The sequence below is a fragment of the Nostoc sp. genome (assembly GCF_041747015.1).
GTDB lineage: Bacteria > Cyanobacteriota > Cyanobacteriia > Cyanobacteriales > Nostocaceae > Nostoc.
Genome location: NZ_JBGTFY010000070.1, coordinates 1 through 105,881, shown reverse-complemented (window position 1 = coordinate 105,881; position 105,881 = coordinate 1). Strand labels below are relative to the sequence as shown.

92 protein-coding genes, 1 tRNA gene and 3 pseudogenes are annotated in these 105,881 nt (G+C 40.5%); 45 read left to right on the top strand and 51 right to left on the bottom strand.

Annotation, left to right across the window (positions count from 1 at the left end; translation table 11 throughout):
• Positions 1-224: 224 nt before the first annotated feature.
• From ACEW80_RS05630 to tmk, 5 genes are all read right to left on the bottom strand, one after another.
• Positions 225-626, bottom strand: coding sequence for a hypothetical protein (locus ACEW80_RS05630; RefSeq protein ID WP_373525647.1), 402 nt, complete (start codon positions 624-626; stop codon positions 225-227).
• Complete coding sequence (locus ACEW80_RS05625; RefSeq protein WP_373525646.1) at positions 604-1,374, bottom strand: SDR family NAD(P)-dependent oxidoreductase; 771 nt, start codon at positions 1,372-1,374, stop codon at positions 604-606. Before ACEW80_RS05625 ends, ACEW80_RS05630 begins: the two co-directional genes overlap by 23 nt.
• Before the next feature lie 168 nt (positions 1,375-1,542).
• A complete protein-coding gene (gene mnmE, locus ACEW80_RS05620) occupies positions 1,543-2,937 on the bottom strand; it encodes a tRNA uridine-5-carboxymethylaminomethyl(34) synthesis GTPase MnmE (protein ID WP_373525645.1) in 1,395 nt (464 codons plus the stop codon).
• 102 nt (positions 2,938-3,039) lie between these two features.
• A complete protein-coding gene (locus ACEW80_RS05615; protein WP_373525644.1) occupies positions 3,040-3,471 on the bottom strand; it encodes an MAPEG family protein in 432 nt (143 codons plus the stop codon).
• 159 nt (positions 3,472-3,630) lie between these two features.
• Positions 3,631-4,266: a dTMP kinase gene (gene tmk, locus ACEW80_RS05610; protein ID WP_373525650.1), complete on the bottom strand. Its 636-nt coding sequence runs from the start codon at positions 4,264-4,266 to the stop codon at positions 3,631-3,633.
• 446 nt (positions 4,267-4,712) lie between these two features.
• On the opposite strand from tmk, the gene ACEW80_RS05605 reads away from it, so the two are divergent.
• From ACEW80_RS05605 to ACEW80_RS05590, 4 genes are all read left to right on the top strand, one after another.
• Positions 4,713-5,594, top strand: coding sequence for a hypothetical protein (locus tag ACEW80_RS05605; protein ID WP_373525643.1), 882 nt, complete (start codon positions 4,713-4,715; stop codon positions 5,592-5,594).
• A 2-nt stretch (positions 5,595-5,596) separates the two neighbouring features.
• Positions 5,597-5,980, top strand: coding sequence for a hypothetical protein (locus ACEW80_RS05600; protein ID WP_373525642.1), 384 nt, complete (start codon positions 5,597-5,599; stop codon positions 5,978-5,980).
• Positions 5,981-6,159: 179 nt separating this feature from the next.
• Complete coding sequence (locus ACEW80_RS05595; RefSeq protein ID WP_373525641.1) at positions 6,160-6,531, top strand: hypothetical protein; 372 nt, start codon at positions 6,160-6,162, stop codon at positions 6,529-6,531.
• Positions 6,532-6,993: 462 nt separating this feature from the next.
• Positions 6,994-7,365: a hypothetical protein gene (locus ACEW80_RS05590; RefSeq protein WP_373525640.1), complete on the top strand. Its 372-nt coding sequence runs from the start codon at positions 6,994-6,996 to the stop codon at positions 7,363-7,365.
• Positions 7,366-7,610: 245 nt separating this feature from the next.
• On the opposite strand, the gene ACEW80_RS05585 is transcribed toward ACEW80_RS05590, so the two are convergent.
• The 3 genes from ACEW80_RS05585 to ACEW80_RS05575 all read right to left on the bottom strand — a co-directional run bounded on the left by ACEW80_RS05585 (position 7,611) and on the right by ACEW80_RS05575 (position 9,122).
• A complete protein-coding gene (locus ACEW80_RS05585) occupies positions 7,611-7,979 on the bottom strand; it encodes an aspartyl protease (protein ID WP_373525639.1) in 369 nt (122 codons plus the stop codon).
• Complete coding sequence (locus ACEW80_RS05580) at positions 7,976-8,293, bottom strand: hypothetical protein (RefSeq protein ID WP_373525638.1); 318 nt, start codon at positions 8,291-8,293, stop codon at positions 7,976-7,978. The genes ACEW80_RS05585 and ACEW80_RS05580 overlap by 4 nt, the downstream gene beginning before the upstream one ends.
• A 172-nt stretch (positions 8,294-8,465) precedes the next feature.
• Complete coding sequence (locus ACEW80_RS05575; protein WP_373525637.1) at positions 8,466-9,122, bottom strand: DUF3386 domain-containing protein; 657 nt, start codon at positions 9,120-9,122, stop codon at positions 8,466-8,468.
• Positions 9,123-9,222: 100 nt separating this feature from the next.
• Between ACEW80_RS05575 and ACEW80_RS05570 the strand changes: the two genes are divergently transcribed.
• Positions 9,223-9,894, top strand: coding sequence for a LuxR C-terminal-related transcriptional regulator (locus tag ACEW80_RS05570; protein ID WP_373525636.1), 672 nt, complete (start codon positions 9,223-9,225; stop codon positions 9,892-9,894).
• Between the two features lie 326 nt (positions 9,895-10,220).
• Here ACEW80_RS05570 and ruvC read toward each other — a convergent pair whose 3' ends face one another.
• On the bottom strand, positions 10,221-10,712 hold the full coding sequence (gene ruvC / locus ACEW80_RS05565; protein WP_373525635.1) for a crossover junction endodeoxyribonuclease RuvC: 492 nt from the start codon (positions 10,710-10,712) through the stop codon (positions 10,221-10,223).
• 171 nt (positions 10,713-10,883) lie between these two features.
• Between ruvC and yvcK the strand changes: the two genes are divergently transcribed.
• From yvcK to ACEW80_RS05545, 4 genes are all read left to right on the top strand, one after another.
• Entirely contained in the window at positions 10,884-12,254 is a 1,371-nt protein-coding gene (gene yvcK / locus ACEW80_RS05560) for a uridine diphosphate-N-acetylglucosamine-binding protein YvcK (RefSeq protein ID WP_373525634.1), read from the top strand.
• A 43-nt stretch (positions 12,255-12,297) separates the two neighbouring features.
• A complete protein-coding gene (gene tsaE, locus ACEW80_RS05555) occupies positions 12,298-12,741 on the top strand; it encodes a tRNA (adenosine(37)-N6)-threonylcarbamoyltransferase complex ATPase subunit type 1 TsaE (RefSeq protein ID WP_373525633.1) in 444 nt (147 codons plus the stop codon).
• Positions 12,742-13,566: 825 nt separating this feature from the next.
• Positions 13,567-13,890: a hypothetical protein gene (locus ACEW80_RS05550; protein ID WP_373525632.1), complete on the top strand. Its 324-nt coding sequence runs from the start codon at positions 13,567-13,569 to the stop codon at positions 13,888-13,890.
• 80 nt (positions 13,891-13,970) lie between these two features.
• Positions 13,971-14,255 (top strand): DUF427 domain-containing protein, encoded by a 285-nt coding sequence (locus ACEW80_RS05545; RefSeq protein WP_373525631.1) that lies wholly within the window; start codon positions 13,971-13,973, stop codon positions 14,253-14,255.
• Positions 14,256-14,372: 117 nt separating this feature from the next.
• On the opposite strand, the gene ACEW80_RS05540 is transcribed toward ACEW80_RS05545, so the two are convergent.
• From ACEW80_RS05540 to ACEW80_RS05510, 7 genes are all read right to left on the bottom strand, one after another.
• Positions 14,373-15,227 (bottom strand): hypothetical protein, encoded by an 855-nt coding sequence (locus ACEW80_RS05540; RefSeq protein ID WP_373525630.1) that lies wholly within the window; start codon positions 15,225-15,227, stop codon positions 14,373-14,375.
• A gap of 220 nt (positions 15,228-15,447) precedes the next feature.
• Positions 15,448-18,468 (bottom strand): response regulator, encoded by a 3,021-nt coding sequence (locus tag ACEW80_RS05535; protein ID WP_373525649.1) that lies wholly within the window; start codon positions 18,466-18,468, stop codon positions 15,448-15,450.
• Positions 18,469-18,635: 167 nt separating this feature from the next.
• Positions 18,636-21,488, bottom strand: coding sequence for a methyl-accepting chemotaxis protein (locus tag ACEW80_RS05530; RefSeq protein WP_373525629.1), 2,853 nt, complete (start codon positions 21,486-21,488; stop codon positions 18,636-18,638).
• Positions 21,489-21,547: 59 nt separating this feature from the next.
• Positions 21,548-22,045 carry a chemotaxis protein CheW gene (locus ACEW80_RS05525; RefSeq protein ID WP_373525628.1) on the bottom strand — a complete coding sequence of 166 codons (498 nt, stop codon included), beginning with the start codon at positions 22,043-22,045 and terminating at the stop codon, positions 21,548-21,550.
• Between the two features lie 4 nt (positions 22,046-22,049).
• Entirely contained in the window at positions 22,050-22,427 is a 378-nt protein-coding gene (locus ACEW80_RS05520) for a PleD family two-component system response regulator (RefSeq protein WP_373525627.1), read from the bottom strand.
• Between the two features lie 46 nt (positions 22,428-22,473).
• Positions 22,474-22,863: a four helix bundle protein gene (locus ACEW80_RS05515; RefSeq protein ID WP_373525626.1), complete on the bottom strand. Its 390-nt coding sequence runs from the start codon at positions 22,861-22,863 to the stop codon at positions 22,474-22,476.
• A gap of 66 nt (positions 22,864-22,929) precedes the next feature.
• Positions 22,930-23,997 carry a response regulator gene (locus ACEW80_RS05510; protein ID WP_373525625.1) on the bottom strand — a complete coding sequence of 356 codons (1,068 nt, stop codon included), beginning with the start codon at positions 23,995-23,997 and terminating at the stop codon, positions 22,930-22,932.
• Positions 23,998-25,045: 1,048 nt separating this feature from the next.
• On the opposite strand from ACEW80_RS05510, the pseudogene ACEW80_RS05505 reads away from it, so the two are divergent.
• A pseudogene (locus tag ACEW80_RS05505) lies at positions 25,046-25,192 on the top strand (transposase); the annotation flags it as partial.
• A gap of 255 nt (positions 25,193-25,447) precedes the next feature.
• Here ACEW80_RS05505 and ACEW80_RS05500 read toward each other — a convergent pair.
• Positions 25,448-25,529, bottom strand: a tRNA-Leu gene (locus ACEW80_RS05500).
• Positions 25,530-25,746: 217 nt separating this feature from the next.
• Here ACEW80_RS05500 and ACEW80_RS05495 point away from each other — a divergent pair.
• Positions 25,747-26,505: a DUF2993 domain-containing protein gene (locus tag ACEW80_RS05495; protein WP_373525624.1), complete on the top strand. Its 759-nt coding sequence runs from the start codon at positions 25,747-25,749 to the stop codon at positions 26,503-26,505.
• A gap of 104 nt (positions 26,506-26,609) precedes the next feature.
• Positions 26,610-28,304, top strand: a complete 1,695-nt coding sequence (crtO, locus tag ACEW80_RS05490) for a beta-carotene ketolase CrtO (RefSeq protein WP_373525623.1) — start codon at positions 26,610-26,612, stop codon at positions 28,302-28,304.
• Between the two features lie 322 nt (positions 28,305-28,626).
• Here crtO and ACEW80_RS05485 read toward each other — a convergent pair whose 3' ends face one another.
• The 6 genes from ACEW80_RS05485 to ACEW80_RS05460 all read right to left on the bottom strand — a co-directional run bounded on the left by ACEW80_RS05485 (position 28,627) and on the right by ACEW80_RS05460 (position 33,330).
• Positions 28,627-28,944, bottom strand: a complete 318-nt coding sequence (locus ACEW80_RS05485; RefSeq protein WP_373525648.1) for a DUF4288 domain-containing protein — start codon at positions 28,942-28,944, stop codon at positions 28,627-28,629.
• 96 nt (positions 28,945-29,040) lie between these two features.
• Positions 29,041-29,457, bottom strand: coding sequence for a putative toxin-antitoxin system toxin component, PIN family (locus ACEW80_RS05480; RefSeq protein WP_373525622.1), 417 nt, complete (start codon positions 29,455-29,457; stop codon positions 29,041-29,043).
• The gene (gene vap15, locus ACEW80_RS05475) at positions 29,423-29,671 is read right to left on the bottom strand and encodes a type II toxin-antitoxin system VapB15 family antitoxin (protein WP_373525621.1); all 249 of its coding nucleotides are present in this window, start codon (positions 29,669-29,671) and stop codon (positions 29,423-29,425) included. Before vap15 ends, ACEW80_RS05480 begins: the two co-directional genes overlap by 35 nt.
• 50 nt (positions 29,672-29,721) lie before the next feature.
• Entirely contained in the window at positions 29,722-32,364 is a 2,643-nt protein-coding gene (locus ACEW80_RS05470) for a tetratricopeptide repeat protein (RefSeq protein ID WP_373525620.1), read from the bottom strand.
• Between the two features lie 300 nt (positions 32,365-32,664).
• Complete coding sequence (locus ACEW80_RS05465) at positions 32,665-33,072, bottom strand: hypothetical protein (protein WP_373525619.1); 408 nt, start codon at positions 33,070-33,072, stop codon at positions 32,665-32,667.
• Positions 33,073-33,108: 36 nt separating this feature from the next.
• Complete coding sequence (locus ACEW80_RS05460) at positions 33,109-33,330, bottom strand: hypothetical protein (RefSeq protein ID WP_373525618.1); 222 nt, start codon at positions 33,328-33,330, stop codon at positions 33,109-33,111.
• A gap of 515 nt (positions 33,331-33,845) precedes the next feature.
• Here ACEW80_RS05460 and ACEW80_RS05455 point away from each other — a divergent pair.
• The 5 genes from ACEW80_RS05455 to ACEW80_RS05435 all read left to right on the top strand — a co-directional run bounded on the left by ACEW80_RS05455 (position 33,846) and on the right by ACEW80_RS05435 (position 37,088).
• Positions 33,846-34,589 carry a tetratricopeptide repeat protein gene (locus ACEW80_RS05455; protein WP_373525617.1) on the top strand — a complete coding sequence of 248 codons (744 nt, stop codon included), beginning with the start codon at positions 33,846-33,848 and terminating at the stop codon, positions 34,587-34,589.
• Positions 34,590-34,667: 78 nt separating this feature from the next.
• Positions 34,668-35,549 carry an NAD(P)-dependent oxidoreductase gene (locus ACEW80_RS05450; RefSeq protein WP_373525616.1) on the top strand — a complete coding sequence of 294 codons (882 nt, stop codon included), beginning with the start codon at positions 34,668-34,670 and terminating at the stop codon, positions 35,547-35,549.
• A gap of 70 nt (positions 35,550-35,619) precedes the next feature.
• Positions 35,620-36,492 carry a phosphodiester glycosidase family protein gene (locus tag ACEW80_RS05445; protein WP_373525615.1) on the top strand — a complete coding sequence of 291 codons (873 nt, stop codon included), beginning with the start codon at positions 35,620-35,622 and terminating at the stop codon, positions 36,490-36,492.
• A gap of 39 nt (positions 36,493-36,531) precedes the next feature.
• On the top strand, positions 36,532-36,660 hold the full coding sequence (locus ACEW80_RS05440) for a hypothetical protein (RefSeq protein ID WP_373525614.1): 129 nt from the start codon (positions 36,532-36,534) through the stop codon (positions 36,658-36,660).
• A 23-nt stretch (positions 36,661-36,683) separates the two neighbouring features.
• On the top strand, positions 36,684-37,088 hold the full coding sequence (locus ACEW80_RS05435) for a DUF4112 domain-containing protein (RefSeq protein WP_373525613.1): 405 nt from the start codon (positions 36,684-36,686) through the stop codon (positions 37,086-37,088).
• Here the strand turns inward: ACEW80_RS05435 and ACEW80_RS05430 are convergent.
• Positions 37,085-37,738 (bottom strand): hypothetical protein, encoded by a 654-nt coding sequence (locus ACEW80_RS05430; protein ID WP_373525612.1) that lies wholly within the window; start codon positions 37,736-37,738, stop codon positions 37,085-37,087. The two genes, ACEW80_RS05435 and ACEW80_RS05430, sit on opposite strands and share 4 nt — an antisense overlap.
• A 598-nt stretch (positions 37,739-38,336) precedes the next feature.
• On the opposite strand from ACEW80_RS05430, the gene ACEW80_RS05425 reads away from it, so the two are divergent.
• From ACEW80_RS05425 to ACEW80_RS05415, 3 genes are all read left to right on the top strand, one after another.
• Positions 38,337-38,936: a cytochrome b/b6 domain-containing protein gene (locus tag ACEW80_RS05425; RefSeq protein WP_373525611.1), complete on the top strand. Its 600-nt coding sequence runs from the start codon at positions 38,337-38,339 to the stop codon at positions 38,934-38,936.
• Positions 38,937-39,059: 123 nt separating this feature from the next.
• On the top strand, positions 39,060-40,493 hold the full coding sequence (locus ACEW80_RS05420; protein ID WP_373525610.1) for a bifunctional orotidine-5'-phosphate decarboxylase/orotate phosphoribosyltransferase: 1,434 nt from the start codon (positions 39,060-39,062) through the stop codon (positions 40,491-40,493).
• Positions 40,494-40,605: 112 nt separating this feature from the next.
• Positions 40,606-41,694: an AI-2E family transporter gene (locus ACEW80_RS05415; protein ID WP_373525609.1), complete on the top strand. Its 1,089-nt coding sequence runs from the start codon at positions 40,606-40,608 to the stop codon at positions 41,692-41,694.
• Between the two features lie 79 nt (positions 41,695-41,773).
• Here the strand turns inward: ACEW80_RS05415 and ACEW80_RS05410 are convergent, their stop codons facing one another.
• Positions 41,774-42,193 carry a DUF4363 domain-containing protein gene (locus ACEW80_RS05410; RefSeq protein WP_373525608.1) on the bottom strand — a complete coding sequence of 140 codons (420 nt, stop codon included), beginning with the start codon at positions 42,191-42,193 and terminating at the stop codon, positions 41,774-41,776.
• Between the two features lie 191 nt (positions 42,194-42,384).
• On the opposite strand from ACEW80_RS05410, the gene ACEW80_RS05405 reads away from it, so the two are divergent.
• The gene (locus ACEW80_RS05405; protein ID WP_373525607.1) at positions 42,385-42,669 is read left to right on the top strand and encodes a peptidase; all 285 of its coding nucleotides are present in this window, start codon (positions 42,385-42,387) and stop codon (positions 42,667-42,669) included.
• A 155-nt stretch (positions 42,670-42,824) separates the two neighbouring features.
• Here the strand turns inward: ACEW80_RS05405 and ACEW80_RS05400 are convergent, their stop codons facing one another.
• A complete protein-coding gene (locus tag ACEW80_RS05400; protein ID WP_373525606.1) occupies positions 42,825-45,275 on the bottom strand; it encodes an ATP-dependent Clp protease ATP-binding subunit in 2,451 nt (816 codons plus the stop codon).
• Positions 45,276-45,534: 259 nt separating this feature from the next.
• On the opposite strand from ACEW80_RS05400, the gene ACEW80_RS05395 reads away from it, so the two are divergent.
• Positions 45,535-45,831 (top strand): DUF3288 family protein, encoded by a 297-nt coding sequence (locus ACEW80_RS05395; RefSeq protein ID WP_373525605.1) that lies wholly within the window; start codon positions 45,535-45,537, stop codon positions 45,829-45,831.
• Between the two features lie 219 nt (positions 45,832-46,050).
• Here the strand turns inward: ACEW80_RS05395 and ACEW80_RS05390 are convergent, their stop codons facing one another.
• From ACEW80_RS05390 to ACEW80_RS05375, 4 genes are all read right to left on the bottom strand, one after another.
• Positions 46,051-47,490, bottom strand: a complete 1,440-nt coding sequence (locus ACEW80_RS05390) for an ATP-binding protein (RefSeq protein WP_373525604.1) — start codon at positions 47,488-47,490, stop codon at positions 46,051-46,053.
• A 34-nt stretch (positions 47,491-47,524) separates the two neighbouring features.
• Entirely contained in the window at positions 47,525-52,861 is a 5,337-nt protein-coding gene (locus ACEW80_RS05385) for an AAA family ATPase (RefSeq protein WP_373525603.1), read from the bottom strand.
• A 214-nt stretch (positions 52,862-53,075) separates the two neighbouring features.
• The gene (locus ACEW80_RS05380) at positions 53,076-54,536 is read right to left on the bottom strand and encodes an MlaD family protein (RefSeq protein ID WP_373525602.1); all 1,461 of its coding nucleotides are present in this window, start codon (positions 54,534-54,536) and stop codon (positions 53,076-53,078) included.
• A 73-nt stretch (positions 54,537-54,609) separates the two neighbouring features.
• Positions 54,610-55,392 carry an ABC transporter ATP-binding protein gene (locus tag ACEW80_RS05375; protein ID WP_373525601.1) on the bottom strand — a complete coding sequence of 261 codons (783 nt, stop codon included), beginning with the start codon at positions 55,390-55,392 and terminating at the stop codon, positions 54,610-54,612.
• Between the two features lie 462 nt (positions 55,393-55,854).
• Between ACEW80_RS05375 and ACEW80_RS05370 the strand changes: the two genes are divergently transcribed.
• Positions 55,855-56,892: a low specificity L-threonine aldolase gene (locus tag ACEW80_RS05370; RefSeq protein WP_373525600.1), complete on the top strand. Its 1,038-nt coding sequence runs from the start codon at positions 55,855-55,857 to the stop codon at positions 56,890-56,892.
• Between the two features lie 86 nt (positions 56,893-56,978).
• Here the strand turns inward: ACEW80_RS05370 and ACEW80_RS05365 are convergent, their stop codons facing one another.
• Positions 56,979-58,250: an ATP-binding protein gene (locus ACEW80_RS05365; RefSeq protein WP_373525599.1), complete on the bottom strand. Its 1,272-nt coding sequence runs from the start codon at positions 58,248-58,250 to the stop codon at positions 56,979-56,981.
• 470 nt (positions 58,251-58,720) lie between these two features.
• On the opposite strand from ACEW80_RS05365, the gene ACEW80_RS05360 reads away from it, so the two are divergent.
• Positions 58,721-59,242: a DM13 domain-containing protein gene (locus ACEW80_RS05360; protein WP_373525598.1), complete on the top strand. Its 522-nt coding sequence runs from the start codon at positions 58,721-58,723 to the stop codon at positions 59,240-59,242.
• An 85-nt stretch (positions 59,243-59,327) separates the two neighbouring features.
• Here ACEW80_RS05360 and ACEW80_RS05355 read toward each other — a convergent pair whose 3' ends face one another.
• From ACEW80_RS05355 to ACEW80_RS05335, 5 genes are all read right to left on the bottom strand, one after another.
• Positions 59,328-64,673, bottom strand: coding sequence for a translocation/assembly module TamB domain-containing protein (locus ACEW80_RS05355; RefSeq protein ID WP_373525597.1), 5,346 nt, complete (start codon positions 64,671-64,673; stop codon positions 59,328-59,330).
• A gap of 650 nt (positions 64,674-65,323) precedes the next feature.
• Entirely contained in the window at positions 65,324-65,818 is a 495-nt protein-coding gene (locus ACEW80_RS05350; RefSeq protein ID WP_373525596.1) for an ureidoglycolate lyase, read from the bottom strand.
• A gap of 99 nt (positions 65,819-65,917) precedes the next feature.
• Positions 65,918-66,937 carry an RpoD/SigA family RNA polymerase sigma factor gene (locus tag ACEW80_RS05345; protein ID WP_373525595.1) on the bottom strand — a complete coding sequence of 340 codons (1,020 nt, stop codon included), beginning with the start codon at positions 66,935-66,937 and terminating at the stop codon, positions 65,918-65,920.
• A gap of 901 nt (positions 66,938-67,838) precedes the next feature.
• The gene (locus ACEW80_RS05340; RefSeq protein ID WP_373525594.1) at positions 67,839-68,060 is read right to left on the bottom strand and encodes a hypothetical protein; all 222 of its coding nucleotides are present in this window, start codon (positions 68,058-68,060) and stop codon (positions 67,839-67,841) included.
• Positions 68,061-68,168: 108 nt separating this feature from the next.
• Positions 68,169-68,585, bottom strand: coding sequence for a hypothetical protein (locus ACEW80_RS05335; protein ID WP_373525593.1), 417 nt, complete (start codon positions 68,583-68,585; stop codon positions 68,169-68,171).
• 407 nt (positions 68,586-68,992) lie between these two features.
• Between ACEW80_RS05335 and ACEW80_RS05330 the strand changes: the two genes are divergently transcribed.
• From ACEW80_RS05330 to ACEW80_RS05305, 6 genes are all read left to right on the top strand, one after another.
• Complete coding sequence (locus ACEW80_RS05330) at positions 68,993-69,598, top strand: TetR/AcrR family transcriptional regulator (protein WP_373525592.1); 606 nt, start codon at positions 68,993-68,995, stop codon at positions 69,596-69,598.
• Between the two features lie 117 nt (positions 69,599-69,715).
• A complete protein-coding gene (locus ACEW80_RS05325) occupies positions 69,716-71,011 on the top strand; it encodes an HlyD family efflux transporter periplasmic adaptor subunit (protein WP_373525591.1) in 1,296 nt (431 codons plus the stop codon).
• A 94-nt stretch (positions 71,012-71,105) separates the two neighbouring features.
• Positions 71,106-72,272: an ABC transporter permease DevC gene (devC, locus tag ACEW80_RS05320; RefSeq protein WP_373525590.1), complete on the top strand. Its 1,167-nt coding sequence runs from the start codon at positions 71,106-71,108 to the stop codon at positions 72,270-72,272.
• Between the two features lie 242 nt (positions 72,273-72,514).
• Positions 72,515-73,267, top strand: a complete 753-nt coding sequence (locus tag ACEW80_RS05315; protein ID WP_373525589.1) for a DevA family ABC transporter ATP-binding protein — start codon at positions 72,515-72,517, stop codon at positions 73,265-73,267.
• An 85-nt stretch (positions 73,268-73,352) separates the two neighbouring features.
• A complete protein-coding gene (gene hisC / locus ACEW80_RS05310; protein ID WP_373525588.1) occupies positions 73,353-74,432 on the top strand; it encodes a histidinol-phosphate transaminase in 1,080 nt (359 codons plus the stop codon).
• A 39-nt stretch (positions 74,433-74,471) separates the two neighbouring features.
• Complete coding sequence (locus ACEW80_RS05305; protein ID WP_373525587.1) at positions 74,472-74,690, top strand: transposase; 219 nt, start codon at positions 74,472-74,474, stop codon at positions 74,688-74,690.
• A 237-nt stretch (positions 74,691-74,927) separates the two neighbouring features.
• On the opposite strand, the gene ACEW80_RS05300 is transcribed toward ACEW80_RS05305, so the two are convergent.
• Together ACEW80_RS05300 and ACEW80_RS05295 are read right to left on the bottom strand one after the other, a co-directional pair.
• The gene (locus tag ACEW80_RS05300; protein WP_373525586.1) at positions 74,928-75,737 is read right to left on the bottom strand and encodes an ADYC domain-containing protein; all 810 of its coding nucleotides are present in this window, start codon (positions 75,735-75,737) and stop codon (positions 74,928-74,930) included.
• 233 nt (positions 75,738-75,970) lie between these two features.
• Positions 75,971-76,222: a hypothetical protein gene (locus tag ACEW80_RS05295; RefSeq protein ID WP_373525585.1), complete on the bottom strand. Its 252-nt coding sequence runs from the start codon at positions 76,220-76,222 to the stop codon at positions 75,971-75,973.
• A 366-nt stretch (positions 76,223-76,588) separates the two neighbouring features.
• Here ACEW80_RS05295 and ACEW80_RS05290 point away from each other — a divergent pair, with 366 nt between their 5' ends.
• Entirely contained in the window at positions 76,589-78,379 is a 1,791-nt protein-coding gene (locus tag ACEW80_RS05290; protein WP_373525584.1) for an ABC transporter substrate-binding protein, read from the top strand.
• A 154-nt stretch (positions 78,380-78,533) separates the two neighbouring features.
• Entirely contained in the window at positions 78,534-79,319 is a 786-nt protein-coding gene (gene larB / locus ACEW80_RS05285) for a nickel pincer cofactor biosynthesis protein LarB (protein WP_373525583.1), read from the top strand.
• Here the strand turns inward: larB and ACEW80_RS05280 are convergent.
• Positions 79,307-79,477 (bottom strand): hypothetical protein, encoded by a 171-nt coding sequence (locus tag ACEW80_RS05280; RefSeq protein ID WP_373525582.1) that lies wholly within the window; start codon positions 79,475-79,477, stop codon positions 79,307-79,309. The genes larB and ACEW80_RS05280 overlap by 13 nt on opposite strands.
• Positions 79,478-79,613: 136 nt before the next feature.
• Between ACEW80_RS05280 and ACEW80_RS05275 the strand changes: the two genes are divergently transcribed.
• Positions 79,614-79,820, top strand: coding sequence for a hypothetical protein (locus ACEW80_RS05275; RefSeq protein ID WP_373525581.1), 207 nt, complete (start codon positions 79,614-79,616; stop codon positions 79,818-79,820).
• A gap of 89 nt (positions 79,821-79,909) precedes the next feature.
• Positions 79,910-81,298 carry an argininosuccinate lyase gene (gene argH / locus ACEW80_RS05270; RefSeq protein ID WP_373525580.1) on the top strand — a complete coding sequence of 463 codons (1,389 nt, stop codon included), beginning with the start codon at positions 79,910-79,912 and terminating at the stop codon, positions 81,296-81,298.
• A 74-nt stretch (positions 81,299-81,372) separates the two neighbouring features.
• On the opposite strand, the gene ACEW80_RS05265 is transcribed toward argH, so the two are convergent.
• Positions 81,373-81,540, bottom strand: a complete 168-nt coding sequence (locus ACEW80_RS05265) for a hypothetical protein (protein WP_012412073.1) — start codon at positions 81,538-81,540, stop codon at positions 81,373-81,375.
• 804 nt (positions 81,541-82,344) lie between these two features.
• On the opposite strand from ACEW80_RS05265, the gene ACEW80_RS05260 reads away from it, so the two are divergent.
• From ACEW80_RS05260 to ACEW80_RS05245, 4 genes are all read left to right on the top strand, one after another.
• Complete coding sequence (locus ACEW80_RS05260) at positions 82,345-82,839, top strand: NUDIX hydrolase (RefSeq protein ID WP_373525579.1); 495 nt, start codon at positions 82,345-82,347, stop codon at positions 82,837-82,839.
• 98 nt (positions 82,840-82,937) lie between these two features.
• Positions 82,938-83,750 (top strand): alpha/beta fold hydrolase, encoded by an 813-nt coding sequence (locus tag ACEW80_RS05255; RefSeq protein ID WP_373525578.1) that lies wholly within the window; start codon positions 82,938-82,940, stop codon positions 83,748-83,750.
• Between the two features lie 232 nt (positions 83,751-83,982).
• A complete protein-coding gene (locus ACEW80_RS05250) occupies positions 83,983-84,549 on the top strand; it encodes a PEP-CTERM sorting domain-containing protein (protein ID WP_373525577.1) in 567 nt (188 codons plus the stop codon).
• 364 nt (positions 84,550-84,913) lie between these two features.
• Positions 84,914-86,368, top strand: a complete 1,455-nt coding sequence (locus ACEW80_RS05245) for an amidohydrolase (protein ID WP_373525576.1) — start codon at positions 84,914-84,916, stop codon at positions 86,366-86,368.
• 86 nt (positions 86,369-86,454) lie between these two features.
• Here ACEW80_RS05245 and ACEW80_RS05240 read toward each other — a convergent pair.
• The 5 genes and pseudogenes from ACEW80_RS05240 to ACEW80_RS05220 all read right to left on the bottom strand — a co-directional run bounded on the left by ACEW80_RS05240 (position 86,455) and on the right by ACEW80_RS05220 (position 89,613).
• Positions 86,455-86,919: pseudogene (locus tag ACEW80_RS05240) on the bottom strand (type II toxin-antitoxin system VapC family toxin).
• Positions 86,920-86,927: 8 nt separating this feature from the next.
• Positions 86,928-87,410 (bottom strand): hypothetical protein, encoded by a 483-nt coding sequence (locus tag ACEW80_RS05235; RefSeq protein ID WP_373525575.1) that lies wholly within the window; start codon positions 87,408-87,410, stop codon positions 86,928-86,930.
• A gap of 82 nt (positions 87,411-87,492) precedes the next feature.
• Positions 87,493-87,678: pseudogene (locus tag ACEW80_RS05230) on the bottom strand (pantothenate kinase); the annotation flags it as partial.
• A gap of 106 nt (positions 87,679-87,784) precedes the next feature.
• Positions 87,785-88,318: a hypothetical protein gene (locus tag ACEW80_RS05225; RefSeq protein ID WP_373525574.1), complete on the bottom strand. Its 534-nt coding sequence runs from the start codon at positions 88,316-88,318 to the stop codon at positions 87,785-87,787.
• 470 nt (positions 88,319-88,788) lie between these two features.
• Positions 88,789-89,613, bottom strand: coding sequence for a pantothenate kinase (locus ACEW80_RS05220; protein WP_373525573.1), 825 nt, complete (start codon positions 89,611-89,613; stop codon positions 88,789-88,791).
• 109 nt (positions 89,614-89,722) lie between these two features.
• Between ACEW80_RS05220 and ACEW80_RS05215 the strand changes: the two genes are divergently transcribed.
• Positions 89,723-91,447 (top strand): diflavin flavoprotein, encoded by a 1,725-nt coding sequence (locus ACEW80_RS05215; RefSeq protein WP_373525572.1) that lies wholly within the window; start codon positions 89,723-89,725, stop codon positions 91,445-91,447.
• Positions 91,448-91,586: 139 nt separating this feature from the next.
• Positions 91,587-93,299: a diflavin flavoprotein gene (locus ACEW80_RS05210; RefSeq protein ID WP_373525571.1), complete on the top strand. Its 1,713-nt coding sequence runs from the start codon at positions 91,587-91,589 to the stop codon at positions 93,297-93,299.
• Here the strand turns inward: ACEW80_RS05210 and ACEW80_RS05205 are convergent.
• The 4 genes from ACEW80_RS05205 to ACEW80_RS05190 all read right to left on the bottom strand — a co-directional run bounded on the left by ACEW80_RS05205 (position 93,296) and on the right by ACEW80_RS05190 (position 94,578).
• On the bottom strand, positions 93,296-93,607 hold the full coding sequence (locus ACEW80_RS05205) for a hypothetical protein (RefSeq protein WP_373525570.1): 312 nt from the start codon (positions 93,605-93,607) through the stop codon (positions 93,296-93,298). The genes ACEW80_RS05210 and ACEW80_RS05205 overlap by 4 nt on opposite strands.
• A 66-nt stretch (positions 93,608-93,673) precedes the next feature.
• Entirely contained in the window at positions 93,674-93,853 is a 180-nt protein-coding gene (locus tag ACEW80_RS05200; RefSeq protein ID WP_373525569.1) for a type II toxin-antitoxin system HicB family antitoxin, read from the bottom strand.
• A 30-nt stretch (positions 93,854-93,883) separates the two neighbouring features.
• Complete coding sequence (locus tag ACEW80_RS05195) at positions 93,884-94,264, bottom strand: aspartyl protease (RefSeq protein WP_373525568.1); 381 nt, start codon at positions 94,262-94,264, stop codon at positions 93,884-93,886.
• Positions 94,255-94,578 carry a hypothetical protein gene (locus ACEW80_RS05190; protein WP_373525567.1) on the bottom strand — a complete coding sequence of 108 codons (324 nt, stop codon included), beginning with the start codon at positions 94,576-94,578 and terminating at the stop codon, positions 94,255-94,257. Before ACEW80_RS05190 ends, ACEW80_RS05195 begins: the two co-directional genes overlap by 10 nt.
• A 364-nt stretch (positions 94,579-94,942) precedes the next feature.
• Here ACEW80_RS05190 and ACEW80_RS05185 point away from each other — a divergent pair, with 364 nt between their 5' ends.
• Together ACEW80_RS05185 and ACEW80_RS05180 are read left to right on the top strand one after the other, a co-directional pair.
• The gene (locus ACEW80_RS05185; protein ID WP_373525566.1) at positions 94,943-95,512 is read left to right on the top strand and encodes a Uma2 family endonuclease; all 570 of its coding nucleotides are present in this window, start codon (positions 94,943-94,945) and stop codon (positions 95,510-95,512) included.
• 122 nt (positions 95,513-95,634) lie between these two features.
• Positions 95,635-97,503 (top strand): aspartate kinase, encoded by a 1,869-nt coding sequence (locus ACEW80_RS05180; RefSeq protein ID WP_373525565.1) that lies wholly within the window; start codon positions 95,635-95,637, stop codon positions 97,501-97,503.
• A 21-nt stretch (positions 97,504-97,524) separates the two neighbouring features.
• On the opposite strand, the gene ACEW80_RS05175 is transcribed toward ACEW80_RS05180, so the two are convergent.
• A complete protein-coding gene (locus ACEW80_RS05175; RefSeq protein WP_373525564.1) occupies positions 97,525-98,403 on the bottom strand; it encodes a hypothetical protein in 879 nt (292 codons plus the stop codon).
• Positions 98,404-98,776: 373 nt separating this feature from the next.
• Here ACEW80_RS05175 and ACEW80_RS05170 point away from each other — a divergent pair, with 373 nt between their 5' ends.
• Positions 98,777-100,837: a tetratricopeptide repeat protein gene (locus ACEW80_RS05170; protein WP_373525563.1), complete on the top strand. Its 2,061-nt coding sequence runs from the start codon at positions 98,777-98,779 to the stop codon at positions 100,835-100,837.
• Positions 100,838-100,875: 38 nt separating this feature from the next.
• Here ACEW80_RS05170 and acsF read toward each other — a convergent pair whose 3' ends face one another.
• Positions 100,876-102,000 (bottom strand): magnesium-protoporphyrin IX monomethyl ester (oxidative) cyclase, encoded by a 1,125-nt coding sequence (gene acsF, locus ACEW80_RS05165; protein WP_373525562.1) that lies wholly within the window; start codon positions 101,998-102,000, stop codon positions 100,876-100,878.
• Positions 102,001-102,456: 456 nt separating this feature from the next.
• On the opposite strand from acsF, the gene hemN reads away from it, so the two are divergent.
• The gene (gene hemN, locus ACEW80_RS05160) at positions 102,457-103,839 is read left to right on the top strand and encodes an oxygen-independent coproporphyrinogen III oxidase (RefSeq protein ID WP_373525561.1); all 1,383 of its coding nucleotides are present in this window, start codon (positions 102,457-102,459) and stop codon (positions 103,837-103,839) included.
• Between the two features lie 894 nt (positions 103,840-104,733).
• Complete coding sequence (locus tag ACEW80_RS05155; protein WP_373525560.1) at positions 104,734-105,426, top strand: manganese catalase family protein; 693 nt, start codon at positions 104,734-104,736, stop codon at positions 105,424-105,426.
• The last annotated feature ends 455 nt before the right edge of the window (positions 105,427-105,881 follow it).

Genomic DNA, 105,881 nt, shown 5'->3' with positions numbered 1-105,881 from the left:
GTTTCCCAATTTGCCCGGCGCTCGCCGACGAAAGTGCAAGGTTTTTGAACCTCTGGATGCTATAGTCTTGCACTTGCTTGGTGAAAAAATGCTCAAAACCCTTACCTAGACTATGTTTCACTTTTGTTCAGCAAGCCCTATGTAGAGACGCAATTTATCGCGTCTTCAAAGACCAATTATCTACACCAATAACCCTTAATTTAACCGTATTGGCATATACAGAGTTAGTTATTGACATTATCTAAAAAATATATTGCTGAGGGTTGAAAATTCTTTCCAACCAAAATAGGTTCTCCCTTTACTCCTCCACGGCTAAGAGTACAAATCTTATAAAGGTTTTCACAATCAAAGATTGCAAGAACTAACTCTTTTCCTGTTTGATAAAAGGATGGTAAAGGTTTACCTACCTCGCACTCTATATCTGTTTCGTTTTCACGCCACTGTAACTTCCAAACACGCTTTTTGGTTATTGGTGCTTTAACAGACTGAGCGATTGCACTATACACCTGCTCCGCTTTAATATCGTCCTTAGCTGCTGGGACAAAAAATTTCATAGGCTTAGATACAAGTAACGTAGGTTGAATTAGCACCAGCGTAACGCAGTTACCAAGGCAATCTGCTGCCATTCCACGATAAAAACTGTCCGCTATCATCTTCTTGAAGCTGTTCAATTACAGCCCATAATTGGGTAACGGTACGTTCCACTGAAAATAATTGTTCCGCAGGTACATTTCTCTGGAAAGGACGGGAAAGGCGCGTATCAGTTGTACCAGGATGCAGTGTCACTATTAATGCTTTAGGACAACTTCTTTTATACTCAATTGCCGCAGTTCGCATCAACATATTGAGTGCTGCTTTAGAAGCGCGATAGCCATACCATCCACCAAGTTGGTTATCGCCAATACTACCCACTTTAGCAGAAATACTAGCGAAGACGCTGCGTTCTCGATGACGAAATAAAGGCAATAGATGTTTAGCCAACAAGATAGCACCAATACTATTTATCTGAAAGTAGCGCAGTAAATTTTCGGAATTAATCTGTCTTAAGCTTTTTTCAGGTTGCAAAGTATCCTCATGCAGTAGTCCTACACAGTTAACTACTAAATGCAGTTTGTCAACTTGGTTATGTATTTTTTGAACAGCTTCAACAATCTGCAACTCGTCAGTAATATCCATCGCCAGACAAATTAATCGCTCAGAATGTTCGCTTGCAAGAGCTATTAAATCGGAGGCTGATTCTGGTTGACGAGAAGTTGCATAAACTTTGGCTATTCTGTCATCTTGTAGCAATTTTTTCACAAAACCCAAACCAATACCTTGGCTGGCTCCCACAATCAATGCGTTGATAGGACTAATTTCATCGATAAAAGACATATTAATTTAGGATTGATACCAATTCACGAAAATCTTGATACATATAGATTTTTCGTAGGGGTTTAGCATTGCTAAACCCTTACCCACGCATTTGTAACTTAATAAATGTTGGGTTGCGCTTTGCTTAACCCAACCTACGCAGATTAGCAAAATTAGAGTTTTTGTGGTTTATTTTCCTATACAGAACTTGCTAAAAATTCTATCTAAAACTGATTCTGTAACTTCTTCTCCGGTAATTTCTCCTAGTGCCTGAATCGCACCTCGTAAGTCAATTGTCCAGAAATCAAGAGGGAGCTGCTGGGCAATTGTTGCTTGTACCTGTTCCAAGGAAATTTTAGCTTGAGTTAATGCTGCTGCTTGCCTTTGGTTAATGGCTAAATCCATATCAGCCGCTTGCACTTTTCCTGCTTGAACTATCTCTAAAATTGCTGTTTCTAAAGCATCAATACCTTGATTTTGGGCTGCTGCTGTAACAATCTTAGATTTGTGATTTGGAATTTGCAACTGAAGATTTTTCCTATCGTCTTCTTTTACTAAGTCGATTTTGTTGATAACTAGAATTAACGGACGGTGTTGTACTTGTTCGTAAATTTCTCGATCGCCTTCTGTCCACCCAGATGAAGCATCGATGGTAAGCAAGACTAAATCAGCGGCATTTGCAGCACGACGCGATCGCTCTACGCCAATTTTTTCCACTTGGTCTGTTGTTTCCCGAATCCCCGCAGTATCTAGTACTTGTACAGGAATTCCGCCGACGACTAACTGAGATTCTACAACATCGCGGGTTGTACCTGGTAAATCAGTCACGATCGCGCGTTCGCTCTGGCTCCAAGCATTTAATAAGCTGGACTTACCTACATTCGGACGTCCAACAATTGCCACTTTTAAACCAGTGCGTAACAACTCACCTTGATCTTTGGTTGCCAATAACCTGTTTATTTCTGCGGCAATTTTCTCTATTTCTGATATTATGGCTTCATCATCCAACGGAGGCAAGTCTTCCTCAAAATCGATTCGAGCTTCGATTTCTGCCAAAATATCTAAACAGTTGGCGCGTAACTGCCGAATCGGATGAGCTAATTTTCCTTGTAAACCAGCTAAAGCAGTTTGAGCTGCTTGGGGCGATTTAGCTCCCACTAAATCAGCGATACCTTCAGCTTGAGTTAAATCCAATCGTCCATTTAAAAAGGCGCGGAGAGTAAATTCTCCAGGTTGCGCTAACCTAGCACCGTTTTCCAAACACAATTGCAATACCTGCTGCACTGCCATAATTCCCCCGTGGCAATGAAATTCCACCACATCTTCACGGGTGTAAGAACGGGGTGCTTTCATGATCAACAACAGAGCTTCATCCACCAATTGTTGCGTCTGGGGATGGCGAATGTAACCGTAGAGAATCCGGTGACTTTCCCAAACTTGTCGCCCTGGCGCATGAAAGAGAGTTTGGGCTAAAGCCATTGCTTCAGAACCAGATACCCGCACAATACCAACGCTACCCTGTTGGGGGACAATAGCAGTAGCGATCGCGGCTATAGTTCCAGTAGTAGCAAAAACTTCTGACATGAGCGCCCTTTATAAGAGTTAATAAGTTAGGAGTCAAAATCATAACTCATAACTTTCTAAATGGTATGTTGCATCTAAACGAGAACCGCTAAAGTTAAAGAGTTAACTTTGCAGAGCAGCCCACACAATATGCCCAGACAAAACAAACATTACTAAAAGACCTAGCTGATAAGCACGAGTCCGAAGCGGCTGCATGGCACGTAGATAAGCTACAGAATGGACAACGCGCGACAAAACAAACAGTGGGAAATAAATTAATGTGCCTTGTTCCCAACAGCCCAGGCTGACGTAAGCAGTAGCTAGAAATAGAAAAATCGGAATATTTTCGCTATCATTATTCAGGATTTTACTGGCGCGTTGCAGTAATTGAGACTCTTGTGCAACCGTAGTTTTGCCTTTACCAAAGGTCGCTACATCCTCTGGATTATCAAAAGTATTGGACTTATGGCGATTCCTGACTTGCAGTAACACAATAGCCAACATTTTCAGAAATAGAGTAACAACCGTTATTCCGTAAATTTTCCAAGTAAACATAGCTGTCGCTCAATCCTCAGCAGATAACAGCAATTACAATGTTCTCATTTTTTGAGCGAGTTAGTACAACTTTGCATAAATTGAGGGGTGAAATTTAAACGCAGAGGAACGCAAAGGTTAAATCAAGGCATTAATCTAATTTAAGATTTGAGGCGATGTCTATTGTAAATCTTTTAGGTGTCCACGCAAAATTTCTTGAATTATTTGGTGTACAACTTCTTGACTCAAGCTGCCATCTACCCGCATAATTCGTGAGGGATGGGATGCTGCTAAATCTGCGTATCCTTGTTGAACACGCCGATGAAAAGCGATCGCTTCTTGTTCAATGCGGTCTAGTCCTACTCCGTGTGCGAGTTTGCGGGTTAGTCCTACCTCGACATCAACATCTAACCAAATAGTTAGGTCACTCTTTAAGTCACCAGTAGCAATATAATTAAGCTGATTGATTAACTCGATGTTAAGACCTCGACCATATCCTTGGTAGGCAATGGTAGAGTCAGTGTAGCGATCGCATAAAATATATTTCCCTGCTGCTAGATTTGGTTTGAGTTCTTGTTCGACGTGTTGCGATCGGTCAGCAGCATACAATAAAAGTTCTGTCACTTGGGCAACTGGTTTATCCTCTGCCTTTTCTAGTAGCAAACGGCGAAGATGTAAGCCTAACTCTGTTCCCCCTGGTTCACGAGTTACCACCACAGAAATACTCAGACTTTCCAACCATTTACGACAAAGCTGCATTTGGCTGGTTTTTCCACAGCCTTCTACCCCTTCAAATACAATTAATTTGCCACCCATGCTTTTTAAAGTTTGCTGCAATAAACTTGTTCGCTGACGTTTGATCAAGAATAGCTGTCAGAGGGATGTCTCCAAAGGAACGAAGTGCGGTCTACGCCTTTGCCTTTTAACTTTATCATTCCATCTTATAACTTAGAATACCAAGCTTTTTCTCGAAACTTCATTGCACCTGTTCAATCAAACAGCTTTTTTGGGCGTACTCACCTCAAATCATATCAAGAAATTCTATGTATTAAGAAATAATACATAGATATTTACCAAAAAAAGATTTTTGATATTATCAGAAAATATTTGGTGAAAATATTATGTATTTGCCCAAATAAAGCATATATAGAAAAGCTAGGTTTATTTAATTTAAATATTAAATTAAAGGGAAAAATGTTCCTGCTTCTCAATCAAAAATTATATTTTATTTTCTTGCCTATGTTGAAGTTTGAAAGGAGCAGATGAAAACTAAAATTTACTTTCCAGTAATAGTTGCTGTAGCAATGATGACAACCTTTTTGGGTGGTTGTCGCTCAACTGATGAATACAAAAAACTAGCACAAGCAGGAACTAATTATTCCAATGCTCTTAATCAACTGTTAGATATAGCTGTTGAAAGTCGAATCAACGAAAGTTCTGAAGAGCTTCTATTGCAAGATAGAGACATTAATCGAACATTTGATAATTACAAAAAGCTTTCAGGTTCAGATAGCAATCTAATTGAGTTGGTTAATCGACTCAAAAAGCACAACAGACTTTTAAGTAAATACTTTCATCTGCTAGAAGATTTAGCTGGCTCTAATGCTCCAGAACGAACGCAAACTGCTATTGGAGGGGTGATAGGTAATCTAAATATAGTAGGTCAGACCTTAAGAATAAACAACAACAACTTAATTAAAAATCAAGAGGTCTTTCAGGGCATTGGAAAACTGATTGTGAGTTCTCAGATTCGGGGTGCTCTTAAAGAAGAGCTAGAAAAACGCAATCAAACTATTATGCTTGAGTTAAAAACACAGCAGGAGTTACTAAATGCCCTTAGTACTCAAATTAAAGGTGACTTAAAGGAAATTCAAGAGAAACAAGAACTGAGACTTGTGATTAACCCGTTGCTCGAACCGACAGTTATCGAAAGTGAAGATGCTTGGATCACCACTCGAAGAGAGTTGTTGACTCAAGAACTCACAGCCGCAGAACTTGAAACTGCAAGCCAGTCACTAGGAGATTTTCAAAGTATATTTCAAGATTTTGTAGAAGGTCGATCTAATAGTGCGCGGATCGATTCATTGTTAACGGACATTGAAAACCTTTTATCTGTAATTGAAAAATTAAAACCCAAGGAGTAAGTATGACAAGCATCATTATTAGTCGTCTAGGTGATATTGACGAAATTAGGCAGATGTTGCTCACAGCACTAAAAGAAACAGAAGAAAATCTGCTTTCTAATGAGACATTGATAAAATTCAAAGGTGAATTTGCAGTAGACGGAAACAAAGCTAAACTGAATAGATACTTTGACGATAGAACAGAGTTTATTCTGGCGAAACGAAGGCTACAAGATGCATTAATATTGAGCATCGCTGAACGGCTTGAAAAACTTAATAAAGACTTAGAATTAGGCATTGAGAATTTGAATAAAGAGTTAAAAAAGCTAGACAACACAATTACAATTTTGGAAACTGTAGAGCGGGTAATTGGCATTATTTCAAGGATTGTTCTTTTGGCTAGGTAAAATCACTTTGCCGATTGTAATAGGAGCATTTCACTTTGTAAAAAATACTTAGTGATTAGAAATTGATTGCAACTTCTAGTCTGAGGGCGATTTTCCCAAAGGGAATGCTTTCAATCCAAAGTAGATTCAGGTTGAAATTCGAGCATTGATAACTGCAACTATTAAGGAGAAACAAAAAAATGTCTGCTTTTATTTCCGAACGGCTAAAGCCAATTGATATTATTCGAGAAGAGCTTCTTAAAGAACTCATAAAAATTGAATTTAAGCTTGGTTCTTTTGAAGAAGTTATATCGCTTTGCACATCAGAAAAAAACTCGTTTTTAGCAAAATCTTTTTTGCAAGCAAGAGCAGATTTAATTGTCGCTAGAGCTAAGATAGAAAATGCTATTTTGGAAAAGATTGCTGGTCAGATTCAAGGTCTTCAATTAGAGCTAGAAGCAAGTATTAACAGTTTGAATAAAGAATTAGAAAAACCCGAAAACCAAACTGCACTTTTAAATGCACTACATCAAGTAACTGGCATTGCAGCGCGAATTCTTCTACAAGTATAGAGCTTATAGCGGTGTGCAGTTGAGTGAGAATAAGGTGATACTATTTTGCGATGATTGATGTGGTACATTGCGCTTTGCAACAATTCACCCTACAAGCTGGTTTTGAACTTCTAAATCAAGTTTTGAACTTTTAAATCAAGTTTTGAACTTTTAAATCAAGTTTTGAACTTTTAAACCAAGTTTTGAACTTCTAAATCAAGTTTTGAACTTTTAAACCAAGTTTTGAACTTTTAAATCAAGTTTTGAACTTTTAAACCAAGTTTTGAACTTCTAAACCTGTTAATCTCAACAAATCTCAGCAAATATACCCGCATTTATCCTGTGTATCAATGCTCTAAAAGTTCTGTAGCTTCACTCAGGCTCATGCATTCGCTCATTGCGTATCATAATGTTATATAAAGAACTCCGTGTAAAACCCTATCAGAGTTCTTTATATTAAATTCATTTAAAAAGGAAAACTTTATGCCGCAACGAAAACGAAACTCCATTGCACTGACCAAAGCTGAACGACGCATTGAAGGATTACAGACAATTACCCCTAATTTAGACTTTGGTAATGGTTTGTCAATTCCTACTTATAACACTATGATTCATGAGTTACGAGAGAAGTTAGCTACTCATAATCAAGCGCGAACAATGATGGATAAGACGCAGAATGCATTAGAAGATGCAGAACGTGCATTGAATACTTATTCTGAGCATATGCTGCTGAGTGTTGCATCTCGCTATGGCAAAAATAGTGATGAGTACGGGATGGCTGGTGGAACACGCAAGTCAGATTATCGACGGAAAGCACGCCCAGTGGTCAACCAAACGGTGAAACTTGCAGAGTGATTGTCTGAATAAACATTGATTTGGCTCAAATCATATTTTGCCACAAGTTGCTGTCTCAATGTAGGGGTGTGTTGTCGCCAAGCGCCGCACCGTCAACAATTCAAGATGCGTTAGCCTACGGCATAACACACCCTACAGACAATTTATATTTATTTATATACATTGAATTGAATTTTTCTCGCCAACTTACTTTGGGTATATTGATTGTATCTGAAGCGATGTCTACGACGGGCTAGCCTACGCCTTTACCCCAATGTCAAAATTTCTGCCAAAAAATCTGCCAATAGTCGTTTTGTCTGTAACCAACGCACACCCAAGAGAACGTTATCTAGATGATCTCCACCCAAAACTTCTATAGTGAACTCTTCTCCATCTAAAAGCACGATTCCCTCATAAAGATTAAAGCGTGCTTCTCCCCATGCTGTTTGCATATCCCGTTGTTCATTTATGTTGAGAATCCACCCTAAACTAAGAGCATCTTGGTTATCAAGTGCTAGCAAACCAGTGAATCCCGTATCTAGAAGTGCGTTAACTGGTATAACATCTCCATCCAATGTAACCAAACCGATTTCAAAGATTAACTCACTCTGACTATTAAATTCTCCAAAAATCATATTCTGCCACAAGTTCCTCTCTCATTGAGGCGCATAATGAGGCGCATTTTATCAGAATATTTTTCACGAGCTTTTTGTCTAGCGACATCTTCGTTTGGATCTATAAAATAATCTTCACTATCAGGCTCAATAACAATGAACCAGTTGTAGTGATCTTTGATTAACTCTGGTTGAACTCGTTCAAATACTACTCGACAACGCTGATAAAATAATTCGTCTTCAGCTTTCCGTCGGGCTTTTTCTTCTGGTGATAGCTGGTGTTCTGGAAATACTCTTCCTCTACGTGGTGTGTGATTAGAAGATAGTTGTGTCATCTTATTTACTATCTGCTAAATAGAAGCAGTTTACTTTGGATATATTGATTGTATCTGAAGCGATGTCTACGACGGGCTACGCCTACGCCTGAAATTCTAAACGCCAAAAATAAAAGCGATCGCTCTTTAGTTTAAGGGAGCGATCGCTAATTTTTAGATTAAATAATCTAGCTTAAGCAGCAACAGGTTCTAACAATTCGATGTTAGAGAAGACAAATTCCTGAATAGATACTTGTCCTTCTGTCTCGGTGCGAATTTCTCGACGATTCAGGATGAAATAGTCACCAACTTTTTCGTACTCATCAATAAATTCGCTTTTACCACCTTTTTGTTCCCCGGTTTTGGGGTCATGGTATACAGAGTCATAAGTGTGGGACAAGTAACCTTCTCCAGTGTCGTGACTGCTGAAAGTGTCAATTGTCACGTAAGTACCATGAATTAGACGGTGAACATGGCATACTTCATTATTGCGGACTTTGTATTTATCGCCCTCAGCCTTACCACCCATTAAAAGCTCAACCGCACCAGTTTCGTCAGTTTTACCATAGTTAAACGTATTAGCGCTGTGAGTGTCTTCAAAGCTGCGGCGGACGCGGTGAATTGCAATCTCCCATGTTTGACCATGAATTGCTTGCTTTGCTGACTCATCATCTACATCCAGAACTTCTGCTTTCAGGTTAGCGTTGACAATAACTTTGCCTGTAAACACTTGATCATCTTGCTTAAAAGTAATATTTGCGGTATAACCGGGAAAATTTTTGTCCCAAGTATAGCGGTTCTCATAAGCAGCCCGGAAAAGTTCCTGAGCAGAGAGTTGTGTAACTGTCATGTGCTTCTCCTAGTCGCTACTGTAATTAGCGTTTTAGTTTTCTTGGTATTAGCATAGAAGTAATTGTTGAGGCTTGGATAGTCCCCAACTGGGTACACTTATGGCTAATTCTCTTCACGCCGTGTTTCATGCGATCGCTAATGTCCGAAATGAGCAAGAATTAAGACTAGCTCTCGTGGATAAAATTGGCGAGCATTTTGGCGTCCAAAATTGGGGTATCTATCTCCTAAATGAGCAGCCAACGGCTGACATTGATATTCACGGCATTCCCGCAGTCTGTTTAGAGAGCAATCCAGTCGGGCGCTACGTAGTTGAGCGTCATGCTCCCGCTCATGAGCAGTTATTGTTATCACCAGCAGACTGGAAGCATTTTTGTTCGCGTTCTGACCACGAACACGTAATGACTGGGCCGATTGTTTGCGATGGTCGTCTTGTCGGAACCTTTAATTTAGCCCGCGACAGGGGAAATCCTGCTTTTAATGGCAACGATTTAGCTGATCTGAGTGCCTTATGCATTCATTTGTCAGCAAAGATGGCAACCCTACGGGCAAAACCCCAAATATCCACTTCCCTGTTAGTAAATCCTCTAACAGCGCGGGAGTTAGAAATTGCCGAATTAGTGGCGCAGGGTTTAACGAACACGGAAATTGGAGAAAAACTTTGGATTACACAAAATTCTGTCAAACAAGCCCTGAAGAGGATGTTTCGGAAATTGAAAGTTTCAGCGCGCGCGGAAATGGTGGCCAAGCTGCAAGATATGCAAGTTTCATAGAGGAATTGGCGTTGGCAAAAATTTCTTTAACAAGCGTGGAACCGCGACTACCAAGGTGGATTAATAACAGTTTGTAGAACTCTAGGCGGTCGAGTGCTGCTTTGCTTTCCAGATCGTCCCAGCGGTAACCCTCAGGAAGCAAGTTTTCGGTGCGGGTTTCCTTCGCCATCTTCAAAAACAGCAGGTACGTCAGTTCAATGACGTAAATGAGATGGGGGAGAGCCAAAATATAGGGTGCGATCGCCATTCTCAGGAACGGGACTTTCCAAAAATCATATTCTATTACAGCGATCGCTCTATATAAAGTTTATTGTTTTTATACACACCTACAACTGATACGAAGCCGTCAAAGCCACCGCTAAAGCATCCGCAGCATCATCCGGCTTAGGAATCTCTGCCAAATCCAACTCCCGTGCCACCGCATCTTGCACTTCCGACTTATCCGCATTGCCATAACCTGTTAAAGCTTGTTTAATTTGAGCAGGTGTAAACTCTACATAAGGAAGACGACGCTGCCCCAACACCAAAATAAGTACACCCCGCGCCTGGGCAACGACGATAGTACTTGACATACGATAGAAGAATAGTTTTTCGATCGCCACTAAATCTGGTTGAAATTCCTCCATTAGGGTGTGTAAATCATCAAACAAGGTACATAGGCGCTGTGCCATTTCTACATCTGCCGACGTTTTAATTACGCCAAAATCCAGCATACTGACTGAAGTCTCTTGCACCTTGTTGGGAACTTGTGTGCAGTTAATTACCCCAAATCCTAAAATTGCCAGTCCTGGATCTAATCCTAAAATTCGTTTTTCCATTAAATTCACTTTTACTAAGCCAGGGTATTGTTTTACTGCGAATACTGGCAATCTCGACAACTTGCTCTTAGATTAATGGGATTGACAAATATAATAGTTCCACCCCTGGTATTTAAACCAGGTGTCTACATTTCTGTTAATTATTGTTTGTAGCACTGCTCCGAATCATGTATGTCAATTGGTTTTCTCAGACAAGCCCTCAACGCCCTGCAAAAGCAGTCGCGCTCTCGTACTTCCTATCGAGTTAACCAGTGGTTCAAATGGTTATCCCCTGGAATATCGGTAAAACGTTGGTTGTTGATCAGTGTTGGCGGTGTACTGCTGGCAACTTTGGGGTTAGCTATCTGGATTAAACTGACCCCGATTTTTTGGCTGATTGAGTTGGTTAGGGGTTTCCTGGGAGTAATCACCAATATCTTACCCAACTATATCAGTGGACCTTTAGTACTGCTTGGTGGCTTGCTGTTAGTGCTTTTGGGACAAACTCGCACCGTAAGCTCAATTACTAAGGTACTAAGAGCAGAAGGCGGCGAGGAACTCATTGATGTCTTACTAGCCCATCGTCGATTGTACCGAGGTCCGAAAATAGTGGTGATTGGTGGTGGTACAGGACTTTCTACGTTGTTGAGGGGACTGAAAACCTACAGCGCGAATATTACCGCTATTGTCACCGTAGCCGATGATGGTGGATCTTCTGGGCGGTTGCGCCAGGAATTTGGAGTACTACCACCAGGGGATATTCGCAATTGTTTAGCAGCGCTAGCAGATGAAGAAAAGTTATTAACAGAATTGTTTCAATACCGTTTTCGGGCTGGAGATGGATTGACAGGTCATAGTTTTGGCAATTTGTTTTTAACCGCAATGAGTGATATTACTGGAGACTTAGAACAAGCAGTTGCAGCCAGTTCCAAAGTGCTAGCAGTGCGGGGACAAGTACTACCAGCAACTCTCAGCGATGTTCGCCTTTGGGCAGAATTAGCCGATGGTCGCCGCATTCATGGGGAGTCTAGTATTCCGAAAGCTGGTGGTAAAATTGTCAAAATTGGCTGCATTCCAGCTAATCCCCCGGCGGTGCCAGCAGCTATTAAGGCACTTAAAGAAGCTGATTACATTATTATTGGCCCAGGTAGCCTTTATACTAGTCTAATTCCTAATTTATTAGTACCAGAAATTACCGATGCGATCGCTCAGTCAGATGCCCCCCGGATCTATATCTGCAATATAATGACTCAACCAGGAGAAACTGAAGGATATACTGTTGCCGATCACATCAGAGCAATTGATGCTGCTTGTGGGCAAAGACGGCTATTTGATGCTGTGCTAATACACAAAAAATCCCCCTCGGAGCAATCACTCATCCGCTACGCCCAACAAAATTCCCATCCCGTTTTCTTAGATAGAGAAGCCGTAACTCAGCTAGGAAGACGGATTGTTCCAGCTAATGTTTTATATGAAGATGAAACAGGTTTTGTACGTCACAATCCGCAGAAACTAGCACGAGTGTTATTGCGGTGGTACGGTCGAGCTCATCATGGCAGATAAATGTCATTTGTCATTTGTTTAAACTAATGAGTAATGACTAATTATGAAAATTTTTCTTGGAGATACAGAGGCGACGCTACGCTTAGGTATTACTCTCGGTGAATCCCTGAGCCCTAGTAGTGTAATTTTATTAGAAGGTGATTTAGGCGCTGGTAAAACTACCTTAGTTCAAGGCATTGGCAAAGGTTTGGGAATTACTGAACCCATTGTCAGTCCCACTTTTACTTTGATTAATGAGTACACAGAAGGACGCTTCCCTCTTTACCACTTAGATTTATATCGCTTAGAACCACAAGAAGTTGCAGCCCTGAATTTAGAAAGTTACTGGGAAGGTGTTGAAGTCATACCAGGAATTGTGGCCGTTGAATGGGCAAAACGAATGCCCTACAAGCCAGATAGTTATCTAAGCGTGAGTTTGACTTATGAGGAAGATGGTACTCGTCAAGCCGAAATTATACCATTCAATTGTGCCATTGCCGCTATTTAAGCTGATCTCCAAACTGAAGTAAAAGGGATTTAACTTCTTTGATCACAACACTAGAAAATTTCTGCAAATAGTCGAGGAAGGACTCTACACTCGTTCTATCTGCCACTACCACGCTCACCATTGTAAATTAGTAACATTGTTATCTCAACCAAAAATAAACGAAAGAATTATTCAACAGCAGATATGGTGGAATACGATTCAGTTAAAGCTAAGAACAGAGACACAAGTAGGTTGAGTTGCAAAATGATTCTTAACTGAATGGTATTGATTGATTTATATTCAGGATTGGCACTTACTAGCTTTTAACTTTCCTTACACTTAAATAAGTGGGCAAGAAGAAATCAAACTATGTTACACAAAGTAAAATTAATTAAATTTGCTCATAGTAAGGGTTGAAGTCCTTACCACAAACTTTTAATTATTCACGCCTACTTACTTAGTATTCCCAAGTTAGGTTTAAAATCTATACATAAAAAGAAATTAATTTATACTTTTTTAAATTAGTTTAAAAATTTTAACTAGCAAAAAATTATTATATTGACATCTGTAATTAGCTCTAATATCAATAAAAATTTAAATAACTATTTTCGTATTTATAGAGAAAATATTGTATAAATGCGAAACGTTGGTTTTACAAGTATCTTGAACACTGAGGTGTCAGGCATACTTGACAAATTAGCTCTTAGTCTTCTCGCTAAAATTAGGTTTTTATTGAGAATGAACAACGTTTGTTATGATGATTAGGCGATCGCAGCGATTACAAAAAATAAGTATCCATTTATAACTAATTCTCAAGCTGTTGTTCCTAACAGACAAAGGTTTGTAATGTCTGCGTCTGTCTTCGTAACGAGTGGACAAGCTTTTATAACCACCGGAACTTGTATATTATTTGATTGCATCAGTTGCATCAAGGCTGCGATCGCATTTTCATTGCCTGGGTCGATTTCCCCTAAGCTGCCACCTAGCGTCCATGTAGCATCAGCAATGTTTTCGCCGATTGTAGTTGCGATGTCTACGACGGGCTACGCTGACGCAGTAGAAACAGCGGTTCATTTACCTGAAAATAGCTGTAACCCCATTATGGAGAGTGCGATCGCTAAATTTATACTACTTCTCTATATGCAGACTAACGGAGCGTCGGCGGTATAGCCACGACTTCTAGCGGTCAAGGCGATCGCGATCCTAGAAGTGTCAAAATATATATGTAAACTTTATTCACAACATCATTTATGCCAAAAGCAATTTGGAATGGAACTGTTTTAGCCGAGAGTGATAATACTGTGGTTGTGGAAGGCAACCATTATTTTCCTGCTAACAGCATTAACAATCAGTATTTCCAAGAAAGTACCACCCAAAGTAGTTGTCCTTGGAAAGGTCTTGCTAGCTACTACAGCATCGAAGTGGATGGACAAGTCAATAAAGACGCTGCTTGGTACTATCCTAGCGCCAAGGAAAAGGCTAAGAATATTGAGGGCTATGTTGCCTTCTGGAAGGGTGTAAAAGTTGAGGCTTAATAAAGTTCAGATAATTGGTATTATGTCCGACTAATTGCCCATAAAATAATTAGCCCGCTCAGAACTTTGGGGCGGGCTTCGTATTTAAACTATTTGCGAATTTATTCTAGGACGTAATTATACCTTTGCCTTGCGAAATGCTGCTTGCTTTCTCTTCGCCAGCCAAGCCAGACTACCAGCAAGTATACTACCAGCGATCGCGCTAGGTTCAGATACTCTTGTTGTCAGTATAATATTACCACTTGTAATAGTTATGTTGCCTCCTGATCCTGAATTATTGCTACCACTGTTTATTTGCCCAGAATTGCCGCCGATGGTTATGTTACTTGGAACCGTTACGTCAGTATCATCAATGACCACTTGACTAGCATTTATCTCCAAACTATTGTTGCTGGTGATAGTGCTATTAATAAACGTTAGATTACCAGTACTGTTATCTATCTTCACATTGTCGCCGCTAATGCTGCTATCGGTAAAGGTTACGTTACTAGAATCGTAACCATTGATATTACCAGCGATAGTTAGCCCGGAAAATGTCACATTTGCGGCGCTAATGTCAAACACAGAGAATTGATTATTGCCACTGATAGTAAGGAAATTAGCACCTGGGCCATTAATAGTAAGATTACAGCACTTCCGGCAGCTATGAGGTACATCCTCATAGCTGAAAGTGATGATAGGAGAGAGGCAGGGATAAAAACTGTATTGCATAATAGCCGGAAGTGCTGTATTAGCGATCGCAAGTGCCCCACTCGTTAGGGTAATTGTACTAGGATTACTTCCCAAGAAGAACTCTACCACATCATTGCTATTTGCAATGCTGATAGTATCTCGCAATGAGCCAACCCCACTGTCATTGAGATTGTTAACCGCCAAAGTAGCAGCTTGTGCTGATTCCAGTTGCATTATTACCCAGCCGAAGGTAACAACAGTAGTAATAGCCTTAACGAATTTTCTATTGATTTTTGCCATTTCTGAATTCTAGAGCTTTTGTATACGAAGCGATGTCTACGACGGGCTATGCCTACGCAAGATTTTTTTCTAACAACAAATACAATAACTAAGTTTTTGTAATAGTATAGCTTGTATTTCTTGACTGATAAAGCTTCTAGAGATTGCCCTCCCGGAGAGTGACAGAAGAGGGGTAAGAACGGGACAATACCAAATTCCGAATTTAATTAGACGCTGCCTTTTATGCTACGGTGCAAATTATTTCCTCCAAGGTTTGGAGTAATTCTTGTTCATTGTAAGGTTTAGAAAAGTAAGCTCTAGCACCCAATTGCATCGCCAGTTGTCGATGTTTATTGCTGCTACGAGAAGTCAGCATGGCAACTGGGATATTTTTTGTATCAACGTCTGAATTTACCTTACCTAAAAAGCCATAACCGTCAAGGCGAGGCATTTCAATATCGCAAATCACTGCTTCAACTCTCAATCCACCGTGGAGTTTTTCTAAAGCATCTTGACCGTCTTTAGCTTGTTCTACTTGATACCCTCCTTTTTCCAGAGTCAGAGTTAAAAAGCGGCGAACATTAATCGAGTCATCGACGATTAAAATTGTACCTTTCTGCTTGGCGGACGCTGCTGATATTTTGTCTTCATCAAATATGAGGAACGGTGTTTTTAACCTTGCCGATGGTAATTGAGTGCTTCTGAAAGTCCGTCGATTAGTAGCAATCCAATACAGTAATTCGTTAGTATTAACTAATGGCACTACTCGACCATCACCGAGAATCGTACAGTTACTAAAGCCTTCAGGTAAAGGTATATTTCCTTCAACTTGCCGGATAGCAACTTCCTGTTCACCCCAGCAACGGTCTATTTGGATTGCTACTGGCTGATTATTACCTTTGACTACTAAGACGCTGTTAGCATTAATGGCTGCCGGAGTCTCTAATTCTGGACTATCGTAACGCAGGCAATTAAACTCTAAATAGCGAGTCAAGCGAATTAATGGCAGCATGGTTCCTTGCCAATTTAGGACTTCGCTACCTGCCATTTGGAAAACTCGCTCGTTTTCGAGTAAGGATATTTCTGCAATGACATCTGTGGGAAATGCCAATAGCATTTTGTTGATTTCTACCAGCAGAACTCGGGCAACGGAAAGTGTAAACGGTACTGATAGCGTGAAGGTAGTACCAACTCCCGGTTCCGTATCAACTTTGACATCTCCTCGAATTAGTTTGAGGTTGTTGCGAACCACATCCATACCGACACCTCGACCAGATAATGCTGTCACTTGCTCGGAGGTGGTAAAACCTGCTTCAAAAATTAGTGATAACAGTTCTTCATCAGTAGCATTAGCGAGTAGAGAAGCATCCAATCCCATAGTTAGGGCGCGGGTGCGAATTTTCTCCAGAGAAATGCCCCAACCATCATCACGGATAGTAATCAGGGTGCGATTACTGTGGTGGATAGCTTTAATTTCAATCAATCCTTGTTCTGGTTTACCTAGAAGGCGGCGGGTGGCAGAGTCTTCGATACCATGATCAAAGGCATTCCGTAACAAGTGCATTAAAGGATCGTTTAAAGCTTCTAAAATGCTGCGTTCAATTAAAGTATTGCCACCTTCAATTTTTAACTGCACATTTTTGCCATATTCTACATTTAAATCGCGCAAAGCTCTCGGAAAACGTTCGACTAAATCGGACAATGGGCGCATCCGAATGTGATTTAGCTTTGTCTGTAACTGTTTCGATGTTTTGTTTAGTTTACGAGCAATTTGGTCTGTATCATCTACACTTAGTTGCACATCAGTTGTGACTTCCTGCACCTGAACAATGGTTTCCATAACTTCCTGCGATCGCAGATTTAATTCGTTATAGCGATCCATTTCCAAAGCATCAAATTCCCTATTTGTACTTGGTGTTTGGTGGCCATTTTCCGTTTGGGAACGCAGCCCAGCAGACATAGCAGCTTGAGTAGAAATTTTGCCGTAGGCTGTATGTAAATCCTGGTTTTCTCGGTCGAGAACTTTTACTCTCTGGCTGAGGTTACGGACAAGTTTGCGTAATCTTTCTAGTTGCGAGTTTAACCCATTGCGCTGAACAATCAGTTCCCCAAATAAATCGTTAATTTGCTCTAATTGTTTGCTAGGAACTCGGACACTATTTTCATGAATTTCCCGCTCTTTGCCAGATGGCTCTCCTTTCCCTTCGCCAAATCTGGCATCTGTAGGATTATTTTCTCTAGCGAATATTGGATTTTCCTCAGTGACATTGACAGCATTTACATCATCTGTAAACTCTGCATCCACAAATGTAAAATTAGCCGCAATACCTGCGGTGGGCTGCGCCAACGCTTGATCATTAGTCCAATTTTCTCTAGTGTTTTTTGGTTGCCAAACAGATGTTAACTCTACCTCTGTATCAATAATATCTGTAGTGACAAATTGTGGTATTACTTCTGCTGGTAATAGTGGCTGGGCTTGAGTATAACTACCCAGGTCAATTTCTGTAGGCAAGTTATCTAGTTGATTTGTCAGTATTAAAGCTTGCGATCGCCGCCATGCAAGCAATGCTAACTGAGCAATTTCGGGAATGCGCGAGCTACTAACAATTTCCAATTGCTGCGTTACTGATTCACAAAGCTTAGTAAAAGCTCCCAACTGAAGCATTTCCCCTAAACCGCCCAATTCAGTTGCCATGATCACAACCTCTTCATGCAAATTAGGCTGTTCGCTATCTGCCAATATAGACTCTAGACGCTGCAAACACTCTTCTACTTCTGTTCCAAATAGCAAGGGAATAACGTCTTGTCCATCTTCTGGGGATAGCATACTTGAGGCATCTTCAGGGTTGGGGTCGCCCAAGCGATCGTGCAGCTCATCAAAAATTGGATAACAAAAGGTTGCTAACCAGTCATCTTCGACAACATTTCCCTCTGCAAGCAATTCGACAATCTGACGCAGCCAGTCAACTCCAGATAGCAATAAACTTTGCAACTGAGTATCAATTTCTAGAGAATTTTTTTTAGTTTTTAAAACTTTAAAGGAATCTTCCAGACGGTGAGCTAAATCACTTAGCGATCTAAATCCCATCATCCCCGCGCCACCTTTAATAGAATGGGTAGCTCGGAGTGCAGCATTAATTTTATCCAAATCGATGCGGTTAGTAGTATCAATTTCCAGCAACACACCTTCTAAGGTATTTAAATAATCAGTTGCTTCTTCCAAAAACTGCATCTGGATTTCTAATTCTTTGTTTTGTAACATGGTTTTTTCCTTAGTCATTGGTCATTGGTCATTAGTCATTAGTCATTAGTCATTGGTCATTGGTCATTAGTAAATTGGACTTTGGACAAATGACAACGGACAAATAACAAAAGTCATTAGTCATTTGTCACTAACAAAGGACAAATGACAAATAACAAATGACACACTTAACTAACTTTGAAAGTCTCAACAGTCTCTTGCAACTGCTGGGAAATCTCCACAGTTTGTTGCAGCGATTCGGAAACTTGACGAGAAGAATCGCTAGTGCGTTGTGATACAGCAGCGATATCTTTCATCAATTGGCTAACACTCTGCGATGTTTCTACCTGAGATGCAGTTGCAGTGGAAATTGACTGCACTAAGGAGTCAATTTGACGCGATACATCCAAAATTTGACTCAGACTTTCTTTAGCTTCCTCCACAATGCGGGTACCTTCCACCACTTGAGTTGTGCCTATTTCCATCGCCTGCACGACTTCGCTAGTTTCTCGTTGGATATTTTCAACAATTTGTTCAATCTCTTGAGTTGCTGCGGCACTGCGGACTGCTAATTCGCCAACTTCTTCAGCAACTACGGCAAAACCTTGACCTTCTTCACCCGCACGCGCTGCTTCAATACCGGCGTTGATAGCTAGTAAGTTAGTTTGAATAGCGATTTGGTTAATCAAGGACACCACGCGAGAAATTTGTTGAGAAGATTCTCCCAAACGTTTCACTTTTTTGGCAGTTTCACCAACGGTTTCCCGCAAAGACAGGATATTTTGGACTGTTAAATCCATCGCGTGTCCACTCTTGGTAGCGGTGTGGGTAGCATGGTTGGCAATGAAGGCAGCTTTTTCAGCACTTTCGGCTACTGACTTCATGGATTCGGTCATTTTGTCAACCGCATCGAGGGTGTGGTTGATTTCGGCAGCTTGGATGAGTGCTTCCTCTGCTAAGTCGCGGATGGCTCCTTCGTTAGAGCCGATGGCAGTATTCACTTGCGTAGCAGCTTGTTTAACTTGGGTAACAATATCCCGGAGGCTTTCGACAATGGAGTTGAAAAAGTCGGCAACAGTGCCTATTTCCCCAGAGGTCACGTCTGCACGTACTGTCAAGTCGCCTCTGGCTGCACCTTCTACGTCACTGAGCAATTCTAAAAGTTGCTGCTGGAGTGTTTCTTTTTGATGGCGTTCTTCGTATGACCCGATTACGGCAACATTTCTGGCTTGTTCTATCTCTTCTAATAATTTGGCTTGTTCTAAGGCATAACCGATTTGAGTTGCTATCTGTTGAAACAAGTCAATTTCCGGCTGTTGCCACACACGAGGAGTTTCGCAATGATGAGCAATTAATAAGCCTAAAAGTTGCTCTTGGGCAAAAAGTGGTACGATCAAATAAGCTTTTACAGCAAATTTTTCTAACAGTTGGATATAACTGTGGGCATTTTTCAGGCTTTGGTCTTGAGAAATATTGGCGATGCCTTCGGCAATGACTCCGCCGATGGCTTGCATTTGTCCATCGTGATAAGTTTCTATGTAACGTTCTCGAAAATAGCGATCGTCAATTTGCACTCCGAGCATTTTCGGCCAATCGTCAGTTACCGATTCAGCAACAACAATGCCATCCCAAGTATCTTTATTCAGACTATAAATGATTATCCGGTCTGTTTTTAGCGATCGCTGAACTTCTTTGACTGCTGCGTGATAAATATCTTCGGTTTTGAGAATTCTCCGAATCCGTAGGGTAATATCTGCTAGTAATTTTGCCCCTTCAACGTCGAGTTCTTGTTCCTTAACTAAGACCTGCAATTGTTCGGCCATCTGGTTGATATTTGCACTCAATAACCCTAATTCGTCTTCTCTGGCAATTTCCAGACGGGTATTAAATTTACCTTGACCAAGCTTTGCTAATGCCGCACTTGCATTGAGAATTGGCTGTGTTGTCAGTTTAGCTAACTGAAAGGCGATCGCGCCAACAATAAGTGCTGTCAGTGCTGTGCCGATAACTATAATCCACAACAATTGTCTTTGCGGCTCAAATACAATTGCTGTGTCTGTAGATAAAAGTACCTGCCAGTTTAAATCAGGTAATCCGTCTAATTTACTAAATGGTACGTAGCTGACTAATTCTTGTTGTTTGTAAGTTTTGGGAACTTCTATAAAACTATCTACCTTTTTAGCTGCCAGTAGTTTAGCTAAACTAGAATACTTTTCCTTCGCCTCTTTCCCCAATAATTTGTGTTGTGAACTCAATAAAACTGTTCCTGAAGCATCGAGCAAATGGTATTGTTGTCCATTGTCTACATAGTTTTTGATTACTTTCTCTAAAGATTTTACGGGCATACGTGTTCGTACCACGCCAATGGTTTGACCCGTAAATGTACTTTTAATAGGTGCAGCTATATAAATACTCATTACACCAGTATTTTTTGCTGCTTCTGGTTTGCTGATTATCGGAGTATCTTTTTGCAAAGTTTCTTGAAAATAGTTACGATCTTTTTGATTTTCCAGGGGTTCGCCTGTGGATTGAACAATCAAGTTACCTTGACGATCAAAAACAGCAACACTGTCATAAGCTTTGTAAGCTTGGACAAAGCGATTTAGAACGGCTTGCTTTTCTTGAGTAGTGATACTGACACTAGCTTGGGAATTTGTCAAAAATGGCAAACTTGATATTACCTGAATATCACCGTAGCGTCCCAACATAAAGCGGTTAACTTTATCATTTAAGCCACGGGCTTCGGCTTGTTGAGATAGAGTAACTTGTTTAGTAATTGATTTGTTGACAAAACCAAAAGCGATCGCGCCTATGCCTAATACTGGTATTGTACCGATTGCGATCGCTAAAATTGTTACTTTTTTAATCAATCCCAGCCTTGTAAAATAGGCAACAGCCTGATTGAAATAAGAATGATTAGCAGTTTCAGTATTAGGCTTACTTGGTAGCCTGACTGCTGTGCCAATAACTTTTTGGGATGAAATCAGTGATGCTCGATTTTGAGCGCTATTATTCTTGTTTGTGTCAGTTTTATTAAACATAAAATAGTTCTCCTAAGTATGTGAATAAGAAGACTAAAAATCTTTTTTAGTAGTACACTCTACTCACTGCGGAGAATAGCAGATTGCACAATCGCCTGTGCATCTAATACCAGCAATATTTCTTCTTGTTGCACAACACACCCACATAAATAAGGAACCAAACTGGATGCTACTTGTCCTATAGGCGAATGAATAGCATCAGCGACGAACTTGGTTGTACCTTTTATTTCTTGCACAACTAAGCCTAACACCAATGATTCCACTCGGATAGCGATCGCATTGTACTGTCGCAGTCGATAATCTAAAGATTCTAAATTGAGCATTCTTGGCAAATCAACCACCCAAATTATCCGACTCCGCCAATTCATTAATCCTAATATGCAGGGGGGCATATTCGGCATCGAGGTGATAGATTCAACAGGCACAATAATTGCTTCTTGTGTATGCCTCATTGATAAAACAGCAGTAGTTTGTTGATTTAGCTGAAACTTTAGATAACCATCTGTTAAGTTATTTTTGGTTGGTTTTGGAGAGAGAGTAATGTTTGTAGGAGTCATTGATTTAAATTACCATTGATTTAATAGTACGTAGGAGATGTTCGCGGGTGTAAGGTTTAGTTATATAAGCATCTGCACCTTGTCTCATCGCCCACAAACGATCGATTTCTTGATTTTTTGAACTACAAATTACAATCGGCACTTTTGCAGTAATCGGATTTCTTCTCAGAGAACGACACAATTCAAATCCACTCATCTCAGGCATTACTACATCAGTAACGATCACATCTGGTTTTTCTAACACAGCTTTTTCTAAACCCTCTTTTGCACCACTTGCTTTAATTACGTTGTAACCACTCTCTTTAAGATAATGGCTCATTAATTCCAATTCACTCGGAGAATCTTCTACAATTAGAATTGTGCCAAGCAAAGTCAGGCTCACTATTAAATCTCCTAAAAAAATAAATTTTGTTATAAGAATTCAGGAGTCAGGAATCAGAATGGGCTAAACGCCCCGCTACCGCTAACAGAATGGAATTAGCATAGCTTGTTAGTAGCTTACTAACTTCCTCAATTTGAAGTATTAATCCCGAAGTATCTCCATATTCTAAGTCATTTGAAAGAATTAGATAATAACGACATTCTTCCAAAGAGCCTTGTGCAATGTTTAAAAAACGTCCTTTATCTGCTAACCCTTTTTTCTTAAACCCTTCCGCTATATTTGCTGGTATAGAAATTGCTGCTTGTCTAAATTGAGAGGTAAGACCATATATTTCTGACTTAGGAAAGTGAGCAGTAAATGGGTATACTAATAAAATAAATCGATGTGCTTTCTGCCAAACTATCAAGTCTTGAAATGTCTTCGCTGGCTGTCTCATTTATTTTGACTCCTAAATTCTGACTTCTAAATTCTGACTCCTGAATTCTGACTTCTGACTTCTAAATCAATCAAGATGTTTAAAAACCATTTTTAGCAATTCTGATTGGGTAAAAGGCTTGGTCAAATATCCTGATGATCTGACTAGCTTGGCCTTTGCCCTATCAATAAATCCTGTTCTACCAGTCACCATAATAATAGGTGTATTTTTAAAAGCGGAATGTTTTCTTAATAAGGAACATAACTCATAACCATCTAAACTTGGCATTTCAACATCTAGCAAAATTAGATCGGGCTTACTCCGAAGAATTTGCATTAAAGCTTTTACCGGATCACTGATCATCACAACTGAAAATGTGTTTTCATCCAAAAAGTGCTTAATAGAATTCAAAACTGTTTGACTATCATCAATGCAGACAATTGTATAGAGTTTTTTACCAACAGGTGGCTGAGTATTTTTATTATTCTCAGGAACATCAAAATTGATTTCTCTGGGCAATTTTTGCCCAAGTTTGATTTGCAGTTGTGGCTGAACTTGAGACGGTTGTGTTGGAGACAAAACTTGAGAACCACCACCAGCCGGAACTGATGACTGAATATTTTGCCGATTTCGTAACTGCTTTTGACAGTGTTCAACAAGTAACCGTAAATCCAGGCTACAGAATTTTGGTAGTTTATCCAAGGAGTTTTCTGGACTAAATTCATAGCTACCTTCTTTTAAACATAGAAATGATTCCAGCACTTCTTTTGCTAATCCGTCTATCAGGCTGGCTGCTTGCACAGACGTAATATAGTCCTGATTTACTAACCAACAAATAGCTTGGTAATCTGCATTTGGTATTGATTGATGTTCATTCTTCGTCTCAAACATCAGCCGCATCTGCACACGAGTAGCGCTGTTGAGAGTAAGGATTTGCTGACTCAAGCGCCGCAAGTGACTGTCAAGCCGCTCAAACAGTTTATCTGAATAGGAGGCGTAAGTAAGTTTACCGTCCTCTAGATAGATTGACCAAGAAACTATCCCAGTAAATATACTTAAGCAGCCTGTAGCACGGCGAGTAGTTAATTGTGCCAACAGAGATAGGGGATGTAGTTTCTGGAATAACTTGTAGCTACCTATAGGAGTTATGCTCATTTTGCTTTTACTTCAGCTAAATTCCATACGTGTAAGCTAAATTTATGCAGAGTTATTCCACAATTGAAATCAAGTTAAAGACATCAAATTTACGTGTTTCAAAATACATAAATTTATGACTCTGGTTCGTGGTTGCACTCAACGACAGCAGCGTTATTTTCAAACGATCAAATTTCGGTAACAGGAAGTAAATTAATCATGATTTACTTCCTGTTACTGATACTTACAGAGGTCTTTCGGAAATAAAACATAAAAATGTCAAGAGTAGATGAAGCCACTTTCCATCGAGTAGCCCCAATCTGACCACAGTAATAATACTGATTTTATGGACGGTAATATATATGAACTTCTGTATTTATACTTAAGCAAAATCTCGTCTTTAGCCAACTAAGTACTATATTAATCACTTTTTATTAAATACCCCCATTGTGACTACAGGGATATTACTGATTTTTTTGACAAAAATAAAACAGAATTCCGAAGGGATTGTAAGCACACCAGAAAAAGGCGTGAAATTAACCAAGTCTTCAGGTAAATTTTTCTGGTTGTCCAAAATGCGCGATCGCATCGCATAGTAAGATTATTTTTACTGTTGATATGGCGTAAGTTAGGACAACTTGTTCTAACCCTACTTACTTTCCTTTTGTTCCCTTGCGTCTGAGTTGAATGCACAAACACGTCACTAAACCAAAAAAGGCGGTAGCTAGAAAACTCCACAGCGTCAAGCTCCGGTCAAGTGCGATCGCGTAGCGTGCCGTAAGCGATATAATACCTGAATATCGATATTATCTAGAAAATTTCTGTCTCTGCATGAAGACAAACGCCAAATATGGAAAAGTAATCGTGTTAATAGCATTTTCAAGAATTGAATGATCATGAAGATCCTCACGAAAAATGAACAAGTCTTGATTCTTCAAAGAGGAACGATTGCTCGCTACTTTCGAGAATTTCTGTTCAACTACTGATAGTGTAAACTTGCTATACAGAATTTGACTAAACTTATCTAAAGCCAGCCGATCGCACTCATTAAGAGGTATTCTTAGAGGAAAGTCTAGGTACAATAGTTAGATACTTTGGTGAAATAGTCGGTTATTTTGACGGGATAATTACGAGTGTTACTGTAAAAGGAATTAATAATAAATTCAAGTTAATTAAAAGACTTGGAGATGGCTTTCGTAACTTTAGCAATTTTTGAGAAGATCCAGGGGAATTCTGTTTTGTTAAAAAACACAAGCAATAATCTTCTTGCTTTAGCAAAATCTAGCTCTACTGAACTTTCGTGTTTACAGTTGAGCATTATAGCGTTTCCTAATCACATAAGGTACATCATAGCCCCCTCTTCGCTTGCGGGGAGGGGTTCTTATACCTCACTCAACCGAGAACCGCTATAATTAATTTATGGATTTAATGCATCAGCCAATAGGTTGATGTATTTTTTGCCAAACAAAAGTGCGGATGAAAGGACTTGAACCTTCACTCCTTTCGGAACTAGAACCTAAATCTAGCGCGTCTGCCAATTTCGCCACATCCGCATCAGTTTACTATATTATCATAAGAAATTGGTTATGGCAAGGGGTAGAAATCAATTCAAAATTGAACAGAACTTATGCAACTTGCACAATGCGATCGCCATTATATAACTATGAATTATTTTAATCTCCGACTCAACATATACCGCAATGTAGATTTGCTCGTCAGACCCAACCTTTACATTAATAAGTAAGAGGACATTTAGGAGATTACTAATTCATGCCTGATGAGCATCGGTTGGAAGAAAAATTTCTATCCCAGGAAGCTGAAAAAAGAATATCCGAAAAGTTAGATGAAGTAGAACAAATAGAAATAGATGTACAAACCGATCTGTTGAAAATAGTTCAGGGACAGGCGGATGGAGTTTCAGTTGCTGGCGTTGGATTAGTAATCCAAGAAGATATTCGCGTACAGGAAATAAAACTGCAAACAGATAGTATTTCCATCAATCCTTTAAGCGCTCTTTTGGGTAAAATAGAATTCAATGAGCCAGTAAATGCCATTGCTCAGATCATACTTACAGAAGTAGATATTAATCATGCCTTGGCTTCAGATTTTGTTAGCAGCCAGATACAAAACTTTGATTTGGATGTAGATGGCGAAATTGTGAGTTTTGAACCGCAAGAAATTCAGGTATTTTTACCTGGTGATGGCAAAATGGAATGTCGGGGAAAGGTGCTGTTAAAAGAAATGGGAAATACTCGCACTTTAGCTTACACTGCGATCGCACGTCCACCGACTCATTCACAACCCGCTATGTTGGAAAGTTTTAACTGCACTGAGGGAGGCGGGATTTCAATAGAGTTAATTACAGCAGTAATGCAGAAAGCCAAAGAACTGATGAATATACCATATTTTAAATGGCAGGATATAGCGTTTTCTATCAAAGATATAAAAGTAGAAATCGGTAGTTTAATACTTATAGTTGAAACTGAAGTGAGTCAAATACCATCATCCTTAACAGTACTATCTCCTTAGCGGTATTGGCATCAGTTAAAGATAATTTTTGTAACTAGGGAGTGATGTAAATTTGTTAAAAGTTTTATAAGCTTTTTAAAGCTACTTATTTCTAAATAACAACTATGCAAGAGTATGATGTTGTGCTTATCGGTGCTGGACACAATGGGCTAGTTTGTGCAGCTTACTTGTTGAAGGCTGGTTATAGCGTCCTGTTACTGGAAAAGCATTCTGTTCCAGGTGGTGCAGCAACAACTGAAGAATGTTTACCCGAAGAAGCTCCTGGATTTAAATTTAACTTGTGTGCTATTGACCATGAATTTATTCACTTAGGGCCAGTCGTTGAAGAATTAGAACTAGAAAAATACGGCTTGCATTATCTGGAGTGCGATCCGGTTGTTTTCTGTCCTCATCCTGATGGCAAGTATTTCTTAGGACATAAGTCGGTAGAAAAGACTTGTGCAGAAATCGCCCGTTACAGTGAACGTGATGCCAAAAAATACGCCGAATTTGTAGACTATTGGCAGCGATCGCTAGGTGCAATGATTCCCATGTTTAATGCACCGCCAAAGTCAATTATAGACATTCTTGGTAACTACGACATCACCAAATTAAAAGATTTATTTTCAGTTATTGGTTCTCCAAACAAAACGCTGGACTTTATTCGCACGATGTTAACCAGCGCCGAAGATTTACTTAACGAGTGGTTTGATGAGGAATTTCTAAAAGCGCCACTAGCAAGACTATCATCAGAACTTGGTGCGCCACCATCACAAAAAACCCTTGCAATCGGTGCAATTATGATGGCAATGCGTCATAATCCGGGGATGGCACGACCTCGCGGCGGAACTGGCGCACTTGTGCAAGCTTTGGTGAATTTAGTCACAAGTAAAAATGGCGTTATTCTCACCGATCAGCACGTTGAAAAAGTTTTAATTGATGATGGCAAAGCTGTGGGTGTGCGGGTCGCTGGTGGTAAAGAATATCGCGCTAAATACGGGGTTATTTCTAATATTGATGCCAAGCGGTTATTTTTGCAAATGACTGATAAAAGTGATGTTGATGGAGCCGATCCAAACTTATGGGAAAGATTAGAACGTCGCATCGTTAACAACAACGAAACCATCCTCAAAATAGATTTGGCTTTAGATGAACCACTGCGTTTTCCATACCATGCTCACAAAGACGAATATCTCGTCGGTTCTATCTTGATTGCAGATTCCGTGGCTCATGTAGAACAGGCTCATAGTAAATGTACCTTGGGAGAGATTCCTGATGCTGACCCATCCATGTATGTGGTGATGCCTAGCTATTTAGACCCGACATTAGCACCTCCAGGTAAGCACACCGTATGGATTGAGTATTTTGCTCCTTATCAAATTGCCGGTGCAGAAGGCACTGGTTTAAAAGGTACCGGTTGGACAGATGAATTGAAAAACAAAGTTGCAGATAGGGTAATTGATAAGTTGGCAGATTATGCACCGAATGTCAAGAACGCAACTATCGCCCGTCGTGTAGAAAGTCCAGCAGAACTAGGAGAAAGATTAGGTGCGTACAAAGGGAATTATTATCATATTGACATGACCCTAGATCAGATGATATTTTTCCGTCCTTTGCCAGAAATAGCGAACTACAAAACGCCAATTGATAATCTATTTTTGACTGGTGCCGGAACTCATCCAGGTGGTTCGATTTCGGGAATGCCGGGACGCAATTGTGCGCGTGTGTTTTTGCAGGCAAAGCATCCCATTAGTCAAACTTTGAAGGATGCAAGAGATTCGATTAAGTCAACTGTCGAGTCAGTCTTTGGGATTAGTTAAGCGTTGCACAAATAGAGCCTATTATTATCTATTTTGTGTCTTTGTGCTTGAAAATATAATTTTTGGATCACAAAGACACGAAGTTATTAATGGTATTTGATATCATGTCCGCACCCAGGTTAAACCATGCATTGGCTTTACGCTTGCGATCGCTCTTGGGTCAGGTGATACAGCACTTACGGCAGCTATGAGGTACATCCCCAAATCTGAAAGCTTTGAAAGGAGAGGGCAAGGAGAAAAACTGTATTGCATAATAGCCGGAAGCGCTGTAAGTATATCATTGATCGGAATCAATAAGAGCGATCGCGTGGTTTTATAACTATCATTCAAATTGCTCTTTAGATAATAATGGCTCAAATGATTGGTAAGCCTCATAATTCCGAAAATGTCGAGTATATAAATCAACAACATCCTCAGATGAATCAAAGTCATCATCCAAAACTGAATTCACGTCTACTACTTGCTGTAAAGACCAAGTAATAGTTTCTTCATTCTCATTTGTATAGCTGACGCTTTCATTTTTACCATGATTCAAAGCCTTTGCTTTTGCTTTCTCTAAAGAAGTAGCTTTAATCAAAACAAAGCTTTCTTGGTACAAAGGTTGATAATCATGTTTATCTGAAGATGATTTATAGAGAATTATAGCAATCTAGAAGGATTCTGCTTTATTTGCACTTTCAGTTTTCATCTCATGTTATCTCCAGCTATTTTTTGAATATACTATCATTCAATATTTTTATAATTTCAGTAAGAATTGTTGGTAGGTAATAATTTCAGTACGTTCAAATTTTGCAATCTCTAATAAATCTTGATCACCTGTGAGTAAAAAATTAGCATCGCTATCTTTTGCTAGTGCTAACAGATAATTATCTTTTGCATCCCGACAAACATAAACTTCGGATATTATATTTATAAATAAACCAACAGTCCGCAAAATTTGGATTAATTCATTGACTTTGTTAGGCGGAAAATATTTTTGTAACTTAGGACGTTGAGTAACCAAGATAATTTCTTCTAATATCTCTTCAGAAACTACCACTTGAATTGTTTCTTCAAGTAAAAGGTTTTGTAGTTGTTTTAATTCCTTACCAATTAGAAAGCTAATCCAAAGATTAGTATCAATGATTATCTTGATTGTTTTGTTTTCTTGCATAAATGTGAGAACGGACTAATTCTACTTCCTCTGTAATTTCCTCTAGAGATAATTCCTCAGTTTGAAATACTTCTAGTAATTGCGTTAACTTTTTATTCAAGGTTTCTTTTTCTAGCTCTTTGCTAAGTAACAATTTTTCTGAATCAGAAAGTTGTTTAACTAGGGTAAGAATTTGCTCAAATGTCAAGGGGAGTTTATAGGTGTTTTGTAACATAGTGTCAAATATTATTCTCTCTTAAATTTATGTTCATTACTCACCTTATTTTAACGCCGAAACCAACTGCGAACCCAACGCCACAACCAACGCAACCACACCCAGAACCCACGGCGAGAAACTACAGGCGGTTTTGGTTGAGAAAGACGTTCAATTGCATTGTTGCAATATTGCACTTTAGCATCAATTCCTATTGTCTGAAATAGTTCACGGGCATTGCGATAAGCACCCAGCGCGTCTGATTCCCGATTGAGGTTTTCTAATGCTCCACCCAAATTAAGCCAGGCATTAGCTTGCCCATAGACATCGCATATCTTTATAGCTATTGTCAAGGACTCCTGGTGGAACTCTATCGCCAGATGATATTCTAGAGCAGAGTTGTAAGCAGCACCTAAATTGCCTAGAGCAATGCCTTCCCCATTGCGATCACCTACCTCCCTGGCGATTTGCAAATGCTGCTGATGAAACTCTATTGCCAGATGAAACTGTCCCAAGGCTTGGTAAGCATTACCTAAATTACCTAGCGCATTGCCCTCTCCATTATGAGCGCCTATCTCTTTGGCAATTTGCAAATGCTGCTGGTGAAACTCTATTGCGAAATCAAACTGTCCCAAAACTTGATAATCATTGCCTAAATTGCCCAGAGCAATACCCTCCCCATTGCGATCGCCTATCTCTTTGGCAATTTGCAAATGCTGCTGATGAAACTCTATTGCGAAATCAAACTCTCTCAGGTATCGGTAAGCAAGGCCTAAACCTGCGAAGCAATTGCCCTGTCCATTGCGATCGCCTATTTCTCTAGCTATATCCAAAGACTGCTGGAGAAAATCTATTGCTAAATGAAACTGCCCTAAGGATGTGTAAGCATTACCCAAATTGCTTAGAGTACTGCCCTGTCCATTGCGATCGCCTATCTCCCTGGCAATTTGTAAATGCTGCTGGTATAGTTCAACTGCTTTCTGAAACTGTCCTAAGGCGTGGTAAGCATTACCCAAATTCCCTATGGCAATACTTTCTCCATTGCGATCACCTATCTCTCTAGCGATTTGTAAATGCTGCTGGTGAAACTCTATCGCCGACTGAAACTGCCCCAAGGCGTGGTAAGCATTACCCAAATTGCCCAAGGCAGATCCTTCCCCATTACGATCACCTATCTCTCTAGTGATTTGTAAATGCTGTTGTTGAAACTTTATCGACTGCTGGTAGTTTCCTAGTGAACGGTAGGCAATACCTAAATAATTGAGAGCAGTTGAATACTTCCTGTTGTCTCTGTTAATATCTTTTTTCCAAGTTTCTATTAATTGTCTACATAAATCAACTTGCTCTGTATAGTAGCCCCGCAACTTCAAAAAAACATAGCAGGTTCTTAATATCTCGAATGCCGCATCATATTTTTTGATTAGACACCAATGATGGAAAAGTTCTAAATATTCCTTGATATCTTCTTTAGTCTGCCAGGGTTGTTGTTTAAGATTCAAAAGATAGTAATTGATAGCTCGTTGATGCACCTCAGTCTGATCACCAGACTTATACCGTGCATACTCCAACACAACTGGCTGAAACTGAAACCGCCGCTTACCATTGAGCTTTTCTGACAACAAAGAACGCTTAACAAGGTTTCTCAGTTCTCCCTCAATCTCTGTTTTTGAACTTCCCGGTAACATAGCCACTGCTGCGGCACTCTCAACCGCACCACGATAAACACTAATATTCAGCAACAACGCCTTTTGCAATTTACTCAATCGCTCAAAACTGGCATCCAACACCAACACCATTCCCACATTTTCCTGGCGATGCACACCTACCACTTGGGGATCTGTTAACAACTGCCGCAAATTCCCTAAGCCTAAATCTGCTAATCTGCTTAAATCGGGATCTTGTGAATATTCTTCCTTTAATAAGTCTGCTACCAATCTCAACAGTAGGGGATGCCCATCTACTAATTCCACAAACTGCGTTAAATCTCCCCGAATCCCTAATGTAGTTAACAGTGCTACCCCTTCATCTACTTGCAAACCTTTCAGGGGTAGCCACTCAAAGCCTTTTAATTCTGGTCTTTCCCTGGTGGTGACTAACACCTTACTATTACTGCCAAATTCCACCCAAGCCTGGAAAAAATCGCCGTAAAATAGACTTCCCCACTGTCTATCAGGTTGTAATAAACTCTCCAGGTTGTCAATAATCAGTAAAAATTGCCCAGAACGTAAACACCTAACTAGCGCCTCTACTAACTGCGCTTCTTGTTCTGGAACGGGAAAGCCAAACTCTGTGAGGACTTGGCGGGCTAAATCGCTAAAACCTGCCCCATTACTGACATCAGCCCAAAATCGCTTGGGGAAATCGGCAATTTCTTCATAAATTTTAGCAGCTAGCATCGATTTACCTGTGCCACCAATGCCTTCTATACCAATTAAAAAGGTATTTTCATCAGTTAACCATTGCTGTACTTGGGCGATTTCTGCTGTTCTTCCTTGCCAGTAAGCCAAACTTTTACCGGGATTCCCTGCTTTGAGAACCCCCGGCGATTCAGCCTTACTACCACTTTCTAGATGAATGAGAAATTGAACTTGTCCTGCGTTCAGATGAAAATTTTCTGCATCAACACTACCAATTTGAGTTAATTTACTCTCATCTTGAGCAGTTCCCTCCATCTTGATGACTTTTGGGTTACTGGGGTTTGGTTCTTCCGCCATAGTTACTCAGCACAAATACAAATTTTGCTGGGTGTTGTCGTTGTGAACTTGAAACTTGGTGTTCAGAACTCGAAGCTTGGTGTTCAAAACTCGAAACTTGGTGTTCAGAACTCGAAACTTGGTGTTCGGAACTCGAAGCTTGATGTTCAGAACTCGAAACTTGGTGCTCAGAACTCGAAACTTGATGTTCAGAACTATTGTTACTGGCAGATTGTACTACCAAATGAGCGCGATCGCACTCAAGATGGTTTGGTTAAGGCAAGAGACGCGATAAATCGCCGTCTCTACAAAGGGCTGCGTTTAAAAACTCACTTCATTAGCGTCAATCTTCCCGATTTGATTGACTTTACTCTGGTCGTAAGCATTAGCACTCAACTGAATATTGTCACCGGGTTTATCAACCGATGCTTGCAAAATCTGGGCTATTTCTTCTGCAAGTGCTGTATCCGCTTCTAAAATCTTCTTGAGTTGCACTCGCAAACTTGCTTGTAAATCTTCATCCTCTGGCTTTTGCGCCACATCCGTTGCTGCTTCTTTCGCTGCTTCCTTAGCTTCTACTTTCGGATGTAACTTAGCCCAAATAGCTTTGGCTTTATTCCAAACATCCTCACCTACTTTCTGTGATGCCCCTTCTACGGCTTTATTACCCATATTGAACAGAAATGGCAGACAGGGAGCGAGAACTTTAACGAGTAGAGCTATATCCATTGGTTTATGATGTCTATGTTTACTCAGTATAGTGAACTACTCAGACTTGCCTACCTCTGTTGTCCGAGCTTCCCAATTCATCGGGAATGGACTGTGACATACTCCGTAGTTTTTTTGGTCTGACATTCCCTCCAAGGGCAGGAGTCCTGGTTCCCAGCGAAAAGTCTGTGCGTCCCGGTTTCCGGGCGCAGAACTTTTCAAGACAAGACCCAAATTTTTCTCTTCTTCCAAAGGGAGACGCCAAGGGCGATGCGACATATACCTATTAGCTTGGTTTTCGCTTGCGGCATAATGGTGAAAAACGCGGTCTTGAGGGTTTCCCTCTCCTAAGGGAGACGCTACGCGAACAAAGAGCGATTTTGAACCCGGAGGGTCAAGAAATTATATATCTTACCAGAAAATTTTAGCCTTGCTTTCCAGCGATAGATAGCACGCAATTGCTTGAGATATGAAGCAAACAACGTCATTCTCTAGTAAAAAACTACTACGATCGCACCCTTGTTAATTAAAAAGGAAATTACCAAACCCTTGCGATGTCTACTTATACAGCAACATAAATAATTTTTTTGACTTAGATAATCTCTAAGTAATTGCTTTATGTATATTTAATATGATAATGTGACGTACGCATGAGTTGAAGAAGCTTTTATGCATTGCCAACAAAGTTATTTCTCAAAATAAAAGTAAATTAATGGCTAAAAACTAGTGTATTTTGATAATACTGAAAAAATAAACAACTTTTAACATCATCTTATAAGTTTTCTAGGTAAAGCATGGTTTTTCAGCGCTGCTTCATTGCATCTGGCTTGATAACTTTCTTCGCATTAGGCTGTAGTGGTGGGGCAAACTCATCAATAAAAAATACTACACAACTTGTCCAAGAAAGTAATGTAACTCAACTTTTCATAGAAGCGAAGGCTACGCAAAATGCAGAAGATTTCTTTGATCAAGGCAATAATTTATTAGATGGACAACGTTACGAATATGCAATAAAAGCATACGACAAAGCGATCGCCATTAAAGTTGAGACTCCTGAAGCTTGGATTAACCGTGGCATAGCCTTAACATCTTTGCAACGCTACAAAGATGCGATCGCATCTTACAATACAGCGATCGCTATCAATCCCGATAAAGATGAAGCTTGGTATAATCGTGGCATCGCCTTAACATCGTTGCAACGTTACAAAGACGCTATTGGATCTTACGACAAAGCGATCGCTATCAAACCCGACAAATATGAAGCCTTAATTAACCGAGGCATTGCTCTGACAAAGCTGCACCGCTACAAGGATGCGATCGCATCTTACGATAGAGCGATCGCCATCAAGCAAGATTTACACCAAGTATATTACAACAAAGCTTGCTCTTATGCTTTACAGAGCAATCTGGAATTAGCAATTGAGAACCTAGAAAAAGCAATCAAGCTTGTTCCTGATAAATACAAGAAATTAGCAAAAACTGATCCAGATTTTACCAAAGTGCGTAGTCAAAAGCGCTTTCAGGAATTGCTGCAATAGTATTTTGTCACTACCACTCAGTGTAGAATATAAGCTTGCTGTAGCAAGGATTTTTTCTTGAGCGGTTTAAGATTAGACATGAAAAAATTGTTAATCACCGGAGCAAGTGGTTTTTTAGGATGGCATCTTTGCCAGCTTGCAAAACAAGAATGGGAAATTTATGGGACTTATTTATCGCATCCTTTAGAGATTTCTGGCATCAAAATTTTAAAAGTAAATTTGACAAATTTTCAGGAATTAAAGAGCATATTTAGTGATGTAAAACCAACAGCAGTTATTCATACTGCTGCACATTCACAACCAAACTTTTGTCAAACCCATCCCGAAGAATCCCACGCAATTAACGTCATAGCATCCTGTAACATAGCCGGACTTTGTGCAGATAATCTTATTCCTTGTGCTTTTACCTCAACCGACTTAGTTTTTGATGGTTTAAATGCTCCCTATCAAGAAACAGACCCGGTATGTCCTGTCAACCTTTACGGTGAGCAAAAAGTTATGGCGGAAACAGGTATGCTAGAGCGATATCCGAATACCGCAGTATGCCGAATGCCGTTGATGTTTGGCGCAGCAACACCCACGGCAAAAAGTTTTATTCAGCCGTTTATCCAAACTTTAAAAGCAGAACAAGAACTAAAGTTATTTATCGATGAATTTCGCACACCTGTAAGTGGAACAACTGCGGCAAAAGGACTGTTATTAGCATTAGAAAAAGTTAACGGCTGTATTCACTTAGGAGGGAAAGAGCGGATTTCTCGCTATGATTTTGGGCAGCTATTAGTCGAAGTATTTCAACTCCCTGCTACTATGCTTAAATCCTGCCGACAACAAGATGTGAAAATGGCAGCACCCAGACCAGTAGATGTTTCTTTGGATAGTTCCAAAGCTTTTGCATTGGGGTATCAACCTCTATCTTTGCGAGAAGAAGTGAAAGAATTAGTTAATAGCGATCGCTCTTGACAAGACGCTGTATATCCCGCTTATAAGCTAGCATCCATAAGAATATGCCAGCTATATTTGAAGGTAAAAAGTGAGAAAAATTAGACTGCTGGGTTTAACAATAGTTAGTTTGGGAATGCTTTTGTGGTTTAATATGCGTTCCTTACCACCATCAATACCAACTGTTACGCCCTCACCTCCAAAAACCATCCGCTACTTAGAGCGTACCTTGCCCCAAAGCGTAGCTCACATCCTATTGATTCCCAGCAGATTTTTGATAACTCCGGCATTATCGTTTAAAGTAAGCACTGTAGAAGAATTTGCTCAGAAACATCGAGCGATCGCAATCTTAAATGCAGGCTTTTTTGACCCAGCCAACCAAAAATCTACATCCTATGTCATCCTCCAAGGCAAGCTGGTAGCTGATCCTAAAAAAAACGAGCGGCTAGTGAACAATCCTAACTTAAAGCCTTACCTGGGTCAAATTTTTAATCGTGCAGAATTTCGCCGCTACCGATGTGGGCAAACTATCCGCTATTCGATTGCCTTGCATAGTGAGTCATCGCCAGCAGGTTGTCAGTTAGTTGATGCAATAGGCGCAGGTCCGCAGCTATTACCAGAACTCACTTCAGTACAAGAGGGCTTTGTGGATAATGTTAATAAACGAGATGCACTTGGCAGCAACCAACCTAACGCCAGAACTGCCGTAGGTATTACCCGTGATGGTAGCATTGTCTTAGTAATGGTGGCTCAAAAAGCTTCGGCTCCTAATAACTCTGGTATTTCGTTGCCAGCACTGGCAGATTTGATGAAAACCCTTGGTGTCCAGAAAGCGATGAACCTGGATGGAGGGAGTTCGTCTTCGCTTTATTACAATGGCAGAACCTTTTACGGGAAGATTGATTTGGAGGGAAATCCCATCAAGCGCCCGGTAAAGTCAGTTTTACTGGTTCAGGAAAATTAGTATTATCCATCCAAGCGCACCTCACGGCGGGGCAGAAAATTGCAAAACCACTTTGCTGCCAGAACTTATGAGATAACCATTCAGAGCATTATTACTTATGTAGCTGCGATCGCTATTATTATTCCTTCCAACGGTACAAGACGAGTAAGTAAAAATGGTGCAACCTAAGAGTAGTGCAAATATCGAAAATTATGAACGCTGCCAAACGCCTTGCTACTCTCAACCGCATCCGCAAACTTAGCCGCCTGATGGATACATCTATACGTATCCCTTTGACAGGTTTTCGTATTGGACTAGACCCAATCATTGGTCTAGTTCCAGGAGCTGGTGATTTAGTCAGTACAGCGTTTTCAGGTTATATCATATTTTTAGCTACCCGCTTCGGTATCCCACGCCAAGATTTAGTCAAAATGATTTTCAATGTTGGTCTAGAAGCCTTCGTTGGCACCGTGCCTTTATTGGGTGATTTATTTGATGCTTTTTATAAGTCCAATATTCGCAACTTAGCAATTTTAGAGCAACATTTAATGGCAGCTGAACCAGAACTCGAAAAAGTTGATTCTGAACTTTACCAGAGTCAAGCTAGTCAAGTTTAACTGGGTTCTACCAGTACCAGTCGCCCTTGCTTGTGAGCTTGTCGCAGGGACATTGCCTCTGCCACAATATTCTGCGCGCTTAATCCTTCCTCATCCATCATTTTTTGCAGAGTTACCCCTGTTTGCTCATCCTGCTCGTGAATGGGTGGAATTTGGCAATATCTTCCTCCATTCTTTGTCCGCCGCCAAATACTTGGTTTTTCCGGTTTTGGCTCTTTGGGAGTGCGTTGTTCTTTGACTAGAGAACGCACAGCCTCTTGGGTGATAGCGCTCAAGTCCAGAAGAGCCTCTATTACTGGCTTGTACTTGTTACCATTGTTTGCTAGCTGATATACAGTTAAGGGTTCAATTTGTGCTAAATCCTGGGGTGAAAACTTCCCAAATACAGCAGCAATCTTAAGATACCTTTTTTCCTCACCCCTCCAGCCCTTGTCAAAAAGTAGCTGTCTGTACTCCTTCAAAGAAATTTTCTTTTTTTGGTCGGCCAACCAAAAGGCATGATACAAAATTGTTTTAGTGACATCAGCAAGCGATATATTAGAAAATTTTTCGATACCAAGGCTGTTGGGAGCATTGACGTATTGCTCAAACTCTGATTTTGCAACTGCTTTAGATTTAACTTGGGCTGTAATTACACCTTGTGTGATCATAATGCTGACCTCATAAAAACTTCTTGGTATGCAATACAAATCCATCGCCTTTAATTAGGAGTCAATAACACTGGGGTCTTCCTAAAAGAAAAGCGAGTCCTGCACCATCGCAGTAAAGTTGGTGGAAATTTGAAAACAAAGTTGTCTACTAGAACAATTGTACTACTGAAAAGTCAGGTTGGCAAATATCTGGGCTAATAAAATAGGCTCAGGTTTTGAACATCTTTGCCAAAATACTGAATCATAAAATGGGAAAATAAGGGTGAGCGATACTACTCCCAAATTTGCAGGTCTAAGTCAGTTGGCACAATAAAACCAACCTATGTAAAGAAAGATAAACTAGGTTGAAACCCTCTTGCCTGCTGCTTTATACCAACGATAAATTTTTATGTTGACCTACTTGTAGGAGTCCTAAATGATTTATGAACTTTTCTGTTTCTCCTGTTGGCGGTTCGATAATTTTCATTACTAAAATAGGATTAGTATATTTACTTAAGATAGACACTTATACTTAGTCGGGTCTTGTTATGCCCAATTCTCAGTACTCCATGCTAATTTTTAAAACAGATAAACAGCAAATTTTATCAGTCAAAATCTTATGACTTCGACCGTTTCCTCTCAAACTCGCAAGCTACCCACCCAAGCAATAGGAGCCAAAATTTTCCACTCCTGTAATATTATTAGTCTGTTTCTCATGCTCACCAGCGGACTACAAATTTACAACGCCAACCCTGTTTTTGGTGGACGTGCAGGTTTGCACATTCCTCCGATATTTACCTTAGGAGGTTGGCTTGCAGGAGGTAGACACTGGCATTTTGCAGCAATGTGGCTATTTTCGTTAAATATTTTATGGTATGGAATTTACGTTTTAATTACCCGGCGTTGGCGACATCGGTTTATAGGTGCTAATGACCTTAAAGCATTACAAAAAAGTAAAAATTCTCAGCGCATAATTTATGCTTGGCATCGAATTGCCTATACAGCAATTATTCCTGTCTTGCTACTGGCGTTATTTACAGGAATAGGAATGTATAAACCTGCTCAATTTCCCTGGATTGTGGATTTATTTGGCAATTGGCAAGCACTACGAATTGTTCACTTTGCTTCAGTACCAATGTTTATTCTCTTTGCAGTGATTCACTCTCTATTAGGGCGTAAAGTTGGGGGCACTCAACTTACAGAATCAATGTTTTGGTAAACGAATAACTTTAGTGGAAGATGAGGAAGAATAATTCTTAACTCCTGTACAGACGCAATTAATCGCGTTTGTACTCCTAACTTCTATGATACAGATGTTTATCCTTTTTAAAAAACGAAAAATATGATTTTTATTGATAAATTGAATGGTAATATATTGCAAAATCAAAGCTTACTGTTTGTAGGACTTGATCCAAATCTAGAGATGATGCCTGTGCGTTATCAATCTCAAGATATTATCGCTGGTTTGGAGAAGTGGTTACAATTCATTATTGCTGAAACGTCCGATTTCGTTTGTGCTTATAAACCGACACTTGGTTTTTATGAAGCATTGGGTATTCCAGGTTTAGAACTGCTGTACAAAACTTTAGCAGCTATTCCAGCCCACATCCCAGTAATTTTAGATGCAAAACACAGCGACTTAAATACTAGTACTATCTTTGCCCGGACTGTGTTTACAGAATGGCAGGTAGATGCAATCACTCTCAGTCCTTATACAGGACAAGATCACGTAGCACCTTTTTTAGTCTATCCTGATAAGGCTGTGTTTATTTTATGCTGTACTTCTAATCCAGGTGCAGAAGCTTTACAGCAATATCCTACGAAGGAATCACCCCTTTATTTACAGGTGGTAAAAGAATCAAAAACTTGGGGGACTCCAGAACAATTGGGTTTGGAAGTGGGAACTACAAATCCTGAAGTTTTAAGACTTATTCGAGCGATCGCTCCTGAACGAACTATTATGGTGCGTAGCATCTGGGCACAGGGACAAAACCTGAAGAAAATTTTAGAAGCAGGCTTAAATGCTAACGGTGATGGTTTGCTGATTCCTGTTCCTCAAGATATGTTGGGAAATACACAACTATCTGAGGAAGTCCGATCTCTACGTGCAGAAATTAATCAAATAAAAGCTGAAATTATTCACGAAAATTCAACTTGTTCTGTATGGTTTTCTAATGTTTGTTTGTTAAATGAGCATCCTCAACAGGATTTAATTTTACAACTTTATGACATTGACTGTATTATGTTTGGCAGCTTTGTCCAAGCATCAGGAGCGATATTTCCTTATTACATTGACTTACGCAAAATTATTTCTAATCCCCAAGTTTTTAATCAAGTTCTCACTGCCTATGAGAATATTTTGAAGAACCTGAATTTTGATAGATTAGCAGGTATTCCCTACGGTTCTTTGCCTACTGCTACTGGTTTAGCTTTGCGCCTTAATTGTCCGATGATTTTTCCCCGTAAAGAGGTGAAAGCCCACGGAACTCGCAGAGTAATTGAAGGTAACTTTCATCCTGGCGAAACGGTTGTGGTGGTTGATGATATTCTCATCACCGGTAAAAGTGTTATGGAAGGGGCAGAAAAGTTGAAATCAGCAGGATTAAATGTTAACGACATTGTAGTATTTATCGACCATGAACAAGGGGTGAAAGATCGGTTACAACAAAATGGTTATCATGGTCACGCAGTTTTAACTATTTCAGAAATTACCAACACTTTGTATCAAGCAGGGCGAATAAGTGAGGAGCAATTTGTAGCTTTTGCTGAAAGTTAGTAATTGGAATAATAGGAGTAGGGAAGGATTTTTGTGATTTAATTCTACTTGGTCGTATTTAATTCCCAGGTTAAATCTAATAACTGAAGTAATTTTGATTTCTAAATTGATTATGAATTTTTCACTGAATCAACTACTTAGATGGTTAATTTTTACGCTGCTATTTCCTCTAGTCTTTCTCAATGGTTGGCTAGCATTTTTGCTTGTTAAAAATTTTCAACCTGTGGTAACAATTCTTGTATTAGCTACTTTGCTGGCATTCGTTTTAAATTATCCTGTTTCGATTCTCCAACAGCGGGGAGTTAAACGTGGCTATGCAGTAGCATTAGTTTTTATATTAGCATTAGTAATTGTGCTGGCTCTGGGTATCACTTTAGTACCCATTATTTTAGAGCAATTTAATGAGATGGTTAAAGTCCTTCCCCAATGGATTGATTCTAGTGAAGAAAAACTTCAGATTTTAAATGATTGGTTTTCTCTACATAAATTCAATATAAATGTCAGCCAGCTGCTAACACGATTAACTCAAGAATTACCCAATGAATTAGAGTTTGTTTCAGATAAGCTTTTAAGCATTATTATAGATACAATTGATAGTATTTCTGAGGCATTAATTACAGTCGTACTGACTTTTTATCTATTGTTAGATGGCCCAAGAATTTGGGAGGGTATATTTAAAAAGTTACCTGTAAATTTTGCTCCCAAGGTAAGCCAATCTATTCAGCAAAACTTCCAAAATTACTTGATTGGTCAAGGAACTTTGGCTTTACTGATGGGAGTTTCAGAAACATTATTGTTTTTAGCTTTTCAAGTCCAGTTTGGTTTACTCTTTGGTTTGGCAATTGGGATTTTGAGTTTAATTCCCTTTGGCGATGTCATTAGTCTGATTGTAATAACTTTAATATTAGCCACACATGATTTTTGGCTAGCAGCGAAGGTTTTTGCGGTAGCTGTTGTCATTGATCAGTTAATTGATCAGGCGATCGCACCACGACTTTTTGGCAAATTTACTGGACTTAGACCAATATGGGTGTTAATTGCTTTGCTTGTAGGCACCAATGTTGGTGGAGTCTTAGGTTTGCTAATTGCGATACCTATAGCTGGTTTTATCAAAGATGCAGCAGATGGTTTTTCTAAATCTGGTGATTCCAATAATGCTGTTGATAGTGAAGCAATATCAGAATTGTTGTCAAAGGAATAAATATCGCAATGAGTTGTTGATTACTTGTTAGCGATCGCAACATCTGAATTATTGTGTATTGCAACCAATATAATATTAGTTAAGTTTTTGAAACAGCAGTAATAGTTTTTTCTAATGACTGCAATGCTGTGATTAATTTCTCTTTTTGAGGTTTAGAAGCTTTGAGTTCTCCTGTAACCTCATCCAGATTTGTCTCTATAGTTTCATAATTACTACTAGATTTAGCTTTAATACCATCCTCAACTTCTTTCCAAGCATCTTCAAATTTGTCAAATTCTTTTTTAGCTTGAACAAAGTCGCCAGATGTAACTGCGGTTTTAGTTTTGGATACTATGGTTAGTAAACTACTATTACCTGTAGTGGATGTCGTTGCTGGGGCTGATGCTACGCTAGCATTAGGAGTTATGTCCGGGGTGGTAGCTTGTTCGGGACTAGTGCAGCCTACCAAAGCTAGCAAGCTTATACCTACAACGCTCGATATTAGGTTAAAACCCTTCATGGTAAAACTCCTCGATTAATTAAGTTGTAATTATTGTACTGTAATCTACAAAGCTAAAATTTGATCAATGACACTTCAAGAATACCAATTACTAGAACTATTCCTGCGTAATAATTGTAATGTATCTGGCTTTTGTACAAAAAGCTGATGGAGAATGCCCTTAAAGATAATACTTTTTCTAGAAGCTTACTATGAAACGAGCCTTTCGTAAGTATCACCGCATCATTGGCATCATCATTTGTTTACCTTTAATATTAACTGTATTCACTGGAATGATGACGACTATTGTTAAGGAATGGCCTATTAATACTGGACTTTCTTCCAATCTCCTGTTAAAAATCCACACAGGAGAAATATTGCATTTAGAAGCAATTTACCCAATTTTGAATGGATTGGGACTGATTGCATTGCTGGTAACAGGAATGAGTATGTCTGGATTATTTGATCGCAAAAAACGGCGCACCATGAATAATTAAGATTAGCATAAAAAAGCCCCCGGTAGAAATACCGGAGGTTTATATAATACCATTTCACCTGATGTTTGTCCGAGATGCTCCTTTTGCGCCTCTACTTAGATAAGAGACTGGAGTATTTCTCAAATATTCCAGCAAAAAGTGATCAGGTATAAATATTAGCCAACATTTGCCAAGAGCAATTCTCGTTTTTCTGATTTTCGTACTCTTACCTGAGAGTCATCATCAACATCGATAATCGCTGTGTCGCCATCTGTAATTTCACCAGATAGCATTGCTTCGGCGAGAGAATCTTCTAGGAGGCGGACAATTGCTCGGCGTAATGGTCTAGCACCGTAACTAGGGTTATAGCCTTCTTGTACCACACGCTCTTTGAAGCGATCGCTAACTTCTAGAATAATTCCTTTTTCCGTCAAGCGACTAGCAACATCGCGGAGCATAATTTCAGCGATTTGCTTAACTTCATCCCTAGAAAGCTGGGTGAAGACGATAATCTCATCAAGACGGTTGAGAAATTCAGGACGGAAGTAAGCTTTCAATTCCTCATTTACCAGTGTGCGGATGCGGTTGTAACTAGCGTCGGCTTGAGTGTCGAAGTCAAAGCCCAAGCCACTACCACCTTTTTCAATCACCTTGGAACCGATGTTGGAAGTCAAAATAATCAGTGTGTTCTTGAAGTCCACTTTCCGACCTTTGCCATCAGTAAGTTGACCGTCATCCAAGATTTGCAGCAGCATATTGAATACATCGGGGTGCGCTTTTTCGATTTCGTCGAAAAGTAGCACTGAGTATGGTTTACGCCGCACTAATTCAGTTAGTTGTCCGCCATCGTCGTAGCCTACATAACCAGGAGGCGAACCAATTAATTTCGAGACGGTGTGACTTTCCATGTATTCGGACATATCTAAGCGAATCATCGCTTCTTCCGAACCAAAGAAATAGGCAGCCAACGCTTTAGCTAATTCTGTTTTACCAACTCCCGTGGGGCCAGAGAAGACAAAGCTAGCACTGGGACGATTGGGATTCTTTAAGCCGACGCGAGCGCGGCGGATAGCGCGAGATACAGATGTAACTGCTTGCACTTGACCGATGATCCGCTGATGCAGAGTATCTTCTAGGTGCAAGAGCAATTCTGATTCAGATTCAGTTAGCTTGTTGACTGGTACGCCAGTCCAAGAGGCCACGATTTGGGCGATGTCTTCTTCGTCAACAACGGTGGAGTTGACAGGTTGCTCGTTTTGGGTAAACGTTGCTTGCAGTTTTTCTGCGAGTTCTAATTCTTGGTCGCGCAGGGTTACAGCTTTGCCAAAATCTTGGACTCTGACTGCTGCTTCTTTAGCTTTGGTAACACCAGCGAGTTCGCGCTTTAGTTCTTTATTAGGAGAAGTCTGAGAGTTCCGCAGACGAACGCGAGAACCAGCTTCATCAATCAAGTCTATGGCCTTATCGGGTAAGAAGCGATCGCTAATATACCGATCTGACAACTCTGCTGCTGCTACAAGTGCGGCATCCAAAATTGTGACTTTGTGGTGTTGTTCATAAGCACTACGCAAGCCGTAAAGGATTTGTACGGTTTCCTCTACTGAGGGTTCCCCGACCATAATCGGCTGGAAACGACGCTCTAGGGCGGCATCGCGTTCGATATGCTTCCGATACTCATCGAGGGTAGTTGCGCCGATGCACTGGAGCTCACCTCGTGCTAAAGCAGGTTTGAGGATGTTGGCTGCATCCAAACCACCTTCTGTACCACCAGCACCAACCAGGGTATGAATTTCGTCAATTACCAGGATGATATTACCGACAGTGCGGACTTCTTCCACGACTTTTTTGATGCGTTCTTCAAAATCGCCACGGAAACGAGTTCCAGCTACCAATGACCCCATATCGAGGCTGATAACTTGCTTATCTTGTAAAGTTTCGGGAACATCTTGGTTGAAAATACGTTGAGCTAGACCTTCAGCGATCGCAGTTTTACCAACTCCTGGTTCTCCAATCAACACTGGGTTATTCTTAGTGCGGCGACCGAGAATTTGGATAGCCCGCTCAATTTCCTTCTCACGACCAACTACGGGGTCGAGTCTGCCTTCTTGTGCTAATTTGGTCAAATTCCTGCCATACTCTTCCATCGTCAGTGTTTGGGTGCGCTTTTGACTCCCACCAGCGAAAGCTGGGGCATTTTCACCCAAACGGCGAATTATGGCACTGCGGACAGCTTTGAAATCAACCCCTAGATTTTGCAGTACCTTAGCGGCGACACCTTCCCCTGCCTCGGTCAACCCCAAGAGTAAGTGTTCGGTGTTAATGTAATTCTGTCCCAGACTGTGAGCTTCTTTAAACGATTGCTCAAAGAGGCTTTTCACCTTAGGGGTAAAAGGAATTTCTGGTGGTACAAAGCCAGAACCCCTACCAATAATTTTTTCTACTTCGCGGCGGGCTTCTTTGAGGGTAACGCCCAATTCGGCCAATACTTTAGCAGCAACCCCAGTTCCTTCTCCCATCAAACCCAGGAGAATTTGTTCGGTTCCTACAAAGTTATGTCCCAGGCGACGTGCTTCCTCTTGAGCTAGCATAATTACTCTAATGGCTTCGGAAGTGAAGTGTTCAAACATAATGGGTTCTTGCTCCCTAGCTGCTTGGAATTTGGGTGAGATAAAGCTCACCCTTATCTAAAGTTTTTTGTATTTTCTTAAAGATAATGTATCTTTATTTAAAGTTGAGTGGCAGTGGTGAGAGCCGTAAGACCAAAGGTGTAGTTGCCGTCTTTGTAATCATGATGGTGAAATGGGGAGACTCTTGACCGCAGTTTCGGAGTCTCTGGCTCCGATCTTAACTCTTAATAAATCCAAAATCCTGTTACGAGTATTAGATATGACTGATGCACCCGGAGGTAAAGACCAACAACATCCTCTCTACAATCGCGATCGCCCCTCTATTGATATCTTACTCGCTCAAGAGGCGACGGACTATAACTTAGCAGAATTGGCTAGATTGCGAATGCGTTATCAAGGCTTTCCAGGGGCGAGAGACATCCAAAAAGACCTGGATAAAGTCTTGCAGCAGTGGGGTTTGACCGAAGCCGAACTTTTTGATAAAACTCGCCAAATTCACGATTTAGGGGGAGTTTACAAAAGTCGCGGTAAAAAGGAAGAGCAAGATTGGAATTAGTTATGGGGCATTGGGCATTGGGCATTGGGCATTTCTCCCTTCCGGCTCAAAGACTAAATTTTTTTAACGAACCGCAAAGGACGTATTCGCGCAGCGTCTCGTTGGCGCAGCCTCTCGTAGAGAAGAGAAGAACGCAAAGGAAGAGATAGGTAATCTTATGGCGGGAAGGGAGTAGTTATTCCCTCCAAACTCCTGTACAGACGCGATTAATCGCGTCTCCTAACTCGAAACGGGAATGACGATCGCTAATTCTGTGCCTTTGCCTAACTCAGATGTCACCGTGAGTTGCCCACCATGTTTTTCTTCCACAATCTGCCGGGAAATCGACAATCCTAAACCTGTACCTTTGCCGACTGCCTTAGTGGTGAATAAGTAACCAAACAGTTTTTGCTTGACATTCTCCGACATTCCCTGGCCATTGTCTTGAATTCGGATCAAGAGGTGATGGCGATCTTCAGACAAGGTGGTTTGAATTGTGATGCGATTGGGATTATCCTGGATTTGTTGGAAACTACGCCCTTTGTTAGATTCTTCCAAAGCATCAATGGCGTTGGCAATCAGATTCATAAATACTTGGTTGAGTTGCCCAGGAAAGCATTCTAATTGAGGTATTTGTCCATAATCTTTGACTACTTCAATTACAGGATGATCCTCATTGGCTTTTAATCGGTGGTTCAGGATGAGTAATGTACTTTCAATGCCTTCATGAATATTAAAAGGAACCTTGCGATCGCTATCTCCTCTAGAGAAGGTGCGGAGACTGACGCTGATGCCACGGATGCGATCGCTACCTTCTTTTAGGGAACAGATGAGTTTGGGTAAATCTTCTTGGAGATAGTCTAAATCAATAGTGGCGATCGCTTCTTCAATTTCTGCTCCCGCATCGGGAAAGGTTTGCCGATAAAGGCCGATTAGTGCCAACAAGTCGTGAATATATTCCTGAGCAGGTTTCAAGTTGCCTGCAATAAAATTAATTGGATTATTAATCTCGTGGGCAATAGCTGTAACGAGCTTGCCCAGTGCCGACATTTTTTCCTTTTCCACAAGACTGTTGTATTGTGACTGTTGCAGGTCGTGCAATGCTTGAGTTAATTGTGCTGTTTGTTTTTCTATGGTGATTAAATCGCGGTATGACCTTAAAGCAGCGATCGCACTTGTAATTAACTTTTGGCGAGTCAGTTCCACCTTCAGCTTATAATCATTGATGTCATAGTTAAAAATCACTGATTCTTCGGGCGCATCTCCCGGTTGTCCGGTGCGTAAAATCACCCGCACAATCTGATTTTTCAACTCTTCCCGAATATACTTAACCACCCTTAACCCAGCATCATTAGTTTCCATCACCACATCTAATAAAATAAACGCGGTATCTGGGTGAACTGCAATCAGTTTTTTGGCTTCTGTTCCCGAAAAAGCAGAGAGAAAATTTAAAGGTTTGCCCTCAAAGGTAAAACTTCTCAAAGCCAGCTTGGTTGCTTGGTGGACTTCAACATCATCATCCACAATCATCATTTTCCAAGGTTCAGAAGTCTCTTGTCCCTGACTCTCTACCTCCAACGAAGTTAAGTGAGTTTTATCACTTATCTGCTCTTGATCATCTTCAAACACGAAGACTTCATCATCTCTCGGTGAGAGAAACATATCGGTATCGTTAAGCATTGCCAACCAACTTTGTTAAAAGGAACAAGAATACTTAATAGTTTGTGGACAGAGGTAGTGTCACTGTAAATAGGGTTCCCTTTTCTACTTCACTATGAACATCAATTGTCCCTTGTAGCTTTTGAGTGACTAAGTTGTAGACAATATGCAGACCTAAGCCACTACCTCCTTTTTGCCTAGCAGTGGTGAAGAAAGGCTCAAAAATTTTGTTTAAGTTTTCTGGTGGAATACCGTAACCATCATCGCTATATTGAATCACAACAGCCTCGCCTTCTGGCTTTACCTGAATATGCAACTGCCCTGATTCGTGAAGTTGATAGCCATGAGTTAAGGAATTCATCACTAAGTTGGTGACAATTTGCGCCAAGGCTCCAGGATAGCTGTTGATTTTGACAGTTTCATCTCCTGTCACAGTCAGAGTATGGCAAGCTTGTTTGAGTTTGGGATTTAAACTGGCGACAATTTCTTCCAAATACTGCTTGACTAAAAATGTCCGGTGTTCCAAACTAGTCTGATCCACAGCTACTTGCTTGAAGCTTTGCACCAGTTCTCCCGCACGATTTAGGTTGCTGAGAATCAAGTCAGTACTTTCCTTGGCAATTTCCAGATAGTTGTTTAAGACTGAACGCTTTAATTGACCTTGTTCGACAGCCCTAATAAACGATCGCGTTTCGTCAGCTAAAGTAGAAGCAACGGTGATACTGGTGCCCACAGGTGTATTAATTTCATGAGCAACCCCAGCCACAAGACTACCCAAAGCCGCCATTTTCTCAGATTCTACCAGTTGCTTCTGGGTAACTTTCAGGTCTTGCACAGCTTGAGACAATTCTTGGGTGCGTTCAGTTACCTTTTGTTCCAAGGTGTTGTAGAGGGTAGCATTTTCAATGGAGATAGCAGCTTGGGAAGATAGCAAATTCAGAACTTCCACCCGCTCTGGTGTAAAGGCTCCAGTTGTGAGATTATTTTCTAAATAAACAATCCCGATCAATTTGCCTTGATTGAGGAGAGGAAAACTCAAGATAGATTTAGGTTGCTGTTGATGAATGTAAGAATCACGAGTGAAGTTACCTACATTAGCAGCATCGCTTAATACAACACTATCTTTGGTACGAACAACGTAATCGATAATAGCATTAGATAATATTGGTTGACTGAAGGTTTCGATGACTTTAACTGCATCTGAGTCAATTGTTCCTGATGCTGCAATCTGCCATTCTCCCTGTTGATTGAGAAGTAAATAACCCTTTTCTGCCCCAGCATTTTCGATGACGATTGTCATTAGTTTAGTCAGTAAAGTATCGAGCTTGATTTCTCGCCCCAGAATTTGCGAGGCTTTGAGGATGCTGTTTAAGTCTAAGGAAAATGATATGCTGGTACTACTGGTGGAGATGGTTTTAGAGGTGGGAAATTGAGAGTTTCTTTCGGCTTGGTTGAAAAATTGGGGATAGCGTTTTTCTAAATCTGCTACTTTGGCTTTAGCTCCCCAGCGAGTGTAGGCATAACAGGCATTGAGCAGATAATCTTGAGCAATTCTGTCTTTACCCCACTGGAGATAAAATCTGCCAGCAAGTTCATTAGCGATCGCTTGTTCGTTGAGATATTCATGAACTGTCGCTTTAGCGATCGCGCGATCGTACATCTCAATGGCCTCAGCTTTTTGTCCTAAAACTCGATGCCGTTCAGCTTCCACTAAATAAAATTTGTGCAAGAAATTTGTCGGCGCGTAGTTCGCCCAATTCTGCATTTTAGCTTGATTTGCTGTGACTTTTTCTAATAAGCCTGCTTGTGCTGACGGCAGTGCATCAGCATATAAAGCTAACGCCGTCAGAGAATCGTAAAAATTGTAAAGTGGTACGATTATGTTTCCTGTTACTGCATTTAGACACTTTTCTAACTCTTGGATATTGGCTGCGGCCTGCGGGAAATCTTGGAAAAGATAGCAGAGAATAAGCTTCGAGGAATATAAAAATGCTAGACCAGTGCGATCGTTAGCTTGCTGATGCCAGGGTAACATTTGCTCTTCCCGATAAGCTGCCCCACTTAAAAGACAAGGGTTTTCAGTTGTTTCTAGCAGATTTAAGGTTAACTGCCAATAAATAGCTAGATATTCAAAAGCCGCTTTGTTTTGGACTTGACTGAGGGAATGACTATAGTTAGCAATTTGCCGTTCAACTTCCACCAAGTCTTGGCCAATCGCCCATAAATGTATGCCATCAAAGGCCGCACAAAGACCTGAAAATTCTATATTTCCTCGGTTTCTACCAATTTGATAGGCTTCCTTTAAGGGCTTGATGGTTTTCTGGACTGGCTCTTGCCAATGGTAGATAGAAGTATTAAATACAAAGCCAATGTGACATTTGAGATGTTGAGCATCGTAGCGTTCTAACAAACTCAAAGCAAGTTGACCAAATTGATAGCCCAATGTAATCTCTCCCAAGATTCCACAGAGAATTACACCGTACATCACATAGCCAACCGTTGATAGTTCTGTATTGCCATGTTCCAGAGATAAATTCACCATCTCTAAAACAAAGAATGAGAATATCTCAGGTGCTCCCCGAAAGGCAGGTGACATGATGCTGGAAAGAATTTGCATCGCTGCTAGTTGGTGGGCTTCCCGCATTTGGGGCAGGTTGATTAGGTCTTTGACTTCCCTTCCCGCCAGATGATCTGCTGTTTGCTGTAATACTTTGCTCAGTTCTGAGTGATTTAGAGTAGAGGGGAAGTGAATTCCCAAGGCTTGCAACACTTCTAGACCAGTTGCGATCGCTGCCTGGAACTTGTTCTCAAGTGCAAGGGCTGTGATTTTAATTTCATAAACATTCACCTTGTCTAACAAAGTTTTAGCGTGTTGTAATACCTCTTCTACACATCTATTCATCTGTGTGAAGTCACCGCACACAACTGCTGCTTCTGCTGCTGACTCAAATAATGTCAAGCTCAGGTCATAGTTTGTTTGCCAAGAATCTGCTGCTAGTAATTTAATGCCGACTGAAAAATATTCCATAGCAGCTTCATAAGCAGCAGATGCTTTGGCTTTACGTCCTGCTAATAAATTTAACTTGACTAATTTGTTCTGTTCGCTTTGAGTGTTAATTAACTCTGCACCAATATTTAATTGGTTAACAATTTCAAAAATTTTCTCTTCTTGCTCTGCTGCTGATGTATTGCTCAATATCAGTCGCCCAATTTGTAAATGGGTTGCTTTCTTTTGCGCTTCTGGAATCAGAGAATAGGCAGCTTGTTGGACGCGATCATGCTGGAATTTACAACTAGCTTTTTTCTCATCCCCAAAATTTCTCAGATGATATTGATTATTTACGGGGACAATTAAACCTTCTTGTAGTGCTGGTAATAAGTTATCTAATATTTGCTTGGCTGATTGCTGAGAAATAACCGCCAAGGTGGACAAATCAAAATTATTGCCAATACAAGCAGCTAACTGCAAATTTTTCTGAGTGGCTTCTGCTAAATTAACAATTTTTGTTGTCATTAATTCTACAACATTATTGGTAATATCTTTAGCTTGAATCTGCTCTAAATCCCAGCACCACTGCTTTTTGGAATAATCAAAGCTGAGTAACATCTCTGTATAGAGAGATTTCAAAAATTCAGTGATAAAGAAAGCATTACCCTGAGTTTTTTCGTAAACCAAATTAGTTAATGTCTGACTAAAGATAGGTGAACAGCCCAATGCTTCCGCAATTAAAGCATTTACATCTTTTGGGGTCAGGTTTTCTAAATGAATCTTGGATATAGTTCCTCCCTCTTTCTCAATCTCGTCCAAAGCGATCATCAATGGATGGATAGAATCTACTTCATTATCTCGATAGGCTCCGACGATGAGTAAATTTTGAATGTTGCGATCGCCTAAAATAATCTTGAGCAGTTTTAGCGAAGCACTATCAGCCCATTGCAAATCATCAATGAAGAAAACTAGGGGATGTTCAGCCTGACAAATAGCCTTGATAAAATTTTGGAAGACTAAATTAAAACGGTTTTGGGCTTCTTGTCCAGCTACCTGAGCGACAGGAGGTTGTTCGCCAATCACCAATTTTAAATTAGGAATGACATCAATTAAAACCTGTCCATTATTGCCAACAGCAGCTAATATTTTTTCTTGCCATTGGGTTAAAACGGATTCGCTTTCAGTCAATAATTGATTGCAGAAGTCATTGAAGCCTTGAGAAATCGCGTAGTAGGGAATATTTTTTTGGTACTGGTCATATTTACCAGTAATAAAATAGCCGCGTTTGGCTGTAATGGGTTTATGAACCTCATTTACTAAAACTGATTTACCCACTCCCGAATAGCCTGCAACCAACATCAGTTCAGTTGTACCATTGCTAATGCGATCGTCCTCTGGACACGCTACGCGATCGAAAGCCGCCAATAGCGTCTCTAATTCTGGTTCCCGTCCATAGAGTTTTTGCGGAATTATAAACCGATCAGAGACATCCTGACTACCCAATGGAAACACCTCAATTTTCCCATTAGTTTGCAGTTGACACAAACATTCTTCTAAATCTGCCTGAATACCAGAAGCAGACTGATAGCGGTCTTCGGCATTTTTCGCCATCAGCTTGATCACAAGATCACAGAGGACTTGGGGAATAGGAAAAGAAACCTCACCCGAACCCTCTCCTTGGTAAGGAGAGGGTGCCGAAGGCGGGTGAGGTTTATTCATATTTGGTGCTTGTTTAGCAATATGGCAATGAATCAACACTAGAGGATCATCCCCTGCAAACGGTACTTCTCCTGTTAGTAACTTATAAAAGGTTACTCCTAAAGAATAGAAATCGCTGCGATAGTCAATCGCCCGATTCATTCGACCTGTTTGCTCAGGAGAAATGTAAGTAATAGTACCTTCTAGAACATTGGGATTTTTGAATGATTGGGTTTCTCGTGATAGAACAGTAGAAATACCAAAATCGATGATTTTAACTTGTTTGGTGTCGGAGTTAAAAACAATATTTGAGGGGTTAATATCTTTGTGAATGATATTAGCAGCGTGGATTTCTCCAAGGCTTTCGACAATAGAAATACCCAGTTCCAGAAACTGTTCTAACTCTATTTTTCCAGCTAGCTGCAATTGAGCTAAAGAACTACCGCCGAAATCTTCTAACACTAAGACTGGCCGTTGTTGGTAATTTTCCAAAGCGTAAACCTGGACAACTCCTCTGAGATGGAGATTGTGGATAATGTCATATTCACGCTGGTAACAAGCAATGCGTTCTGGCGAAGGATAAGTATCTCGCAGGGTTTTGAGAATTACAGGTTGCTCATCGGCTTCCCTGTAGCCTCGATAGATCAGAGAGTTGCTGCTGTCGTAGATTTGGTCAATAATTTTATAGCCGGAAAGCGTGAGCATAGTTTGGGTACTCCTCAAAAGTGGGTTAATGCTGTCCCCGTTACTTTGTTAGAGTTAGTGTACCCATTAGCTTGCCAGAGTTTTAAGTAGGTGCGGCGAAAATCATATCATATTTAAATGAAATAGTTGTCATTGCGATCGCTAGCCACTTCTTTACGAAAGGCTACGCCAATGCACCCGATAAAAATTGCCCAAAATTGTTAAGCTGTATTGCCTATTTCCCCATCTCCGATTGCTCCCGTTGTTTGCCATACTCCCGCAGCTGCTTCAAGAGGTCATCTTGGGATGAGTTAGGGATAGACGGACTGGGGGTTAGTTGAAGGTTGGGGTCGGTACTTTCAAAATTAGCAGGTGAGGGATTAATTACATAGACTGGTAGGGACTTGTCATTAGACATCGCCTGTTGGGTTGGTGCTGGGGTAGGAATTAAATTATTTGGTTTGCTCACAGCAGCTTTTACCGAATCTAGATTAGTGGCAACCTGCACTTGTTGCTGCATCTGTTGTGTAGAAGATACTAAATTACTTAGACCATTCACCAATTGCCGCAGATTTTGGCGGAAAGTTGGATCACCTGTCAATTCATCCAAATCAGATGTAATTTTTTGGCTGTTTTCAAATGTTACCCGTGCTGAATCTAAGGTTTGTTGCAGTAACACCATATTCTTGGGATCGTTTAAAGTCTTAGAGGCATCGCGTAAATTAGCTGAGGCTTGCGCTGCATTTGCTGAAAGAGCTTCTAAATTGTTGAGTAATTCTCCTTGAGTGAATCGATTGACAGTTGGTGATAGGCTGCTGACTGTAACACGCAGTTGATTGCTGGTTTCGGTAATATTGTTCAAAGCGCCAACCAGCGAAGAACGATTTGTTGTCAACAGATTATCCAGGTTGTTCAGCAACCGACTCGCTTGAGTTGCAGTTGCACCGAATTTATTTACTGTTTGAGTGGTAGATGCATTAAGTTGGTTTGTCGCCCGTTGGACTGAATTAGCAGTGGCTGAAAAGGTATTTAGTTGTTGTTGGAAGCTTTTAGTCAAACCTTGGAGATCCTGACTTAGCTCTGTAAAGCTGGATGCTGCGCCTGTGGTAGTTTCTAGAACTTTATTGACATTTCTATAAAATTTTGGGTCACTATATGCAGTGGATAACGCAGTTGAACTGCGAATTAGTTCATCAACACTGATGCCAACCTGACCTTTTAACCTAGAGCCATTACAAACTATGAGACTGGCATCACAATTTTTATCTAGGGGTTTAGCAATTACAACCCCAGCAGGTAACGTTGCTTTTGGTGTGATGTCAATAATACTTTCGCTAATCAATCCACTTTGATTAGCTTCCACCAGTACATTCCGGGGGATAATTAGATCTGTTTGGGCAATTTCAATCTCTACGTCAATGGCATTTAGTCTTTGCCGAACCTGGGAAATAGTTCCCACCTTAACGCCGCGATAGCGAACTAGTGCTCCCTTTTGCATTCCACTAGCGTTAACAAATTCCACAATAGCTTTATATGAACCACCAGATGCAGTGAATCTATTTAACCACAGAAAGAGTAATCCAAATACCCCTAGTCCTAGAAGGAGTAGCAACCCCACAGAGCCTTCTCTAAATGTTCGCCCAGACGCATTGGCGAAGCCTCTCGTAGAGAAGAGGTTTGTCATTAGACGTCGCATTTTTTTCCTCCACCCAATAATTAGTTATGAGTTATGAGTTGAATTTAACTTTTAACTCCTTACTCTTAACTTTCTAACTGACGAATTGAATCGGTCCTTGCACACTTCCGCTGATAAATTGTCTAATCAACGGATCTTCAGTGCTATGTATTTCACTAACTGTACCCTGCCACTGCACTCTACCTTCATAGAGAAATATCAGTCTATCAGTTGTACGGCGTATAGTACTGTCTTGGTGCGTAACAACAGCATAGGTACTACAGGCTCCGTGTGTACTTTGCAAATAGCGGATTAAATCTTCTATTACTGTTGAGGCAATGGGATCAAGTCCAGCTGTTGGTTCATCGTATAGTAAAATTTCTGCACCTTCTGTAGAACTATCGGGGTTAGACATAATTGCACGGGCAAAACTTACCCGTTTTCGCATTCCCCCGGAAAGTTCGGCTGGGTAGAGGTTGCTTATTCGTGGCAAACCTACCATCTCCAATTTTTCTTTTACCAAATCTCGAATTCGCGATCGCGGTAGCTTTGAATTTTGATAAAGTAAAAATCCCACATTTTCCTCCACCGTTAGCGAATCAAATAGTGCCGCCTGCTGAAACACCATGCCGATGCCAACCTGTTGGACACCATCTTCAATCAAACCGTCTCGCCGCACTCCTTGCACATAAATTTCTCCTTCATCGGGAGTAAGTAACCCCGCCATTATCCGTAAAATAGTTGATTTACCAGTCCCTGATGGACCAATAATCCCCAGTGCTTCTCCCCGGTAAATGGTCAAGTCTACATTCTCTAAAACTTTATGGCTACCAAAGGATTTAGAAACACCTTTGAGTTCAATCAATGGTTCAGTCATTAGTTATTAGTCATTTGTTAACCAGTGCCTTGGGTGGGTTCCCTTCTCCCGAAAGCAGAGGCTAGCGCCTGCCGTAGGATGCCCGTTCGCGTAGTTATTGGTAGTGTACTGTATGGTATATTATAAGTATATGATTAGCATTTTGATTAACAAACTTTATTTTTTTAGCATAATATTTAGTTATTTGCGATATTTAACGCCTCAGAATCCCCTCCACGTAAGATTGACGAACACACGTAGTAATTTAAAGTCTCAGTAAAAGCAAACTAATACTCCAATTTTAAATGTACATTAGTATATTCATATAATAATATAAATATACTAATTGGGGCTAGAACTACTCCGAGAAAAGCTAATATAATAAAAATTAATTAACAGGTTGAGGCAAAACATAACAATTCTAAATGACAAAATTATTCACTAATATTGTAAAAATTACTGATAAAAATCAAAGTAGAGATTATGAATAGTAATTCAGAGCAGTTTGCAAGTGATAATTCCTCTGGTATTTGTCCTGAAGCCCTGGAATATATGATTAGGGCAAATCAAGGTAGTGTTCCAGCCTATGGAAACGATGAATGGACTCAAAAAGCCACAGATTATTTTCGGGAACTATTTGAAATTGATTGTGAAGTATTTTTTACCTTTAATGGTACAGCTGCAAATTCTTTATCTTTAGCTGCTCTTTGCCAGTCATATCACAGTGTCATTTGTCATGAAACATCTCACATAGAAACAGATGAATGTGGCGCACCTGAATTTGCATCTAATGGCTCTAAACTGCTACTTGGTCAAGGTAAAAATGGTAAGTTAACATCACAGGCTATAGAGGCAATTGTTACTAAACGTACTGACATTCATTATCCCAAACCTAAAGTTATTAGCATCACACAATCAACTGAATTAGGAACTTTATATTCTATTGAAGAACTTTTAGGTATTAAAGAAATTGCGAAAAAGTATGATTTAAAGATTCACATGGATGGCGCTCGCTTTGCAAATGCAGTTGCCGCTATGAATAAAAGCCCTGCTGAAATTACTTGGAAAACTGGAGTAGACGTGTTGTGTTTTTGTGGTACAAAGAATGGAATGGCATTAGGTGAAGCCATTCTTTTCTTTAACAAAGGTCTAGCAGAGGATTTTGATTATCGGTGCAAACAAGCAGGTCAGCTAGCCTCAAAAATGCGGTTTATTTCTGCTCCCTGGTTAGGTTTATTAGAAACTGGTGCTTGGCTAAAAAATGCCAGACATGCTAATCAATGTGCTGAATACTTAGAAAATCAACTATTAAATATAGAAGGCGTTGACTTGATGTTTCCTAGAGAAGCCAACGCCGTATTTGTTAAACTACCACAACAAGTCATTCACACCTTAAAAGCAAAGAACTGGCAGTTTTATACATTTATTGGTGTGGGAGGAGTACGTTTTATGTGTTCTTGGAACACCACAAAATCAAGGATTGATGAATTGATTGGTGATATTAAGAACGCAACTATTTAAAAAATCAAATTTACAAAACCTAAAATAATAAAATAAGTAATTGATTATATTTCTGGTCAAATCTGGCATTAATATCAATCAAAAGTTCATTGAGCAACTACTGGTAATTGAACACTTACGGTAGTACCCATCAAGATATCAGACCAGATTAACAGTTCTCCACCATGAGCATTGACGATGCGTTTGGTAATAGCAAGTCCTAGCCCAGTGCCACAAGGTTTTGTAGAAAAGAACGGCTGACAAAGCTTGGCCAGAACTTCCGATGGAATTGGTTCGCCGCCATTATGGATATTAATGCAGACTTTTTCTGTATGCGAACAGTCTACTTTCCACTTAACAACACCTCCTGCTGCAACTGCCTCGCAAGCATTGCGGACAATATTGATAAATACTTGTTTGAGCTTATCTTTATCTCCCGAAATTTTCACTACAGACGACGCCGGAATAAATTCAATTTGCCGTTCCAGAGCTTCTGGCATTTCACGAATGGATACCAGTAACTCACGAATAAATTCATTCACGTTGAATTCACAAAGTTGCGACACTTGGGGTTTGGCATAAAGCAAAATTTCACTTAGTAAACGTTCCAGACGACTGGACTCACTCAGTGCCAACGCTAATCGCTCTTGAGCAGATTCAGTCAGAATGATTTTTCGGAAATACTTCAATCCCATGATCATTGTAGTCAAAGGATTACGAATTTCATGCACAATAATGGCAGCAAATTCACCAATAGCTACCAGTCGTTCTTGTTCTACTAGTTTGACTTGGGTTGCTCGTAATTCTGCGGTGTGCTTTTCTACCTCAGCCTCCAGAATATGATTAAATTGGCATTGTTGCTGGTAGAGATGATAGTGGTCGATGGCAGTAGCTGCTCGTTCTGCAAATAATTCCACAATCTGGATTTCATCGGCAGAAAACTCGCGTGCCTGCCGATGAAAAGAGCAAATAGTACCAAATACTTGACCTTCGGTAGTTTGCAACGGTATCCCCAGATATGCTAGATAACCCGGTGCAGGTCTGCCGTACTCTGGATTAGCTACAGCATCTTTAACTGCTAATGACCGTCCAAATTGCATAACTGTAGCAATTAGTTGACCATGCAGAGCATAAACACGGGGTGCATCTTCCGCCATTTCGAGACTACTTGCTAGAACAGTTTCAAACCCCTCTTGGCAAAAGGTAACAACTGTCCAATCAACTTCAATCAGTTCGCTGACTCCGCAAGCAATGTTGTGCAGATAGCTACCCAGTTCACCAGTTCGATAGTTTAAAGAAGACAAACGTGCTATTATTTGCCGCTCACGCTGCCAAGTTTGGTTTTGCAACGACATTTCGTTATCACTGGTTTTGCTCATGGATGCCGATTGCATGGGTTATTAAAAATAATTTCAAAACTTAACTGGATAATTATTTCCGGTAGGCTGTAGTAGTTTGATAGAGAAATTTTACTAGAGACATATGCTATTTGCATACAGCAAACTTATGAAATTTTGCTTAAATCAATGTAAATTTATACAACAGTTAAAGAAATATAAATAAGTGATGTCATTATGAGTCAAGTCAAACAATCCCAGAGCATTACGTAAGTGTAGCCCGTTGTAGACATCGCTTGACTTCAGTCTGTTCTATTCACGATGAATTACTCACAGGCTGAAATCTGAGATTTTGCTGAGAAATCCATAAGAACTCTCTAGACCAAATTTCAGCTTTCTCGATATTAATCCTTAGATATCCATAATTTTTCAACTAATTATTTAAGCAATAATCTGTTTAAAGCTCAAACTAAAAGCTATTAATTTAATTAATGTATTGAGGAATTAAAATCATGAATTTTAGACATTTATTAATACTGAGTTTGTCTTCTCTGGTCATGGTTAGCTGTGCCAGCGAAGTATCAAATAGTCAGTCTAAGGAAAGTCCTGTAGCTGTGAATACATCTGTTCCCCTCTCTTCAACTCCGACGAAGACTTTAGCACAGTCTCAGGAATCAACTGCTGTGAAGTCAGGCACCTTTGTTTCTGGAGAACACACAACTCAAGGAAAAGTCAGTCTGACCACTAAAGATGGTAAATCATTTCTAGAGCTTGAGCAATCGTTTAAGACTTCTGAATCAGGGCCAGATTTAGTAGTAATTTTGCATCGTTCAGATAACGTAATTGGTTCAACTAAGCCACCATCCTATCCCTTAAAAAATGGAGGCTATATTATTCTTGCTCCCTTAAAAAAATATAGTGGTGCTCAAAAATATGCCATTCCTAACAACATCAATTTAGCAGATTATAAATCTGCTGCTATCTGGTGTCGTAAGTTCAATGCTACTTTTGGCGCTGCCAATTTGAGTAGTTAAAAATTAATCAAACAATCCAAATTACTGTAGCCTCTTTGTCACTCTTTCAGGCGTATTGGTTTATCTACCTAAGAATAACTGTAATCTAAAATCTGGTTTCATACTCAACTAAGAATTGATTTTCATCCCCCAAATTAGTTGAGCCTCGCATCAAAATTTCGTCATTGAGTCGATATAGCACACTGTAACGCAAAGACTCATCTGTAGCTAAAGCCCGCGATAAAGAAGCAGAGAAGTTTCTATTAATATTAAACACACCCTCTGCTGATAAATTCAAAACCGAAGCTCTGGCTGTTTCATTAGTAGCAGGGGTGGGAAATATCCGAAATTCGCTGAAGCCAACAGCCTGTCCGATCGCAGTAATAGTTCCTTGTAAACCACCTAAAATGGTAGAACTAGCGAAATTAGTCAACCCCTGTGTTGCATCTGTTTGACCAAAAGAATTCAGAATCGAGCCACCCAGCAGAGCAACTATTTCTCCCTTACTACGGCTAGGTTCACTCGTCAGTTGCAGATTGTCGCCCAATTTACTAGCTGGCCCGTTAACTCTTGCTTGAACGCGAACGGTACGTAAAGTACCAAAGTTAGTAGCAGAAACATCGCTGATTTCAGCAGATAATGGTGATTCCAAAATTTGAGTGTTCCTTGCCGATGCTTCCGGTACAATCGCGGTAAGTCGGACATCCAAAGTAGGGTCAAGTCCAAGACTTGGAATAAACCGCGCAGTTTGTTCGTAGCCTCGCGCTAAGGCAAACTCTGTGGAAAATATACTGAGTCGTCCTCCTGTCAAACGAATCACTCCTTCAGGGAGGGGCTTGGCTAATGTACCATTGATCGTCAGGTCGCCTTTGGCCTCAAAATTCAGTATGGGCTGACTCAATGCGGCTCCTCCTGGTACAAAGTCGAGCAAGGACTCAGTGGTAACACGAATATCATCGTCTAGAATTAACCTTAAATCTGCAAACTCTATGGGTAAATTGGGTGGAGTTACTGCACTAGCGTTAGTATCTGCTGTAATCACTGGGCTAGCATTACTCTCTGCCGTAGTTATCTCTTCTCTATTTATGACGTTAGCGTTAGCTTCTGTTGTAGCTGCTGATTTTTTATTAGCAGTAGTCGAGTTTCCAATGATCACCTTACCATCACTCAGTTGAATCTCTCCACCAATTACAGGTTTTAGCGCTGTTCCGCGAATCACGACATCGCCGCCGACACCACCTTCATACAGTCCTGCGAGCTTAAAATCAAGTTTGTCTGCTATTGATACTGTCAGCGGATTCGCTGCGGCTTGCTGAAGATCAAAAATTGGCAGGATACCTGATGCAGTTATTTGCCCTTCATTGTAAGTAGCTTGAATGCTTTCAACACTTACCGTATTGCCATTAAATCGTGCTGTTCCTGTGACATTTGTGAGGGGTTCAGATAAGGTTTCAGCGCGAAAAGTTGCATTATTAAGTGTGGCGTTTCCATTGATAATTGGTTGGTCTAAAGTACCTTGAACGTTTAAATCCACTTGTCCTTGACCGTCTACCCAAGCGACTTGATTGTTGGTAAACAGATTTAACAATGCCAATCCTTCATTGTTCACATTGGCGTTGATGCTGATTTGATTGCTATCTGGTTGCACTGCGGCAAAAGGTAACGGAGCCGGGACGCTACCTGTAACGGTAACTGGCTGCGTTCCTGTCACCAGCAAAGTACTGTCAAAATTCAAGCGAGCATTGTTGTAATCAAAGTTCACCTGTCCTGTTTGCACAGGTTTTTTATTGAGAGTCGCATCCGCCAGCGCCACTGCTCCTTTAACAGTAGGGTCTTGTAAACTACCTGCTAATGTGGCATCAGCATTCACTTTCCCAGTGATATCTATGGGGTATTTTTCGATAAAAGGTTGTAAAAGTGATAAAGGTAAACTTGCTACATTCAACTTTCCAGATAGTTGCTCAGTTCCTAACTGTCCCGAAAACGCCACTAATCCTTGATTGATACCAATACTCAAGGGCGAAAGTGTGACGATACCATCGACAAAAGTGCCTTGAGCAACGACTTGATTAATAGAATACTCACCCCATTGCCAGTTAGCACCTTGAAAATTAAAGCCGACGTTCAACCCAGATTTTAACGAGCCATTAGCTGTAATTGCTCCGCTTAAAGCACCTGTTAATTCTGCAAGGCTGGGCAAAGATGGGCTTTCATTTCTCTCTTCTTGCCGTTGTTCTGCTACCAATGTGGCAATTTTGGAGAAATATTTTAACTGTGCGAGCAAATCTGCATTGGGCAAACTGACAGGCTCAGTGTCAAGTACCTCTGCTCCAGCTAACTTTGGAAGCTGCAATCCACTAGCAAGGTCTTGGAAGCCGAAGACATTAAACGCTTGTAAAAGTCTCTGGATTCTGGTTTGGCTAAAATTAGTTTGAAATTGAAATTGCGGGTCATCCCCTGGTTGCACGCTTCCACTCAGGGCGATGTTGCTATCTCCAATCCGCAATTGACCATTAGTCAAGCTAGCAGTACCATCGGCATAATTAATGCTGCCGCGAAATTCATCGGCTGTAATTCTCGCAATCCGAGGCTGGGCGATCGCAATGTCTCCCGCGATCGCATAATTATTTAGATTGACAACTAAATTTCCCGATAATTGCCCCCCCAAAGGCTTCAATTGATTATTCGGTAAAAAGCCCCCAACCAGAGCGATGGGAAACTGTTGGGCGTTGATGAGCAAGTTATCTCCCTCAACTCTGCCCCTGGCGAGTGCGCCGTCACGCCGAACTAAAAATGAAGTTGGGCGATAATCTGCACCCAAGTCAAGCGCAATCCTGTCTTGCTTCCCAGTTAATCGCAGACTTGCCCCTTGTCCGCCTTGAAAATTCACGTTTCCAGTTAAAACTGGGTCAAATGCCAAGTCACTAACGTTAAAATTCCGCAGCCGGATATTGCCATTAGCTTGCGGAACATCTGGAGTGCCTGTAATTTGTCCCTTAAAATCAACTAGCCCCGCTACTGCTACGTCGCCAGGAACTTGAAAGCCAGTATTTTTTAAGTTGAAATTCTGCGCCAGTACATTTAAATTAAATCCGGCGATTTGGGGTGTACCATTTGGTGGAGACTGAACAGCGATCGCCCCATAAGCACTAAGTCCTGGGGTACTTGCGTTTTCAACTAGAATCTGCTGTCCATTCCACTGAAATTGAGCGGTGAGGGGTTTTGCCAGCAGTGCTACCCCTTGGGAAAGGCGGATTTGTCCGGCGGCGCGAATATCTGCAAGCTGGAAAGATTGCGTTGTGCCTGCTAACTGAATATTACTATTGAGCAGTCCTCGCAGTTGTGGTGAAAAACGGTTGAGTTGAATTTGAGAAGTGTTGACAACTCCTTGCCAGCGTTGTTGTGCAACCTCACCTTTAGCTCTAATTGTACCGCCTGCCACGTTCAAAACTGCATCTGGGAAAAGAATACTCTCTCCTTGTTGAGTAACAACCACTCGTCCTGTAGTGGGATAGGTGGCACCAGGCGCTTGTACCCGCGCTACTGTTTGCAGGTTGCTCAAAGTGCCGGAAATGTTGGCATTTGCCGATACATTCCCAATGGTGATGGAGGGTGAGGATTTGTAGGCTTTTGCGATCGCATCTCCTGGTAAATTTTCGGCTTGCACATCAAATGATACTCTACCTTCGGGTGCAAGCTGAAGTTGACCGTTGCCTGTAACTTGCCCTCCCACCTCTGGATTTGCCTGAAGGCGATCAACATTTACATTTAAGGGTTTATCCAGTGAGCCAGAAATTTTAGCGTTTGCAGATATACCACCAACATTAATTGGAGTTGAGATACCATAACCTTGAGCGATCGCATTTCCTGGTAAACCTTGAGCTTGAATACCTATGTCTACTTGACCTTGGGGAGCCAGTTCAATTTGACCACTGGCTGTAATTTGCCCCCCGGTTGGCGGCGTTACCTGAATACTGGTAATATCAAGTTTCAACGGCTGTTTGCCAAGTGAGCCAGAGACTTGGGCTTTTGCCGAGACATTTCCAACTGCGACAGGAGGAGTAAAACCGTAGCTGCGTGCCAGTACATCCCCTGATATACCATCAGCTTGCACATTAAATATTACATTGCCTTTGTCGCTTAGTTTAGCTTGACCCCCGCCTGTAATTTCACCACCGGCTGCTGGCACTAATTTCAAATTAGAAACGGCAATTTGAGACGCAGTTTCAGATACATTCAAACGGAAGTCAGTGTTGATGGTTTTGAATTCAACGCGGTCAACTTGAATAGGTTTTGTGTTATTTATTGTACCGCTAAGGATTGGCTGCTTAAGTGCGCCGCGTACCTGAATATTTGCTTGAATTTCGCCACTAGCTGCGACGGGTGAACTCACATTCAGCGTATCTAAGATATTTTTTGCACTAACTGGTTTTATCTGAGCCGAGACATTAAAACCTGTTTGAGTATTAATTGTTCCATTAGCCAGAACGGGAACTTTGCCAATATTCGTACTCAGATTTTCTAAAGCAACTGTCTGACCTTGAAATATAAATTTCCCATTAAAATTAGAAGCTTGCTGAGGAATATTTTGAATTTTAGCAGTAACTTGATTAGCTGTAGCCGTTCCTGTAACGGTTATTTCTGACAGATTAGGTGGAATCTCAACCCCCAAGTCAGCATCTAAGCGCCCTGCTTGCAAGGCAATCGGTAACTCAATTAAGCGACTGATATCAGATGCTTGTAAATTTTCTGTTTGAAGCTTCAGGCTAGTTTTTTGAGCTTTTAATTGTGTCTCACCAGCTATTTTCACTGCGCCTCCTCTGGCGAGTTGACCATTCATGTCATAACCAATCCTTTGGTTTTGATCTGAAAATCTGGCAGCACCATTGACTTGAGTTAATATTACTGAACCTTTCGGTTTAGTTGGTGCGGAGGCTGACAACAACTCCACATTTCCATCTTGAATTTGAAGTGTCTGCAACTCGGTTTGAATCGCACCTTTTCCTTCCCCAGCCTTAACTTCAGCAGCAACCCAACGACCATCTTTATCTTGCTGAATATAGACATTAGGCTCAACTAATGTGACATTTAATGCCAGTTTTCGCGTTAAGAGCAGCTCCAAGAGCGAAAACTGCACATCCAAAGCTTTTGCTACTACCTGGTCTGAATCAGTGGGAGTTGCTGGTATCGATAGAGAGCTAAATCTTAAACTAGAGAGCGAAAAACGTTCAACTTTCCCTACTTTTACTGGACGCTCAAGCAATTGCTGAAGATTTTGCTGCACTAATGGTGCTAAATCTTTATATACATAATTTCTAGCCCACCAAGCACCAACTATAATTCCAACCAGTAAAACCCCACCCAGAGCCAAACTGGTACGTCCTAAAATAAGAAGCCACAGACGACGATTAGATGGTTCTTTATTGTTTCCTGAATTTGGAGAGTGCACCATTATTTTTACCAGTACTTTTATCTAGAGTAAGCCAAAAGACAGATTAGCCGCAGTTGTATTGGCAGTCCATAAGCTATGGCTATACAATATATGTCGAGTAACTAATTGTTACCCGACATGAGTTTTCTCGCTTTTCAATTTGAAAATTTTATCTATAGTATAATACTTGATTAGCACTTATTCAATTTGAGCAGTGATTGCATCTATATTTTTTTCAAATTCTCTGGTCGTCCAAATAATTTTTTAATAAACTTTGTCTCCTTATATATTCTCTGAGGAGCTATCTTTTGTAAAGTAATTAATGTCTTTTGATAGATTTCATAAGCTTAAATTGTCAACAATATGATTATTAAATTACTCTATGAGTACTTTTGTATATGTAACCCTGGCTAGAAAATTTAACCTTGTAGAATCTTACCTAACGATAGATGACTGTGATAATTTTAGTTAATGTGCCTTGTGCATAGACACATAACTGCGAAAGGCTTGAATTTAGGTAGAGGCTTGAGGCGACTTCCAAGAGGTTAAATTTCAGAACATAGGTCATTTAATTTTGGACTCAACCAATTAGTCTTAGAATAATAGTAAATCAACTAAATTAAAACCTCCTCTAACTAAACAATCCAGTGAAATAGATGTAATAGGTTTACCTACATTATTTCAAACTCCAACTGATGACTCTTGACAAAATCATGGGTGAAATGATCTACCAGATTCGTATCAGCAAGTTCCAAGTTATAAAAATCTACAGCCTCATGCTCAAAATATGGACCAGCGTGCCAAGTACCCTCATGTAACTTGATAAAGCAATTTCCTGGAATGCGGAAAGCAGCAATTTCCTCTAATGCTGGTTCATTCACATCATTATTAGGAGGACAAACCGCCATTAACCAATCTTTCCCTTCCAAAGAACCTAGACATTGAGTGCATTGAATATGACGAGTAATTTTGTTAAACTTCCGCCCTCTCTTATCCAACCGCATAATATAAAATCGTGGGATTCCATTTTGCAGGTTTAATTTGGCATCTTCTGCATCGTCAGCTTTGCCATCAAGACTTGCAGAAATCACCTGTCCGTAACGTCGGAAGTTTTCAGAAGTAACCCGTTGTGCCTGTAATTGTTGGACTGTTTGTAATCTGCTCATATCAAATCTTTTTTGAGATTACTTAGGTTTATTTTCTCTTAGAATGACTGAATTTTATCCAGTTATCAAAGTAAATTCCTAAATTGTCAAAAAATAACCTCAGCTAGCTAGATAACTACGTACTTGTTCCTTTTGGCGTCTTAGGAGACTGAGAGCTTTTTGTTCTATTTGTCGCACTCGTTCTCGACTAATACCCATGCGATCGCCAATCTGTGCTAGAGATAGTTCATATCCATCACTCAGACCAAAGCGCAAGGTTAATATTTCTCGCTGCTGGGGAGACAGTTTTGCTAACAAGTCTTGTAAGTCTTGGTGGAGAGATTCTTCAACAGCGTAGTCTTCGGGAGAAGGTCCATCATCCTCCAGTATGTCCTGCAATTCTGTATCTTGTTGTTCACCAACTCGCGCCTCAAGGGAGAAAGGTTGACGGGCTAAGTATAAACACTCCCGAACCTGGACGGGTGTCAAAGATAACGCCTTAGCAATTTCAGCAGTATTGGGAACTCTACCTAGTTGTTGAGATAATTCTCGCTGCACTCGCTTAATTTTGTTCAGTTTCTCAAAGACGTGGATAGGTAAACGAATTGTACGTCCTTGTTGAGCGATCGCTCGGGTGATTCCTTGACGAATCCACCAGTAAGCGTATGTAGAAAACTTATAACCAAGAGCGGGATCAAATTTATCTACTCCTCGCTCTAAACCCAAAGTACCCTCTTGAATTAAATCCATAAATTCCAAGTTACGGTGCTGGTATTTCTTCGCTACTGCTACCACTAACCGGAGATTAGCCTGAATCATTTTCTGCTTGGCTTGGTGTCCTAAATTTAGCTGTTGCTCTAGCACTTCAACACTTAACTCTACCTGATCTGCCAATTCTTGTTGTGTGGGTTGTTGCTTTAATTTTTCAGCCAATTCTTCCTTAGCCGCTAGCAAATTCATCATCTGTTGCACTTGTTGGGCAAAAATAACCTCTTGATCTCGAGTCAACAAATCTACACGCCCGATCTCTTGCAGATAACTACGCACAATATCATCTGTAGCTCGAGGTTTTTTATCTGCGGCTAAACTTTTTTTCTTCGTTTTTTGAACTTCGGTAGGTGGAGATGTTAAGTTGCTCATGGTTATTTGCTCCTCTGTAACCTCATGAATTTATTGGTATCAAGTCTACATATTCAGACTCATAGCCATTTCACACTTAATGAATTCTTGCCTATGATACATTACAAGTCAATTCTTGGAGATAATAAACCCAAAATCAACCTACTCTCTAATAATAACATTATCACCACTGATAAATCAATTACCCAAAGTATCATCACCATATCATTTGAACCAACTTCACTTGTTTATTATTGATTATTGCATCCCTTACAAACATAATTATGTCTGTTGGTTTTTCCAATACTATTTAAGAAAAAATCCCAAATTGCCTGGTTACATATTTAATTACGAAAAAAACCTTAGCAGTAAACCTAAATAAAACTCGTAGTTATCACTTAGCTTATAAATCTTCTTTTTGTAGCAATATATTTTTATCATAATATCTCTCCTTAAGAGTCTGGTTAAATTTACTTTTTCCTAAATGAAGAATCAATCAAATCATAAAATTGTCTATTTACTACCTCTGATTTTTTGCTAGATAATCCAATCACATACTCAACAAAAGCATTATCATAGTTTTCTAAAATGTATTTTAATAAAAACGAATGGCGGCATAATTCTATAGTTTTTTGGAAAACAAAATTATTCAAGCTATATTTACAGTCACTTCTCTGTTAGGAAGTTACTAGATTATTTTTGTTGTAAAATTCACTAATAGCTATAACGCAAAACGTATCCAGTCACGTAACATAAACTTTAAATAAATTCAGGATCACGATAACACGGATATCTATAGGACTCATATTTGATTTTTGAACAAACTCAGTACAACTCAAAGGGACTTCTTCTCTACTCCCCACTCCTCACTCCCAGCCTACGCAAATAATTTCAGAAATCAAATCGGATTGCTATATAATAATTACACTTGTGCCATACTGCACGCAGGCATCTGTATCGGTGCGGTGTTATCAATGTAGTTACTGCTAGTGACATTCTTTGGAATAAAAGTGTTAACAGTGGTCACATTAACACCAAGGGCAATACTTGGCAAGACAGTAATACCCACGATCGCACTAAATATCGTATTGATGAAGCGAAAAGATTTATGTTGACAGGTGGGCGGTTGAGTGTTATGTAGCAAGCATTCACCTCATTGGTGCATAACCCGATATGAACTGTCTTTTCTGAGAATGTCCAATCCTTGACAATTATTGCGGATATCTCGATCAACTTTAAGAGATTACCTATATCAAAATTTAGTAACTGTTACACTAATACCAGAATCTAGTTTAGGAACCTTGAGATACTCAATTGGCTCAGTATTTTGAGAACTTTGGGTGTTTGTTGGCTTCTGACATTGCTTAAAGAAATCGCCTGGGTTATTGATGAATTCAAGCGGGTTAAGGTTTTGGCATCCTCGCTCCTGGACTGCCGAAATTGATTCAGCAGCTTGTTTAAGATTATTAGTCTGTCCGATAAAATTACTCCATGTAGTGGTAATCGTAGCTGGTTCCGTCAACAAAACTTCAGCCTGATTGCGATAGTGAAACGGCTCGTTCAGAGCATCGCTTGTTGGAATGGGAACATTCTCTTGGTTGGCATAAGCAGTCTGTGTGACTGCAAGTGCGCTAATCACAACGACTAAGACGATAAAAGAAGATTTCATAATTAAATTTCTTGAGATTATCAGTTTAATAATGACAATTGGCTAGATACAAAAGCCGGAAAATAGGAGCCTGGTTTAAGTACTTCAGCCTAACACAGGTAGTAAAAAGTATCATTAAACTTCATTAAACCAACTTTAATCACGTTGGAATTTTACACTCCCATGTTATTTACCTCCTTCTGAACACTAGCCGCCGACAGTGGCAAACCCACTCCGAAGTCCAGATGAGAGCGATCGCCGCTCCGAATTAGTGGCAAAGAAAAGATTGATGAGTATTAAAGCGCAAAATTAGCCTAAACTATAACGTATGTTCGATTTAAATCAACCAACCATGCCTTAACATATCAATAGTATAGACTTTAAGATTAATATATAACGATTGTTCGATATAAATAATGAACTGAGTTATGCCTAAGATTGTTGACCATGAGCAATACCGTAAAGAACTGCTTGACAAATGCTTTGATTTATTTGCCCAAAAAGGCTATGGTTCCATCACTATGCGCCAGATTGCTGAAGGATTAGGCGTTTCTACGGGTACGTTGTATCACTATTTTCCTAGCAAGCAAGCTTTATTTGAACAATTAGCCCAAGAGATATGTGAACAGGATTTAAGCGTAGCATTGGTTGAATTGGAAGGAGTGCAAACGCTGCAAGAAGCAATGGAGGCACTAGGAAGATACCTGGTGACAAACGAAGATTATTTCATTAAGTGGACTTATATTTGGATTGATTTTTGTCAACATCAAGATTCTCAGGAAATGCTGAATAATAGTGTTTTTAAGCGTACAAATCAGCGATACCAGCAGGCAACCTGCGAGTTTTTGGGTATTCAAGATGCAGTATTAGCTTCTTTTGTGTTGACCTTTGTAAATGGTTTAATTCTGGAGAAATTATGGGGTAATCAAACAATTGATTTTATTGAACAATGTACGCTGCTAGGCAAAATGCTGACTGCATATTTGCCACAAGACACAGCAGGAGTTGTGAGTCAAACAGACTTTCAGAGCTAGATTGTGGATCTCACTAAGTTGTAAACTGCTGTATGTCTAATCATCATTAATGATCGGAAATTAATTGTTGAATAAGTATTATTTTCTACCCCTATTGGCTTAAGGAGAACAAAAGAGATGGTTGAAAAGCTGTCGTTCAAAGCTGACAAAAGAGGTCTAATTGCATTAGTAATTGCAGCTACTGCTATTATTGGTGGAATTGTTTACTATGGTATTTCTCAATTTGGGCAAGTTAGTCAAACAGCCTCATCCAAGGCAGTATCAACTACGCGCAGTAGACAAAAAGTAACAGCATTAGGAAGACTGGAACCAGAAACAGAGGTAATTAGCTTATCTGCACCTCTGGCTTTAGATGGCGATCGCGTTGCCCAAATCCTAGTCAAAGAAAGCGATCGCGTTCAATCTGGAAAAGTGATCGCAATTTTAGATGCACGCGATCGCTTACAAACTGCTGTAGTACAAGCCCAACAACAAGTCAGAGTTGCCCAGGCTAAACTCGCTCAAGTTCAAGCAGGAGCAAAAGTCGGAGAAATTCAAGCCCAGCAGGCAAGTGTTGAACGCCTCGAAGCCCAATCTCAAGGAGACAGAACAGAGCAACAGCAAGCGATATTCCGTATAGAGGCACAGTGGCAAGGAGACAGAATAGCGCAACAGGCAACCATGAAAAAACTAGAGGCAGAACTCAAAAATGCCCAAGCCGAACATCAACGTTATCAGCAGCTATATTTCCAAGGAGCAGTTTCTAACTCTTTGTATGACACCAAGGGCTTGACAGTAGAAACTGCCAAACAGCAAGTAGACGAAGCCAAAGCAGTTCTCAACCGAATTAACACCACTGCTAGCAAACAACTAGCCGAAGCCAAAGCAGCACTCACCCGCACCAACGCTACTGGTAGCAAACAAGTTAGCGAAGCCAAAGCCACCCTAACTAGTATTGCAGAAGTTCGACCTGTAGATATAGCCGCAGCCAAGACAGAAGTTGAGAATGCGCTCGCTACACTCAAACATATTCAAACCGAGTTGGCGGGAGCTTACATCAAGGCACCGATAGCGGGACAGATTATCAAAATTCATACACGAGTCGGAGAAAAAATTAGTGATTCTGGCATTGCAGACTTAGCGCAAACAAACCAGATGCTAGCAATAGCAGAAGTTTATCAAACCGACATTGGAAAAGTAAAACTGGGACAACAGGCAGTGATTAGCAGTCAGGCATTTCCTGGAGAACTGCGAGGAAGCGTTACCCAAATTGGCTTGCAGGTGAATAGACAAAACGTTTTCGGCAACCAGCCAGGGGAGAACCTTGATCGCCGAGTAATTGAGGTGAAAATTCGCCTTACTCTTGAAGACAGCAAGCGAGTTGCAGGTTTCACCAACTTACAGGTACAGACAGCAATTAAAATTAATTCGTAATTCGTAATTAAGTTTTAGCAAGGGTTTCAGACGTTACAAATGGGTGGTTTATTCACACCGTGTTGTACTAGGTTATTAAGGGATTTTTTTCAATATGTTTTCTAAACTATTTCGCAAAACACCGCTAGCATGGCGGCAGTTAATGAAAGAAAAAACCCGTTTGGTTGTAGCAGTTGCAGGTATTACCTTTGCCGATACGCTGATGTTTATTCAGTTGGGTTTTGAAAGTGCGCTTTTTGATTCAGCTATGAAACCTCATCGCAATTTACAAGCAGATTTGGTTTTAATTAATCCCCAATTTCAAACCCTATTTTCCGTAAAAAACTTTTCTAGAGAGCGACTGTATCAAGCATTGGGTTATGAGGGCGTTCAATCAGTCAATTCTGTCTATATCAACACCGGACAGTGGAGAAATCCAAAAACCCGTCTGGATCGTGCAATCTTGGTTTGGGGTGTCGATCCAGTAGAACCCGCATTCAAATCAATCGAAATCAAACAAAATCAGGAGCAGCTTAAACAGTTGGATCAAGTTCTGTTTGACCAGGCGGGGCGTCTAGAATACGGAACAGTTGGCGATATCTTTAAGAAAACGGGCAACTTTGAGACAGAATTGAATAACAGAGCCGTCAACGTCAAGGGCTTGTTTAGTGAGGGTGCTTCTTTTGCTGCTGATGGCAACGTCATCGCTAGTGACTCTACCTTTCTCCGGCTATTTCCAGAGACAAAACCTGATCGCATTGCAGTTGGATTGATCGCTCTTAAACCGGGAATCAATCCAGAAAAAGTGCGATCGCAACTTGCCCTTGATCTGCCTAAAGATGTCAGAGTACTGACTCCAGAAGAGTTTGCCAAAGTGGAGAGAAGTTACTGGCAAGCCAGTACTCCCATTGGTTTCATTTTTGGTTTAGGTGTAGGAGTCGGGTTTATCGTTGGCATTGTGATTGTCTACCAAATCCTTTACTCTGATGTTTCTGACCACTTGCCAGAATACGCCACCCTCAAAGCAATGGGATACACCGATAACTATCTGTTGGGAGTCCTAATTCAAGAAGCATTTTTATTAGCTGTCTTAGGTTTTCTTCCTGGATTCATCCTTTCTTCTGGATTATATCAAGTCGCCTACGCTGCGACACTGCTTCCTATTTTCATGACAATAGAACGAGCGATACAGGTTTGGATTTTGACTGTGATCATGTGTAGTATTTCCGGGGCGATCGCTATGCGAAAGCTACGAGCTGCCGACCCTGCCGATATTTTTTAGTATCATACCAATTTGAAAAAAGAATGCAACAAATAGACCATCTGTAGAGACACGATTCATCGCGTCTTTACCTAAGGATGTGTTGCAATAATTAATTGAAATGGTATCAGAAGCAGGAAGTTTGAAGTTCTGAGGTGGATGAACGAGTATCAAAGGTGGATGAATAATATTTTAACTTTCTCTATCTCTATACTCCTTGTGTCAACCGTAGTCTATTAATCTAAAAATCGTTGTAAAATCCTATGTTGCAAAATTCTTTACCAGTAACTTTAAACTCAACGCTTTCGGCTTCAGAACCCGTAATTGCTGTCCGCAACCTCAACCACTATTTTGGTGAAGGTGCGCTTCGCAAACAAGTATTATTTGATATTAATTTGGAGATTAAGGCTGGGGAAATCGTGATTATGACTGGCCCCTCCGGTTCAGGAAAAACTACCCTATTGACCCTGATGGGTGGACTACGCTCTGCCCAAGAAGGTAGTCTAAAAATCTTAGGAGAGGAAATCTATGATGCCAAAAAACTGCAATTAACCAAGCTTCGCCGCCAGATTGGCTATATTTTCCAGGCACATAACCTGATGACTTTTTTGACAGCTAAAGAAAATGTGCGAATGTCACTAGAGTTGCATGACAAATTTCTGAATCGGGATATCAATGCTCAAGCGATCGCCATTTTGTCAACTGTCGGTTTAGCAGATCGTGTAGACTATTACCCAGAGAAACTATCTGGGGGGCAGAAACAACGGGTAGCGATCGCTCGTGCCTTAGTCAGCCATCCTAAGATTGTCTTAGCAGATGAACCCACTGCTGCACTCGACAAAAAATCTGGGCGCGATGTCGTAGAAATAATGCAGAAGCTAGCCAAAGAACAAGGCTGTACAATTTTGCTAGTTACCCACGATAACCGCATCCTCGATATTGCCGATCGGATCATTTATATGGAAGATGGTCAACTCAAGACCAATGACATAGATACAGCCACAACAAATAACTAGCAACGCTGCGACTTCTCTCCAAATAGAGCAACTGCTGTCCTCGTGCCCTCTACCTGCTTCGGTAAATTATGAATTATGAATTAGCATGACCAAGTATTTCCGCTCCAATGTTGATGCAATGGCTAGCTATATTCCTGGTGAGCAGCCAGGGCGCGGTACACAGATCATCAAACTCAACAGCAACGAGAATCCCTATCCTCCTTCCCCTGCGGCCTTAGCTGTGCTGCGGAATATCGACGGGGAATGGTTGCGGCGGTATCCAGAACCATTCGCAGAGGAGTTCCGGCAAGCTGCAAGCAAGGTTTTGGGAATTCCTAGTGATTGGATAATTGTGGGAAATGGCAGTGATGAATTGTTGAGTGTAGTGATTCGAGCCTGTGTAGCACCTGGGAGGAAGGTAGTCTATCCGATGCCAACTTACGTACTATATGAGACATTAAGTAAGATGCAGGCTGCGGAAATTATTGAGATTGCCTACAGCGAGGACTACAGTTTACCCCTGGAAGAACTAGCTGCTGCCAATGGATGTGTGACATTCATTGCGTCGCCCAACAGTCCATCAGGGCATCTGGTGTCAACAGATGACTTGCGAAAATTAGCCAGCCAATTATCTGGAGTTTTAGTGATTGACGAAGCATATATAGATTTTACCCAAGAGAATGCATTAACTTTGGTAAAAGAATACGAAAACGTCATCGTGATTCGGACACTTTCTAAGGGGTACTCGTTGGCAGGATTGCGACTAGGCTTTGGGGTAGCGAATCCCAAACTATTGCAGGGATTGTTTAAGGTGAAAGATAGCTATAACATAGATGCGATCGCTTGTGCAGTTGGGACGGCTGCTATTAACGACCAAGCTTATAAAAATGCTTGTGTGACAAAAATCAAAGCATCACGGACTAAGTTAGCAACAGACTTGAAACAATTAGGTTTTCATATTTGGGATTCCCAAACTAACTTCTTGCTGACACAGCCAAGAGAAGGAAACGCGGAATATCTTTATCAAAAACTAAAGGAACGGGGAATTTTAATCCGCTACTTCAAGCAGCCTGGACTAGATGATAAATTACGTATTACTGTTGGTACTGATGAGCAAAATCAGGCTTTAGTAGAAGCGCTGATTTATTTGTTGGGGAGTGGGGACAAGAGGATTCGTGACAGTTAAAAATGAGATTTATTTTGTCAATCTTATGAATAATATATTATGATGCTGGATAAACAAAAACAATGGTCAGAAAAAAGTTTGACTCTATTTTTCTTACCAACTTACTCTCCCGAATTAAGTATTATTGAAATCTTGTCGCGTTTTATGAAATATAATTGGCTGAAAATAGATGCTTATCAGAGGTGGGAAAGTTTAGTTAAAGCTGTGAAATATATATTTAACAACTTTGGAACTGAATATATAATTAATTTTGCGTAACCATTTAGGATTGCTATAGTTCACCATGCACGCTTACAACCAGATGAAATAAAAAAATAAAAATATTTTTAAGCGCTAATTCTAAAGAATTTGGCAGAGGTGAAGTTATACAGGTTTTACAAGATACTGGTATTCAGTATTTCAATAAAACTCAAAACCTCCTTGGTTGCCTACAATCTCAATCAAATTGATTACACGATTCGTGGATTGAAATTATGAAAAAAATCAGAATCTATTCTAGGGTTTTCGGAGGAATGAATCATTGAAAAGCAAAGCACTTGGCCAATTCTGCTGCGCTTTTTTTGCTGTATTGCAACTACCATTTTCATTAATCCGACCATTTAGCTTATTCGGGCATTCTTGGCGAATTTCAGATAGTTTATCAAACCATCTCGGATGATTAATACAAGTTGCTCCGTCTGGTTGCCAAGCTGCCTCAAAAACCATCTTGTTGTTGGGAGTTGGTTTTTGAATATTTAGCACATCATGTACGTCAATTAAAGTCTCATCTCTAGTGTGAGCTTTACCGTTACCACAGTAATCAGCACGTACCATGCGAGTACAAGCTTGGTGATAGTCTCGGAGTGGTTTTCCTTGGAAGCTCTTCCAAGGCTTATAGCCAAAGCGAACGCATTTAGCCAGCGCCCCATTTGTACAACCAAATGTGAAAATATCACTTGATTCTATATGTTTTCCGGTTTCATCCCACGAACCGGAAAGTGAAATCGCCTTAGCAACCTTGTTGACATCGGGCTGACATAAATTTTTCCATTGAGAATCAGTTTGATCTTGATAAAAAACTGTGTAAAGATATGTCTCTTTTTCTGGATCTTTTGGATCTAGTTCTACATCTTTAATTTGAAATTTCTGTTTTCTTCCCTGTTCATCAAATGCTGTTAATTCTGTTCCTTTTAAATCTTTACCTTTGATAATTACAGTTTTTTCACTAGCAATTGATGGTTTCGCCTGTGGTTGAACATTTTTACTACAGCTTAAAAGCGATATTAATAAGATGATAATCAGACTAGCTATAAGTAATTTTTTCATAGCTTGAATGCTCCAATAAAGAACATTCTGATTTATAGCAAATAAATAAACTTTTGCCCTTTAGACAGTTATCTTAGAAATAAAAAACCCATTAAAAATTAGACGTAAACCCTTTTAACCTTCAGTTTCAGAGGGGATAAAAGGGTGTACTACGAATTATATGAGACTGGTATAAAATATTTTCCTTGCAGGTAAAAGACTACTAATATGGGGTTTAAACCCTACAATAACACCTATTTCACGCCAACCCTTTGTACAGCAACCAACTGTCCACCTTCAACTTTGAGGCTTTGCAGTTGCGTTCCTTGCAAGGTCAAACCGTTTAGACTAGTACCGTTTACACTGATGCCGTTCATACTAATGCCGTTCATACTAACGCCGTTCATACTAATGCCGTTCACAGCAAGTTTAGCATTAGCTACTCCACAAAAAGCTATAGTAGACAATGCGGCGGTGACACCAATCGTTAAAAGGTGGTTTTTCATAAAAAATCAGCCTCGAAGAGTTTTGTATATAATTTTAATATCAAAATTATGCATGAATGTAGAATTTTGATATAAAATTTTACATATTACATATATTATTTAGAATTATTGCATAAATCTTTGCGCTTACCCTAAATCCCTCTGCCAAACTTGAGCTATCTATGACTCAGATATTTCTTAACATTTCAAATATAGCAATCCTGAATTATTGGTGAGAAACAAGATCCCCAACTTATGTAAAAAGTCGGGGATCTGCGGATTGCAATTCTAAAAAATCAAATAGGATTGCTATAGCAATAACTCACGTTCCGCCTATCGCTTATAGCATTGACCCTAATTAGACAGAGTTCCAGTAGATTTAATTCTATGAAATCAGCATCCATTTTTCTTACAATTAAACGTTTTTGGTCGGCGATAATTCTGACTTCAGCAATAGCATTTACAGTTACGGCCTGCAACCCGTCGAATTTCAAAAGCGCGGCTGCTCAAGTACCGCAAATCGTCACCGCAGTTTTGAGTGAGCCTTCAACTTTTAACTATGCTCTGAATGAGTCAGCATATAGCGTTTTTGGCTTCCTCTATGACTCATTGATTAATGAAAATCCTATAACTACAAAACTAGAGCCTGGTTTAGCAGAATCTTGGGAAGTTTCTGAAGATGGGCAACGAATTGTAATCACACTGCGATCAGGAATTAAGTGGTCAGATGGTAAGGCAATGACTGCTGATGATGTTGTCTTTACTTATAACGAAATCTACCTCAATCCTAAAATTCCCACCTCTCTAAAAGATGCTCTAAAAGTTGGTGATAAAGGCACTTTGCCAACGGTGAAAAAAATTGATGAGCGTCGGGTCGAATTCACCATACTTGAACCGTTTGCTCCTTTTTTAAGATATGTAGGTGGCATTCCAATTATGCCTGCCCACGCTCTCCAAGAAGCGATTCGCACAACTGGAACTGATGGAAATCCTAAGTTTCTCTCAATGTGGGGAACAGGCACTGATCCGAAACAAATTGTTGGCAATGGCCCTTATGTAATGGAAAGTTACGTTTCCAGTCAACGAGTTATATTCCGGCGCAATCCGTACTACTGGCGCAAAGATGCTCAGGGCAATCATCAGCCTTACATTGAGCGCATTGTTTGGCAAATTATTGAATCCACTGAAAACCAGTTGATTAGTTTTCGCTCTGGGCAATTAGACGATTTGGAAGTTGCTCCTGAAGGTTTTAGTTTACTAAAGCGAGAAGAAAAACGAGCGAAGTTTGAAATTTATAATGGCGGGATTGATACAAGTACGACTTTTATTGCTTTCAATCTTAGTAAAGCTAAGAATTCTCAGGGTAAGTCTTTAGTAGATCCAATTAAATCTAGCTGGTTTAATAAAAAGGAATTCAGACAGGCGATCGCTTATGCCCTTGATCGAGAAACGATGAAAATAAATGCTTTTCGGGGACTGGGTGAACTGCAAAATTCATTTGTTTATGTCAAAAGTCCCTATTTCCTCGCTCCAGATAAAGGGTTAAAGGTATATAATTTTGATCCAGAAAAAGCGAAGAAATTACTATTACAAGTTGGGTTTAAATATAATAACCAAAATCAGCTTGTAGATGCTGATGGTAACAAAGTTAGATTTACAATCTTAACAAATTCGGAAAGAAAAGTTAGAGGAGATATGGCATCTCAAATCAAACGGGATCTCGGTAAGATTGGGATTCAAGTAGATTTGCAAATTCTCAGCTTCAATTCTTATCTAGAAAAACTGAAAGTTACGCAGAATTGGGATTGTTACCTTGGAGGATTTGCTGGAGGAGGTACTGAACCCCACGGCGCTAGCAATATCTGGAGGATTGCCGGTGCATCACACGCATTTAATTTGGGGCCACAACCGGGAGATCCACCGCTAACTGGCTGGGAAGTTTCCGACTGGGAAAAGCAAATTGACAGCCTTTACATTAAAGGCGCACAAGTATTAGATGAAAATAAGCGCAAGGAGATTTATTATGAATATCAGCGCATTGCCTCAGAACAGTTGCCGTTTATTCATTTGGTAGAGAGATTGAATCTGCAAGCGGTGCGCGATCGCTTCCAAGGTATTCGATATACTGCTCTTGGTGGCCCATTCTGGAACCTCTACGAACTGAAAGTAATTGATTAGTCATTGGGCATTGGGCATTGGGCATTGGGCATTGGGCATGGGTTACACCTCATCTCCCCTGTCTCCTACCCTACGGCAAGTTAAAGCGACATTCCCCCAGCCTTCTTCTTTAATTTTGAAATTTTGAATTGACTTCTCCCTCATCTCCTTTATCATGACCGATGAAAAAGCTTTGCGATCGCTCCTTGAAGCAGTTGCCAATGGTAAAGTTACGCCAGATACGGCATTAAATTCACTCAAAGACTTAGCTTACGAATCTGTAGGTGAGTTTGCCAAAATTGACCATCATCGCCAGCTAAGAACTGGTTTCCCAGAGGTGATTTGGGGGCCTGGTAAAACTCCTGACCAAATTGCTCAAATTATGGAGGTGATGCGCCTCCGTAATCCGGTGGTGATGGCAACTCGCATTGAACCAGCAGTTTATGCCGCACTGGAATCAAAAGTTAGTGGTTTGCGATATTACGAATCGGCGCGAATTTGTGCGATCGCTCCTCCTACTATCGAACCACAGTTCGAGGGTGAAATTGGCATTCTTTCTGCTGGTACCGCCGATTTACCCGTTGCTGAAGAAGCAGCTGTAACTGCTGAACTTTCCAGTTTCCGCGTCCAGCGCCTCTGGGATGTTGGCGTTTCTGGGATTCACCGTTTATTGAGTAACCGCCACGTTATTGAGTCAGCATCGGTGTTGATTGTCGTGGCGGGGATGGAAGGCGCTTTACCCAGCGTTGTCGCTGGTTTAGCGAGTTGTCCTGTAATTGCCGTACCCACTAGCATCGGTTATGGCGCAAGTTTTGGCGGTCTAGCACCTTTATTGACAATGCTTAACTCTTGTGCTGCGGGAGTAGGCGTAGTAAATATCGATAATGGTTTTGGTGCAGCAATGTTGGCAGGGCAAATTTTGCGGACAGCCGAGAAATTAAGCAAATTTTATTCACCTTGAGAATTGATTTCTGTCACCTTGATCTGGTTAATCTGTTCTACGGTTAACCCAGTAACTCTTACCACTACTTCCACAGACATTCCCTCGCGTAGGAGATTGATAGCTACACAGCGAATACCTTCAGCAGTGAATGTTGTTTGTTGCAGATAAATCACCACTTGGCGCGATCGCTTGCGAGGAAAACGGCGATATACTCATAGCCGATAATCAATCATCCGAAATGGAATGTGGTTAATTACTGGACATCATCTGCAAGTAGAGGTTATGACATAAAAATCTTCTCGGTAACTAAGTATGAACTACTTAAATGATTTGATGTCTCCCTTACTTTGGCATTTGCCTGTAAATTTAACAGCACTAGCACAAACAATTACTGACCCAGACCTGATGGGTCAGATGCAAAAATCTTGGAACCACTTTATACAGACAGGTCAAGTGTGGGCATTGTTGATTGGTTTAGTCATTGGCTATATGATTCGGAATCTAACTAGCTACGGTTAAATTTAAAAGTTAGGAATTAAAAGTTAGGAGTCAAAAACTTATAACTTTTAACTCCTAACTCTTAACTCTCGTCTTCTCCCCTTACGTCTATGACCAAAGAACAAAATTGGAGTCCACGGTTTGAATCAGCGTTGCATCCAGCGATCGCGCGTTTTAATGCCAGTATCGGTTTCGATATTGAATTAATCGAATACGATCTAACTGGTTCTCAAGCTCATGCCAAAATGCTCGCTCACACGGGCATTATCGCCCCAGAAGAAGCAGAGCAACTGGTTGCAGGTTTAGAACAAATCCGCCAAGAGTACCGCCAGGGAAAATTTCACCCTGGTGTCGATGCTGAAGACGTACATTTTGCCGTTGAAGGACGACTGACGGAAATTGTCGGCGATGTGGGTAAAAAGCTGCATACGGCGCGATCGCGTAATGATCAAGTTGGCACCGATACCAGACTCTACCTGCGCGACCAAATCGAACAAATCAAAAGCCAATTGCGAGAATTTCAAGGTGTTTTACTGGATATAGCTGAACAGCACATTGAAACTCTAATTCCTGGCTATACTCACCTGCAACGCGCTCAACCCGTGAGTTTAGCTCACCACCTCTTGGCTTACTTTCAAATGGCGCAACGCGACTGGGAACGCCTGGGTGATGTTTATCGCCGCGTCAATATCTCACCTTTGGGGTGTGGTGCTTTAGCTGGAACTACTTTTCCCATCGATCGCCACTACACAGCTAAACTCTTGGATTTTGACGATATTTATGCTAATAGCCTCGATGGAGTGAGCGATCGCGATTTTGCAATCGAATTCTTGTGTGCTGCTAGTTTGATCATGGTTCATCTTAGCCGCCTTGCAGAAGAAGTCATTCTTTGGTCGTCTGAAGAATTCCGGTTTGTTACCCTCAAAGATAGTTGTGCTACTGGTTCCAGCATCATGCCCCAAAAGAAAAACCCCGATGTACCAGAATTGGTACGCGGGAAAACGGGGCGTGTATTTGGTCATCTCCAGGCGATGTTAGTGATTATGAAGGGGCTACCCCTGGCATATAACAAAGACCTGCAAGAAGATAAAGAAGGTTTATTTGATAGCGTCAATACAGTCAAAGCCTCTCTAGAAGCAATGACAATTTTGCTCAGGGAAGGCTTGGAATTTCGTACTCAGCGTTTGGCGCAAGCCGTGACGGAAGATTTTTCTAATGCTACCGATGTCGCAGATTATTTGGCAGCACGGGGCGTCCCTTTCCGGGAAGCCTATAACCTCGTGGGTAAGGTGGTAAAAACTAGTATTGCCGCAGGTAAACTTTTGAAAGATTTGAAATTAGAAGAGTGGCAACAATTCCATCCAGCATTTACAGCAGATATTTATGAGGCGATATCCCCTCGTCAAGTTGTGGCAGCCCGCAACAGTTACGGAGGTACTGGCTTTGTACAGGTCACTAAAGCACTCATAGCTGCCCGCGCTCAAATCGCTGTCGAGTAATAAATAAGGGCGTACAAATAAAATAAATGTACGCCCTAAAAACTAAATAACAAGGATTGAGGTAGACAATCAGCTTAGTCAGTGTCAGCTGCTGTTGCTGCGCCTTCTTCTTCTTCACTCTTCGGTGGTCTTTGTTGGAACCTTCTCTGCATTCTTCCTGTAGTAGTCCGTTTACGAAACTTCCGGGCATACGCCTGGTTCCGTAGCGCCTTTTCTTTTTTCGGGTTACGGCGCTTGGCCATGTTCACCTCATTAAATAAACAACAAAAAAGTAGCAACTAGGCATCACGTAGGTAATACCAGTTACCAATGTTATTGATATACTTCTAGCCTAGTGCAGCAATCAATATGCTTTAAACAGTGTCCTAGTCTACCGCATTCAATATTGTGATGTCAATAAAAATTTATAATTATGTTCCTGCTAGCTAGACTAAAAATACTCTTTTTTAAATTCAGAAGTTCAAATACATATAGCAATCCGATTTGATTTCTGAAATTATTTGCGTAGGCTGGGAGTGGCGAGTAGGGAGTGGGGAGTAGGGAAGAAGTCTCTTTGAGTTGTACTGAGTTTGTTCAAAAATCAAATATGAGTCCTATATAAATTACCTAACTAGTTGTTGTTTTTGGAACAAAACAAGTATTTTTTAACAAAAAATTTAACTAGGCTAACTAGGCAATAGTTAGAGCATACAAATTACCAATCAAATATTATAATATTATCCAAACATTAAAATTAATAAATTTCAACTTTATATATTATTTTTTTAATACATAGTGAAAAATCACTATTGATGGCTAGTTTGGTTAAGGCGAATGCTAGCTCGAAACTGAAAATTTTTCTTATTTAAGAATTATGTATATATGAATACAGTGCTTCTATTAAAACTTAATGTTAAAATTAACAATATTCTACGTAAATCGTTAGAATAAAAATCTCAATCCACAAACATTCATTTTTGTGTAAAACAAAACTCAATCAAAATTCGATTGGTTGAGTATATGTAAGTGGTAGAGAACTATAGAATACAACATAGAAATTTTGAAGATTGAACGTTATTGCTTTTTTCCCGGCAGCTGTGCAGTCCACACGTAGCTTATGGCGTATTGGACAAACAATATTGGGTATTATATTTCGTCATCCTATTACTGGCACTAGTATCATCCCAATTTTACCCGATGGTCGGATAGTACTGATCCGGCGGCGTGACAATGGTCTTTGGGCATTACCTGGAGGAATGGTGGATTGGGGAGAAGATATTCCCAATACAGTTCGCCGAGAATTGAAGGAGGAAACCGGACTGGAGTTGGTGAAAATTAGCCGTTTGGTAGGAGTTTACTCTTCACCAGACCGTGATCCTCGAATTCATTCAATTTGTGTTGTGGTTGAAGCCGCGGTGCATGGAACAATGGAGATTAAAGATACTTTGGAAGTCATGGAAATCGAAGCTTTCTCTCTCAATTTCCTACCTTCAGGACAGATGTCTCATGACCATACTCGACAGTTGCAAGACTACTTAAAAGGCTTGACAACATTGGCATGATAATATTTTGTCATTAATTATTAGTTTTTTGTAAGATGCTAATGACTAATGACTAATGACTATTTATTATGGTGCTAAAAGTTAACTACTAAATTAAAATGGGTACATTGTTCCGTAACTCGCGTAGAAAGCTCTCTCAAGGGCTGATATTCTGGCGTGAAGTCGGTGAAAAGACTCCTATAATTTTTTTACATGGTGCTTGGAATGAAAGCAGTCAATGGTTATCTGTGATGGAGTCTTTTGCACAAGATTTCCATTGCTTTGCACCTGATTTGTTAGGGTTTGGTGAATCAGAGAATCCGAATATCCACTATTCGATAGATTTACAAGTGGAGTGTTTAGCTGAGTTTTTACACGCGGTAAAGCTAGAAAAAGTATATTTAGTAGGGCATTCTCTTGGGGGTTGGATTGCTGCTAGCTATGCTTTAAAATATCCAGAAAAAGTTGATGGTGTGGTACTGCTAGCACCAGAGGGCGTAGATATAGCAGGACAAGAACAGTATTGCCAGAAGATGCGGCGATTATTGAGCTATCCACCATTAATAGTTAAATTATTGCGATCGCTCACTCCTTTGACTAAAATCTTAGGCTGGGATGAAAAAATTGCCCAGGACTTGCAGCTGCGTCAGGCGCTATTGCCGTATCCCGTAGGTTGTCAGTTACTTTTCAAAAGGCGACAAGCAGAAATTGAGGCGGAATTAGTACAAAAGCGGCTTTACATGATTGATGTCCCAGTTTTAATTTTACAAGGTGGCCAAGATACACCAGATGCTTTAGCCAAGAGCCGGGTTTATGCTCAACTGACGCCCCAAGTCGAGTTGAAAATGATTGCTCATGCTGGGAACGATTTACCAGATTCTTGTGCTGGGGTTGTGGCGATCGAGATTCGAGATTTTATTAAAGGGAATTGAGATTTTAACTTACCCTTTATTGGTCTTAACTGGGGTTGCAATGACAAAAGTATGTTATGCCAATTCTCAATGAGCATAAAAGCACTTAATACTTAATAAGTCAAGGAATTAATTAGTAGTACAAGTTTACAGAAAATTGGTATTAGTAGATTATTTTTAACACAGCAATGCAATAATCTATACTAAGCACAGAGCGGCTTTATAAAGATTATTAAATTGGAAAAATTTTCTGATGAAATTAACTCAAAAGTTTTGTATTGCTACTACTACTGGGGTAGTAATGAGCCTGGGTTTACTAAAAGCTGTACCAGCCTACGCAGTTACACTCAAGTTTGATTGGACTGGTAATGCTGGGTATTCAGCTAGAGGCTCATTTTCCTATGATGAAACTCAAGGTTACACAACCATCGACAATTCAAAACTTCAATCCATCGCAGTTTCTTTTTTTGACCCAAGTGAAAAATTGTTGAATAGTTTTACTCCGGTTACTAATGAGAGTGTTGTTTATGATTTTTTAGACTTCAACTACGATACAGCCACAAAGTCTTTGTTTGGGTACTTTGATGTAGGTCAGGATAACACGCAAAGCACAGATTATTATCTGTTAGGAACTGTTGGTTTAAACCTTAGTCTGACAAATCCTACTGAGGGAATAATAGATCAGAACAATGGATTAATTAATGTTAACCCTACAACCCCAGTCCCTGAACCATTAACAACGGGTGGCACAGTTCTCACTGGTGGCATTGCCTGGTTGGTGAAGCGTAGACAAGTTGCTGCTCAAAAAGCCAAAGCTTAATTACTTGACTTGTTGCAAACATCCCTGCCAATTAAAATCAACTACTTCTATAGGACTCCTGAATCAAACGCGCAGAAACGAGATCCCCGACTTCTTTGAGAAGTCGGGGATTTGTGGCTTGTAATTCTCACAAATTAAATAGGATTTTTAAGGGTGCATCCGCAGGATGCCTGATTCACAAGCCTTCTAAATTTTCTTTGCTCAGATATAAAATCGGATTGCTATATCCCTGCTGATTTAGGATTACCAAATTGTGAAGAAAGCTTAGAGATGGATTGGTATAAACCACAGTTTTTAATTGTGAAATTGGTAGCAATTAGACGGATGATAAAGTCACGAGAAAAATTCAACAAGGATATTTACTGTGAAATATCATCTGACAAAATATTATAAGCTGTTGATTCTTTTTGTCTGTACGACGTTGTTTGTCTTTTTTGGTCAGATAGTTATTGCTCAGAATAACTATAATTTAGGAACTCAAGGGAAGCAAAGAGTACAACTGATTGTGGGTGGCGATTTCATCGTGACGATGAACGAGGCAAAACCCGTTATCGAAAATGGTGCGATCGCTATTCGGGATGGCAAAATTGTTGCGGTAGACACGCAATACAAAATCATGGCATCTTACAAAGCCGACAGGACGCTCCCAGGCGAAGGTATGGTGCTAATGCCAGGTCTTGTCAACGGTCATTCTCACTCAGCAATGGCTTTGTTTCGCGGTCTTGCGGACGACTTAGCGTTGCAAGATTGGCTCCAAAATTACATCTTCCCAGCAGAAGGGAAGTTCGTTGATGAAAATTTTGTCCGCGTTGGCGAACAGCTTGCCTGCTGGGAGATGATACGCGGTGGCACAACAACCTTTGTTGATATGTACTTTGAGCCAGATGTTGCTGCCAAAGTGGTCAGTGAATGCGGCTTACGCGCCATTATTGCCCCCTCGTCAATAGATTTTCCTAGCCCTGGTTTCCAAGGATGGGATGATGCCTTTGCCTCGGCGATAAACTTCCTGAAACGTTGGAAAGGCAAGAATGAACGTATAATACCGGCTCTTGCTCCGCACGCTCCCTACACCGTCTCGCCAGAACATCTTGGCCAGGCGATTCGGGCTGCACGTCATTATGATGTCCCCCTGACGATTCACTTAGCAGAGACACAAGCCGAAGTTAAAGATGTCCAGCAGCGCTATAACGCAACCCCAGTCAAACATCTAGAAAATCTCGGTTTTCTGGAACCGCGTGTATTTGCCGCACACGTTGTCTGGCCTAACGCAAGTGAAATCGCCCTGCTGGCTAAACGCGGTGTTGGTGTTATCCATAATCCTGACTCGAATTTGAAACTGGCTTCGGGCTTCGCGCCGATTCCGGCGATGCTGAAAGCGGGAGTTAAAGTTGGTCTAGGTACGGATGGAGCCGCGTCGAACAACGCTCTTGATATGTGGAAGGCAATTCGCCTCACCGCCCTCATCCATAAAGGGACTACCCTTGACCCCACTGCTGTACCAGCTAAGACAGTTTTGCGAATGGCAACACTTGGCGGTGCAGAAGCACTCGGCTTATCAGATAAAATTGGTGCGATTAAGGTGGGACTTCAAGCAGACCTAATTCAAGTCCAGCTTAAAGAACCACACTTGCTGCCGCTTTACGATGTCATTTCGCATCTGGTTTATGCAGCAGATGCTCAAGATGTTGATACTGTGATTGTAAATGGGCAAGTTCTAATGGAAAAACGTAAGATGTTTACGGTTGACCCTGAGAAGATTCGCCGTGAAGCTACTTTCATTGCCCAGAAGATTAAAGCTGAATTCCGACCCTCTAATTAACTAATTCGTAATTTTCGGGTTTAAGTCCCCCACCAAATTATAAAATTGGTGTAATTGAATTAGTTGGAGATTAATACTCCAACTAATTAATCTAAATCATTGAGAGTTCGCTGCCAATCCACTACACATATTCCTTCGCTCTCAAACCGCGATATGTGTTTTAAGTTTGTTGTTATAACTATGACCTCATCAAAACTCTTCAATTGGATAATTGCTTGAGCAGCAAGAATTACATCACCATCCAAACTTTCATTACTTGCCGTAGGCTTTCCCTGGTTTCGTACCCATGCCCATAGTTCGGCTGCTTTTTACATCGTTTCGGGAGTCAGTGGTATGAGACAAATTTGGCTAAGTTTGTTGAGGCGGTCTACACTTTTGTGTTTTCCTTGTCTCAATAGTTCACGCCGAAGCTCATAATCGGCTATTTCTGGTACACGTATAACAGTTTCAATTTTCCCTAACGATCGCAACCACTGTTGGACTTTCGGGTTTACTTTTGGATGCGTTACTTGACTTAAAGGATGAGTGTCTAGCAATACGGCTCTACTCATCTGTGTTTTTACACTGACATCCGATCTTGATTCAAACTTGTCTCAATCTGTGAGTATGTTTGTTCATCATATCCCGATTCATCAGCCATCCATTCGTCAACCAATCCTATTACTTTTTCTAACGTATCATCCACTTTTGCTTCCGATTCAGAAAATTGGGCAAGTTGATTTTGCCTTAATTTTCGTAACCAGGTTGAAAAGGGATTTATTACATTTGTTCTTGGTGTGTTTATGGTTGCAGGCGCAGCAAGGATGTCTACGTCGTTATTCTCATTACGAATGAATATATATCTACTAAAACTCCCAGTATATACACTATTTTCAGGCATCTGAACGTTACGCCAACGAAACAAAGGTGGTTGACCTTTACCCAATGACAACGATTGTCCTTCAATCAAGACATCGACTCTTGCTCTAACTGCTAGCAATTCCGCCAAAGAAAGGGTATCCAATTGCTTCATAATTACATCTAGTTGTGAAGTTTTGGGCATAGTTTATTTAGGGGTAAACTTATCTTTTAATTCTATGCTATCTCGGCTTTGGCTTGTCTCTTGGCTGTGAAAATTAGGATTCCTATTCCTTAATCTCCATTACTCTTTCCCGCATTCCCCAAAAAACTAAATTAGGTTCCACAATTAAACGTGCTGCAATTTCAGGATATAAGGCTTGCAGATAGTTCATTAATAAAGTGCGATCGCCCCCTTTAATCGCAATCTTACTATCAGGAAATAGCTGTAACCACGCCTCAATAAAATCTTTATATACTGTAGCTTAAGATTCAGAAAACTTATATTTACAAAAAAACGTTTATTTATATTAATTAAATAAACGTCAAGGTCAATATAATAACTAGGTCTTAATTAGGTTATTGATTTTCTGCGATATCGATGCTTAGTCTATCTCCAGTTTCCGCATCCACTACCATTAAAATTTTCGATTTTTTAAATTTTTCTGGACGTGGTGTTTTTTCATCACGAACTCGTTGTGCTACATCAATCCCGTTTGGTGCGTCAATTTCAATTAACCAGACACGACGGTTAGGGTGTACTTGAAGGTTTTCGACGCTATCGCCACCAAGTTTACTTTTAAATTTGATGTAATCGGCGTAAGTTACAAGTCGTGCATTTTTAAGATTCAAGCCTTGTCTTAATTGTCCGATGGCACGTTCTTTTGTAATCATCTGCAAAACGGGTTTTGCGCTGTTATCTGGATAAAGATATTCTGTCGGTGTTGTTGGTAATGGTGGCTCAGGAATAATAGTTTTGCTAGCCTCTGGCGGTCTTCTCAATCCCGGAGGATCACTGTTATCTGGGTTATCTACTGAATTTTGCGCTAATAATGATGTCGTTGGAATTGTGATACCAATCGCCAAAATACCTAAAAACAAAAGCTTTTTCATTTTTTTACTGTGTTGATTACAATCTATTAAGGACGTAAGAATTGAATAATATTCGGGCTTCCATTTTGTGAAGAAAACCAACCCGAATACCACCCATAGCTATTAGTTTTGAGGGCGACAGGTGCAGTTCCTGTGTAATTCTGAAATCCTGATGCACCTACAGGATAAGTCCAGATATTTTCAACAAAAGTTCCGTTTCTGAATGAATGTTGGTTATCTTGTGACTCGATACCAATATTTAACTGCTTCCCAACATTGTAATTACTCGCCCCTGCGATCGTAATGAGAGAAATTCAGTGTTTACTGATTAGCTAACGAAATTTTAGGAAGCTAATATAAACCAATACGGTTCAGTTAAGCCTAAAACTCAACTTCTACGTAGGTTGGGTTGAGTCACGAAACCCAACACTTTCTTGACTTTGTTGGGTTTCACTTCTCTACGAGACGCACTCGCGTTCGTTCTACCCAACCTACAATTTTCTTAAGTGAACCGTATTGTAATATAAACACATTCCCCAAAAAATTAAATTTGGTTCCACAATTAACGGTGCTGCAATTTCAGGATATAAGGCTTGTAGATAGTTTAATAATAAAGTTCGATCGCCCCCTTTAATCGCAATCTTTCCATCAGGAAACAAATCCCACCACGCCTCTATAAAATCTTTAATTCCAGCTAACATTGTATAAATAACTCCACTTTGAATTGCCTCTGTTGTATTAACTGCAAAACGTGGTGGTAGAGATGCCAAATTCACCGCTTCTACTAATGGCAATTGTCCTGTTTGTTGACCGAGAGTTGCAAATTGCAAGCCTAATCCCGGCAAAATTGCACCTCCAACTAGACACTGATTAGCATCCGCCGCTGTGAAAGTCAGCGCTGTACCAGCATCAATCACCAACATTGGAAAGCCCCACATTTTTCCCGCACCCCACAAAGCTAAAGCGCGGTCAATTCCTAGTGTGGAATAAACACCTTTTAGTGGTACTTGGTCTAAAGTAATAACATGAGTATTTGGGTAAGTTTGCCAAATAGCAGTTTGGCTAGGAACTACAGAAGCGACGAGGAGAGGGCAGAGGGGCAGAGTGTTTGTTAGAGATTCCCCTTGTGGAAAAATTTTCTTTAGTAAATCATCCAGGGTTTGACATTCAGCCAACTGTTGGATGACAGACTGATGTATATGGTCAGTATCCCAAGCTGAATAAAGCGTCTCGCCTAGAAACAATGCCCAATGCAGCCGGGAATTACCAATTTCCAACGCTAGCCAAGTTTCCTCTCTGTGTCTCTGCGGTTTCACACTTTTAACTTTTTTAAGTCAGTCATAGGTTTTTTAATAAAAATTAACATTCAAGCCGTGTAACAATAAACCTAGAGGAATAAATACTCATTGTATCAAGGAGGGAGTTATGGTAGCACTCACAGAAAAAACTGAAAAACGGCTCACCATACAGACTGTGGAAATTGCTCAACAGACGACAGCAATTCGCTCTTTAGACTGGGATCGCGATCGCTTCGATATTGAGTTTGGTCTACAAAACGGTACCACTTATAACTCGTTTATCATCCGTGGGGAGCAGACTGCCTTAGTTGATACTTCCCATGAAAAGTTTCGTCAACTATACTTTGATACGCTCACTGGTCTAATCAACCCAGCAGAGATTGATTATTTGATTATCAGCCACACTGAGCCAGACCACAGCGGTTTAGTTAAAGATTTGCTGCAACTGGCTCCAGAAATTACTGTTGTCGGTTCTAAGGTGGCGATTCAGTTTCTTGAAGATTTCGTACATCAGCCATTTAAACGGCGGATTGTAAAAAATGGCGATCGCTTAGATTTGGGAAATGGGCACGAATTTGAATTCGTGATTGCCCCAAATTTACATTGGCCGGATACCATTTTCAGCTTTGACCACAAAACCAAAATTCTCTATACCTGCGATGCCTTTGGGCTGCATTATTGCTCAGATAGCACCTTTGATGAAGACTTGGCGGCTATTGAAGAAGATTTTCATTACTACTACGATTGCTTGATGGGTCCCAATGCCCGGTCAGTTTTGTCTGCCCTGAAGCGAATGGCGGAACTGAAAACCATCGGGATGATTGCCACAGGACACGGGCCATTATTATCTCACAATGTTGAGGAACTAACTGGACGTTACCGTACTTGGAGCCAAACCCAAACCAAGGCAGAAACAGCAATTGGGATATTTTACGTTTCCGAATACGGATATAGCGATCGCCTCGCGCAAGCAATTGCCAACGGTATCGCTAAAACCGGTGTTGCTGTGGAAATTGTCGATTTGGGATCTGAAGTCGATTTACAAGAACTGCGAGAACTGGTTAGCCGTTGTGCTGGACTAATCGTTGGTCTACCTCCGGCTTCTGGCGCTGCTAGCACCCAAGCTGCACTCAGCACAGTTTTAGGATCTGCCAAAGAAAAGCAAGCTATCGGCGTATTTGAAACTGGTGGTGGCAATGATGAGCCGATAGATCCGTTGCTGAGTAAATTCCGCAACTTGGGTTTGACAACAGTTTTTCCAGCGATTCGGATTAAACAAACGCCCACAGAAAACACTTACAAACTGTGTGAAGAAGCGGGTACAGACTTAGCTCAATGGGTAACACGCGATCGCAGTATCAAAGCCATGAAATCTCTCGGTGCAGACTTAGATAAAGCACTAGGTAGACTCAGCGGCGGATTGTATATTATTACTGCCAAAAAAGGCGATGTTTCCAGTGCGATGTTAGCCTCTTGGGTTAGTCAAGCTAGTTTTAAACCCTTGGGATTTTCCATTGCAGTAGCCAAAGATCGGGCAATTGAATCACTCATGCAAGTAGGCGATCGCTTTGTTCTCAACGTTTTAGAAGAAGGCAATTTCCAACCACTGATGAAGCACTTTTTGAAACGGTTTACCCCTGGTGCAGATCGCTTTGAAGGTGTGAGAACTCAGTCAGCCGAAAATGGTGCCCCCATCCTCAACGACGCTCTCGCCTACATGGAGTGCGAAGTCGTCAGTAGAATGGACTGCGGCGACCATTGGGGAGTATACAGCACCGTCTACGCCGGACGAGTTTCTAAGCCAGATGCTTTGACTGCCGTCCATCACCGCAAAGTTGGAAACCACTATTAATTTTGGATTTGGGATTTTAGATTAATAATCCAAAATCCCAAAACACTCAATAAAGTATTTGTGCAGTATAGCTTTCCCTACTTAATATCCATAATTAGAATGTTTAATTAACGATCCAAAACCTAAAATTGTTTCAGTTATGTCAACAAACAAACCCCGTGACGTTCAAGTTTTGCCTATTGCTACAAATACAAGAATACTGCGATCGCGCAGTTGGTCAAGGCTCAGGTTTGAAATTGAATATGCTCTCGCTAAGGGTACAACTGCTAATTCTTATTTAGTAGAAAGCGATAAAACTGCCATAATCGATCCTCCAGGGGAAACATTTACGCAAATTTATTTAGAAGCTTTGCAACAACGTTTCCATCTGGAAGAGTTAGATTATGTAATTTTGGGACATATTAACCCCAACCGCGCTGCAACTTTAAAAGCTTTACTAGAAATTGCCCCGCAAATCACTTTTGTTTGTTCTAATCCTGGGGCGATTAATTTACGCGGGGCGCTGGAAAATCAAGATTTGCAAATTATTGTGATGCGGGGCGAAGAAACTCTAGATTTAGGCAACGGGCATAATTTACAATTTATTCCCACCCCCAACCCCCGCTATGCAGATCAACTCTGCACTTATGATCCGCAAACTGAAATTCTGTACACAGATAAGTTATTTGGGGCGCACTTTTGTGGAGATCAGGTATTTGATGAAGGCTGGGAAGTATATAACGAAGATCGGCGCTATTATTTTGATTGCCTCATGGCTCCCCACGCTCGTCAAGTTGAAACAGCGCTGGATAAACTTGCAGATTTTCCCGTGCGAATGTATGCCAATGGACACGGGCCTTTGGTGCGCTACGGCTTAATCGAACTGACCAAAGCTTATCGGGAATGGAGTCAGCAGCAAACTTCTGCTGACTTGACAGTAGCCTTGATTTATGCATCAGCTTATGGAAATACAGCCACATTAGCCCAAGCGATCGCTCGTGGGATTACAAAAGCTGGCGTTGCTGTAGAATCAATTAATTGCGAATTTACCGACCCCGAAGATATCCGGGTTGCTGTGGAAAAATCTGCTGGCTTTGTCATCGGTTCACCTACCCTCGGCGGTCATGCACCTACACCTGTGCAGACAGCTTTAGGAATTGTAATATCCACTGCTACTAATAATAAACTTGCTGGTGTTTTTGGTTCCTTTGGCTGGAGTGGGGAAGCAGTTGATTTAATTGAAGGAAAATTAAAAGATGCTGGCTATAGATTTGGTTTTGACACCATCCGCGTCAAATTCAAACCCGACGATGCCACCTTACAATTGTGTGAAGAAGCTGGAACCGACTTTGCCCAAGTACTGAAGAAAACTAGAAAAGTGCGATTACCTAGTCTTCCTGCAACAAGTGTAGAACAAGCAGTTGGTCGGATTGTCGGTTCTCTTTGTGTTCTCACAGCAAAAGAAGGCGATCGTTCCAGTGCCATGTTAGCTTCTTGGGTCGCTCAGGCTAGCTTTAATCCGCCTGGTTTAACCATCGCCGTTGCCAAAGACCGCGCAGTGGAAACACTGACGCATACAGGAAATAAATTTGTCCTTAATATTCTCAAAGAAGGGAATCATTTGGGGTTGATGAAGCACTTCCTTAAACCTTTTAGCCCAGGACAAGACCGATTTGCTGGCATTGCCGCCCAAGAAACTGAAAGCGGTTCTCCCATACTTACGGATGCTCTAGCATATCTCGAATGCTCCGTACAAAATCGGATGGAATCTGGCGATCATTGGCTGGTTTATGCAACTGTCGAGAATGGCAAATTGTTAGATAATGATGGCGTTACGGCTGTGCATCATCGCAACTCGGCAACTCATTATTAATTGGGCATTGGGCATTGGGGTAGTGTAAAACTATTCTCTAAACCCCAGTCCTCTCTATAAAACTGAAGTGTCGAGTTCTGATCTCGGAGTTCCGAGCTAAAAGGTCGAAGTTCCGAGCTAAAAGGTCGAAGTTCCAAGTTCAAAGGTCGGAGTTCCGAGTTCAGAGGTCGGAGTTCCGAGTTCAAAGGTCGAAGTTCCGAGTTCAGAGGTCGGAGTTCCGAGTTCAGAGGTCGAAGTTCCGAGTTCAAAGGTCGAAGTTCCGAGCTTTTAGGTAAAAAGTAGAAGTTTAGAGAGCGATCGCATATCATCTTGTTTTCACGAATCGCTTATTGGTAAGCTTGTCTGGAGAGATGCGATCGCGTAGTTCAAGAATGTTATTCCTCTTCTATAACTTCTTGACCAAATGTCTCGATATGAAAACGAATAGTAGATTTAACATCAGCTAGTGCTTCTTCATAACTGTCACCTTCGCCAACTACAACCCCTTTGATACCCAAGAGATAGGATACGTAACCGTCGTTATGTTTTTCAACAATAATTTTGATTGCTCTCATTGGTTTTCCCTGTAGTCCATTTAAGATTTACTACTCTGCCACCATCTCTAATATCAATATTTTTCTTGGTTTGTTGACCACAAGCTGCATAATATTCAACCACAACGAACCCATCAAAGTATCAGGAATATCGTCCCCCACATGGACAGGGATAATTATTTCGGTTCCATCAATGATGACTTTGCCTTCATAAAGATTGAACTGTCCTTCTCCCCGTGCCGTCCGCATAGAGATTTGGGCGGCAATCATTACCCACTTTAAAGCTTGTAAATCTTGAGTATTAATGGCTAACCACCCATCTGTAAATCCAGTATCGAACAATGCTTCGACAGAAAATACCTCGCCATTGGCGGCAAAAAGCTGAATTTCAAACAATAGTTCACCATTATCCCCAAACGCACCTAAACCCATAACCTACCGCAGGTTCCTGTGTCGTTGAGTCGAAAAATGGTAAGTTTTACCTCATCAGGATTACAATATGCATCACAGATTTTTTGCGTTATCCCTTTTAGTGTTGGGTCAATCAAATAGTTTTCGCTCTCTGGGTCGATGGCAATATACCAGTTGTAATGAGTATCTATTAATTGTGGATACAAGCGATCAAAAACAACACGACACCGCATACTAAGAGCATTTTGCTTTTCCTGATGGCGGCTCTTTTCAGAAAGTGCTATGGGAGATGGCGGTAGGATGCGCGTGCGACGGGGCTGGCATAGCTTTGTCATATCAAGAAAAAGTATGTTCTCGTGTGATTTTATAATTGTATTTTTTAATTGACATCCTCCCACTGCTCATCGTACTTTACCTATAATAATTTTATTTTTACTTAATTATCAATTACGAATTAGACCTTTCTGGAAAATATAGCACTTCCGGCTATTATGAAGCACAATTTTACCCACATCCCTTTCCTATCCTAACTTTTGAGACGGTATGCGTACCTCATAGCAGGCGGAAGTGCTGTAACACGCTAGGGTCAAATGTAATCCTGTCTAGACCTAGCATAAAATTCTCTGTCAAAAACCAACTTCAATCAACAGCAAACGCTACCCTAGAAATCAGCATCACTCAAACCTTGAAATTTTAACCATGATAGCCTCGCCCCAACCAAACTACTTTACTCCTGAAGAGTACCTCCAAATGGAGGAACAAAACTCTGTCAAATATGAATATATTGACGGCTACATCTACGCAATGGCTGGAGCGCTTGACCCACACGTTACCATTGCTGGGAACCTATTTGCTCTCCTGCGTAATCATGTACGCGGCTCTGGTTGTCGTGTTTACATCGCTGACATGAAAGCCCGAATTGAATCTCTGAATCGCTTTTATTATCCCGATATTATGGTTACTTGCGACCAACGAGATCAAGAAACGCCAGCTTATAAAAGATTTCCCTGTTTAATTATCGAAGTTTTATCTAATTCTACTGAAGCCTTTGACCGGGGCGACAAATTCGCCGATTATCAAACACTAGAAAGTCTCCAAGAATATGTTTTAATTAATACAAAACGTCAGCGAGTCGAGTGTTTTCGACGCGACGAGCAGAAGCTGTGGGTTTTACAATCCTACACATCAGAACATAAATCTTTTCGACTCAATAGCGTGGATTTTGAGGAAACAATGGCAGCACTTTACGAAGATGTCGTTTTTGAATAATCAATTATGATGCGGTATTATGCACAATGTTTAGTAAACTAAATATCTATGTAATAGTTTCAAGGCTTCCTAACCTGGCGGGGGTATTGAGCAAAACAGACACAATTGATTGACTAAAAGTTATGGCGCTCATAGTTCAGAAATACGGTGGTACATCTGTCGGTTCAGTCGAACGTATTCAAGCTGTTGCCCAGCGTGTTTACAAAACGGTTAAAGCTGGAAATTCTGTGGTTGTAGTGGTTTCGGCAATGGGCAAAACCACCGATGGACTCGTCAAACTAGCTAATGAAATCTCTCCCAATCCTAACCGCCGGGAAATGGATATGCTGCTTTCCACTGGCGAACAAGTAACCATTGCTTTACTAACTATGGCTTTGCAGGAACTCGGACAACCTGCAATTTCCATGACTGGCGCTCAGGTGGGAATTGTTACCGAAGCCGAACACAGCCGCGCTCGGATTTTGCATATTGAAACTACTCGCCTAACTCGCTACATAAATGAAGGCAAAGTAGTTGTAGTAGCTGGTTTCCAAGGCACATCTAGCACTGGAGAGATGGAAATTACAACTTTGGGGCGTGGTGGTTCCGACACGTCAGCAGTGGCGATCGCCGCCGCATTAGGAGCGAATTTTTGCGAAATTTATACCGATGTTCCAGGTATTTTAACTACAGACCCCCGCTTAGTTGCCGAAGCTCAGTTGATCGATGAAATTACCTGCAATGAAATGTTGGAATTGGCTAGCTTGGGGGCAAAAGTGCTGCATCCCCGCGCTGTGGAAATTGCTCGTAACTATGGCGTTCCTCTCGTAGTCAGGTCTAGCTGGACCGATGCCCCAGGTACTTGGGTAACATCAGCCAAACCCCAAGGGCGATCGCTAATCAATCTAGAAATTGCCCGTCCTGTGGATCATGTAGAATTTGACACTGACCAAGCAAAAGTGGCTTTGTTGCGCGTACCCGACAACCCAGGGGTAGCAGCAAGGTTATTTGGCGAAATTGCCCGCCAAAAAGTAGACGTAGATTTGATTATTCAGTCAATTCATGAAGGTAACAGTAATGATATTGCCTTTACCGTCACAACACCAATATTAAGACGGGCTGAAGCAGTAGCAGCAGCGATCGCCCCAGCACTCAGGAGTCAATCTAACCCCAAATTTGACGAAGCTGAGGTAATGGTGGAACATAACATTGCCAAAGTCAGCATCGCCGGCGCAGGAATGATTGGCCGTCCTGGTGTGGCTGCGAAGATGTTCGCCACCTTAGCAGAAGCAGGTGTGAACATCCAAATGATTTCCACCAGCGAGATAAAAGTAAGTTGCGTAGTCGATGCAGCCGAATGCGATCGCGCTGTCAACGCACTCCGCACCGCCTTTGAAATAGAGGCAAGGGAAACAATTCAAAATTATTCCTCCACTTCTTCACTCCCTACTCAGCACTCAGCACTCAGCACTCAGCACTCAGCACTCAGCACTCAGCACTCAGCACTCCCAGTTTGCGGCGTTGCCCTCGATTTAAAGCAAGCGCGTCTAGCTATTCGCCAATTGCCAGATCGTCCGGGGATGGCGGCGAAGCTGTTTGGACTGTTGGCGCAACATAATATTAGCGTTGACATGATTATCCAATCTCAGCGCTGTCGGGTAATTGATGGTGTTCCCAGGCGAGATATTGCCTTCACAGTTTCGCGGATGGATGGGGAAAGTGCAAGAGAAATGCTCACGCAAGTAGCGGCAGAGTTGGGATGGGGTGAAGTTGTTTTAGATAGTGCGATCGCTAAGGTAAGTATTGTGGGTGCAGGTATGCTCGGACAACCAGGCGTTGCTGCTAAAATGTTTGAAGCACTAGCCCAACACCAAATTAATATTCAAATGATTGCCACCTCAGAAATAAAAATTAGTTGTGTCGTGGCACAAGAGCAAGGTGTTAAAGCTTTGCAAGCCATTCATGCTGCCTTTGGACTGGCTGGTAGTGAGAAATTTGTTGTGCCAGCGTAGAACTAAATTTTGAATTGCTTATTATCTATTTCTGAAATGCCATTTTTCCATCATGGCTACTATTTCTGAAAGTCGGCGTTCACCACACCAAACTAAATCAAGTTTTTTGAGTTGATCAAGGCTGATACCATCTTCTTCCTCAGCAATGCAGTGATATTCTTTATCTCCCATTGCTGCCAATAAATGCTGAAAGATCATAATTTCATCGAACTGGGGATTTGTCTCTGGATCGTTCAAGATTAGCATTGCTCGTTCCGGCGACAGTTCTTGGAGAGTATTGAAAATAAATCGTGTGGGAAAGTCCGCATCCTTAAGTTGAGGATGACGCGACACTAATCCAGCTAACAGCACTCCTAGATAAGCCGCAGCTTGGGAATTACTCAGTACCTGCATCTGTTGGATGGCAATCTCAGTCAAATTAGTAAAAAATGCACACCCTAACTGCTGTTCGATGATAGTAACTGGATCTAAGACAAGCGAAGATTCTAGCTGGGCTTCAAATGATCCCCGATGCTCTTGTGGAACTTGGCTAAGTAAGATTTGCTGGGCGCGATCGCCTACAATGATTATGCCATCCAATCCAGAGCTAAAGTCTTTGCCAGGTTCCAAACCTTCACTCAATAAGATTTGAAAGACGTTACTTTGGGCTTTTTCCGCCATCTGTTCATATTGGGCTTGTCCAAGAAAAATTTGACAAAACCAACTGTGGCTGTCAGAATCACATTCTACCATTACCTCGTTAACAATCAAATTAGTTAACTTTTCCGCTCCCAGAATGCTTTGCCACTCTACAATCAAGCTCTTAATGCCAGCTAGATCGCGGCAATTTAGCGCCTTAAGCAATTGACGCTTTGCAGTAGCTAGCAGGTCTTTTTTTCGCCCAAATATGTTGATTTTCAATCTTCTATATGGGGTTTTGGATAATTCAAACTGCTATTTTTTTACTATATTCGAGAATTAAGTGTCATGGGTAGGATTGCTGAAAAATCAGGATCAAAATAACCTTACTATCGACTCACCTCCTTTCCCAAGTGTAATTTAATGCAAAAATCTTACTCAAGTCTGGTAATATATAACCGTATTAAGTCTGTAACATTCCTTCGATGAGAGAAAAATATTACTAGCAATATGCAGTATTAGCTAATTATTAATACTTCTACGTGCCAAAATGGCATTAACTTTTTTCCTTTTTAAAAAAATATTTATATTTTAAAATCACCAGTAATAACCCGTAAGCTATAATTAAACAATTTATCAGACTATATTTATATTGATGAGTAGTCATTTACTAGATGGGCATTACCGAATAGTAAAAGTTTTCAATGATGAGGCAAGGGAGAAAACCTATTTAGTTGAAGATGCTAATCTTCCTGGCAGCCAATTTATAATAAAGCAGTTACGTTCTCCTAGTAGCAATCCTCAAACTTTAACAATCCTGCGCCGCTTGTTTGCCAGTAAGGCAGCAACTTTAGAAAAACTAGGGCAGGAACACAACCAAATTCAGAAGCTAGTTGCTCATTTTGAAGAAAATGAAGAATTCTATATAGTCCAAGAATTCATACCCGGTAATCCTTTTACCGACGAAATTATCCAGGGAAAACCTCTGAGGGAAGACCAAGTAATTATTCTTTTATCAGAGATATTAGAAATTTTGGTGATTCTACATAGTTATGGTGTAATTCATCGGGATATTAAGCCAGCAAATATTATTCGCCGAGAGTCAGATAAAAAGCTAGTTTTGGTTAATTTTGGTACTTTTAATGAAGCCATGACTAATACCGTTGAAAATCTTGAATATATGCCTATGGAACAAGTTAAGGGCAACCTCAAATACAATAGTGATATATATGCTTTAGGTATGGTTGCGATCGCAGCACTTATGGGTTTACCAACAAAGCAAATATCTAAATTGCGAAGCCAGAAAAATCGGCTCACAGGTGAAATTATTTGGCGTCACAAAAGTTTAAAAATTAACAGAAAATTAGCAAAAATTATTGATAAAATGGTGCATTTTAACTATCGTCAGCGCTACCAGTATGCAACTGAAGTTTTAGACGATCTGAAAAAGTTAACAAATTATCAGCAGGATCGGCAGAAACAGCATCAGAAAAAATTATTGCTAGTTCTCACAGGGGTAGCTGGCTGTATTACGCTTGGGGTTGGAGCGTGGCAATTCAGGTTGCCAAAACCTGTAAGTGATGCTAAACAGACATTATACCAAGAGGGAGTAAAGAAATATGAGGCAGGGAACTATGAAGGAGCAATTGAAGATTTAAATCAGGCTATTAAATTAGAACCACAAAATGCTCAGGCTTATAATAGGCGAGGCGATGCTTATTATCGATTAGGAGACTACGAGCAAGCACAAACAGACTCTAGCCAAGCCATTTTGCTCAATCCCCAAGATGCTAATGCCTATTTTGATCGAGGATTTGCTTATTCTGAATTAGGCAAATACAAAGAAGCGATCGCTGACTATACCCAAGCAATTAAGTTAAATTCTGAGAATGCTTATGCTTACTATGGGCGAGGTATAGCTAGGACTCAGCTTAAGGATAATAAAGGAGCGATTGGAGATTTTAGCAAAGCGATCGCTCTCAAACCCCAGTATACCGAAGCCTATTTGCAGCGAGGAATTCTCCGCCGTCGTCTCAAACTTAGACAAGCAGCAATCCAAGATTTTAATACAATAATTAAGATTAATCCGAGTGATGCTAAAGCTTATTATCAAAGGGGTTTAACTCAATTTATTAATCAACAAAAATATGCAGCACTTAAAGATTACGCAGATGCAATTAACATCAATCCCAAATATATAGAAGCCTATCTTAATCGTGGTGATGTTTACAGTGAACTGGGAGATAAACTTGAAGCTGCTGAAGATTACAACACCATTTTACAGATTGATCCTAAATTTATTGCTGCTTATATGCACAGGGGTATTCACCGCTTTTCTTTCGGAGATTATAAAGGCGCTATTGAAGATTACACCGCAGCACTGAAACTAGATACTAATAATGTAGCAGCTTATAACAACCGTGGTAATGCCTATCTCGAATTGGGAAATAAAAAAGCTGCAAATCAAGATTACTCACGAGCGATCGCCATTGATGCTAACAATGCCTTAGCCTACTATAATCGCGGTGTAATTCGCGCCAAGCAAAGCAATAAACAGGGAGCGATCGCAGATTTCACAAAAGCCGCAAAACTCTTTCAACAGCAAGGAGAAAAAGATAGTTATCAAGATGCACAGAGGGAAATCGCAATTCTGCAAAATAATTCAGCACCAGCAAAAACTACTCGTTATAGGTTTAGGAAAAGAGAAAAAAATTGAGATTCCCAAGGTAGATTTGTAGGTTTTGCAGTTAATAGTTAATGAACTGTTCCTCTCAATGATTCAGCATCAACGGGTTTGATTAAGTAAGTCTGCAAGAAATGCCCAATTATGGACGCTATCAGGGGTAGTTTTTGGCAGAATTTTACAATCTTCGAGCGCTCGCTCTTGTTAATCTCTGCTAGTTTTAGATTAAGCTCAGAACACTGCTCCAATCGCCGGAAAAACTTGGGGTGATTTGTATCCAAAATCAAGGGAAATGCGCGTGCGGCTGTGTTATTCGTCTCTTGAATGACTCTGGTATTATATTCGCGCGGATCTATGCCAATGGATTGATAAAACGTTGCCCGTTCAAATACTGTTAAAGTGTGAGTAGCAAACACACTCAGTAAAAAGAAACGCACCCACAATCTAGCTCTCCAATTATTCCATAATTGAGGTTGCGTAGACGCATTGGCGAAGCCTCTCGTAGAGAAGCCGCTTGTCGGCAGACATCGTAGCAGAACTTTGAAAAAATCTCCATGTCGATTTTCATCCTGACACCAACTCTCAAACTTACGGAACAGAGGATAAATTTGGTGTTCTGGATGTTTTTCCATGTGGCGATATATCAAGATATAACGCCAGTAGCCAATTTTTTCAGATAGGTAGACTGCGTAAATAATCCACTCTAGCGGAAAGAAGGTATAAGTGCGATTTTTGGTTAAATAACTTAAGTCGAGGGAAAGATTAAAATCTGCCATTGACTTATTCAAAAATCCCGCATGGCGTGCTTCATCCCGTGCCATAAAATTAAAGGCTTCTGCCAAAATCGGATTGCGGTTTTTCAGTCGGCGCGATAATTCTTTGAACAGTAGAAATCCAGAAAACTCTGAAGTGCAAGAACGTTCCAAAAAATCAATAAAAGCGACGCGCGTTTCCCCGTCGATGTGATCCCAACATTGCTGAAATTCTTCATCACGGACAAAATGATGACGGTTATAGTCTGCTCGTAACTCTTCTACAATTGCCAGTAACTCAGTTTCCTGCGCCGAAATATCCAACTGCGCAGCAGCCTCAAAGTCAGTGGTGTAAAATCGGGGTGTTAATAATGTTTCTTGAACAGGCGCTTTTACACCTTGTTTGAGCAATTCAGGTTCTAGGTTTTCCAGAGACTTAACCATGAGAATCCTTTGATTATTTTAGGCTGTAAAAGTTATATAACCATAAATAGTTGTTTGTGGACATCAGTTAAATTATTGAAAGTAAATTGTAAGAAATAAGCTTACCGCTTAAGCTAGACTTTGTGCATAAAGTTACAATTTAATTTTCAACATTGGTAATGGTTAGAGATAAAAATTGTGTATTCAGACTCCTGGCTCGTCAAACAATAAAAAAATATTAATATCTTTGTAGTTATATATAAATTAATAGTTAAATAATATTAGGAGAAATAAAAATAGCTGGGGTCTACATCGGCAGTGGTACTTGCTGGATAGAGTGATGCAGATCCTTTCTAAACCTAGAATAACAATCTTTTAGCTGGCACTGGTAGACATCCTGAGTCGGTGACTAGCTCAGAAACCTTACGCTTGAACATCGTCATCCCCCTCATCCCTCATTCATCGGAAAGCAACTCAATGGTTTTTCTATTACCTGGTGTCAAATTTGATTCGGATCTGATCCAAAAGTACGACACTCGCGCACCCAGATACACCAGTTATCCGCCCGCTACAGAGTTAAACGAAACATTTACCCAAACTGATTTTAAAGCTGCGATCGCCGCCTCAAATCAACGTAAAACTCCTCTATCTTTGTATTTTCACATACCTTTTTGCCAAAGTGCTTGCTATTTCTGCGGCTGTAACACGGTAATTTCTAACAATAAGAATATTGCTAAACCTTACTTAGAATATTTGATTCAAGACATCAAAAACACCGCAGCCTTAATAGATTCAGAAAGAAAAGTGCTGCAAATCCATTGGGGAGGTGGTACTCCTAATTACTTGGATATTGACCAAGTAGAATTTTTATGGAAAAACATCAATCGCTATTTCAACATCGATCCACAAGCAGAAATTTCAATTGAGATTAATCCGCGCTATATCGATAAAAACTACATTTTCTTTCTGAGAGAGATTGGGTTTAATCGCATTAGTTTTGGCATTCAGGATTTTAATCGCCAAGTTCAAGTAGCTGTCAACCGTGTCCAGCCAGAAGAAATGTTATTTGATGTCATGAGTTGGATCAAAGAAGCTAAGTTTGAAAGTGTGAATGTAGACCTAATTTATGGTTTACCCTATCAAACCCGCGAGACATTTCGGGAGACGCTGAAAAAGACTATTGAATTAGATCCTGACCGAATAGTTGTCTTTAACTTTGCTTATGTACCGTGGCTCAAACCTACACAAAAAAATATTCCTGAAGAGGCGCTACCCCCAGCAGAGGAAAAGTTAGAGATTTTGAAAATGACCATTGAAGAATTGACGAATAACCAATATCTATTTATTGGTATGGATCATTTTGCTAAAATTAATGACGAACTAGCGATCGCTCAACGCAATGGTACTCTCAAACGCAATTTCCAGGGCTACACTACCCACGCCCAGACAGAACTCTTTGGTTTTGGTGCTACATCCATCAGTATGCTAGAAAATGCTTATGCTCAAAATCACAAGGAATTAAAGGATTATTATCAAACACTTGCATCGGGTGCTTTACCTGTTAGTAAAGGTATTAAGCTTACCCAAAATGATATCATTAGACGGGATGTGATTATGTCTATCATGTCTCACTTTCAGCTTCATAAGCAAGACATTGAAAACAAATATCATCTCAGTTTTGATGAATATTTCTCCGACGAATTAAAGGCGTTACAGCCACTAGAAGCTGATGGTCTGGTCAGTTTATCAAAAAATCATATCCAGATTACAGACATCGGTAGATTACTAGTAAGAAATATTGCTGTCATTTTTGATACTCATACAAGAACACGAGAGTCAAAATTCTCACGCGCCATTTAAAACAGTAATCAGTAATAGCTATTCACTGATTAATTGATTTGCATCCATTCTGCCTTCTTCACGCAGTTTATAAAGCTTTTAAATAAAGAGTTGGCAAAAATCCTGGTTGATTATTTGTAATTTACAGATAATTAATCAGGACTTACGCAAACAATAGCCGAAAAGAATGATTTTTAGGTAGGGGCAATACCCTGCGGGTACTCCGTTGGAGAACTCGTAGAGTAGCCGCTTCTCTACGTTCGCGCAGCGTGTCGCAGACAGACGCTCCGCGTAGCTTGCTTCGACCTAGTAGTATGCGTTTACATGAATTGCCCCAGAGCGCGTGTAGTTTTGCGTAAGTGCTATCAATGATGAATTCTAACTCTTGTACATTTTGATGAGCAAACATTTTGGACGCATCTCCAAAAAGTTAGAATATGTTTACACCTTAAGATAGATATAAAATAACATGGATTAATTAACTGATTTATTAGTGTCTAATTCTACAGCCAATCAGGTCTATAACTATAGATTCAATAAATCATTGTTTATCTAGCAAGAATTTTACTTAACATTTTTATGCTAAAAATGCCAATTCTAAATGTAAATTTTTTTGTCTTACTTTTGGATTTAACATTTATCCCATCTGGTAGAAAGAATTGTGAATCAGAATTGATAACTTAGACACAAGTGAGATTGTTGAGGCGGTTATGAGTATTATTGCTTGGGTAGTTTTAGTACTAATCGCTGATTGGCAATTATCAACACTGACGTGACTAATGTATTCTATTGGTCTTTTAGTTCACCAATTTCAGAAGCTATCAAATCTCAAATTAGCTCTATCTGCAAAAATACTAAAAGACAATAAAATACCCTATCCCTTCTGTAACATCATAATTTTGGAAGTGTAAATCTATGTTTTTTCACAAGAAAGATCCTATTCATTCAGTTAACGTTAGTGAAGCTAATCCTCGTTTTGCTCAATTGCTTCTAGAGCAGTTTGGCGGAGCTACTGGCGAACTTAGTGCAGCATTGCAATATTGGGTTCAATCATTCCATGTCGAAAATCCTGGAATTAAAGATATGCTCCAAGACATTGCCATTGAGGAATTCGGCCATCTAGAAATGGTTGGAAAACTCATTGAAGCTCATACTAAAAATGTAGATCAAACAGAGGCTTATAAAAGTACTCTCTTTGCAGTCCGCGGGGCTGGTCCTCATTTTCTAGATAGTCAGGGTAGTGCTTGGACTGCAAGTTACTTGAATGAAGGCGGAGATGTAGTGCGTGATTTAAGAGCTAACCTTGCAGCTGAAGCTGGCGCTCGTCAAACTTACGAAGCATTGATCAACTTGGCAACTGACGAAGGAACCAAAAAGACTTTAGTTCATCTGTTAACACGAGAAATTTCTCATACCCAGATGTTTATGAAAGCTCTAGATTCATTAGGTAAGTTGACAGATCCATTCTTTGGTAATATTAAGCCAGATGAAACCGTTGCTCTTTACTACAATCTGTCTACAAACGGTGATGGTAAAGATGAGCGTGGCCCTTGGAATTCTGAGCCAACATTCAAATACGTTGCTAACCCGCTAGAAAGTAACTCCTAATTTCATAAGTTGATTTGAAGTAAAGGTATTTTCGGCAGATTCTTGAAAACTCCAAATTATTATGGTGGGCTATTTGCCCACCTTCTTTGGAAATTGTTTGGCTGGTTGTTCACATCAAGAGTTTTTTAGGCAGAATTTAGCTCTATCCAACCTCTAGCAATACCAAATCATTTGTGAACAACAAGGCTCTTAACTTATTAAAAAAGTCTGGCATTTTAGCCGAGCAGTATTTGTTAGTGATTAACTAATTTTAGGAAAATTATAGCGATATTCAGTCACACTTAAGAAGTCAGAGCGATCGCAATACCGTTCGGTTAAGAGGATGTTTGAAAAGTCCTATTGCAGGTATCAAAACGTTCTAAATCCCCCTAAACCGTCCGATAAATTGGGGACTTTGATTCCGGTTCCCCCTTTTTTAAGGGGGGTTAGGGGGGATCTATAAATGTGTAAAATCA

Excerpts from the sequence above, each read along its gene's own strand:
- ACEW80_RS05630 (WP_373525647.1), bottom strand. The coding sequence starts at position 626 with ATGGCAGCAGATTGCCTTGGTAACTGCGTTACGCTGGTGCTAATTCAA.
- ACEW80_RS05625 (WP_373525646.1), bottom strand. The coding sequence starts at position 1,374 with ATGTCTTTTATCGATGAAATTAGTCCTATCAACGCATTGATTGTGGGA.
- mnmE (WP_373525645.1), bottom strand. The coding sequence starts at position 2,937 with ATGTCAGAAGTTTTTGCTACTACTGGAACTATAGCCGCGATCGCTACT.
- ACEW80_RS05615 (WP_373525644.1), bottom strand. The coding sequence starts at position 3,471 with ATGTTTACTTGGAAAATTTACGGAATAACGGTTGTTACTCTATTTCTG.
- tmk (WP_373525650.1), bottom strand. The coding sequence starts at position 4,266 with ATGGGTGGCAAATTAATTGTATTTGAAGGGGTAGAAGGCTGTGGAAAA.
- ACEW80_RS05605 (WP_373525643.1), top strand. The coding sequence starts at position 4,713 with ATGAAAACTAAAATTTACTTTCCAGTAATAGTTGCTGTAGCAATGATG.
- ACEW80_RS05600 (WP_373525642.1), top strand. The coding sequence starts at position 5,597 with ATGACAAGCATCATTATTAGTCGTCTAGGTGATATTGACGAAATTAGG.
- ACEW80_RS05595 (WP_373525641.1), top strand. The coding sequence starts at position 6,160 with ATGTCTGCTTTTATTTCCGAACGGCTAAAGCCAATTGATATTATTCGA.
- ACEW80_RS05590 (WP_373525640.1), top strand. The coding sequence starts at position 6,994 with ATGCCGCAACGAAAACGAAACTCCATTGCACTGACCAAAGCTGAACGA.
- ACEW80_RS05585 (WP_373525639.1), bottom strand. The coding sequence starts at position 7,979 with ATGATTTTTGGAGAATTTAATAGTCAGAGTGAGTTAATCTTTGAAATC.
- ACEW80_RS05580 (WP_373525638.1), bottom strand. The coding sequence starts at position 8,293 with ATGACACAACTATCTTCTAATCACACACCACGTAGAGGAAGAGTATTT.
- ACEW80_RS05575 (WP_373525637.1), bottom strand. The coding sequence starts at position 9,122 with ATGACAGTTACACAACTCTCTGCTCAGGAACTTTTCCGGGCTGCTTAT.
- ACEW80_RS05570 (WP_373525636.1), top strand. The coding sequence starts at position 9,223 with ATGGCTAATTCTCTTCACGCCGTGTTTCATGCGATCGCTAATGTCCGA.
- ruvC (WP_373525635.1), bottom strand. The coding sequence starts at position 10,712 with ATGGAAAAACGAATTTTAGGATTAGATCCAGGACTGGCAATTTTAGGA.
- yvcK (WP_373525634.1), top strand. The coding sequence starts at position 10,884 with ATGTCAATTGGTTTTCTCAGACAAGCCCTCAACGCCCTGCAAAAGCAG.
- tsaE (WP_373525633.1), top strand. The coding sequence starts at position 12,298 with ATGAAAATTTTTCTTGGAGATACAGAGGCGACGCTACGCTTAGGTATT.
- ACEW80_RS05550 (WP_373525632.1), top strand. The coding sequence starts at position 13,567 with ATGTCTGCGTCTGTCTTCGTAACGAGTGGACAAGCTTTTATAACCACC.
- ACEW80_RS05545 (WP_373525631.1), top strand. The coding sequence starts at position 13,971 with ATGCCAAAAGCAATTTGGAATGGAACTGTTTTAGCCGAGAGTGATAAT.
- ACEW80_RS05540 (WP_373525630.1), bottom strand. The coding sequence starts at position 15,227 with ATGGCAAAAATCAATAGAAAATTCGTTAAGGCTATTACTACTGTTGTT.
- ACEW80_RS05535 (WP_373525649.1), bottom strand. The coding sequence starts at position 18,468 with ATGTTACAAAACAAAGAATTAGAAATCCAGATGCAGTTTTTGGAAGAA.
- ACEW80_RS05530 (WP_373525629.1), bottom strand. The coding sequence starts at position 21,488 with ATGTTTAATAAAACTGACACAAACAAGAATAATAGCGCTCAAAATCGA.
- ACEW80_RS05525 (WP_373525628.1), bottom strand. The coding sequence starts at position 22,045 with ATGACTCCTACAAACATTACTCTCTCTCCAAAACCAACCAAAAATAAC.
- ACEW80_RS05515 (WP_373525626.1), bottom strand. The coding sequence starts at position 22,863 with ATGAGACAGCCAGCGAAGACATTTCAAGACTTGATAGTTTGGCAGAAA.
- ACEW80_RS05510 (WP_373525625.1), bottom strand. The coding sequence starts at position 23,997 with ATGAGCATAACTCCTATAGGTAGCTACAAGTTATTCCAGAAACTACAT.
- ACEW80_RS05495 (WP_373525624.1), top strand. The coding sequence starts at position 25,747 with ATGCCTGATGAGCATCGGTTGGAAGAAAAATTTCTATCCCAGGAAGCT.
- crtO (WP_373525623.1), top strand. The coding sequence starts at position 26,610 with ATGCAAGAGTATGATGTTGTGCTTATCGGTGCTGGACACAATGGGCTA.
- ACEW80_RS05480 (WP_373525622.1), bottom strand. The coding sequence starts at position 29,457 with ATGCAAGAAAACAAAACAATCAAGATAATCATTGATACTAATCTTTGG.
- vap15 (WP_373525621.1), bottom strand. The coding sequence starts at position 29,671 with ATGTTACAAAACACCTATAAACTCCCCTTGACATTTGAGCAAATTCTT.
- ACEW80_RS05470 (WP_373525620.1), bottom strand. The coding sequence starts at position 32,364 with ATGGCGGAAGAACCAAACCCCAGTAACCCAAAAGTCATCAAGATGGAG.
- ACEW80_RS05465 (WP_373525619.1), bottom strand. The coding sequence starts at position 33,072 with ATGGATATAGCTCTACTCGTTAAAGTTCTCGCTCCCTGTCTGCCATTT.
- ACEW80_RS05460 (WP_373525618.1), bottom strand. The coding sequence starts at position 33,330 with ATGTCGCATCGCCCTTGGCGTCTCCCTTTGGAAGAAGAGAAAAATTTG.
- ACEW80_RS05455 (WP_373525617.1), top strand. The coding sequence starts at position 33,846 with ATGGTTTTTCAGCGCTGCTTCATTGCATCTGGCTTGATAACTTTCTTC.
- ACEW80_RS05450 (WP_373525616.1), top strand. The coding sequence starts at position 34,668 with ATGAAAAAATTGTTAATCACCGGAGCAAGTGGTTTTTTAGGATGGCAT.
- ACEW80_RS05435 (WP_373525613.1), top strand. The coding sequence starts at position 36,684 with ATGAACGCTGCCAAACGCCTTGCTACTCTCAACCGCATCCGCAAACTT.
- ACEW80_RS05430 (WP_373525612.1), bottom strand. The coding sequence starts at position 37,738 with ATGATCACACAAGGTGTAATTACAGCCCAAGTTAAATCTAAAGCAGTT.
- ACEW80_RS05425 (WP_373525611.1), top strand. The coding sequence starts at position 38,337 with ATGACTTCGACCGTTTCCTCTCAAACTCGCAAGCTACCCACCCAAGCA.
- ACEW80_RS05420 (WP_373525610.1), top strand. The coding sequence starts at position 39,060 with ATGATTTTTATTGATAAATTGAATGGTAATATATTGCAAAATCAAAGC.
- ACEW80_RS05415 (WP_373525609.1), top strand. The coding sequence starts at position 40,606 with ATGAATTTTTCACTGAATCAACTACTTAGATGGTTAATTTTTACGCTG.
- ACEW80_RS05410 (WP_373525608.1), bottom strand. The coding sequence starts at position 42,193 with ATGAAGGGTTTTAACCTAATATCGAGCGTTGTAGGTATAAGCTTGCTA.
- ACEW80_RS05405 (WP_373525607.1), top strand. The coding sequence starts at position 42,385 with ATGAAACGAGCCTTTCGTAAGTATCACCGCATCATTGGCATCATCATT.
- ACEW80_RS05400 (WP_373525606.1), bottom strand. The coding sequence starts at position 45,275 with ATGTTTGAACACTTCACTTCCGAAGCCATTAGAGTAATTATGCTAGCT.
- ACEW80_RS05395 (WP_373525605.1), top strand. The coding sequence starts at position 45,535 with ATGACTGATGCACCCGGAGGTAAAGACCAACAACATCCTCTCTACAAT.
- ACEW80_RS05390 (WP_373525604.1), bottom strand. The coding sequence starts at position 47,490 with ATGCTTAACGATACCGATATGTTTCTCTCACCGAGAGATGATGAAGTC.
- ACEW80_RS05385 (WP_373525603.1), bottom strand. The coding sequence starts at position 52,861 with ATGCTCACGCTTTCCGGCTATAAAATTATTGACCAAATCTACGACAGC.
- ACEW80_RS05380 (WP_373525602.1), bottom strand. The coding sequence starts at position 54,536 with ATGCGACGTCTAATGACAAACCTCTTCTCTACGAGAGGCTTCGCCAAT.
- ACEW80_RS05375 (WP_373525601.1), bottom strand. The coding sequence starts at position 55,392 with ATGACTGAACCATTGATTGAACTCAAAGGTGTTTCTAAATCCTTTGGT.
- ACEW80_RS05370 (WP_373525600.1), top strand. The coding sequence starts at position 55,855 with ATGAATAGTAATTCAGAGCAGTTTGCAAGTGATAATTCCTCTGGTATT.
- ACEW80_RS05365 (WP_373525599.1), bottom strand. The coding sequence starts at position 58,250 with ATGAGCAAAACCAGTGATAACGAAATGTCGTTGCAAAACCAAACTTGG.
- ACEW80_RS05360 (WP_373525598.1), top strand. The coding sequence starts at position 58,721 with ATGAATTTTAGACATTTATTAATACTGAGTTTGTCTTCTCTGGTCATG.
- ACEW80_RS05355 (WP_373525597.1), bottom strand. The coding sequence starts at position 64,673 with ATGGTGCACTCTCCAAATTCAGGAAACAATAAAGAACCATCTAATCGT.
- ACEW80_RS05350 (WP_373525596.1), bottom strand. The coding sequence starts at position 65,818 with ATGAGCAGATTACAAACAGTCCAACAATTACAGGCACAACGGGTTACT.
- ACEW80_RS05345 (WP_373525595.1), bottom strand. The coding sequence starts at position 66,937 with ATGAGCAACTTAACATCTCCACCTACCGAAGTTCAAAAAACGAAGAAA.
- ACEW80_RS05335 (WP_373525593.1), bottom strand. The coding sequence starts at position 68,585 with ATGAAATCTTCTTTTATCGTCTTAGTCGTTGTGATTAGCGCACTTGCA.
- ACEW80_RS05330 (WP_373525592.1), top strand. The coding sequence starts at position 68,993 with ATGCCTAAGATTGTTGACCATGAGCAATACCGTAAAGAACTGCTTGAC.
- ACEW80_RS05325 (WP_373525591.1), top strand. The coding sequence starts at position 69,716 with ATGGTTGAAAAGCTGTCGTTCAAAGCTGACAAAAGAGGTCTAATTGCA.
- devC (WP_373525590.1), top strand. The coding sequence starts at position 71,106 with ATGTTTTCTAAACTATTTCGCAAAACACCGCTAGCATGGCGGCAGTTA.
- ACEW80_RS05315 (WP_373525589.1), top strand. The coding sequence starts at position 72,515 with ATGTTGCAAAATTCTTTACCAGTAACTTTAAACTCAACGCTTTCGGCT.
- hisC (WP_373525588.1), top strand. The coding sequence starts at position 73,353 with ATGACCAAGTATTTCCGCTCCAATGTTGATGCAATGGCTAGCTATATT.
- ACEW80_RS05305 (WP_373525587.1), top strand. The coding sequence starts at position 74,472 with ATGATGCTGGATAAACAAAAACAATGGTCAGAAAAAAGTTTGACTCTA.
- ACEW80_RS05300 (WP_373525586.1), bottom strand. The coding sequence starts at position 75,737 with ATGAAAAAATTACTTATAGCTAGTCTGATTATCATCTTATTAATATCG.
- ACEW80_RS05295 (WP_373525585.1), bottom strand. The coding sequence starts at position 76,222 with ATGAAAAACCACCTTTTAACGATTGGTGTCACCGCCGCATTGTCTACT.
- ACEW80_RS05290 (WP_373525584.1), top strand. The coding sequence starts at position 76,589 with ATGAAATCAGCATCCATTTTTCTTACAATTAAACGTTTTTGGTCGGCG.
- larB (WP_373525583.1), top strand. The coding sequence starts at position 78,534 with ATGACCGATGAAAAAGCTTTGCGATCGCTCCTTGAAGCAGTTGCCAAT.
- ACEW80_RS05275 (WP_373525581.1), top strand. The coding sequence starts at position 79,614 with ATGAACTACTTAAATGATTTGATGTCTCCCTTACTTTGGCATTTGCCT.
- argH (WP_373525580.1), top strand. The coding sequence starts at position 79,910 with ATGACCAAAGAACAAAATTGGAGTCCACGGTTTGAATCAGCGTTGCAT.
- ACEW80_RS05265 (WP_012412073.1), bottom strand. The coding sequence starts at position 81,540 with ATGGCCAAGCGCCGTAACCCGAAAAAAGAAAAGGCGCTACGGAACCAG.
- ACEW80_RS05255 (WP_373525578.1), top strand. The coding sequence starts at position 82,938 with ATGGGTACATTGTTCCGTAACTCGCGTAGAAAGCTCTCTCAAGGGCTG.
- ACEW80_RS05250 (WP_373525577.1), top strand. The coding sequence starts at position 83,983 with ATGAAATTAACTCAAAAGTTTTGTATTGCTACTACTACTGGGGTAGTA.
- ACEW80_RS05235 (WP_373525575.1), bottom strand. The coding sequence starts at position 87,410 with ATGCCCAAAACTTCACAACTAGATGTAATTATGAAGCAATTGGATACC.
- ACEW80_RS05225 (WP_373525574.1), bottom strand. The coding sequence starts at position 88,318 with ATGAAAAAGCTTTTGTTTTTAGGTATTTTGGCGATTGGTATCACAATT.
- ACEW80_RS05215 (WP_373525572.1), top strand. The coding sequence starts at position 89,723 with ATGGTAGCACTCACAGAAAAAACTGAAAAACGGCTCACCATACAGACT.
- ACEW80_RS05210 (WP_373525571.1), top strand. The coding sequence starts at position 91,587 with ATGTCAACAAACAAACCCCGTGACGTTCAAGTTTTGCCTATTGCTACA.
- ACEW80_RS05205 (WP_373525570.1), bottom strand. The coding sequence starts at position 93,607 with ATGATATGCGATCGCTCTCTAAACTTCTACTTTTTACCTAAAAGCTCG.
- ACEW80_RS05200 (WP_373525569.1), bottom strand. The coding sequence starts at position 93,853 with ATGAGAGCAATCAAAATTATTGTTGAAAAACATAACGACGGTTACGTA.
- ACEW80_RS05195 (WP_373525568.1), bottom strand. The coding sequence starts at position 94,264 with ATGGGTTTAGGTGCGTTTGGGGATAATGGTGAACTATTGTTTGAAATT.
- ACEW80_RS05190 (WP_373525567.1), bottom strand. The coding sequence starts at position 94,578 with ATGACAAAGCTATGCCAGCCCCGTCGCACGCGCATCCTACCGCCATCT.
- ACEW80_RS05185 (WP_373525566.1), top strand. The coding sequence starts at position 94,943 with ATGATAGCCTCGCCCCAACCAAACTACTTTACTCCTGAAGAGTACCTC.
- ACEW80_RS05180 (WP_373525565.1), top strand. The coding sequence starts at position 95,635 with ATGGCGCTCATAGTTCAGAAATACGGTGGTACATCTGTCGGTTCAGTC.
- ACEW80_RS05170 (WP_373525563.1), top strand. The coding sequence starts at position 98,777 with ATGAGTAGTCATTTACTAGATGGGCATTACCGAATAGTAAAAGTTTTC.
- acsF (WP_373525562.1), bottom strand. The coding sequence starts at position 102,000 with ATGGTTAAGTCTCTGGAAAACCTAGAACCTGAATTGCTCAAACAAGGT.
- hemN (WP_373525561.1), top strand. The coding sequence starts at position 102,457 with ATGGTTTTTCTATTACCTGGTGTCAAATTTGATTCGGATCTGATCCAA.
- ACEW80_RS05155 (WP_373525560.1), top strand. The coding sequence starts at position 104,734 with ATGTTTTTTCACAAGAAAGATCCTATTCATTCAGTTAACGTTAGTGAA.